The organism is Bacillus sp. SJS, from assembly GCF_000732485.2.
GTDB lineage: Bacteria > Bacillota > Bacilli > Bacillales > Bacillaceae > Metabacillus_B > Metabacillus_B sediminis.
Genome location: NZ_JAQV02000022.1, coordinates 55,182 through 170,524, shown reverse-complemented (window position 1 = coordinate 170,524; position 115,343 = coordinate 55,182). Strand labels below are relative to the sequence as shown.

The 115,343-nt window shown below is 44.8% G+C and carries 115 protein-coding genes and 2 riboswitches (1 of these 117 only partly in view); of the genes, 72 read left to right on the top strand and 43 right to left on the bottom strand.

Going from position 1 to position 115,343, the window contains the following annotated elements:
- Both AS29_RS13140 and AS29_RS13135 read left to right on the top strand, forming a co-directional pair.
- On the top strand, positions 1–99 hold the final stretch of the coding sequence (locus tag AS29_RS13140) for a hypothetical protein (protein WP_035407593.1). 126 nt of this gene lie to the left of the window's left edge; only the last 99 of its 225 coding nucleotides appear in the window; its start codon lies beyond the left edge, outside the window; it ends in the stop codon at positions 97–99.
- 572 nt (positions 100–671) lie between these two features.
- Positions 672–1,685, top strand: coding sequence for a DUF3231 family protein (locus AS29_RS13135; RefSeq protein WP_035407591.1), 1,014 nt, complete (start codon positions 672–674; stop codon positions 1,683–1,685).
- Between the two features lie 725 nt (positions 1,686–2,410).
- Here the strand turns inward: AS29_RS13135 and AS29_RS13130 are convergent.
- From AS29_RS13130 to AS29_RS13120, 3 genes are all read right to left on the bottom strand, one after another.
- On the bottom strand, positions 2,411–3,748 hold the full coding sequence (locus AS29_RS13130) for an amino acid permease (RefSeq protein WP_035407588.1): 1,338 nt from the start codon (positions 3,746–3,748) through the stop codon (positions 2,411–2,413).
- A gap of 518 nt (positions 3,749–4,266) precedes the next feature.
- Positions 4,267–4,704, bottom strand: a complete 438-nt coding sequence (locus tag AS29_RS13125) for a YfmQ family protein (protein WP_035407585.1) — start codon at positions 4,702–4,704, stop codon at positions 4,267–4,269.
- A 200-nt stretch (positions 4,705–4,904) separates the two neighbouring features.
- Positions 4,905–5,582: an SGNH/GDSL hydrolase family protein gene (locus AS29_RS13120; RefSeq protein WP_035407582.1), complete on the bottom strand. Its 678-nt coding sequence runs from the start codon at positions 5,580–5,582 to the stop codon at positions 4,905–4,907.
- 193 nt (positions 5,583–5,775) lie between these two features.
- On the opposite strand from AS29_RS13120, the gene AS29_RS13115 reads away from it, so the two are divergent.
- The 5 genes from AS29_RS13115 (at position 5,776) to AS29_RS13095 (ending at position 11,726) form a co-directional block, all read left to right on the top strand.
- On the top strand, positions 5,776–7,059 hold the full coding sequence (locus AS29_RS13115) for an esterase-like activity of phytase family protein (protein WP_051860672.1): 1,284 nt from the start codon (positions 5,776–5,778) through the stop codon (positions 7,057–7,059).
- Between the two features lie 170 nt (positions 7,060–7,229).
- A complete protein-coding gene (locus AS29_RS13110) occupies positions 7,230–8,198 on the top strand; it encodes a ketoacyl-ACP synthase III (RefSeq protein ID WP_035407580.1) in 969 nt (322 codons plus the stop codon).
- A 659-nt stretch (positions 8,199–8,857) separates the two neighbouring features.
- Positions 8,858–9,532 (top strand): response regulator transcription factor, encoded by a 675-nt coding sequence (locus AS29_RS13105; protein ID WP_035407845.1) that lies wholly within the window; start codon positions 8,858–8,860, stop codon positions 9,530–9,532.
- Positions 9,522–10,829 carry a sensor histidine kinase gene (locus tag AS29_RS13100; protein ID WP_035407577.1) on the top strand — a complete coding sequence of 436 codons (1,308 nt, stop codon included), beginning with the start codon at positions 9,522–9,524 and terminating at the stop codon, positions 10,827–10,829. The genes AS29_RS13105 and AS29_RS13100 overlap by 11 nt, the downstream gene beginning before the upstream one ends.
- A gap of 105 nt (positions 10,830–10,934) precedes the next feature.
- Complete coding sequence (locus AS29_RS13095) at positions 10,935–11,726, top strand: COG4705 family protein (protein WP_051860671.1); 792 nt, start codon at positions 10,935–10,937, stop codon at positions 11,724–11,726.
- A gap of 73 nt (positions 11,727–11,799) precedes the next feature.
- Here AS29_RS13095 and AS29_RS13090 read toward each other — a convergent pair whose 3' ends face one another.
- Positions 11,800–12,273: a helix-turn-helix domain-containing protein gene (locus AS29_RS13090; RefSeq protein ID WP_035407570.1), complete on the bottom strand. Its 474-nt coding sequence runs from the start codon at positions 12,271–12,273 to the stop codon at positions 11,800–11,802.
- A gap of 98 nt (positions 12,274–12,371) precedes the next feature.
- On the opposite strand from AS29_RS13090, the gene AS29_RS13085 reads away from it, so the two are divergent.
- The 3 genes from AS29_RS13085 to AS29_RS13075 all read left to right on the top strand — a co-directional run bounded on the left by AS29_RS13085 (position 12,372) and on the right by AS29_RS13075 (position 14,074).
- A complete protein-coding gene (locus AS29_RS13085) occupies positions 12,372–12,953 on the top strand; it encodes a vWA domain-containing protein (RefSeq protein ID WP_035407568.1) in 582 nt (193 codons plus the stop codon).
- 16 nt (positions 12,954–12,969) lie between these two features.
- Positions 12,970–13,212 (top strand): hypothetical protein, encoded by a 243-nt coding sequence (locus AS29_RS13080; RefSeq protein WP_051860670.1) that lies wholly within the window; start codon positions 12,970–12,972, stop codon positions 13,210–13,212.
- 76 nt (positions 13,213–13,288) lie between these two features.
- Positions 13,289–14,074, top strand: a complete 786-nt coding sequence (locus tag AS29_RS13075) for an SDR family oxidoreductase (protein WP_035407565.1) — start codon at positions 13,289–13,291, stop codon at positions 14,072–14,074.
- A 74-nt stretch (positions 14,075–14,148) separates the two neighbouring features.
- On the opposite strand, the gene AS29_RS13070 is transcribed toward AS29_RS13075, so the two are convergent.
- The 3 genes from AS29_RS13070 to AS29_RS13060 form a co-directional block, all read right to left on the bottom strand.
- Positions 14,149–15,057, bottom strand: coding sequence for an HD-GYP domain-containing protein (locus AS29_RS13070; protein ID WP_035407562.1), 909 nt, complete (start codon positions 15,055–15,057; stop codon positions 14,149–14,151).
- 18 nt (positions 15,058–15,075) lie between these two features.
- Positions 15,076–15,765, bottom strand: a complete 690-nt coding sequence (locus tag AS29_RS13065; RefSeq protein WP_035407559.1) for a hypothetical protein — start codon at positions 15,763–15,765, stop codon at positions 15,076–15,078.
- Between the two features lie 305 nt (positions 15,766–16,070).
- Positions 16,071–16,499 (bottom strand): Lrp/AsnC family transcriptional regulator, encoded by a 429-nt coding sequence (locus tag AS29_RS13060; RefSeq protein WP_035407556.1) that lies wholly within the window; start codon positions 16,497–16,499, stop codon positions 16,071–16,073.
- A gap of 302 nt (positions 16,500–16,801) precedes the next feature.
- On the opposite strand from AS29_RS13060, the gene AS29_RS21075 reads away from it, so the two are divergent.
- Positions 16,802–16,999 (top strand): DUF1272 domain-containing protein, encoded by a 198-nt coding sequence (locus AS29_RS21075; protein ID WP_082883849.1) that lies wholly within the window; start codon positions 16,802–16,804, stop codon positions 16,997–16,999.
- 71 nt (positions 17,000–17,070) lie between these two features.
- Here AS29_RS21075 and AS29_RS13055 read toward each other — a convergent pair whose 3' ends face one another.
- Positions 17,071–18,306, bottom strand: a complete 1,236-nt coding sequence (locus tag AS29_RS13055; RefSeq protein WP_035407553.1) for a hypothetical protein — start codon at positions 18,304–18,306, stop codon at positions 17,071–17,073.
- A gap of 223 nt (positions 18,307–18,529) precedes the next feature.
- Here AS29_RS13055 and AS29_RS13050 point away from each other — a divergent pair, with 223 nt between their 5' ends.
- The 4 genes from AS29_RS13050 to AS29_RS13035 all read left to right on the top strand — a co-directional run bounded on the left by AS29_RS13050 (position 18,530) and on the right by AS29_RS13035 (position 22,611).
- Entirely contained in the window at positions 18,530–19,144 is a 615-nt protein-coding gene (locus AS29_RS13050) for an SAM-dependent methyltransferase (protein WP_035407551.1), read from the top strand.
- 33 nt (positions 19,145–19,177) lie between these two features.
- Positions 19,178–19,729 carry a hypothetical protein gene (locus AS29_RS13045; RefSeq protein WP_035407549.1) on the top strand — a complete coding sequence of 184 codons (552 nt, stop codon included), beginning with the start codon at positions 19,178–19,180 and terminating at the stop codon, positions 19,727–19,729.
- 342 nt (positions 19,730–20,071) lie between these two features.
- Positions 20,072–21,985: a 3'-5' exonuclease gene (locus AS29_RS13040; RefSeq protein ID WP_035407546.1), complete on the top strand. Its 1,914-nt coding sequence runs from the start codon at positions 20,072–20,074 to the stop codon at positions 21,983–21,985.
- Between the two features lie 59 nt (positions 21,986–22,044).
- The gene (locus AS29_RS13035) at positions 22,045–22,611 is read left to right on the top strand and encodes a cysteine hydrolase family protein (protein ID WP_035407543.1); all 567 of its coding nucleotides are present in this window, start codon (positions 22,045–22,047) and stop codon (positions 22,609–22,611) included.
- A 43-nt stretch (positions 22,612–22,654) separates the two neighbouring features.
- Here the strand turns inward: AS29_RS13035 and AS29_RS13030 are convergent, their stop codons facing one another.
- Positions 22,655–23,344: an alpha/beta fold hydrolase gene (locus AS29_RS13030; protein WP_035407541.1), complete on the bottom strand. Its 690-nt coding sequence runs from the start codon at positions 23,342–23,344 to the stop codon at positions 22,655–22,657.
- A gap of 177 nt (positions 23,345–23,521) precedes the next feature.
- Between AS29_RS13030 and AS29_RS13025 the strand changes: the two genes are divergently transcribed.
- Positions 23,522–24,058 (top strand): GNAT family N-acetyltransferase, encoded by a 537-nt coding sequence (locus AS29_RS13025; protein ID WP_442854532.1) that lies wholly within the window; start codon positions 23,522–23,524, stop codon positions 24,056–24,058.
- A 268-nt stretch (positions 24,059–24,326) separates the two neighbouring features.
- Here AS29_RS13025 and AS29_RS13020 read toward each other — a convergent pair whose 3' ends face one another.
- The 3 genes from AS29_RS13020 to AS29_RS13010 form a co-directional block, all read right to left on the bottom strand.
- Positions 24,327–25,718 (bottom strand): HAMP domain-containing sensor histidine kinase, encoded by a 1,392-nt coding sequence (locus AS29_RS13020; protein WP_035407537.1) that lies wholly within the window; start codon positions 25,716–25,718, stop codon positions 24,327–24,329.
- Positions 25,702–26,391, bottom strand: a complete 690-nt coding sequence (locus AS29_RS13015) for a response regulator transcription factor (protein WP_035407533.1) — start codon at positions 26,389–26,391, stop codon at positions 25,702–25,704. Before AS29_RS13015 ends, AS29_RS13020 begins: the two co-directional genes overlap by 17 nt.
- A gap of 78 nt (positions 26,392–26,469) precedes the next feature.
- Positions 26,470–27,543, bottom strand: coding sequence for a hypothetical protein (locus AS29_RS13010; RefSeq protein WP_035407530.1), 1,074 nt, complete (start codon positions 27,541–27,543; stop codon positions 26,470–26,472).
- A 408-nt stretch (positions 27,544–27,951) separates the two neighbouring features.
- On the opposite strand from AS29_RS13010, the gene nagE reads away from it, so the two are divergent.
- The 10 genes from nagE to AS29_RS12960 all read left to right on the top strand — a co-directional run bounded on the left by nagE (position 27,952) and on the right by AS29_RS12960 (position 38,882).
- Positions 27,952–29,424, top strand: a complete 1,473-nt coding sequence (nagE, locus tag AS29_RS13005) for an N-acetylglucosamine-specific PTS transporter subunit IIBC (protein WP_035407526.1) — start codon at positions 27,952–27,954, stop codon at positions 29,422–29,424.
- 74 nt (positions 29,425–29,498) lie between these two features.
- On the top strand, positions 29,499–29,690 hold the full coding sequence (locus AS29_RS13000) for a DNA-binding protein (RefSeq protein WP_035407523.1): 192 nt from the start codon (positions 29,499–29,501) through the stop codon (positions 29,688–29,690).
- Between the two features lie 106 nt (positions 29,691–29,796).
- A complete protein-coding gene (locus tag AS29_RS12995; protein ID WP_035407520.1) occupies positions 29,797–30,720 on the top strand; it encodes an ABC transporter ATP-binding protein in 924 nt (307 codons plus the stop codon).
- The gene (locus AS29_RS12990) at positions 30,717–31,805 is read left to right on the top strand and encodes an ABC transporter permease (protein WP_035407517.1); all 1,089 of its coding nucleotides are present in this window, start codon (positions 30,717–30,719) and stop codon (positions 31,803–31,805) included. The genes AS29_RS12995 and AS29_RS12990 overlap by 4 nt, the downstream gene beginning before the upstream one ends.
- A gap of 32 nt (positions 31,806–31,837) precedes the next feature.
- Positions 31,838–32,080 (top strand): hypothetical protein, encoded by a 243-nt coding sequence (locus AS29_RS12985; RefSeq protein WP_035407514.1) that lies wholly within the window; start codon positions 31,838–31,840, stop codon positions 32,078–32,080.
- A 199-nt stretch (positions 32,081–32,279) separates the two neighbouring features.
- Positions 32,280–34,307: a catalase gene (locus AS29_RS12980; protein WP_035407511.1), complete on the top strand. Its 2,028-nt coding sequence runs from the start codon at positions 32,280–32,282 to the stop codon at positions 34,305–34,307.
- Positions 34,308–34,678: 371 nt separating this feature from the next.
- Positions 34,679–35,962, top strand: a complete 1,284-nt coding sequence (gene kynU, locus AS29_RS12975; protein ID WP_035407508.1) for a kynureninase — start codon at positions 34,679–34,681, stop codon at positions 35,960–35,962.
- The gene (gene kynB, locus AS29_RS12970; RefSeq protein WP_035407505.1) at positions 35,963–36,595 is read left to right on the top strand and encodes an arylformamidase; all 633 of its coding nucleotides are present in this window, start codon (positions 35,963–35,965) and stop codon (positions 36,593–36,595) included.
- Positions 36,592–37,428 carry a tryptophan 2,3-dioxygenase gene (gene kynA, locus AS29_RS12965; RefSeq protein ID WP_035407502.1) on the top strand — a complete coding sequence of 279 codons (837 nt, stop codon included), beginning with the start codon at positions 36,592–36,594 and terminating at the stop codon, positions 37,426–37,428. Before kynB ends, kynA begins: the two co-directional genes overlap by 4 nt.
- 152 nt (positions 37,429–37,580) lie before the next feature.
- Positions 37,581–38,882, top strand: coding sequence for a M48 family metallopeptidase (locus AS29_RS12960; protein ID WP_035407498.1), 1,302 nt, complete (start codon positions 37,581–37,583; stop codon positions 38,880–38,882).
- A 36-nt stretch (positions 38,883–38,918) separates the two neighbouring features.
- Here AS29_RS12960 and AS29_RS12955 read toward each other — a convergent pair whose 3' ends face one another.
- Positions 38,919–39,434, bottom strand: a complete 516-nt coding sequence (locus tag AS29_RS12955) for a DinB family protein (protein WP_066099062.1) — start codon at positions 39,432–39,434, stop codon at positions 38,919–38,921.
- A 221-nt stretch (positions 39,435–39,655) separates the two neighbouring features.
- Here AS29_RS12955 and AS29_RS12950 point away from each other — a divergent pair, with 221 nt between their 5' ends.
- Together AS29_RS12950 and AS29_RS12945 are read left to right on the top strand one after the other, a co-directional pair.
- A complete protein-coding gene (locus AS29_RS12950) occupies positions 39,656–40,285 on the top strand; it encodes a 5-bromo-4-chloroindolyl phosphate hydrolysis family protein (protein WP_035407495.1) in 630 nt (209 codons plus the stop codon).
- On the top strand, positions 40,282–41,205 hold the full coding sequence (locus AS29_RS12945) for a toxic anion resistance protein (RefSeq protein ID WP_051860668.1): 924 nt from the start codon (positions 40,282–40,284) through the stop codon (positions 41,203–41,205). The genes AS29_RS12950 and AS29_RS12945 overlap by 4 nt, the downstream gene beginning before the upstream one ends.
- 129 nt (positions 41,206–41,334) lie before the next feature.
- Here AS29_RS12945 and AS29_RS12940 read toward each other — a convergent pair whose 3' ends face one another.
- Positions 41,335–42,456 carry a histidine kinase N-terminal domain-containing protein gene (locus AS29_RS12940; RefSeq protein ID WP_082883846.1) on the bottom strand — a complete coding sequence of 374 codons (1,122 nt, stop codon included), beginning with the start codon at positions 42,454–42,456 and terminating at the stop codon, positions 41,335–41,337.
- A 178-nt stretch (positions 42,457–42,634) separates the two neighbouring features.
- Complete coding sequence (locus tag AS29_RS12935) at positions 42,635–43,912, bottom strand: trypsin-like peptidase domain-containing protein (protein ID WP_035407493.1); 1,278 nt, start codon at positions 43,910–43,912, stop codon at positions 42,635–42,637.
- Positions 43,913–44,280: 368 nt separating this feature from the next.
- On the opposite strand from AS29_RS12935, the gene recQ reads away from it, so the two are divergent.
- The 4 genes from recQ to AS29_RS12915 all read left to right on the top strand — a co-directional run bounded on the left by recQ (position 44,281) and on the right by AS29_RS12915 (position 48,546).
- A complete protein-coding gene (gene recQ / locus AS29_RS12930) occupies positions 44,281–46,416 on the top strand; it encodes a DNA helicase RecQ (protein WP_035407489.1) in 2,136 nt (711 codons plus the stop codon).
- A 13-nt stretch (positions 46,417–46,429) separates the two neighbouring features.
- A complete protein-coding gene (locus AS29_RS12925; RefSeq protein WP_035407487.1) occupies positions 46,430–46,735 on the top strand; it encodes a putative quinol monooxygenase in 306 nt (101 codons plus the stop codon).
- Positions 46,736–46,888: 153 nt separating this feature from the next.
- The gene (locus AS29_RS12920; RefSeq protein ID WP_035407483.1) at positions 46,889–47,458 is read left to right on the top strand and encodes a TetR/AcrR family transcriptional regulator; all 570 of its coding nucleotides are present in this window, start codon (positions 46,889–46,891) and stop codon (positions 47,456–47,458) included.
- A 53-nt stretch (positions 47,459–47,511) separates the two neighbouring features.
- Positions 47,512–48,546: an SDR family oxidoreductase gene (locus tag AS29_RS12915; RefSeq protein WP_035407480.1), complete on the top strand. Its 1,035-nt coding sequence runs from the start codon at positions 47,512–47,514 to the stop codon at positions 48,544–48,546.
- A gap of 69 nt (positions 48,547–48,615) precedes the next feature.
- On the opposite strand, the gene AS29_RS12910 is transcribed toward AS29_RS12915, so the two are convergent.
- Positions 48,616–49,080: an RDD family protein gene (locus AS29_RS12910; RefSeq protein ID WP_051860667.1), complete on the bottom strand. Its 465-nt coding sequence runs from the start codon at positions 49,078–49,080 to the stop codon at positions 48,616–48,618.
- Between the two features lie 255 nt (positions 49,081–49,335).
- Between AS29_RS12910 and AS29_RS12905 the strand changes: the two genes are divergently transcribed.
- On the top strand, positions 49,336–51,795 hold the full coding sequence (locus tag AS29_RS12905; protein WP_035407477.1) for a YhgE/Pip family protein: 2,460 nt from the start codon (positions 49,336–49,338) through the stop codon (positions 51,793–51,795).
- A gap of 177 nt (positions 51,796–51,972) precedes the next feature.
- On the opposite strand, the gene AS29_RS12900 is transcribed toward AS29_RS12905, so the two are convergent.
- Positions 51,973–52,410, bottom strand: coding sequence for an Lrp/AsnC family transcriptional regulator (locus AS29_RS12900; protein ID WP_035407474.1), 438 nt, complete (start codon positions 52,408–52,410; stop codon positions 51,973–51,975).
- 117 nt (positions 52,411–52,527) lie between these two features.
- Between AS29_RS12900 and AS29_RS12895 the strand changes: the two genes are divergently transcribed.
- From AS29_RS12895 to AS29_RS12855, 9 genes are all read left to right on the top strand, one after another.
- Positions 52,528–52,953, top strand: a complete 426-nt coding sequence (locus AS29_RS12895) for a carboxymuconolactone decarboxylase family protein (RefSeq protein ID WP_035407472.1) — start codon at positions 52,528–52,530, stop codon at positions 52,951–52,953.
- A gap of 261 nt (positions 52,954–53,214) precedes the next feature.
- Positions 53,215–53,379: riboswitch (SAM riboswitch) on the top strand.
- Positions 53,380–53,503: 124 nt separating this feature from the next.
- Positions 53,504–54,577, top strand: a complete 1,074-nt coding sequence (locus AS29_RS12890) for a sugar ABC transporter substrate-binding protein (RefSeq protein WP_035407469.1) — start codon at positions 53,504–53,506, stop codon at positions 54,575–54,577.
- Positions 54,578–54,596: 19 nt separating this feature from the next.
- Complete coding sequence (locus AS29_RS12885; RefSeq protein WP_035407466.1) at positions 54,597–56,129, top strand: sugar ABC transporter ATP-binding protein; 1,533 nt, start codon at positions 54,597–54,599, stop codon at positions 56,127–56,129.
- Positions 56,098–57,081 (top strand): ABC transporter permease, encoded by a 984-nt coding sequence (locus AS29_RS12880; protein ID WP_035407464.1) that lies wholly within the window; start codon positions 56,098–56,100, stop codon positions 57,079–57,081. The genes AS29_RS12885 and AS29_RS12880 overlap by 32 nt, the downstream gene beginning before the upstream one ends.
- A 114-nt stretch (positions 57,082–57,195) precedes the next feature.
- Positions 57,196–57,654 carry an Lrp/AsnC family transcriptional regulator gene (locus AS29_RS12875; RefSeq protein ID WP_197491609.1) on the top strand — a complete coding sequence of 153 codons (459 nt, stop codon included), beginning with the start codon at positions 57,196–57,198 and terminating at the stop codon, positions 57,652–57,654.
- Positions 57,655–58,281, top strand: coding sequence for a LysE family translocator (locus AS29_RS12870; RefSeq protein WP_035407461.1), 627 nt, complete (start codon positions 57,655–57,657; stop codon positions 58,279–58,281).
- Positions 58,268–58,849: a LysE family translocator gene (locus tag AS29_RS12865; RefSeq protein WP_035407456.1), complete on the top strand. Its 582-nt coding sequence runs from the start codon at positions 58,268–58,270 to the stop codon at positions 58,847–58,849. The genes AS29_RS12870 and AS29_RS12865 overlap by 14 nt, the downstream gene beginning before the upstream one ends.
- Before the next feature lie 73 nt (positions 58,850–58,922).
- A complete protein-coding gene (locus AS29_RS12860; protein ID WP_035407453.1) occupies positions 58,923–59,660 on the top strand; it encodes a polyphosphate kinase 2 family protein in 738 nt (245 codons plus the stop codon).
- A gap of 82 nt (positions 59,661–59,742) precedes the next feature.
- A complete protein-coding gene (locus AS29_RS12855; protein ID WP_051860666.1) occupies positions 59,743–61,194 on the top strand; it encodes an NAD(P)H-binding protein in 1,452 nt (483 codons plus the stop codon).
- A gap of 43 nt (positions 61,195–61,237) precedes the next feature.
- On the opposite strand, the gene AS29_RS12850 is transcribed toward AS29_RS12855, so the two are convergent.
- The gene (locus AS29_RS12850) at positions 61,238–61,723 is read right to left on the bottom strand and encodes a QueT transporter family protein (protein WP_035407450.1); all 486 of its coding nucleotides are present in this window, start codon (positions 61,721–61,723) and stop codon (positions 61,238–61,240) included.
- Positions 61,724–61,729: 6 nt separating this feature from the next.
- Positions 61,730–61,774: riboswitch (PreQ1 riboswitch) on the bottom strand.
- A gap of 299 nt (positions 61,775–62,073) precedes the next feature.
- On the opposite strand from AS29_RS12850, the gene AS29_RS12845 reads away from it, so the two are divergent.
- From AS29_RS12845 to AS29_RS12830, 3 genes are all read left to right on the top strand, one after another.
- Positions 62,074–62,304, top strand: a complete 231-nt coding sequence (locus AS29_RS12845; RefSeq protein WP_035407446.1) for an excisionase family DNA-binding protein — start codon at positions 62,074–62,076, stop codon at positions 62,302–62,304.
- Positions 62,305–62,772: 468 nt separating this feature from the next.
- Positions 62,773–65,463 (top strand): dynamin family protein, encoded by a 2,691-nt coding sequence (locus AS29_RS12840; protein WP_035407443.1) that lies wholly within the window; start codon positions 62,773–62,775, stop codon positions 65,461–65,463.
- 187 nt (positions 65,464–65,650) lie between these two features.
- Entirely contained in the window at positions 65,651–67,030 is a 1,380-nt protein-coding gene (locus AS29_RS12830; protein ID WP_035407435.1) for a tetratricopeptide repeat protein, read from the top strand.
- A gap of 5 nt (positions 67,031–67,035) precedes the next feature.
- On the opposite strand, the gene AS29_RS12825 is transcribed toward AS29_RS12830, so the two are convergent.
- Positions 67,036–67,833, bottom strand: coding sequence for an SDR family NAD(P)-dependent oxidoreductase (locus AS29_RS12825; protein WP_035407432.1), 798 nt, complete (start codon positions 67,831–67,833; stop codon positions 67,036–67,038).
- A gap of 128 nt (positions 67,834–67,961) precedes the next feature.
- Here AS29_RS12825 and AS29_RS12820 point away from each other — a divergent pair, with 128 nt between their 5' ends.
- Positions 67,962–68,588 (top strand): exonuclease domain-containing protein, encoded by a 627-nt coding sequence (locus AS29_RS12820; RefSeq protein WP_197491608.1) that lies wholly within the window; start codon positions 67,962–67,964, stop codon positions 68,586–68,588.
- A gap of 48 nt (positions 68,589–68,636) precedes the next feature.
- Here the strand turns inward: AS29_RS12820 and AS29_RS12815 are convergent, their stop codons facing one another.
- Together AS29_RS12815 and AS29_RS12810 are read right to left on the bottom strand one after the other, a co-directional pair.
- Positions 68,637–68,834 (bottom strand): YwbE family protein, encoded by a 198-nt coding sequence (locus AS29_RS12815; RefSeq protein WP_066099064.1) that lies wholly within the window; start codon positions 68,832–68,834, stop codon positions 68,637–68,639.
- 2 nt (positions 68,835–68,836) lie between these two features.
- Positions 68,837–69,043 (bottom strand): hypothetical protein, encoded by a 207-nt coding sequence (locus tag AS29_RS12810; RefSeq protein ID WP_035407425.1) that lies wholly within the window; start codon positions 69,041–69,043, stop codon positions 68,837–68,839.
- A gap of 251 nt (positions 69,044–69,294) precedes the next feature.
- On the opposite strand from AS29_RS12810, the gene AS29_RS12805 reads away from it, so the two are divergent.
- Positions 69,295–71,649 (top strand): sensor domain-containing protein, encoded by a 2,355-nt coding sequence (locus tag AS29_RS12805; protein ID WP_035407422.1) that lies wholly within the window; start codon positions 69,295–69,297, stop codon positions 71,647–71,649.
- A 28-nt stretch (positions 71,650–71,677) separates the two neighbouring features.
- Here the strand turns inward: AS29_RS12805 and AS29_RS12800 are convergent, their stop codons facing one another.
- Together AS29_RS12800 and AS29_RS12795 are read right to left on the bottom strand one after the other, a co-directional pair.
- Entirely contained in the window at positions 71,678–72,523 is an 846-nt protein-coding gene (locus tag AS29_RS12800; RefSeq protein ID WP_035407419.1) for an STAS domain-containing protein, read from the bottom strand.
- A 100-nt stretch (positions 72,524–72,623) separates the two neighbouring features.
- On the bottom strand, positions 72,624–73,187 hold the full coding sequence (locus AS29_RS12795; RefSeq protein WP_035407416.1) for a hypothetical protein: 564 nt from the start codon (positions 73,185–73,187) through the stop codon (positions 72,624–72,626).
- A gap of 191 nt (positions 73,188–73,378) precedes the next feature.
- Between AS29_RS12795 and AS29_RS12790 the strand changes: the two genes are divergently transcribed.
- The 12 genes from AS29_RS12790 to AS29_RS12740 all read left to right on the top strand — a co-directional run bounded on the left by AS29_RS12790 (position 73,379) and on the right by AS29_RS12740 (position 83,077).
- Complete coding sequence (locus tag AS29_RS12790) at positions 73,379–74,155, top strand: threonine/serine exporter family protein (protein WP_035407414.1); 777 nt, start codon at positions 73,379–73,381, stop codon at positions 74,153–74,155.
- Between the two features lie 5 nt (positions 74,156–74,160).
- The gene (locus AS29_RS12785; protein WP_035407411.1) at positions 74,161–74,613 is read left to right on the top strand and encodes a threonine/serine exporter family protein; all 453 of its coding nucleotides are present in this window, start codon (positions 74,161–74,163) and stop codon (positions 74,611–74,613) included.
- 64 nt (positions 74,614–74,677) lie between these two features.
- On the top strand, positions 74,678–75,091 hold the full coding sequence (locus AS29_RS12780; protein WP_035407408.1) for a BlaI/MecI/CopY family transcriptional regulator: 414 nt from the start codon (positions 74,678–74,680) through the stop codon (positions 75,089–75,091).
- Between the two features lie 2 nt (positions 75,092–75,093).
- Positions 75,094–75,927 (top strand): M56 family metallopeptidase, encoded by an 834-nt coding sequence (locus AS29_RS12775; protein WP_035407406.1) that lies wholly within the window; start codon positions 75,094–75,096, stop codon positions 75,925–75,927.
- Positions 75,928–75,989: 62 nt separating this feature from the next.
- Positions 75,990–76,382, top strand: a complete 393-nt coding sequence (locus tag AS29_RS12770) for a DoxX family protein (protein ID WP_035407402.1) — start codon at positions 75,990–75,992, stop codon at positions 76,380–76,382.
- A gap of 24 nt (positions 76,383–76,406) precedes the next feature.
- Positions 76,407–77,108 carry a DsbA family protein gene (locus AS29_RS12765; RefSeq protein ID WP_035407399.1) on the top strand — a complete coding sequence of 234 codons (702 nt, stop codon included), beginning with the start codon at positions 76,407–76,409 and terminating at the stop codon, positions 77,106–77,108.
- A 124-nt stretch (positions 77,109–77,232) separates the two neighbouring features.
- Positions 77,233–78,006 (top strand): YhfC family intramembrane metalloprotease, encoded by a 774-nt coding sequence (locus AS29_RS12760; RefSeq protein WP_035407396.1) that lies wholly within the window; start codon positions 77,233–77,235, stop codon positions 78,004–78,006.
- 158 nt (positions 78,007–78,164) lie between these two features.
- On the top strand, positions 78,165–79,898 hold the full coding sequence (locus AS29_RS12755; protein WP_035407394.1) for an ABC transporter ATP-binding protein: 1,734 nt from the start codon (positions 78,165–78,167) through the stop codon (positions 79,896–79,898).
- A complete protein-coding gene (locus tag AS29_RS12750) occupies positions 79,885–81,666 on the top strand; it encodes an ABC transporter ATP-binding protein (protein WP_035407391.1) in 1,782 nt (593 codons plus the stop codon). Before AS29_RS12755 ends, AS29_RS12750 begins: the two co-directional genes overlap by 14 nt.
- A gap of 73 nt (positions 81,667–81,739) precedes the next feature.
- A complete protein-coding gene (locus AS29_RS21905; RefSeq protein ID WP_269449396.1) occupies positions 81,740–81,865 on the top strand; it encodes a hypothetical protein in 126 nt (41 codons plus the stop codon).
- A 257-nt stretch (positions 81,866–82,122) separates the two neighbouring features.
- Positions 82,123–82,464 carry a helix-turn-helix transcriptional regulator gene (locus AS29_RS12745; RefSeq protein ID WP_035407819.1) on the top strand — a complete coding sequence of 114 codons (342 nt, stop codon included), beginning with the start codon at positions 82,123–82,125 and terminating at the stop codon, positions 82,462–82,464.
- Between the two features lie 88 nt (positions 82,465–82,552).
- Positions 82,553–83,077: a type 1 glutamine amidotransferase domain-containing protein gene (locus tag AS29_RS12740; protein ID WP_035407388.1), complete on the top strand. Its 525-nt coding sequence runs from the start codon at positions 82,553–82,555 to the stop codon at positions 83,075–83,077.
- Positions 83,078–83,804: 727 nt separating this feature from the next.
- Here the strand turns inward: AS29_RS12740 and AS29_RS12735 are convergent.
- From AS29_RS12735 to AS29_RS12725, 3 genes are all read right to left on the bottom strand, one after another.
- Positions 83,805–84,008, bottom strand: coding sequence for a YbdD/YjiX family protein (locus tag AS29_RS12735; protein WP_035407385.1), 204 nt, complete (start codon positions 84,006–84,008; stop codon positions 83,805–83,807).
- A complete protein-coding gene (locus tag AS29_RS12730; protein ID WP_035407381.1) occupies positions 84,001–86,076 on the bottom strand; it encodes a carbon starvation CstA family protein in 2,076 nt (691 codons plus the stop codon). The genes AS29_RS12735 and AS29_RS12730 overlap by 8 nt, the downstream gene beginning before the upstream one ends.
- A 106-nt stretch (positions 86,077–86,182) precedes the next feature.
- Positions 86,183–86,935 carry a lipase family protein gene (locus AS29_RS12725; protein WP_231889940.1) on the bottom strand — a complete coding sequence of 251 codons (753 nt, stop codon included), beginning with the start codon at positions 86,933–86,935 and terminating at the stop codon, positions 86,183–86,185.
- A 226-nt stretch (positions 86,936–87,161) separates the two neighbouring features.
- Between AS29_RS12725 and AS29_RS12720 the strand changes: the two genes are divergently transcribed.
- Together AS29_RS12720 and AS29_RS12715 are read left to right on the top strand one after the other, a co-directional pair.
- A complete protein-coding gene (locus tag AS29_RS12720) occupies positions 87,162–88,424 on the top strand; it encodes an ATP-binding protein (protein ID WP_035407378.1) in 1,263 nt (420 codons plus the stop codon).
- 32 nt (positions 88,425–88,456) lie between these two features.
- A complete protein-coding gene (locus AS29_RS12715) occupies positions 88,457–88,903 on the top strand; it encodes a GNAT family N-acetyltransferase (RefSeq protein WP_051860665.1) in 447 nt (148 codons plus the stop codon).
- A 50-nt stretch (positions 88,904–88,953) separates the two neighbouring features.
- Here AS29_RS12715 and AS29_RS12710 read toward each other — a convergent pair whose 3' ends face one another.
- The 3 genes from AS29_RS12710 to AS29_RS12700 form a co-directional block, all read right to left on the bottom strand.
- Positions 88,954–89,508: a LysM peptidoglycan-binding domain-containing protein gene (locus AS29_RS12710; protein WP_035407376.1), complete on the bottom strand. Its 555-nt coding sequence runs from the start codon at positions 89,506–89,508 to the stop codon at positions 88,954–88,956.
- Positions 89,509–90,026: 518 nt separating this feature from the next.
- Positions 90,027–90,746: a 3-ketoacyl-ACP reductase gene (locus AS29_RS12705; protein WP_035407372.1), complete on the bottom strand. Its 720-nt coding sequence runs from the start codon at positions 90,744–90,746 to the stop codon at positions 90,027–90,029.
- Between the two features lie 70 nt (positions 90,747–90,816).
- Complete coding sequence (locus tag AS29_RS12700; protein ID WP_035407370.1) at positions 90,817–91,743, bottom strand: DMT family transporter; 927 nt, start codon at positions 91,741–91,743, stop codon at positions 90,817–90,819.
- Between the two features lie 112 nt (positions 91,744–91,855).
- On the opposite strand from AS29_RS12700, the gene AS29_RS12695 reads away from it, so the two are divergent.
- A complete protein-coding gene (locus AS29_RS12695) occupies positions 91,856–92,611 on the top strand; it encodes an SDR family oxidoreductase (RefSeq protein WP_231889939.1) in 756 nt (251 codons plus the stop codon).
- An 80-nt stretch (positions 92,612–92,691) separates the two neighbouring features.
- Here AS29_RS12695 and AS29_RS12690 read toward each other — a convergent pair whose 3' ends face one another.
- Complete coding sequence (locus tag AS29_RS12690; RefSeq protein WP_051860664.1) at positions 92,692–93,342, bottom strand: nitroreductase family protein; 651 nt, start codon at positions 93,340–93,342, stop codon at positions 92,692–92,694.
- Between the two features lie 49 nt (positions 93,343–93,391).
- A complete protein-coding gene (locus tag AS29_RS12685; RefSeq protein WP_035407366.1) occupies positions 93,392–94,243 on the bottom strand; it encodes a VOC family protein in 852 nt (283 codons plus the stop codon).
- Between the two features lie 157 nt (positions 94,244–94,400).
- Between AS29_RS12685 and AS29_RS12680 the strand changes: the two genes are divergently transcribed.
- On the top strand, positions 94,401–94,736 hold the full coding sequence (locus AS29_RS12680) for a winged helix-turn-helix transcriptional regulator (protein ID WP_035407364.1): 336 nt from the start codon (positions 94,401–94,403) through the stop codon (positions 94,734–94,736).
- A 168-nt stretch (positions 94,737–94,904) separates the two neighbouring features.
- Here the strand turns inward: AS29_RS12680 and AS29_RS12675 are convergent, their stop codons facing one another.
- Positions 94,905–95,144, bottom strand: a complete 240-nt coding sequence (locus AS29_RS12675; RefSeq protein ID WP_035407361.1) for a hypothetical protein — start codon at positions 95,142–95,144, stop codon at positions 94,905–94,907.
- Positions 95,145–95,243: 99 nt separating this feature from the next.
- On the opposite strand from AS29_RS12675, the gene AS29_RS12670 reads away from it, so the two are divergent.
- Together AS29_RS12670 and AS29_RS12665 are read left to right on the top strand one after the other, a co-directional pair.
- The gene (locus AS29_RS12670; RefSeq protein WP_035407358.1) at positions 95,244–96,026 is read left to right on the top strand and encodes a MerR family transcriptional regulator; all 783 of its coding nucleotides are present in this window, start codon (positions 95,244–95,246) and stop codon (positions 96,024–96,026) included.
- Positions 96,019–97,773 carry an ABC transporter ATP-binding protein gene (locus AS29_RS12665; protein WP_051860663.1) on the top strand — a complete coding sequence of 585 codons (1,755 nt, stop codon included), beginning with the start codon at positions 96,019–96,021 and terminating at the stop codon, positions 97,771–97,773. Before AS29_RS12670 ends, AS29_RS12665 begins: the two co-directional genes overlap by 8 nt.
- A 46-nt stretch (positions 97,774–97,819) precedes the next feature.
- Here the strand turns inward: AS29_RS12665 and AS29_RS12660 are convergent, their stop codons facing one another.
- The 5 genes from AS29_RS12660 to AS29_RS12640 form a co-directional block, all read right to left on the bottom strand.
- On the bottom strand, positions 97,820–99,049 hold the full coding sequence (locus AS29_RS12660; protein ID WP_035407356.1) for a cation:proton antiporter: 1,230 nt from the start codon (positions 99,047–99,049) through the stop codon (positions 97,820–97,822).
- Positions 99,050–99,055: 6 nt separating this feature from the next.
- A complete protein-coding gene (locus AS29_RS12655) occupies positions 99,056–99,553 on the bottom strand; it encodes a cation:proton antiporter regulatory subunit (protein ID WP_035407353.1) in 498 nt (165 codons plus the stop codon).
- Positions 99,554–99,569: 16 nt separating this feature from the next.
- Positions 99,570–99,797: an AbrB/MazE/SpoVT family DNA-binding domain-containing protein gene (locus AS29_RS12650; RefSeq protein WP_035407349.1), complete on the bottom strand. Its 228-nt coding sequence runs from the start codon at positions 99,795–99,797 to the stop codon at positions 99,570–99,572.
- A gap of 142 nt (positions 99,798–99,939) precedes the next feature.
- Positions 99,940–101,130 carry an MFS transporter gene (locus AS29_RS12645; RefSeq protein WP_035407346.1) on the bottom strand — a complete coding sequence of 397 codons (1,191 nt, stop codon included), beginning with the start codon at positions 101,128–101,130 and terminating at the stop codon, positions 99,940–99,942.
- Positions 101,131–101,201: 71 nt separating this feature from the next.
- Complete coding sequence (locus tag AS29_RS12640; RefSeq protein WP_035407342.1) at positions 101,202–101,615, bottom strand: MarR family winged helix-turn-helix transcriptional regulator; 414 nt, start codon at positions 101,613–101,615, stop codon at positions 101,202–101,204.
- 226 nt (positions 101,616–101,841) lie between these two features.
- On the opposite strand from AS29_RS12640, the gene AS29_RS12635 reads away from it, so the two are divergent.
- The gene (locus AS29_RS12635; RefSeq protein ID WP_051860662.1) at positions 101,842–102,456 is read left to right on the top strand and encodes a cell wall hydrolase; all 615 of its coding nucleotides are present in this window, start codon (positions 101,842–101,844) and stop codon (positions 102,454–102,456) included.
- A gap of 56 nt (positions 102,457–102,512) precedes the next feature.
- On the opposite strand, the gene AS29_RS12630 is transcribed toward AS29_RS12635, so the two are convergent.
- On the bottom strand, positions 102,513–102,695 hold the full coding sequence (locus AS29_RS12630; RefSeq protein ID WP_035407339.1) for a hypothetical protein: 183 nt from the start codon (positions 102,693–102,695) through the stop codon (positions 102,513–102,515).
- A 220-nt stretch (positions 102,696–102,915) separates the two neighbouring features.
- On the opposite strand from AS29_RS12630, the gene AS29_RS12625 reads away from it, so the two are divergent.
- Positions 102,916–104,205: an ATP-binding protein gene (locus AS29_RS12625; protein WP_035407336.1), complete on the top strand. Its 1,290-nt coding sequence runs from the start codon at positions 102,916–102,918 to the stop codon at positions 104,203–104,205.
- A 37-nt stretch (positions 104,206–104,242) separates the two neighbouring features.
- Here AS29_RS12625 and AS29_RS12620 read toward each other — a convergent pair whose 3' ends face one another.
- From AS29_RS12620 to AS29_RS12610, 3 genes are read right to left on the bottom strand one after another with little or no spacing between them, the layout of a single operon-like run.
- Complete coding sequence (locus tag AS29_RS12620) at positions 104,243–104,557, bottom strand: DMT family transporter (RefSeq protein ID WP_035407333.1); 315 nt, start codon at positions 104,555–104,557, stop codon at positions 104,243–104,245.
- The gene (locus AS29_RS12615; RefSeq protein ID WP_035407328.1) at positions 104,557–104,892 is read right to left on the bottom strand and encodes a DMT family transporter; all 336 of its coding nucleotides are present in this window, start codon (positions 104,890–104,892) and stop codon (positions 104,557–104,559) included. Before AS29_RS12615 ends, AS29_RS12620 begins: the two co-directional genes overlap by 1 nt.
- Complete coding sequence (locus tag AS29_RS12610) at positions 104,889–105,461, bottom strand: TetR/AcrR family transcriptional regulator (protein ID WP_035407325.1); 573 nt, start codon at positions 105,459–105,461, stop codon at positions 104,889–104,891. Before AS29_RS12610 ends, AS29_RS12615 begins: the two co-directional genes overlap by 4 nt.
- Before the next feature lie 157 nt (positions 105,462–105,618).
- Here AS29_RS12610 and AS29_RS12605 point away from each other — a divergent pair, with 157 nt between their 5' ends.
- From AS29_RS12605 to AS29_RS12580, 5 genes are all read left to right on the top strand, one after another.
- The gene (locus tag AS29_RS12605) at positions 105,619–106,788 is read left to right on the top strand and encodes a DEAD/DEAH box helicase (protein WP_035407801.1); all 1,170 of its coding nucleotides are present in this window, start codon (positions 105,619–105,621) and stop codon (positions 106,786–106,788) included.
- Between the two features lie 741 nt (positions 106,789–107,529).
- Positions 107,530–109,695 carry a DNA topoisomerase III gene (locus AS29_RS12595; protein ID WP_035407321.1) on the top strand — a complete coding sequence of 722 codons (2,166 nt, stop codon included), beginning with the start codon at positions 107,530–107,532 and terminating at the stop codon, positions 109,693–109,695.
- Positions 109,696–109,715: 20 nt separating this feature from the next.
- Positions 109,716–111,611 carry an ABC-F family ATP-binding cassette domain-containing protein gene (locus AS29_RS12590; RefSeq protein ID WP_035407318.1) on the top strand — a complete coding sequence of 632 codons (1,896 nt, stop codon included), beginning with the start codon at positions 109,716–109,718 and terminating at the stop codon, positions 111,609–111,611.
- Between the two features lie 180 nt (positions 111,612–111,791).
- The gene (locus AS29_RS12585; RefSeq protein ID WP_035407315.1) at positions 111,792–112,451 is read left to right on the top strand and encodes a cobalamin B12-binding domain-containing protein; all 660 of its coding nucleotides are present in this window, start codon (positions 111,792–111,794) and stop codon (positions 112,449–112,451) included.
- Positions 112,441–113,199, top strand: a complete 759-nt coding sequence (locus AS29_RS12580) for an STAS domain-containing protein (RefSeq protein WP_035407312.1) — start codon at positions 112,441–112,443, stop codon at positions 113,197–113,199. Before AS29_RS12585 ends, AS29_RS12580 begins: the two co-directional genes overlap by 11 nt.
- 56 nt (positions 113,200–113,255) lie before the next feature.
- Here AS29_RS12580 and AS29_RS12575 read toward each other — a convergent pair whose 3' ends face one another.
- Both AS29_RS12575 and AS29_RS12570 read right to left on the bottom strand, forming a co-directional pair.
- Positions 113,256–113,492, bottom strand: coding sequence for a hypothetical protein (locus AS29_RS12575; RefSeq protein WP_156505948.1), 237 nt, complete (start codon positions 113,490–113,492; stop codon positions 113,256–113,258).
- Between the two features lie 78 nt (positions 113,493–113,570).
- Entirely contained in the window at positions 113,571–115,127 is a 1,557-nt protein-coding gene (locus tag AS29_RS12570) for an ABC-F family ATP-binding cassette domain-containing protein (RefSeq protein ID WP_035407306.1), read from the bottom strand.
- Positions 115,128–115,343 lie beyond the last annotated feature (216 nt).

Below are 115,343 nucleotides of genomic sequence, written 5' to 3'. Positions count from 1 at the left end.
TTGAGTGAGGAGGCAGAGGAAATGATTCTGAAAAAAATGGCCGGGTACCAGGAGGCTTTGAGGAAGGTGATGGCAGAGGATTTGAAAAAAGGTTTATAAAGATGAAGTAAGGAGTACAAAGATGGGACATTTTTGTTGGATCTGCATGGAAGAGAAACCAAACGAAAAATTCAGTGGGAATGGCCGCAGGCAGAGAATCTGCAAGAGCTGCCGGAAAAAGGGCCCGGAATTTATAAATAAAATAAAAAAGCACAGAGAAGCGCTCAGCATTACACGAACCACGTGAAAAGCGGAAGTGTACTTAAAATTGAAAATGAACATTTTTATCTTTTCACTTATATGGGCCCTTCATATGTAGCAGTTGGGGAACACCTTTTGTTTCCTTAATCTGAAATTGAAAATTTTGTTGACCCTCCTCTTTTGGAACTTTTGTTATTCTAAATAATTCCTTTTTCCCTCCAAAAATCCCAAGATTTAAGTTCCACTATTCAAAGGTTTCCACAAGGGAATATGCCACATTATCCATTTGGACTAAGAAAATTCTAGGTCCGGCTATTTTTTATTACAAGAAGAAAGGATTCCTTCATCACTATTCATCTTAATTCATGAATAATTTTTTATATAAAGAAAATAATATCAAAGGACTATTAATTAATGGAAGGGTGTTCTTTATGAATTCTAACAAGCAAGATGGTAGAAATATAACCTTAACGGCAACAGAATTAGGCGAGCTTTGGAAGAATTATATAGGTGAAACATTATTAGACTGTGTATACACGCATTTCCTAACAAATGTTGATGATAATCGTATCAAGGAGTTACTGGAAAAGGCTCACACCATCACAAAAAAACATATAACAAAACTAAAGGAAATATTCACGGAAGAACAATTTCCTATTCCAAGCGGGTTTGGGGAAAATGATGTGATTAAGAGTGCACCAGCTATTTTTACTGATAAATTTTATCTATTTTACATAAAGGAAACAGCAAGAATTAACTTATTTCTTTTTTCGAATGCATTAACCGTCTCTTTCCGAGAAGATATTCGAAAGTACTTCGATGAATGTATAGATGATATTAGTGAATTATATCAAGATTCCACAAATTGTATGTTAGCCAAAGGTTTAATTATTCGGGCTCCATTTATACCAATACCTAAAACAGTGAAGTTTGTAGAGTCAAATGACTTCTTACATAAGCTAGTCGGCAAACAAAGACCCATGGCTTCTACAGAAATTACAGGAATGTATGTGAATTTAAATTCAAATCAACTGGGTAAGTCTCTGATGATTGCTTTTAGTCAGGTTGTTACGTCTAAAGACATTAAAGAATTTATGTTAAAAGGAAGAGATCTTTCACAAAAAAATGTTAAGATCCTTCAAGAATTCCTCTCTAAAGATCATTTACCAGCTCCTCAACTTTGGGATCCTGAAGTACTGGAATCCAAAGTAGCACCCTTTTCAGAGAAATTGATGTTATACCATGTATCATTGGCAAATGGGGGGAGTCTCTTAAATTTCGGGGTCGGCTTAACCTCTACACTTAGATATGATATATCTTTATCGATCTCGAAGATGGTTGCTGATATTAGTAAATTTTCTAATGATGGTGTTAATCTGCTTATCGAAAAAGGTTGGCTAGAGCAACCGCCTTTGGCAGCTGATCGTGATGAATTAGCAAAGTGAGAAAAAACATAAATCACATCATTATGAATAGAGGGATCATCGCTGGCAGTGCTAAATGAACAAGAATTCCTGATCAATTTTAGGAAATCTTGATCATTCTTAATAAGACTTCTCCTTTTTCTACCACTAAACAATCTTTACCCTTACGATAATTATTTCTTGGACCTAAAAATGGCAATGAATCATACTGTCCTCACACTTTTTCTTCCTCCATCTCTTCACCTTCATATGCTTTGTATTAAAATGCTTATGGTGTTTGTATTATTAGATACAAATTAGTAATAAATGCTTGGACTTTAAAACCATGTAATAGGATCAATCTATATTTTCTTTCTCTTCAATTAATCTAATTCCAACCGTCTCAAAGTGACAAGGCACATCTTTGGCATCTTGGGAATCAACAACGGGTACTTGTATCCCATCAGGAAGAGTGGTTGTTCATCCATTCCTGCTAGGATTGGCTTACTTAGAATTAAATCATGATTATAAATTGAATAATGAACGGTCCCTTTCGTTTTTTTGAGAAAAGCAGCAAGATGAATCTGGTTTAAATACCTCGGATGCAGGTCTGTATATAAGTTGCTGAATAAAAAGAAGAACCCCCGCTGAATGAGCGAGGGGTTTTTGTGTTATCTCTGTTATTGGTCAAATGAAAACACCTCCAAAAAGCAGTTCCCCGCTTTCGAAGGTGTTTTTTTGTTTTGATTTTCTATCTTGTTCTTCAATTATTTTGCACGTTTCGGATAAAAAAACGAAACAACCACCAAAACAACCAAAATTCCAAGGCAAACCGAAGTCCCGATCACATTGTCCTTATTTAACACAAAGGATATGAAAATGACAGCTAAGGACAGGCTTGCCGCAATCGTTGTGAATGGTGCCCATTTCAGCTTGAAAAACGGCACCTTCGGATAGTGTTTGCGAAGCTTGATCTGGGCAAGGCATATTCCAAGCCAAATCAGCAATACAGTAAATCCGGGAATGGTCATTAAATAGCTGATGACTTCATCAGGTGTTTGGTAGGCCAGGAATACGCCAAAGGTAAGAGCGATGGCTGTAAGGGCAATTCCGTTAATCGGGATGTCCTGTTTAGAAAGCCTGGCAAGCCTTTTTGGTGCTTCGCCGTTTTGAGCCATGGAGTATAACGTCCTGGATGTTGCGTAGATCCCGGAATTGGCTGCGGATAACACAGCTGTCAGCAGCACAAAGTTCATGACGTGGGCTGCTCCTGGAATGCCGATTGCCGTAAACACTTGAACAAATGGGCTTTCCTTGCCTGAGACCTCATTCCACGGAATTAAGCCGCAGATGATAAGAATCGGCAATACGTAGAATAGGATGACTCGGATCACAGTGCTTTTAATGACTTTTGGGAGCACTTTTTCGGCATCCTTTGTTTCGGTAACGGCCACTCCAATCAATTCCGCTCCGCCGTAAGAAAACATGACGACGAGGAGTGCAGCGAACATACCGCTTACGCCATTAGGGAAAAACCCTCCGTGAGCTGTATAGTTGGAAATTGGATCTTCAACAGGGCTCGGAACAATGCCGAGGATCATGCTAAGCCCCAGGATAATAAACAGAGTAAGCGTAATGATTTTAATTCCTGCAAAGTAAAATTCAAATTCCCCATAAAATTTTACTTGTGTAAGGTTAATAGAAATGATGAATACCGCACAAATAAGAGCGAGCACCCATAATGGTACGGATGTGAACCAGAATTGCAGAAAACTTCCGGCAGCGAGAACTTCTACAACCGTAACAATGATCCAGTTAATCCAGTAAAGCCATCCGGCAATAAAGGATGTCCTGGCACCAAAAGCCTTTGAGAGTAAATGCTGAGTATTGTGATTTGGGTAGACAGAGGCCATCTCAGCCAGTGCTGACATCACAATAAACAGCAAAAGACCCCCAAGCAAATAAGCAAACACCACACTCGGTCCTGCCATATTCAATGTATCGGAACTGCCTTTAAAAATACCTGTTCCAATCATCCCTGCAAGAGCGATGAATTGGACATGCCTTGGCAGCAAGCCTTTTCTAAGAGTATTGTCCTGTTCCATAAAATCGTCCTGCCTTCCTGATATACGATCTATCTGTTTCACTTAAACGCTTTTATGCTTTTGTGCATTCAAGTTACTAGTATAAGTGCGCTGCTGCTCTCCGTCAATTTTCATATTTAGAGATTGTGCCTGCTATAGTATGTAAGTCCAGTTATTTCTTAAATAGAGGAAAAATATAATTCGTTTTAAGACGTATTAGGTACAAAAAGGTGAAAGCTGCAAACTTGATGGATGAAATAATGGAAGTGATTCAGATGCAGCGAAAAAAAACTGGATAAGTTGAAAAGAGCTTGGATGATTCCAGGCTTATTTTTTTCACCCTATAACGTTAGTTTCCACTCCAGAAAGAGTGTTTGTAAAAAGTATAGTAATTTAAATCACACCTCCTCTACAAAAGCAGGTATTATGGCCGCCGATAATTATAGAAAATTAGCAAGCCTTGAATAATATGACAGGATTTAAAGGTAATGAGCAAACAAATAAAGCTGCCGGACACAAAGCGCGGCAGCTTTAATTACTTATGAATAAATAAAATTTCCATTCCTTGCCAATGGCATGGATTGAAGAGTCTCAGACCGCAGACTATAGGCTGCTGCCTTCTTGTTATACTGCTTGAATACATCCACATGATTGCTGTAAATATACACAGACAGCCTGACATCCATTTTGCCCTTCTTTGTATCAATGACCAATGGGGTTCCGGTGTTCTCTGAAGGTACATCATATTCATCATATCGATCAAAAAATGTCGCTTCATTAAATTGGTGAATAAATTGAATTTTTTCTTCTCCTTCCAGACGTTTTCCTCTTAGGGTTATAGTGGTGGTCTCTTCACTGAGCCTTGCATTCAAGGCAAATTTGTTAAGGAGCCATTCCATAACGAAGGTTGGAGGACTTGCAAGTACTACTTTAAGAGTGCTGATAACTATTAGCAAAATGATAAACCAGGTAGTCATTTATCGTTCATCTCCGTAACGTTTAAAAATACAACTTCCTAATCATCGTATCACAGGAACGGTCGGTTATCTTTGTACATTGTATGAAGTTTAGATGAGGGAATACTTTTTCAATTTAACAGCCCTTCGGCTTTTACAAAATCTCGTACAGGTCCTATATAAGCAAAAATAGAGACGGCGCAATGGATAAGCGCCGTCTCTTATTTTTCCTCCCCGCCATTTAAAAAAGCAGAGATTTCCCTGCCAACTACTCTGTACCCTGCAGGAGTTAAGTGAATCCCGTCATCACTAATCAAATTCTGAAGGCTGCCAGCTTGTCTCAAAGCGGTCCGAACGTCTGCTTTCCCCACTTGCATTTCATCGGCCAGGTTCATTAAGCGGTCATTATACATCCCATGCCAATGCTCCATGCCGCCCTTCAAACTGATCCAATGACCAATGGAGCTGCCATATTGCTGGAACAAATATTGGTAGTACCGCACAGGGTCCAGCGGGGGAAGGGTCATCACAATCGGGATAATCCCGGCCTTTTTCATTTTCTCCATCATCATTTTCACATTTTCAATATAGCGATCGACAGGAACAGTGGCTTGATGCTCCGAATCAGGATGTTCCACCACTTCATTCCAGTTGAAATTGCAGTCATTCCCGCCAATTGCGATGATGACGAAATCAGGATTTTCATCCAGCACATCCTTCTGCAGTCTCCTCAGAAGAAGATCAGAACTATCGTTGAATACCCCTTTATTGAGCACGGTTATATCAGGCTTCAAAAATTCCTTCAGATAATAGGGATAATTCTTTTTGGTTATTCTTAATCTCCCTTTATCAAGCGTTACGCCCCTCGTCAAACTGTCACCAAAGCAAACGATTTTCATCTCTGTTTATCCCCGTGTTCTATAGTTTGATGTTCACATGAGCTGAAAGGTCAACACTTTACTCTATTCATAGTGATAGAAGAAGGTATAGGTAGAAGCGACAAAAATAGTTAAAATCGTGCAGTTTTATTTATAATTCGCGTTTAATTGCCAATGATAAGAAATGAAAATTATAGGAAAAAAGGGGTTCATGATGAAAAAATTTACGTTTCTTAAAGTCACGGCCATCTCAATCATTTGCATATCCACATTCGCATGCTCCAACAAGCAGCAGGAGGGGAGTAAAGAAAAGGAGAAAGCTTCCACCCCTTCCGTTAAGCTTATTGGAAAATACCAATTCGAAAATCCTCCAAAGTTAGCGAAAGATATCCATGCGGCGATGGGATCCTCGCTTCTGCATCTGCCTGGTGACCCGGATCATATTTTTTATTCTTCTTCTGACCGAGGCCCGAACGGGGAATTGACCATTAATAATGAAGAACGGAGAACCTTTCCAATCCCGACGTATACGCCTGCCGTATATAAAATCGAACTTTCCAAAGGGAAAATAAAAGTAACAGATAAAATCCAATTAAAGCTTCCAAAGGGATCCGATCCCGTAACAGGAAATGCCTTTATTACCGGGTTGCCTAATTTTAAGGAAAAAGATGAAGCTCCGTATGATGCGGCAGGGAAAAAGGTGTTGTCGTATGATCCCTACGGTCTGGATACGGAGGGGCTTGCTTACAACCCTGCTGATCAAACGTTTTGGTTAAGTGATGAATACCGTCCAAGTCTTGTTCAGATGAAAAAAGACGGTACGCTTCTGCAGCGGTTAGTGCCGGTTGGAATGGAAGGGGATTTTAAAAACGCTCCTTACCTTCCCGTAAAAGCGAATTTGCCAGGTGTTTTAACGAAGCGGGAGGAAAATAGAGGATTCGAATCCGTAACCATTACTCCAGATGGACGTTACCTTTATACAATGACGCAAAGTGCTCTGACAAACCCTGATGAAAATTCGAGAATTACACGAATTTTAAAGATTGATTTGAAAACGACAAAAGTAATCGCCGAGTATGCCTATATTTTTGAGGATGGCCGAAAGCTAGGACTGGATCAACATGATATTGTCGTATCTGATCTTTTTGCAATAGATGAACACAGTCTTCTTGTCGATGAACGGGATACAGCCTCAGGAAAAGAAGCAAAATTCAAGAAAATCTATAAAATTAATCTCCAAGAGGCAACCAATATTTTAAATAAGGATAAGGGGAAAGGAAAAACGCTCGAGCAAATGAACGCAAAGGATCAAAAAGCTGCGGGAATAAAAGCAGTGGCGAAAAAGGAAGTCGTCGATCTGCTGAAATTCGGTTATCCGTATGAAAAGGCTGAAGGAATAACGCTGGTCGGAAAAAAATTAGCGGTCATTAACGATGACGATTTTGGAGTAACCGATCCGAACAGTAAAACAGAGCTTTGGTTATTCCGGTTACCATAAGTTATTGAGAGAAAGGCTCCTGTGGCAAATCTGCAGGAGCCTTTTGCTGTCCAATAAAAAAAGAATTCCAAATAAATGCCGGCTGCATACGATAATACAAGCATATTCGTTTTACGAACAACACCAACACCGGATAGTTGGTGTTGTTATATTTGCAAAGGAGTAATCCAATGACATCCAAATCCCTTATTACAGCAATCGGCACGTATGTCCCGGCTAAGCGGCTTACAAATGATGATCTCGAAAAGATGGTGGATACGAGAGATGAATGGATTGTCCAAAGAACCGGGATGAGAGAAAGAAGAATCTCCGGTGAGGCCGAGTTCACTTCCGATTTATGCATTAAGGCCGTTGAGAACCTCATGAAAACGTATGATAAAAAAGTGGATGATGTGGACATGATTATCGTCGCCACATCCACTGCGGATTACAGTTTTCCCAGTACCGCATGCAAAGTGCAGGAAGCCTTTCAAATAAAAAGCACAGGAGCCTTTGATCTGAGTGCCGCCTGTTCAGGCTTTGTCTATGCATTAACGATGGCAAATGGATTGATCTCCTCAGGGCTGAACAAAAAAATACTGGTCATTGGGGCAGAAACCATGTCTAGAGTGATCGATTATACAGATCGCACCACCTGCATTCTGTTTGGCGATGGAGCAGGAGCTGTACTAGTCGAATACAGCAAAGAAACCCCGGGCTTTAACGCGTCTATAATGGGGACAGACGGCAGCGGGGGACAGTATCTTTACCTGCCGGGGCTCACGGGCGGCAATCGATTCCTCGTACAAAACGGCCGCGAGGTATACAAATGGGCCACCCGGACAGTATCAGAAGGAATTGAACGGCTCCTGGCACAAGCAGGGATGGGAACAGACGATATTGACTGGTTCGTTCCGCACAGTGCGAACTTAAGAATCATAGAATCCATTTGCGCAAGGTCCGGAGTCAGCATGGAAAAAACCCTGTATAGCGTAGAATACATGGGAAATACATCGTCAGCGTCTATACCTTTGGCATTGCATATAGGGATAAAGGAAAAGAAAGTAAAGCAGGGAGATACCGTTTTGCTTTATGGGTTTGGGGGTGGGCTGACTCATGCTGGGGTAATAGTGAACTGGGTGGTACCGGATCTTCAGTAATCATTTAACCAGGCATCTTCTTAGCAGGCTTAGGAAGCACTTGATCAACCCGCTATAGATTTCTTATCCGTAAACTAATCGCTGCAGTCTCCGCATTGAAAACCACTGTACTTTCAGAATTGAAGGTTTGTGGTTTTTTTATAGCTTATAAGTCAGAATGATTGAATTGACAAAGAACAAAGTGCTGCATGATAAGTTTTTTTGTTTCCCCATTTCTATCCGTCTACTAAAAAAGCGCTTCCATTTTACCGTATAAAAACAAATACACACGTTTTCTGCAAGGGATGAACTGGGATGAAAGCAATATTAATAGCGGAGTGTTTAAGAAAAATTACGTTCAAGAACAGAATCATCAATATTTTCCTATTGACCAGCTTAATCCCCTTCACATGCATCGGATTCCTTCTATACGATTGATTCAATTTTGGGGACAAAGGTGGAGTCTTCAATGCAGAGTAATTTGAAGCAGGATAATATATAAAGTTATTTATATAATAGGAAGAATGAAGTAACTGTTGTTTCAATTGAAGGTGAATCAATCACTAATGCTGTAGTGAAAATCCGTATTTAGCTCAATGCCTTGACTGAGTTTTTTTGGATGTTTCCCAACTTTGTGATAAAAATAAAGAAAGATGTATGTCAAAGACGCGAGGCAAATGATGAAAATACTGTTAGCAGAAGATGATCAGCGCTTAGGAAAGCTAGTGGAGCATATGCTGAAGCAAAAAGGCGGCCACTATGTGGAGTGGTATGAAAACGGATTAGATGCACTGGAATATGCTCAATCCTCCCATTATGACGTCTTAATTTTGGATTGGATGATGCCTGGAATGGATGGTATAAAGGTTTGTCAAAAACTAAGGGAAAGCGGCTATGAGAAAGCCATTCTTCTTTTAACGGCTAGAGACTCTGTCCATGACCGGGTAAAAGGATTGGATGCAGGAGCGGATGATTATCTTATCAAGCCGTTTGAATTTGAGGAATTGTTTGCGAGAATCCGCGTTCTTTCCAGGCGGAACTATGCACCGATCCAAGAGGATACTGCAGCTTTTGGAAACCTGACATTAAACCGCTCTAAATATACGCTTCACCGCGGAGATCATGAAATATCTCTCACCCCCCGCGAGTTTCAGCTGCTTGACCTGCTTGTCCGCAATAAGGGACAGGTGCTGACTCGGGAAATGATTCTCGACCGGATCTGGGGATACAACCATGAAGTGAATAGCAATTCGATTGAGGCGTACATTAAAATGCTCCGCAAAAAAACGGATGAACCAGGCGAGAAAACGAAAATCAGCAACATTCGAGGAGTTGGCTACTCAATTGAAGAATGAGCTGCCGCTTTTTACAAGCACCCGAAAAAATCTAGCCCTCTTCAACAGCAGCATTCTAATTATCTTTCTGCTGTTATTTATTCTCGTCATTAGTACGGTCTTATTTTTTACCGTTTACAATGAGCAGAAGCTTGAAGTAATCGATTTAGCGAAACAGGAATTAGCCGAGCTGCAAACGAAGGAAAGCCATTCAGATAACCAGGAGGGTCAACTATACAATTCAAAAGGAATCTTCCTTAATTATTATGTGAAAAATGATGGAGAAGTCCTTGTAGGGGATGAATTCAACCGCCAATTAAGAAGCACCATTCTAAAATCGGTTGTAAATTGGAAGCCTGATGAATTGTCAGTTAAATATATTAATGTTGATACGTCATCTGACAAGGATATCGATCTATTGATTGCATCACAAAATGTTTATACCAAAGGAGAGAAAACGGGAACCATTTATATCGGGAAAGATGTAACCTATTTGCGGGATATGTTCTTTCGCTTTATCCTGATTCTCCTTGGCATTTCAATTTTATTCTTCGTGATTGCGATTATTGCGGGACGTGTTATGACAGAGAAGGCAATCAAGCCGATTTCTGTTTCCTACCGTTTGCAAAAGGAATTTATTGCAGATGCATCACATGAACTGAGGACTCCATTAAGCGTACTGAAATCAGGATTAGAGGTTCTTGAATTGGAAGAAAGGGTTAAAATGTCTCCTTTTTCTCAAACAATTTTAACTGATTTGAAGGACGAAGTAAGGAGTACCACAAAGCTCATTCAGGATCTGCTGGTGCTGGTGCGCTCTGATACCGGCGAGCAGCCTTTAAATGAGGAAAGGTTCTCCTTGTCCGAGTTATCGGAGCAATCTATCCGAGCATTTAAATCCCTTGCTGATCAGAAGAGGATTCAGCTGAAGCTTCACTATACGAAGGATGTTTTTCTTTATGCAGACAAGGAAAAAGTCAAACAGGCGCTCTATATTTTAATAGACAATGCCATTAAATATACACCTGATTATGGAATGGTAAGTGTTTCCTTTTCAGATGTGCATTCCAGCGGTCATGTTACGATTGCCGTGAGTGATACCGGGATTGGGATTCCTGAAGAGCATCTGGACCGCATTTTTGACCGTTTCTACCGAATCGATAAAAGCAGAGAACGGCAGTCAGGAAGCTCGGGACTTGGTTTGGCGATTGCCAAATCCGTTGTCGAAGCACTCGGCGGATCGATTGAAGCCTTTAGCAATAAGGAACAAGGCAGTGATTTTATCATCATTCTGCCGGACATGAACTCTGAACGATAAATGGACTCCTATAGCAGGGTCCTTTTTTGTTTGTCTATTTTCATTTAATTTTCAGGATTGTCTTGTAAAGTAGCTTTGTAATACGAAATGAAGGAGGTACATTCTATGTCAGAAAAAATAGAGATTCCAACCTTATCACCCGGCAGGGGGATGCTAAATAAAGTGCCTGAGGTCACGATCTTTTTCTGGATTATTAAAATTATGGCGACGACCGTTGGCGAAACAGCCGCAGACTTTTTGTCCTTTAACCTGCACTGGGGGTTAACCAATACGACCTATTTAATGAGCGGACTGTTAGTGATGATCCTGCTGGTCCAATTTTTAAAAAGGAAATACGTCCCGAGTATTTACTGGCTGGCGGTTGTGTTAATTAGTATCGTTGGGACGCTGATTACGGATAATTTAACCGATCACTTCGGGGTTCCGCTCCTCACATCTACCATTGTCTTCTCCATTGCCCTTGCAATCACATTCGCAGCCTGGTATGGCAGCGAAAAAACGTTATCCATCCACTCCATCTATACAACAAAGAGAGAAGGTTTTTACTGGCTGGCGATCCTCTTTACCTTTGCATTAGGAACGGCGGCCGGGGATTTAATTTCTGAAGGAATGAACTTGGGGTATATGATTTCTGGACTCATTTTTGCTGGATTAATTGGATTGACGGCCCTTGCTTATTTCCGATTCAAGCTGAATCCTGTGCTCTCATTCTGGATTGCCTACATCTTAACCCGCCCATTTGGAGCTTCCTTTGGCGATTTCCTATCGCAGTCACAGAAAAATGGAGGACTCGGTCTCGGAACCGTGGGAACGAGTGCCATCTTTTTCGTCATCATTATTGGTTTGGTAACGTACCTTACGAAAACGAGGCGGGATGAAACTCGTATAGAAACATAATATAGGCTAACTCCAATTCTCAGTTTTTCAAAAAGAGACTGCTAATTGGAGTTTTTTATTTAAACAGTAAAATTTATATCGTAAAAACCTCTTCCTCGTAATGGTCCAGCATTTCATTTATCTTAAACAAATCATAAATCCCCTTCTCCACAAAATACGTAACAATCAAATCCCTGTCTTCACTATAGGATATGGAGTATCCTGCAGCAGACAGAAGGTCTTCCAATTCATCTATGTCTAACTCCATTGCCAAAGCCAGTGAGAGGGCTGTCTTCTTGCGCGGCCTGTATCCGCTTGATCTCATCTTGGAAAAGTGCCTGCGGTCGATCCCCGCTTTTTTGTATACTTCTGAATCTGTTAAGGCTTTTTTCTCTAAGAATTCAAATAATATTTGGTTAAAACCCGGTTTCCTGTTTTTGTCTAGAAATTGTGCAATTTCCGCTTGTATTGGCTGATGGGTAGTGTAATTCTCATAAAGATTAAAGCTTGTTTCCCTGTGAGTTCGAAGGTATTCCTCTATTTCATGCAGCAATTTTTCATCCATCATCTGATCTATGCTTCCCCCTAAAATGTCGCTTTGCAGGCGACCACTTCCGGTCTGTTTTTCATTATGATTATACATGATAAACCGAGAGGAGAATTACAATGAAAGCTGGCTTAAAGGAGATTGTGTTCCTGCTTGACCGCAGCGGGTCAATGGCAGGACTTGAACAGGAAACAATCGAAGGCTTTAATTCACTTATAAAAAAGCAAACGGAACGGGAAGGCGAAACGAATGTTACAGCCGTTCTATTTGATGATCAATATGAGGTTCTCTGGAATGGAGAAGACGCAAAGGAGGTATCACTGTCAAAAGAAAATTACGATGTACGGGGATGTACCGCATTGCTGGATGCGATTGGCAAGGCGATTTTGGAAGTGGGAAGCAGGCTTCAGCATACTGAGGAAAATCAGAGACCGGATAAGGTCATGTTCGTCATCACTACGGATGGCATGGAGAATGCCAGCAGAGAATTTACTCATGACAAGGTCAAAGATCTGATTACCCATCAGCGTGAAAAATACAATTGGGAGTTTCTATTTTTAGGAGCGAATATCGATGCGTTTCATGAAGCAAATCTTCTTGGAGTCCAGCAAGATATGGTTCATGAGTTTACAGCATCAGCGGCTGGAATAGAAGCGATGTATTCCAGCGTGCAAGAATCGATCAACAAAATCGTGGAATAGAACAAGGGGGATTAAGATGAATTTTTTGGATTATAAACTTGAGATGGGTGAAACGTTGAACCCCATAACAGATGGAGATAATAAGAAAATGGTCATTTTGGACAGAGATGAAGATACTATTCATGCTGTCCTGGAATTAGGCGAGGAAAATAATTTAATCATTCATCCTCAATGGAGAATTACAATTGAAGTAGCAGGGGATAAACATTTGCGCTTCTCTACACAACTTGCGCAATTTAAAAGGTATAAAGAAAGATAGGGAGCATCCATATGGTTTACTCCCCCTCCAAATGGGAACTAGAGAGATAGAGCAATTACACAAGGAGGAACCTGAAATGAGCAAAACCATCTTCATCACAGGCGCAGGAACCGGACTGGGCAGAGGCGCAGCACTCGGTCTCGCAAAAAAAGGCCATCGCGTCATCGCAGCAACGGAAATCACCGCCCAGAAAACAGATTTGATGCAGGAAGCACAGAGACAGGGTCTCGATATGGAAGTTTTTAAACTGGATATCACCAATGAACGGGACCGGACTCAGATCGAGAAATACGATATTGATGTATTTGTCGCGAATGCGGCAATCAACGAAGGCGGTCCGCTAGCGGAGGTTCCGATGGACCGGTTCCGCGCCCTTTTTGAGGTGAACGTGTTCGCAACGCTTGAAACGGTGCAGCTTGCTGCCCGGAAGATGGTTCAAAAAGGCAGCGGTAAAATCGTGTTTATGAGTTCAATGGCTGGTATTTCCGCAACTCCGTATGTCGGACCTTATACCGCCACAAAACACGCAATTGAAGGAATCGCCCAGACAATGCAGGCTGAGCTGAAAGAATTCGGCGTGCAAGTAGCAACCATTAATCCGGGAGCCTATGGTACAGGCTTTAACGACCGGAGTGCAGAAGAAAAATGGAAATGGTTCGATGAAGAAAAGCATTTTACAAAGAAGGCAGACATGATCAAGCAGGCAGAAGGATTAAAAGACCAGTTTGATCCGCAGGACATGATTGAAAAAATGATCGAAATCATCCCAGCAGACCACCACAAATTCCGTACCGTTCACCCGGAAGAAACAGAGAAACAGCTGAAGGAAACGGAGCAGGAACGGTGGAAAATGGAGATATGATACAGCTTTGTGTCATGAAAAAGACGGACCCTCGAAAATAGAGGTCCGTCTTTTTTCAGCAGTCCGTAATGATTCTAATCTTTCGGAAGAATCCCTTCAGAAATGAGCACTTGCTCAAGGGCATCCACAATCGGCTCCCTGTAATGGCGGTTCGTTAAGCTCTTTATTTCTTTCATTGCATCAACGGGATTCAAGCCTTTTCTGTATACCCGGTCAGAGGTCATGGCATCGTATGTGTCTGCAATGGCAATGATTTGGGCTTCGGTTGAGATTTGGTCTCCTTTTAGCCCGTATGGATATCCAGATCCATCGAGCCTTTCGTGATGGTGAAGGATAATGTTGCTAATATGATCATAGTATGTGGATTTTACCATTTGGGCTCCATCATAAGAGTGCTTTTTTAAAATTTCAAATTCTTTCGGAGTGAGTTTATCGGGCTTGTTCAGTATTTCTTCGGGAACATGTATTTTTCCAACGTCATGGAAAAGCGAGGCATAATATAAGTTTTCAAGCTGATCCTTCGTAAGCTGAAGGTGCTTGGCAATTTGGACAGAGCACGTTTGAACGCGGGCACTGTGCTGATAAGTATATGAGTCCTTTTCTTCTACCTGTTTAACAATTTTCGTAAGCTCTTCAATATTTTTGCTCATGTAATGAAAAACAGGCTGAGTAATAAACCAAAGCATTCTCATTTCGGTTTCCGCTTTAAAATAGGTGGCTTCTTTTAATTGATGCAGATAAAAGTAGTCACCGGACTTCAAATTTTCTCCCGAATCTTTACATACACAATGACCGGATAGGATATAAAAGAACTCCATCAATTCCGGTGTGTCACCAGGATGCACATAAAAGGTCTTCCCCTCAAGGATGGTTTGCAAAATGACCTCAGCACCGTCTCCCTTAGCAAGCAAACTGTACTCAGAGCTGATATCTGTTACTTTTTCTAAAAAATCACCTTGAAAACCGAGATGAAGACCCTTCATGTACATTTGCCTCCGTTCTTAGTGGCAGACCTTAATCGGATCAATCCAGACTAAACGGCCTCCCAATTCAACCAAAGTCCACGAAGCTTCAGCTTGAATGCCTTTTTCTGCTGCTTTTTGAATCATGTCGTTCGACATTTTAAGAGTCGTATCATATAAGTCTGTTATTAATTTATCAAGATCGCGTGTGAATTTTTCAGTGCGGTCGTTGTATTTTTCTGCTTTTTTGTCCAGTCTTTCTTTCAGCTTGGCCATTTTTTCGTCCAGTTTCTTTTTCTCTTTTCCTTCTTCAGGAGCTAAAAGAGAAAGAGCGTCTAATTCTTCTTTAAGAGAAGCCATTTTGGCGCTGATTTTAGCTGTTTCTGCTTCCAGTTTACCATTAAGTGCAGCTAATTCCTTCTGAATTTTTTCGATTTTAACAGAATCGTTTGTTTTGGATAAATCGCTTTCAAGCTTGCCCGCTTGTTCTTTCAGCTTTACCACCGTGTCGCCTTCTTCTAATTTCTGAATATCGGCTAAATAAGCTGCTTCAAGTGCGTCCGCTTCGATGACCGCTTTCGCAATTTTCGCTTCAATGTCTGTGTTCGTTTTCTCGATAGAGGCCATTACTTTATCAACATCGGCAGAGCTGGTGGCTGCAAGTGCGCTTGTTCCAAAAGACGCTGACAGCATTACAGAAATTGAGATGACTAGAGCTTTTTTTAACATGTTTTTTCCCTCCGTTTTTTGATCCCTTAAGGCCTTTCAAGAGGTATTTAAGAGGCAGTGACAGATGGAGACTCATGCAGCATGCTCAAATGGTGTAAAGGGAATTTGCTCCGAATGCTTTGCATCCTAATTCTTTCATTGAATGAGCCCAGCAGGAAATATGATTCAAAAACTAGTATAAACTATCTAGTAGTATTTGACTATCAATAATTGCTTTATAAAGAACGATAATCTAAGAAAATTCAATATATTGAAAATATGTGTTTCTTTATGTCGAATATAGGGTATATATATCATTTCTTTTTTCAGACCTTGAAAAACGGCTTGTATTCTAGTGAAGAGGACAAATTAATCAAAGTGGAGGGCTGGCCATATTCCATAGCGGCATCAATGAAATCCTCCAATGTATGAACAGATTCAGTGACGACTTTTACTAGATAGCTGAACTGTCCGGCAAGCCTGTGGCATTCCATCACCTCAGGATGACCGCTGCAGAATTCGCGGAAGGCTTTGCATCTTTTTGAATCAAATAAAATAAAAGCCGTGACGTATTTATTGATTTTTTCGGGGTTAATCACAGCTCTGTAGGCGGTAATGACGCCTTTATCTTCAAGCTTTTTAACCCTTTCCTTCACAGCCGGTACGGACAAATTGATCCGATTGCCGAGCTCCGTCATGGAAATGCGGGCATCCTCCTGAAGATGAAAAATAATTTTCTGATCCAATGCATCCATTCAAAGAGACCCTCCTTAAAATATAAATCTGTGAATGATAAAGAACGTAAAAAATGAAGTTTTTTTCTATCAATACCTCATAAACTGTATGTTAAATGATTCCAATTCGAAATACAATAAAAGGGCAAACAGATAGGAGGGGATGAGCTGTTGGATAGACATACTCCGCTGCTGATCATAGATGTTCAGAAAGCCTTCGATGACCCAAGCTGGGGACCAAATGACCCTAGTTAATCTGCACGAAGAATTTGCGGAAATCCGGACGACGGAAAAAGTATTGAGAAGAGAGAGGAGCTTGAAAGATGGCGCTTGAAATGAGAACGAATTGTGAGAGATGCGAACATACACTTGATGCGCATTCCACCGCTTATATATGTACCCATGAATGTACGTTTTGCGAAGATTGTACCGAAGAAATGCACGGGGTTTGCCAGAACTGCGGGGGAGAACTGGTGAAGCGCCCAAGAGCGGGCGGAGCTTGCCCGATTAGCCGGTCTTAATATTAGCAACTTCCTGATCCATCCCTTTTCTAATTGAATTGGGATGGATCTTTCGGTTAACTGGTCCGTCATTATATACAAATATGGCTGTTTTTCTTTAGCCAAACGCGCTCATAGGCATCAGTGTAGCGTTCTTTCCAGTGCTGTTTGTACCACTTTATGTGTTCAGGAGGGACTTGTTCACCAATGATTGGCCGGTTAAAACCGTTGCCCATTTGGATATTTTGATAGGAGGTTTTTTCCAGCCATGCTCTTAACAGCTCCATTATATCCCCGGCAGACCGGTTATCTGCAAACTCCATACTGTCCAATACGAGCAAGTCTCTATCTTCGCTTAGCCAAATCCATGATTGAGCCAGTAATTTTGATTTTTTTTCGAAGAGTAAAAAGCCGCTTTCCGGGTTCAATAGCCCTTCCATCATGGATGCTTCCCCGCTTCCATTTAATCGCTGGCAGCAAATGGTCAAATGGCCCAAAATAACCTGTTTCTGATCATTAGGGTCCAAAACATACGCACTTCCATGGATGGAATCTACTCTTTCTTGCTTTAAACTGCACGTAAACGGTGTCACGAAAGAAGCTGGGTATTTTTCTTTACAACGCTCCCATTCTCTCTCTTTTCGGTTGAAAGCGAGGTATTCTTTCTGTTTAGATAAACTGCCTTCCCGCGGAAAATCCGGTTCCTCCCAATAGGCGATTCCATCATGAACGGTTTCATTCTTTGTTTTCCCTGTCTTCGATAGTACCCACTGCTCCAATTCAGGATTCTCAAAAGGGTATTTGCAGGCAATGCCAGCGGCAAAGCTGTGTAAATTTCGTTTTTTCTGCTTCATATGCAGGATTACAGATGGCAAGCGGTCTCTGAAAATAAGGCCGTATGTGATCCGATCATAAATAGAAGGGATGTCATTTTTGAGGGATAAGGCGAAGCGCATACTGCGGACATGAAAGGTCCGAATAAGCATAGGGACATTCAGTTCATCAATCATCTCAACTAAATAGATCAATATTTTCGGGACTTGATTGAACTTACATTGAAAGCCCGTATACATTTTCCAGATGGCCAAAGCGGTGTGAAAGTCATTAAATTGCTTCTTGTATTCATCATCATCCCGGCTTAATTTCTCCAGAACATTCACTAAATCTTTTGGGATGTTAAATTGAAACAACAGTTGAAAAAGTGGGTATTTTTTTTCGTATGCTTTCTCTATTTCATCGCGGCTGAAAGCCCTGAAATGATCGGTGATTTCCTCATCAGTCTCTCTGCTGTCAAAAAAATAAGAGGGTTCGGATTCTTGAGAGGACACGTTAAATAACCCCTTTCTTATTTCTAACATTTTATTGATCAAAGGGTTATGACGTGTCACTCAATTCACAAACTAGACTGATGAACACAAAAAGAAGGAAATAGACAGACAATCCGGTAGAATTCTTGTTTGAATAATGAGCTGTATAGAACCTGCCTGTAAAATTGATATAGAAAGTACGTGAGTCTATAATAATCATTAGACATTATCTAGGAGTGACCCCATGAAGGAAGCCTATTACGACCACATCATGAATGTGAAAACGGAAAGATACCAAAAAGAAATCCTGCAAGCGGTGCATTATCATTATCACCGCTATGAGCCGACTCCCTATCGCGCGCTCGACGCCTTATTTGAATATTATAAGCTTGAGAGCGGCGATCACGTGGTCGATTTCGGCTGCGGAATGGGACGGTTGATTTTCTATATCCATTATCATTTCAATGCCTCGGTTACCGGAATTGAAATGAACGAAGGGTTGTATGAATCCGCTCTGGAAAACCTGGATCGCTACGGAAAAAAAACCAAAAAGAACAAAGATAAAATACAATTCCAATGCTGCCTGGCAGAGGAATATTCCATTACAGATCAAGATAACCGGTTTTACTTCTTCAATCCGTTTTCCATCCAAGTGTTCATCAAAATCGTTAACAACATTCTGCTTTCAGTAGAAAAAGAACCTCGGGAAACGGAACTGGTTTTGTATTATCCATCCGAAGAATACATCCTTTTTTTAGAAAACCAGACAGCCTTTGAGCTGAAAGAAGAAGTCTATGTACCGGAGCTTTATGACATTAACCCCGCAGAGAAGTTTATGATTTATCGGCTTTCTTATTAAGGGAAATTGAATTTCTTATCTGGAGTTGATGAAATGGAAGCGCAAGTTCAAAGGGATTTTGACAATCTGGAATCGGCAGACAAAGAAATTCAATATGCAGCTTTTAAAAATATATTAGCTGTAACAGAAAAAGAAGTGAACTGGGCATATGAAGTGTGGGATCAGTTTCTACAGGACCTAAACGATCGAGATCATCACAAAAGATCACGTGCAGCACAATTTCTTTCTCATCTGGCAATCAGTGATCCGGACAAAAGAATGCTTAATGATTTTCCCCGTTTATGGGAAGTAACGAGAGACCCCAAGTTTGTCACGGCTAGACATTGCTTGCAATTCATCTGGAGAGTAGGTTTGGCTGGAGATGAGCAGCAAGAAATGCTGATTCATCATCTCGCTAATCGTTTTACGCACTGCTCAGATGAAAAAAATCATACGTTAATTCGATTTGATCTGATTCAAGGCCTCAGAAACTTATATGATCAGGTTAAGAATGAAGAAATAAAACAAATAGCGCTTGGTTTAATAGAGGTAGAAGAAGACAGCAAATATCGCAAGAAATATGCAGCTGTATGGCGGAATACATAATAGCAAATAGAAATTCGTCTCTATTTCCTAAGAAGCTGACCGATGAAAGAAGAGTATTATAAGAAGATAGGAATTGATTTTAAATTATCCATCTGAAGAGTCATTTTTCATAAAAAACTTACCATCCTATTTGCTGTAGGAAGAAGTCTATATACCGTAGCTTGTGATAGTAATCCAGCAGAGAAGTTTATAACATACCGTCTGTCATAATAAAGAGAACCAGGCTATGGAAGTGAAGAATCATTCCATAACCTGGTTTTTATTTTTACAATAAACGACAATTGGTAGTCGAAATGATATATGATAAAAGTAACTAAACTTAGAATGCTGGAGTGAAATACATTGGCTTATACGGTCCCTGAAACGATCCGTTCTTCTGCCACAGCTGGTGAAAGACTATTGTTTACGACATTAAAAAATTTTCTTCCGGATGATTATATTGTCTACTATGAGCCTGAGATTCATGGAAGGCATCCTGATTTTGTGATTATCGGGCCTGATCTTGGATTAGTGGTTCTTGAGGTGAAGGATTATACGCAAAATACAATTTTTCAGGTAAATACAGATACATGGACCATTGTGAACGGCAAAGGCCAGCAGGCAGCCGTTAAAAGTCCGATTAAGCAGGCAAGAGATTACATGTTTCATATTACGAATGCCCTTCAAAAGGATAAGAATTTAATTCAAACGGAGGGGCCCTATCGATTTAAATTAAAATTCCCTTCTGGATATGGTGCCGTTTTTACAAGGCTGAAGCAGGATTTTTTCGTGAGGGAAGGGCTTTATTCCGTTTGCGATCCAAATCTGGTGTTAACAAGAGACGAAATCGATCCGGATAAAGAGGAATTCTCAGAAGAAAATCTGATTGAAAAAATCATGGGGATGTTTGTCGTTCCATTCCGCTTAAAGGAACCTCTTACAAAAGAAGAGATTGATGCAATTCGGTATCATTTGTTTCCGGAAGTGCGAATCAGTGCCGAGTTCAAGCCTCCTGTTCCTTATCAGGATCAGCTTCTGCTGTCCCTGCATGAAATCAAAACGATGGATTTGCATCAGGAAAATCTGGCGAGGCAGATCGGAGACAAAAATCGCCTGATACGCGGAGTTGCGGGGAGCGGTAAAACGTTAATTTTATCTGCCAGAGCGAAATATCTATCGAAACAGCACCCGGAGTGGAAAATTCTAGTGTTATGCTACAACATCTCGCTGGCTCAGGAAATCCGGCATATGATTCGGATGAAAATGAATGAACCGGATAGTTTGTTTGATTTTGACCCGATCAATGCGGCAAATGACGGTGATTTGAAGAATATCCAGGTCTATAATTTTCACGCATGGCTGAAGCAGGAAATGAAAATCAGTGAAAAGCAGATTCCTATATTTGTTCAGAAGCTCGCTTCAGGAGAAGCCATTCTTCCAAAATATGATGCCATTCTCATCGATGAAGGACAGGATTTTGAACCGGAATGGCTCTCGCTTGCTAGCTCCGTTTTAAATCCTGATACACAAATGCTCCTGCTCGTGGAAGACCGCGTCCAAAACATTTATTCACGTAAACGTTCCTATGTACAAGATACAGGACTAAGCTTTCAAGGCCGGTCGAAAATCCTTTCTATAAACTATCGGAATACAGCGCAAATCGTAAAATTTGCCTGGGACTTTTACAGAAATCACTCTGCTATGAAGAATAAAGTGGTTAAAGGCTCCATCGAAGGAGAAGAAATTATTTCACCTCAAAGTACGAGAAGAAGAGGGCCGGAGCCAGCAATCTTGAAAGGCAAAAACCTGAAAGAGGAAATGGGTTTCGCCATAAAGCTAATGAAGAGGCTTCATGCTGAAAAGGGCGTTCCGTACTCTGAAATGCTGATCCTTTATAGAGTAAAACGAACGTATAATCAAAACATCATTGAAACCATCCAAAAGGAATTAAAGGCTGCCGGTATCCCGAATTTCTGGCTGACGGAAAACGCAGACAGCAAACGGGGCTATGAGAAAAATCAGGAAAAGGTTGTCATCAGCACAATTGACAGCAGCAAAGGGCTGGATTTTCAGGCTGTCTTCATCGTGAATGCCGAAAACATGCCTTTTGCATTGGAGGCGAATAAGGAAAGAGAGGTATCTCTTCTTTATATCGGAATGACGAGATCAAAGGACTATTTATTTATCTCTTATTCTGGAGAGTCGGAATTCACAAATTACTTCGATAAAATAAAGGATAATCGGTTGAAGCTGAAAGAGAAGTTGGGTTCGGTTTAAGCAGAAGGATATTTCTTTTCGAATGGAGAAGTTAAACCTATTAAAGGGGGTTTTGTCCATTGAAACAGGCACTGCTAGTCATCGACACTCAAGCTGAACTGGTTGAAGGAAATGAAAATGAACAACCTGTTTACAACAAAGAGAGGCTGTTAAGCACTATTAATACCCTCATCGAAAAAGCACAGCAGTCAGACATCGAGGTTATTTTCATCCGTGATTTGGATGTGGCAGGAGGGAAAAGTCCTGGGTTTGATATTCACCCGGCCATTCATGTTCCGGAAAATTCCGTTATTTTTGACAAGCGGGCGACCAATTCTTTTTACGGTACACCTTTACTAGGGTATTTGAGAGAAAAAGAGATTCAGCATCTTGTCATCATGGGATGCCAAACGGAGTATTGCATTGATACCGCGGTCCGGACGGCAACGGTATCGGGGTTTGATGTGACGCTTGTTAAGGACGGGCACTCCACAACGGATTCACCTGTTTTACCTGCTGAACAGATCATCCAGCATCATAATAAAACGCTGCACGGGCATTACAATGTGGACAATTTTTCGATTGTCCGGGAAGCAAGTGAAGAGGTTTTTAGTCCGATGCATGATGGGTATCGAGCCGAGGCATGATGGAGGAGGCCAGGAGAGACGATCCGTTTCTCCTGGCTTTTTTTTACTTGGAGAGGAAGTTTTGAACAGCCGCTAAAAATTCTGGCAGGTTATCATCATGGACAAAGTGCCCGGCAGCTTCAATTGTTACTAGTTCGCAATTCTGAATAAGCCCGGATACTTCCTTCAATTTGTCTTGAGGAATGTGACTGGCTCCGCCGCCGATGATCAGAGCAGGAGCAGAAATATCAGGAAGGCGAGCCCACCATTTCGGATCAGGCTCGTTCAGCTGCTGCATAATAGAAGGCACCACAGGCCAATCGAATGGAAGCGGATCTGAAGGTTCTGAGGGAATATCCAATGGTTTATCCGGAAATGGAGGCGGTGTGTCTTCAACGATTAACCGTTCTACTCTCGAAGGAAAGGTTTCCGAAAAAAGATAGGATACTGTCCCGCCCATGGAATGCCCCAATAATGTAAAGGTCTCTAAATTCATCGCATCTGCAAAATGAAGCAGGTCCTCGCACATCTTTTCAAACGTGTATTGACCAGGTCTTGCGCTCCCGCCGTGCCCCCTTTGATCAAGGGCTAAAACGCGGTATTTTTCCCCCAGCACCGCCGCCGCATGATCCCAAGATTCCCCACTCATCCCAAGTGCATGAAGCGCAACAATCGGCGGGGCAGAAGCTTCCCCTGTTTCCCGATATTGAAAGGGGAGTCCGTTCAATTCGAGCTGGTTTACGCGTGTTTTCATCTTCAGTCATCTCCTTGGCAGGTTCCTGATTAGGAAGATAATTTGCTCTGAAAAACAACATCTATAAAATGGAACAGCATGTTATATTCATAATAAAAAGAATTTACAGAAAAATAAAGGGGTTAATTTAATGAACAAGGAGAAAAGCTCTATTAGCAGAAAAGTGGAGGTTTGATGATGAACATTTATCTACAGCCTTTAAGTGCAGAAGATGCAGAACCTATTTTGAGAATGGAACAAAGAAACAGAGAGTTTTTCAGCCAGTTTGCACCTGACAGAGACGATCAATATTATACGCTGGAAGGGCAAATAAGCAGAATGAAGAAATTCGAGGAAAACCGGGAAAAGGATTCAGGATATTCTTTTGGGATCTACCTGGACCAATCAAAAAAATTAATTCGACAAATTGGCTTTTTTAAAGTAGAAAGAGGCCCAGCCCAAAAGGCAATGATCGGTTATTCCTTAGATCAGGACCATAACGGAAAAGGGTACATGACAGAGGCCGTTCAGTTAATCGTCGACTTTGGCTTCAATGAATTGAATCTGCATCGAATAGAGGCGGAAGTCATGCCACACAACAAAGGCTCAATCCGCATTTTGGAGAAATCAGGCTTTCACAAAGAGGGAATTTCAAAGAAAAACGTCATGATCAACGGTAATTGGGAGGATCATCAGGTTTTGGCCATCATTAATGAGAGTTATAGAGCTAAATAGTGTTTAGAAACGTCTCGACAAGCCAATATAGAGCTCCAATCAGAAAGAAAACGGTCAGATGAGAATGGTTATCGGCTATTTTTCGGAGATATCGACTATTTTTCAAAGATATCGACTATTTTTTAGATATATCGTCTATTTTTCGAATATATCGACCATTATTTTTATATATCGACTTTTCGGGGGGATTCGACACGGACTCCAGCCTTCTAACCAGATTATGGAGAAGAAGGTAGAACTGGAGGCTGTGCTCTGAAGCATAGCCTCCTTACCTCAATACAACCGAAAACACACACCCGCCTGAATCGCTCTCCTTCAGCACCAAATCCCCGCCCAAAGCCTTCGCAAGCATTTTGCTGAACGGCAATCCAAGTCCGAGCCCGCGTACCTTCAGTTTTTTCTTTTCACCCCGGAAAAAGCGTTCGAAGATATACGGCTGCTCACTTTCGGGTATACCTGGTCCGTTGTCAGCAACTTCAATCCGGTCTTCAAATAAAGACACCGTAATTAGTCCTTTTCCGTCCATTGCCTGGCTGGAATTGTTCAATAGGTTGATGAGAATCTGCTGAAGTCTTAGTGGGTCGGTCTCGAGTGTAATGATTTTTTCTGGTGTATACACTACATACTTAACCTCGTTTTGCTGGGTAACGCTCCATTGCCTGACAATATTATGAATAAGTTCGTTCATATTGCATGTCTCCGGATGAAGGGTAAAGGCGCCGGCGGATAGGGAGTTAAAGTCCAGCAGGTCCGCGATCATCGTTTGGAGCCGATGGATTTCTTTTAGCGAAATGTCCAGAAATTCCTGGCGTTCTTCGCCGGTGACGATTCCGTCTCTCACAGCCTGGACGAGTCCGCTGATGGAGGTGACGGGTGTTTTTAAATCATGGGTAACGCCTGCGAGCAGCTCGGCTCTCAGTTTTTCAAGCTGAGTCAGCCTCTGCGTCATCTCTTCAAAAGAGGTTACGAGGTCGTAGATTTCCTGTTCCCTCACGTCAGAGTTCAGCTTGATATCGTATTGCCCTTCTTTGATTTCAGCCGCAGCGAGGGCTACCTCCTGGATCGGCTTCAGGATCCGTTTGGAGAGAATATAGATGACGAGCCAGCCTAGGAGTCCAAGGCCAATAAGTAAAATGGCGATTAGGCGGTATTCCTGATTGACGTCTGCCAGCTGGTCTTCTGTCTGCATGACGACAACCCAGCCTTTTTGCACCGAATCAATGACAATAGGCTCTTTAATGGTGTAAACGGACGTTCCGTTAATCTTTAATTTTTGAACGGTTTCATTATTGGAAAAAATGTTTGCAGAAAGCTTCAGCTTTTCAGGTCCCATCTCGGGTCCCGGACCCCTATGCGGTCCTCTTACCAGCACGCCTTTCTTATTCGTAATGAAAATTTGCGGGGGACGGCCCATATCCAACACCCGGGACCGCTGATCTATCCGCCGGTCAAAGTCTTCAAAAGTATTTTGGCCGCCAGCTGTCTCGGCCGATTCAGCTGCTAAATATTCAAGCAAATTCAGCCGGTTATCAATGGTCGTCTGGCGGATCCACCAGAAGGAGCCGATACCTAAAATGAGAAGACCGATACAAAGGGAGAAGAGGTACCGGGTCGTCCAATATATTAATAATGTTGTCCGTTTTTTATTTTTCGTAAACACTGAACTGATACCCCAATCCTCTGAGCGTTCTGATCTCACCGTAGGCGGATGACCAATTAATGAGCGCCTGGCGGATCCGCTTCACCGCAAGGTCCACGGCCCGGTCGCTTCCTTCATAGTCCATGCCCCATACATGTTCAATTAATTCTTCTCTAGTAAAGGTCCGGTTCGGCCGCTCTGCAAGGAAGATGAGCAGCGAGAGATCCTTCGGAGTCAGGATCACGGATTCGCCATCAATGGTCACAAGATGGGAATCAAAGTGAATGCTTAAATTCCCGATTTGCTTCCGATTATCGGATTCCAGGATTTTTGAAGAACGGCGCAGTACAGCGTTCACCCTGGCAATGACTTCTTCACCGATAAACGGCTTTGAAATGTAATCATCCGCGCCTTGATTGAGTCCTTTTAATTTATAATCAATGTCTCCGAGCGCCGTCAGCATAATGACTGGACAGGCACTTACTTTTCTGATTTCCTGTAAAACCTCCCAGCCCTCCATACCCGGAAGCATCACATCCAGCAGGACAAGGTCAGGGGATTTTTCTTGGAAAACAGCTACCGCATCATTCCCGTCAAAGGCTTGGAGCACTTCATATCCTTCGTGTTTTAAATAAACACTCAACACTCTTGAAATAGTTTCCTCATCTTCTGCTACTAAAATGGTTTTATTCATGACCGCTCCTCCTGTTACCTTCACTATACAAGAAAACTCCCTGGCTATAAATACCAAGGAGTTTCGCTTGTATCTTTTTTAGATGCCCATTCCTTGAGGAGCAGCGTCCGGTCCGTCTTGATCGGGTGTGCCTACAGGACCGCCTTCTCCTGGTCCGCCATGTCCGCGGCCGCCGCCATTATGACCGCCGTGCCCTTTGCCATGATCCGGTCCGAATCCGCCTAAACCTAAACCGAATCCGTCTTTATCCAGCAATTCGTTCAGCTTGTCTGGATTTTTCGTTTTGATTTCTTCTAATAAATCACGAGTCGTTTTATCCGCAGTCGAAATGTTCAGCTCTTTTGCAAGCTTCGCAATTTTTTTATCCATCACTTCGGAAGCGATTTGTTGAACGGTTTTGCCATCCACTGTGATTCCGTATTGTTTCGCATCCGCTTTTACTTTTGCTATGCGGACTTCCTGAGCAAGGTCGCGGATGTCTTTACCGCTCGTTGATATGCCCAGTTCTTTTGCTTCTTTGTTAACGGCTGCCGTGAAAACTTCCTGCTGGATGGTTTGCTGATCCTTGCCGCTTATTGAAACGCCAAGCTCTTTTGCTTTTTTGTTCAGAGCTGCTGTCATTACATCCTGTCTAAGTGTTTGCTCATCTTTATTGTCAGCAGATACGCCGAGTTCTTTTGCTTTTTTCTTCAGCTGGGCAAGCTCGATCTCATTATGAAGGGTTTGCTCATCCTTGTTCGCTGTAGAAAGACCAAGCGCTTTTGCCTGTTTTTGAAGCTTCGCCAAGTGAACTTCCTGCGCCAGTGTTTCAAGATCTTTGCCGGCTGTTTTTATACCAAGCTCCTTCGCTTCTTTATTTACAGCTGCGGTCCTGATTTCCTTCATGATTTCCGGAGCTGTTTTACCCGTTGTACTGATGCCGAGTGACTTCGCTTGAGCCAGCAGCTCGTCTGTATTTCCGCCGAAGAATCCTTTAGGACCATGTCCTTTATGTCCGAATCCCTTTCCGCCGAAATCCTGCTTAGCCGTGCTTGCATCGGCCGCCGCTGTAGTTTTTGTATTTGCATCACTTGCTGCGAAAGCTGAAGATGCTGCATAGCCTCCAAGTAAAACCGTTCCTGCAACCGCAAAGCTTATAGCTGATTTTTTCATTTGTATTTCCTCCTAAGTATGGGCGTTTTAAGGTTGTTTGCCTTGCTGAACCTTATACTCATACTTTACTGGGCGAATGTGTCAGGTAAATGTCAGGGGTAAGGCTTATTAAAGTTTTTCTAGGAATTTCAGTCAGTGTTTGGAAGGATTTGAAGTCAGGAAGATGTCAGAGCTTAAGTTGCGGGTGGAGAAATGCAAAGAATCCATATAAAAGACGAACGAACTTTGTTATGATTATTAATGTATACGCTTACATAAACCTTCATAAAAATTTTAACAAAGGAGGATACAAGCAGATTTAATGATATTATTATATCTTTCGTAGAAAATGTCCCAACGCAAAGGGGCAAAGGCAAGAAAATATGGTACAACAGACAAAAAAGATTGTTTATAGGGGGAGTTTTCAGCATGATGAACTATTTGCAAAGAATTGGCCGTTCCTTAATGCTTCCGGTTGCGGTATTGCCGGCAGCGGCTATATTAATGGGGATTGGCTATTGGATGGATCCAACGGGATGGGGGGCGTCGATTCCGGCTGCCGCTTTTCTGATAAAAGCGGGTTCTTCCATTATTGATAATATGGGAATTTTGTTCGCGGTGGGAGTAGCCTTAGGGATGGCGAAGGAACGGGATGGTTCCGCTGCATTAAGCGGACTCGTTGCCTTTCTCGTCATCACCACTTTGCTGTCATCGGACACAGTCGCCATGCTTCAGGGAATAGATGCGGCGAAAGTGAATCCGGCCTTTGGAAAAATAGAGAACCAGTTTATCGGAATTCTATCAGGTATTATCGCTTCCATTATGTATAACCGCTTCAGCCATGTGAAGCTTGTGGATGCGCTGGCCTTCTTTAGCGGAAAACGTCTTGTGCCGATTATGTCGGCAGTCGCTATGCTTATCGTTTCAGGCATCCTGCTATTTGTTTGGCCGGTTGTATTCTCAGGACTTGTTTCCTTCGGGGAAGGAATCAGTAAGCTAGGATTCGTGGGTGCAGGTCTTTATGGATTTTTCAATCGGTTATTAATTCCTACTGGTCTTCACCACGCACTTAATTCAGTTTTCTGGTTTGACGTGGCGGGAATCAACGATATCGGTAATTTCTGGTCCGGCAAGGGAACTAAAGGTGTAACGGGAATGTATCAAGCGGGCTTCTTCCCGGTTATGATGTTCGGTCTTCCTGCAGCAGCGCTTGCCATGTACCACACAGCAAAAACAAAGAATAAAAAGCAAGTCGCTTCCCTGATGCTTGCTGCAGGTGTGGCATCCTTCTTTACGGGAGTAACCGAGCCATTGGAATTCGCCTTCATGTTTGTGGCGCCGCTATTGTTTGTTGCCCATGCAGTTTTAACGGGATTATCACTTGCAGTTGCGGCTTTCTTCCACTGGACGGCAGGCTTCGGTTTCAGTGCCGGATTCATAGACTTTTTCTTAAGCTCAAGACTTCCTTTAGCAAACAGTCCATACATGCTCATTGTTCAAGGACTGGTCTTCGCCGTACTTTACTACTTCTTGTTCCGTTTTCTGATTGTGAAATTCAACTTGATGACACCTGGAAGAGAAGAAGATGATGCAGCAAAATTAGATGAAGGACTCGTAGTAAACGAAGCAGCACCTGCAGCAGACGCGGATACAGAAAACAAATTCACCCTTATGGCTGCCAGAATCTACGAAGGCCTTGGCGGAGACAACAACGTCACATCCATCGACAACTGCGTCACCCGTCTCCGGATTGAAGTAAAAGACATGAACGCCGTCGATCAGCAAAAAATCAAAGCAACCGGTGTACCGGGAATCAACATCGTCGGCGCCAACAGCATTCAGGTTATTGTAGGAACGAATGTACAGTTTGTGGCAGATGAGATGGTGAAGATACGGAAATGATGTTTTAGGAAAGGGGTGTATGCTCCTTTCTTTTTTTATTTATAATGGAAGATCTAACAGGAAGGAGCATTCACATGTTAAACGATTTTCCTCCAAAATTAGGAAAGCCCGCACAGCGCGCACTGGCAGGTGCAGGGTACGTTCGTCTTGAACAGCTGACAGAGGTTAGCGAGAAAGAACTTTTAAAGCTGCATGGAATGGGACCGAAAGCGATTGGGCAGCTTCGGGAAGCTCTGCAGGAAAAAGGGTTGTCGTTCCGTAAGTAAATCGCCCTCTCTAAAATAGAGGGATAAACACCAAGAAGAAAGAATACATACCTATGTAAAAGATATTTGGGGCAGCGGCAATCTGTCCCATTTTGGAGTGTGAAAAATGAGCGAATCGATTATCAGCGTAAATAGCCTCGTCAAGAAATACGGGGACTTCACGGCTGTGAATGGAATCAAGTTTGAAGTGAAAAAGGGTGAAGTATTTGGTGTGCTCGGCCCGAATGGAGCAGGGAAGACGACGACACTTGAGATGCTTGTCGGACTCCGTAAGCCGGACGGTGGATCAGCGGATATCGGCGGATTTGATGTAGTACGGGATTTAAATAAAGTGAAGGAAGTCATTGGTGTTCAGCTTCAGTCGACGACCTTGTTTGAGCTGTTAACGATTGAGGAGATTTTGGTATTGTATGCAAGTTTTTATAAAAAGCACATTCCCATCCATCCGCTCATTGAGGATATGCTGCTGACGGACAAAACGAAAAGCAGGATTAAAAGCTTATCCGGCGGACAGAAGCAGAGGCTTGCCATTGCGCTTGCTCTTGTCCATGATCCGTGGATTATTTTTCTCGACGAGCCGACAACGGGTCTTGATCCGCAGGCAAGAAGAACACTGTGGGACATCATCTTTAAGCTGAAGGAAAAAGGGAAAACGGTGGTTTTGACGACGCATTATATGGATGAAGCCCATGTACTTTGCGACCGGATTGCGATTATGGATCAGGGGAATCTGATTGCGCTGGATACACCGGCTGAGCTTGTAAGGAGCCTTCATTCGGAAAATGCTGTTGAATTCCGTTTTGAAGAGGAAGGGGCCGAACTGGACCTTACTCAAATAGAAGGAGTGAAGCAGGTTGGCAGTCAAAAGGACGCAACCATTTTGTATACGGATAATCTGCAGGCAACCTTAACGAGTCTCATCCAGACAGCCGCCGATCAAGGCTTGAAGCTCGCAGATTTGCAGATCCGGACGGCAACGCTCGAGGACGTCTTTATCCATATGACCGGAAGGAGTTTGAGGGAAGCATGAAGGCATATTGGCAATTGACGTTAACCCAGCTGCGGATTTTTATCCGGAACCGCCAGGTCTTATTTTGGACGCTTGCGTTTCCGATTTTTCTTATGGTCATGCTCGGATCCTTTCTTGGCGGCGGCAGCAGCATGTCCGTCACGGTTGGCGTTGTAGATGAGGATCAATCCGCGGAGTCTAAGGCGTTTGTAGAGGCACTAAAGAAAAATCAGGCCATGGAGCTGGAAAAGGAATCGAATGAAGACAAGGCATTCAGCGCCGTGAAAAAAGGAGACCTGCAAATCGCAATTGTGATTCCAAAGGATTATGCAGAAAAGCTCGGCAAGGGTGCTCCATTTAAGATGCCGGTATACTATGATGAAACAAATGCGGCCGCATCCCAAATCGGGCTTCAGCTCGTTAACGGAGCGGTTGATCAAATCAGCAAGGAGCAGGTCAATTACAAGCCGGTCGTTGTGACAGAAGCAAAAGGAATCGAAACGCTCAACCTGAAATACATCGACTTCCTCGTACCTGGAATTGTTGCGATGATGATCATGAGCAACAATATGAACGGGGTCGCCGGTCAGATTGCGGCGTGGAGAGAACGCGGTATTTTGAGAAGGATGCAGGGGACGACGCTTAAGGCATCAACCTTTATTGCCGCTCAAATTACTGCCCGCCTCATGCTGAACGGCTTGCAGGCACTGCTTGTCCTCATCATCGCCCAGCTGATTTTCGGAGTGGACGTGCGAGGCTCATGGCTGACGCTTGTTGGCTTTGTTATTTTAGGAACACTTGCCTTTATGGCAATCGGATTTATTATCGCAGGAATTGCGAAAACACCGGAAAGCGCCGCGCCAATCGCAGGCTTCCTTTCCTTCCCGATGCTTTTCCTGGGCGGCGTCTTTTTCCCCATCAAAGACATGCCCGATTTCCTGCAGCCGATCGTGTACGTTCTCCCGATTTCCCATTTAAGCCATGCACTGAGGGAAGTCATGAACGTCGGAACATCACTAATGACGCTTGGTACGGAAGCTCTGATTCTTGCATGCTGGGTAGCAGGGGCTTTTATCATCGCGAGCTTTACGTTTAAATGGGAGTAAGGAAAAGGAATAGATAGGTAGAGGTGATTTCTATGGGAATCTGCAATCTCGATCATTCAAGTGAAGACGTCCTGAAGAAGCTTATGCAGCAGCAGGAACACCTGCCGCAGAAAACGGCGATGGACACCGAGAGTTTTTTGCAGAACGAGCAGCCGCAGGAAACATTGAATGAAGTCTTTCATTTATTGAAAAAATACGATCTTGCTTCTGTGGAAGAGCGGGAGGAACGAAATGACCGGCTGAACGCGCTGGTTGCTGCCAGAACAGAATCCTGAGGGGTTCTGTTTTTTTCTATTGAAAAATCAAAACTTGCTGAATACGCTGCTTTGGTCGGCACAGAAGGTCTGCAACATTGCTCGAGGAACATAGCCTGAAAGATAACTAGCTATGAATTTCCCGTTTCCCCGCCAACTTTCAAGGGTAGAGTACAAGACACGATATTTACATACTTATCCAAAGGGGTGGCAAAACAAGGTGAGCAATCGCAAGGATGAACAGCTGGAACAGTACCGGGTCGACGATGAGGGAAAAAAACTGACGACGAATCAGGGGTTAAAGGTTTCTGAGGATGAGTTTTCGCTTAAGGCAGGAGAACGGGGACCAACGCTGCTGGAGGATTTTCATTTTCGTGAAAAAATGACCCACTTTGACCATGAGCGGATTCCGGAGCGGATTGTGCATGCGCGCGGCTTTGCAGCGCATGGGGAGTTTGAAGTTTACGAGTCTATGAAGGAGTATACGAGAGCTGGATTTTTACAGGATCCTTCTGTGAAAACCCCTGTTTTTGTCCGCTTTTCAACGGTTGCCGGGTCACGCGGTTCTGCTGAAACGGTTCGTGATGCCCGCGGCTTTGCGACGAAGTTTTACACGGAGGAAGGAAACTACGACTTAGTTGGAAACAACATCCCGGTGTTTTTTATTCAGGATGCAATCAAGTTTCCGGATTTAGTTCATGCGGTAAAACCGGAGCCTCATAACGAAATTCCTCAGGCTGCATCGGCTCACGATACATTCTGGGATTTCGTTGCGAACAATCAGGAAGCGGCGCATATGGTGATGTGGACGATGTCCGATCGGGCGATCCCGAGAAGTCTGCGCATGATGGAGGGGTTCGGTGTCCATACATTCCGCTTTGTGAATGAAGAAGGAAAAGCGAGGTTTGTGAAATTTCACTGGAAACCGGTTCTCGGCACGCATTCCCTCGTCTGGGATGAAGCGCAGAAGATCAACGGGAATGATCCGGATTTCCACCGCCGGGATTTATATGACTCGATTGAAAACGGAGACTTTCCGGAGTATGAGCTTGGGGTTCAAATGATTGAAGAAGAGGACGAGTTCAAATTTGACTTTGATCTGCTGGATCCAACGAAGCTTTGGCCTGAAGAGGATATTCCTGTGAAACTGATTGGGAAAATGACGTTGAACCGCAATGTGGACAATGTGTTCGCGGAAACAGAGCAGGTTGCCTTCCATCCGGGATCGGTTGTACCGGGGATCGATTTTTCCAATGATCCGCTTCTGCAGGGACGCCTGTTTTCCTATACAGATACACAGCTGATCCGCCTTGGCGGTCCGAACTTCCATGAGCTGCCGATCAACCGTCCTGTATGCCCGTTCTTTAACAATCAGCGTGACGGCTACGGAAGACATACGATCAACCGCGGCCAGGTCGCGTACCATAAAAACTCGCTTGCTGCGAATACACCGTCTCCGGCCAGTGCCGAAGAGGGCGGATACGTTCATTACCAGGAAAGAGTGGAAGGATATAAGATTCGCGCGCGCAGTGACAGCTTTAAGGATCATTTTTCCCAGGCAACGCTATTCTGGAACAGCATGAGCCAGCCTGAAAAAGAGCATATTATTGACGCATTCAGCTTCGAGCTTGGAAAGGTGAAGAGCGAATCCGTACAGCAGCAGGTTGTCGATATGTTCGCCAATGTCAGCCTGGAGCTCGCCCAAGGGTTTGCTGAAGCAATAGGCGTAACGTCGCCGCAGCAGGGCGGTTCGAACGTAACGAAATCTTCTCCTGCACTAAGCCAGGAAAAAACGAAAAAAAGTCCGGAAACCCGGAAAGTCGGTGTGATTTTGGACGATGGCTTTAACGGACCGGAAGTCAGCTCAGTTCTTGATAGCCTGAAAGCAAAAGGCATCCAGCCGGAAATCATCAGCAGCAAGCTTGGCAAGCTGAAGGGCACAGATGGAAGCGAGCAAAAAGTGGACCACACCTTCCTTACTTGCGATTCTGTACTGTTCGATGCGATTTACGCTGTTGGCGGCAAGGAAGCGAGCAAACGATTCCACCGCGATGCATCGGCATTCCTGCAGGAAGCCTTTATGCACTATAAACCGATTGGGGCGACCCATGAGGGCGAGAAGTGGCTTGAGGCGAATGAGATGAAGAACAGTCCAGGCGTAGTGAGCGGGAATAGCAGTGAAAAGTTTGCTTCGGCGTTTATCGATGCGATTACTGAACACCGTCATTGGGATCGGGAAATAATTTAAGAAAGATCGGTAGCGGCGGCCTTCCAATGGGAGGCCGCTGTTTTTGTGGGTACCTTCGTCGTGGGTGGTAGTCGAACTATGTCGAAAAATCGATATATCGAAATAATCGTCGATATAATCCCAAAATCGTCGATATACTTTTATTTTAGTCGATATATCAAAAAAATCGCCGATATATCGCCAGAATAGCCGATAAATGCTTCAGCCGGTCTGCCAAACTCCCGCTGCGTACCTCTTTTCGATAAAAAAATCGCCGATTTCAATAATATATCAAGATTTTCGATAATATACTTCCCTCCAACCTATTTTGACAGCGCTATCATTCGTAAAATATAATTCTATTAAACCCGAAACCGAAAGGACTGACTGAAATGTCCGCACAAACCGGTCAAAACACCTTAGAATTCGCCAAGCACCTTGATGAACAAGATCCGCTGGCTCATTTTCGCCAGGAATTTTACATATCCCCAGATACAATCTATCTCGATGGCAACTCACTTGGACTGCTCTCTAAACGGTCCGAGCAGGCGGTCCACGATCTCCTGAATTCGTGGAAAACGCTCGGTATTGATGGCTGGACTGAGGGGGAGCATCCATGGTTTTACCTTCCGGAAAAGCTGGGCGAACAGATGGCTCCGCTCCTCGGTGCAGAAGCGGAGGAAGTCATCGTTACAGGCTCCACTACAGCGAACCTCCACCAGCTGATCGCAACGTTTTACAAGCCAAAAGGCACAAGAACGAAGATTGTGACCGATGAGATCACCTTCCCGACTGACATCTACGCTCTGCAAAGCCAGCTCCATCTAAAAGGATACGAGCCAAACGAGCACCTCATCAAGGTGAAAAGCCGCGATGGCCACACCTTGAATGAAGAGGATATCATCGCCGCGATGACGGAGGAGGTTGTCATAGTTATCCTGTCTGGTGTACAGTACCGGAGCGGACAGGTGCTGGATATGGAAAAACTGACAAAAGAAGCGCACAAACGCGGAATCCTTATCGGCTTCGATCTGTGCCATTCAGTCGGTTCCATCCCGCATCATCTTTCACAATGGAACGTCGATTTCGCATTTTGGTGCACCTATAAACACTTAAACGGCGGTCCCGGTGCAGTCGGCGCTCTTTATGTAAACAAGCGTCACTTCGGCACATTGCCAGGACTTGCCGGCTGGTTCAGTTCGGATAAATCGAAGCAGTTCGATATGGAGCATGAGCTGACTGCAGCACCGCATGCTGGAGCTTTTCAAATGGGGACTCCGCATATCCTGAGTATAGCGCCGCTGCTCGGTTCACTCTCCATTTTCAATGAAGCCGGCATGGAAAAAATCCGCGGGAAATCTTTAAAACTGACTCAATACATGATGGACCTGATGAGTCAGGAACTATCGGAGTATGGTTTTACGATTCGCAATCCAATCGATGATACGAGAGGCGGGCATCTTTTCATTGAGCACCCTGAAGCGGCAAGAATCTGCCGGGCGTTAAAAGAAGAGAAGATCATTCCCGATTTCCGCTCGCCAAATGGAATCCGCCTTGCACCCGTCGCTCTTTACAACTCTTTCGGGGATGTATGGCGGACCATTCAAAAGCTGAAGATCATCATGAAGGAAGAAACGTATAAAAAATTCGAAAACAAGCGCGGAGTGGTGGCCTAGATGACATGGATTGATATTTCACAGCCGCTGAACTCCAAAATCGGCCATTGGCCCGGTGATACTCCATTTTCCTATGAAACGGTTTATACAAAGGAACAGACCGGCTCTGTAAACATCGGGAAAATAACGACCAGCCTGCATAGTGGTACTCACGTGGACGCACCGTTTCACTTCGATGACCGCGGGCCGAAAATAAACGAGCTCGATATCAATCTGTTCATCGGCCCAGCGAGAGTCATCGATATGACGGATCAGCTCCAAATCAGCAGGGAAACACTATGCCGATATAACCTAGACGGAGTTACCCGCCTGCTAATCAAAACAGCCGTCCCGAACAAGCCGGAAATCTTTCCGGAAAAAATTGTGCCAATTGATCCCGACTGTGGCGACTATCTTAAAGAAAAGGAAATCTCACTGATCGGGGTAGACGTTCCATCCGTCGACCAGCTGGACAGCAAGGATATGGCGGCTCATCACGCTCTATATAAAAACGGTGTACATATTCTTGAAAACATCATGCTCGACGAGATCGAACCGGGTGATTATGACCTGATTGCGCTCCCCCTTCCAATTGAAGGAGCGGACGGGAGTCCAGTAAGGGCGGTCATTAAAAAAAGGGGGAGTGGCGAATGACGCAGCAGCCGGCCGATTCTGAAAAATCCATACATACCGATTTCAAAAACAGTATGACCTACGGGGAATATCTCCAGCTGGATAAAATTTTAGCCGGTCAGGCAAGGCTCTCTGATCATCATGATGAAATGCTGTTTATCATTATCCACCAGGTGAGTGAGCTTTGGATGAAGCTGATTCTCCATGAACTGGAATCTTCTATTGCCGCCATCGTTAAAGGAGATTTGCAGACGGCATTCAAACAACTGGCCAGGGTTTCAAAAACACAATCTCAAATCATTCAGGCATGGGACGTTCTATCCACACTGACGCCTTCCGAATACATGGAATTCAGGGATACGCTCGGTCAGGCTTCCGGATTTCAGTCCTATCAATACAGAATGATTGAGTTTGCGCTTGGATACAAAACGCCGCATGTCTTGAAAATTTATGAAAAGGACCAGGAGCTTCATGCACGTCTGGAAAAAGCATATAAAGAACCCGGTCTATATGACGTTTCCATCCAGGCACTTGCGAAAGCAGGCCTCCCTATCAGTCCGGATATTTTAAACAGAGACTGCACGAAGCCTTATAGGAAAGATGACTCCGTCCAGGCTGCATGGCTGACGGTTTATCGCAACACGGATCAATACTGGGATTTGTATCAGCTGGCGGAAAAGCTCGTTGATATTGAGGACTGGCTGCAGCAATGGAGGTTCCGTCACATGAAAACGGTGGAGCGGATTATCGGTTTTAAGCAGGGGACGGGCGGTTCTTCCGGAGTTAACTATCTGAAAAAAGTACTAGATCAGCAGTTCTTTCCCGAGCTATGGGATTTGAGGACGGAGATTTGAATAGAGGCACTCCTGATCATCGGGAGTGTCTCTTTTGGTAAGAAAATAGTCTTGTAGATTTTCCAAAAAACCCTACTTCAGGAACAGAAAGGGTGATAGAATAATTCTTTGTGAGGTCCAAAATGAAACTCAAGAGGAGAACTGTCCGAAAGATGAATACCGACCAGATGAAGCTTGTTCACAAGCGTGAGGAATTATTATTTGTTTTCTGTTTAATTGCGAGTCTTGCTATTATTGTATCGCTTCTTATATCCGTTGTAGGTGCTGTCATTTTGGCTGCGCTGGGCCTGATTACATGGTTCAGCCATGCGATTTCCATGGCGCATATTCAAGTAAACGGGGTGAGATTAAGAGAAACCCAGTTTCCGTCTTTATATGAGAGAACGAAACAGATCAGCGAAGCAATGGGCTTGAAAAAAATGCCCGAGGTTTACATTGTTGAATCCGGCGGAGTGCTGAATGCTTTTGCAACCAGGATATTCAGTCAGTTTGGAAAAGATTTTGTGATTTTGTATTCAGATTTTGTGGAGCTTGCAGAGGACGGCCGCGAAGATGAGGTTGAATACGTAATTGCACATGAACTTGCCCACATTAAAAGAAACCATATCGGGAAAAACTTTTATGTGTTTCCTGCCATGTGGGTACCATTTCTTGGAGAAGCTTATTCCAGAGCTTGTGAGTATACGTGCGACCGGATGGCGGTTCATTATACGCAGAAACCGGATCGTGCCATTCAGGCTTTATTGGTGTTTGCGGCAGGAAAACGGTTGTTTAAAAATATTCAGCTGCCGGAATTCCTTGAGCAGTATAACGAAAAAAAGGGGTTCTTAGTCACCTTAATGGAGCTCGTTTCCACCCATCCTCCGCTTCCAAAGAGAATTGCTGCAATCGAAGACTTTGCAGGGCTGCCTGAATCAGCAAAGCTTAAGAGAAGTACGAAGTATGTGATTATTATGGCGCTTGGTGCGGGGATTCTTATTCCGGCTGCATTCACCGCGCTTGGTATATATGCGTTCACAAGCTTTGAAGCTGCTGTGAAAGATAGTGGGATTCTGGAAGATGACAGCGAAGATGAGAACTTAGAGAATCCTCCATTATTTAAAGCTGCTGAAGAGGGAAATGCGGAGGAAGCAATGAAGCTGATTGAAGAAGGCGCTGATCCGAATGAACAAAATAAAATTGGAGAAACCACGTTAATAGGAGCGGTGTACGGCGGAGATCCTGAAATGGTCACTCTATTGCTTGAGAATGGTGCAGATCCTAAAATTGAAGATGAGTACGGATACATTCCATTAACGACCGCTGCTGAACTTGAAAACGTTGAAATAGCAAAACTTCTGCTTGAAGCAGGATCAGATCCAAACCATGAAAACGGCGATGGGGAGACTATTTTCGACATCGCTCAAAAAACGGGCAATGAAGAATTTTTAGAGCTGTTAAATCAATATAAGTAAAACGAAAGGCACTCCCAGAGAACGGGGAGTGCCTCTTTATTTCAAATACCGTTCCTCCAAAATCCTCACATGATGCCGCTCATGGCCGGCAATAATGGCCGCCAGCGCAAGAACAGTAACAGGTCCCCCATTCGCTCTCCCGCGATGCGCCCACGCATCCTGATGCAGCCCTCTAAGCAAAGTAATCGTCGCCAGGCGGACAGCCTTCAAATTTTCCAACAGCTCAGTTAAAGAAACCTCGTTAAACCGTGCGTTTTGAACGTAGCTCTCATCATCATATCCGGGAAATTCCTGTTGTTGACCGCGGGAAATACCGAGCAGACGGTAAGCCATGATTCGTTCAGTATCAGCAATGTGGCCGATGACTTCCTTGATGGTCCATTTTTCGGGTGCATACTGATAAAGTGCCTTCTCATCAGACAAATTCTCAAGCAAGCTGCTTGTGTTTTTGTGCTGCTCGGCGAGAAGGACGATCAGGTCCCCTTCCGGAATTTGTTCAATATAGGATTGATAGTATGTGTGATAGTCATTTTTCTCCGGCCGCATTAGCAAACAGATCACTCCTTTTCCATCTATTATACTCGAACGGGCATGATTGAAGGTTCGCGTGTCTATAATGGTTGTATATACGCCTCTGGTCTTACCTGGCGATACCTTTCCAGGTCTATGGAAGAAACGGGGCAATTCGTGTACGATAAGAATAAGAAAGATGAAACCGGAAACTGTACCCATTCGTATAAAGAGTAAGATTTTATGTCAGGAGTCGATTGAATATGAATCGGTTGATCCCGCATGTTGCAGGGGTGTTTACGGCCATGCCGGTTATGATGACCGTCTGGCTGATCAGCTTTTTTCCTTTGTCCCAGCCTTATTTGGCTGCTTCCGGAATTTCCTTGCTGGGCGGCGCGCTCACTTACGGAACGGCTGCCGCAATCGTCCATGCCCGCTATTTGAAGAAACACGAGCTCACGAGAAGTGAATACCGTTATATACAGAAAAATTTAAAAGAAGCAAAACGAAAAATCAATCGTCTCAGCCGGGCGCTCTTTTCCATCCGCAGTATTTCACTTTTAAAGCAGAGGGTGGATTTGCTCCGGGTGGTACGAAAAATTTACCGCCTTGCCGAAAAGGATCCGCAGCGTTTTTACCGGGCAGAGCCGTTTTTTTACAAACATTTGGACTCTGCAGTCGAGCTTACAGAACGGTATGCGTTTCTATCCGCTCAGCCGAAGAAAAGTGATGAAATTCATTCGTCGCTCAAGGAATCAAACCGGACGCTGAAGGAGCTGCTTTATACGATTGAGCAGGATTTGTACCACGTTCTATCCGATGATATCAGTCAGCTGCATTTTGAATTGGATGTGGCAAAGCAATCCATTAATCAGGCGAAGGATTTAAAATGAATCTGCAGGAACGTACCTTTTCAGAAGGGGAGCGGAGGAGGATTCAGGAAACGGCAGCGCAAATTAATCCAGATATCGGGGAAGAAATTGCATCCTACGGCGTGCCTGCCCAGTCCGGTCTTCTTTCGCTTTCCAATAAAATGATGCACTATGTCAAGGAGAAGGACCGCGGGAATGCTGGTCTGTTTATCCGTGATTTAATGAGAAAGCTGGATGAAGCCGATCCGGACCGGGGAAGAGGATTCAATTTCATGACGAGACTATTTAAAAAATCCCCTTCCTCCCAGGAGCTTATTTCGAGGTACCATAAAATGAGCGCCCAGCTGGACCGTGTCACACTGCAGCTTGAAAACAGCAAAAACGTACTGGGTGCTGACGTTGCGATGCTGGATGAATTGTTTGCTCAAAATCAGTCTTACTTTAAGGAATTGAACGTGTATATAGAAGCAGCTGAGTTAAAGCTGCGGGAGCTTCGGCAGGAAGAGATTCCGGCTTTGGAGAAGTCAGAGGATCCGGTGCATAAGCAAAAGGCAGAAGACACTGCCCGCTTTGCGGAGCGGCTGGAACGCCGGCTGTATGATCTGAAGGTAAGCAGGGAAATTACACGGCAAAGCGCTCCTCAAATCCGGCTTATCCAGCAAACCAATCAGCTGCTTATTGATAAAATCCAATCATCAATCCTGACCGCCATCCCGCTTTGGAAAAATCAGATCACAATGGAATCGGCTATGCTGAGACAAAATAAAGCCAGAGAAACTCATGCAGAGATGAACCGGATGGCAGAGGGTGCAGACACAAGAGAGCATGTGAATGAAACAAAGGAAGAGCTGCGCAGAAATCTGGAGGAATCGCTGAAAATACAAGAGACAGCACAAATGCAGAAGCAGGCTGCAGAGAAAGAATTTGCTGACAGAACATAAAGAAGTGCTAATCGAGTGTGAACCGAATGGTTTTCCACTCGATTTTTTGTGTAAACGCCAGTGCTTTATATGGATATTTAAGGAGTATATTTGGTATAATAACCCAATAGTCATAGGCTTTCCCATGCTTTAAGTGGCAGGCAAAGTAATGGTAAACACAGTTAGATCCTCGTCCGACTCACACGTTATAGAGCCGCCGTGCTTTTCTACGATTTTTTTGCATACAAACAGTCCTATCCCGGTACCGAGTTCTTTTGTCGTGAAGAAGGGTTCAAAGATGGTTTTAATGTTTTCGGCTGGAATGGCAGGGCCGTTGTTAGAGATGGAAAGAATCGCCTGTCCATTCTCCCTGCAGCCATTGATGAGGAGGTTTCGAGGCTTCTCTTTGTGCTTTAATGCATCAATTGAATTAATAAAAAGATTAAGCAATACCTGTTTAAGCTCATCCCTATAAGTGGAAATGACCAAGTCACTTTCCATCCGGCTGATCACATTTACATCCGTATCCACAATGCTTGGATAGGTCAGCTCGCGGATATCCTCAAACAGTTTGGATATAGATGTGTTTTCCTTTTCAGTTCCGTTAAAATCTGCCTTTGAGGTATGAAGAAATTGTGTAATACGGAAATTCAGCTGATTGAGCTCGTGATTGATGATATCAAGATATTGAAAATTAGGATAGTCATTCCTTAATAGCTTAATAAACCCCATAACGGATGTGAGCGGATTCCGGAATTCGTGGACAAAGCTTGAGGACATTTGTCCGAGCAGTGCGAGCTTATCCTTATGATTTTCATGGATATACGTGTTTTTTTCACTTAATTCCTGGTTTTTCAGATTCGTATATTTTGACACCGCATGGTAACAAAACAAGTCGAACTGATGGTTAATGTGGTCAATAAAGAATTGCAGATCCTGAACGGGAATCTGTGAATCGAAGATGTTCCGGATAATAATGCTTCTCCCGGCATTGACATTGAAGACAAAATCGCCAATATTCACATTAGCTTCCAGCCGTTCCTTTGCCACCTTAAAGGCCAGCTCCTTGATGCCTTCTTCAGATATATTCCCTACAATCGCATGTCTAATTAAAGAGAACATAGTCGATCCATTCTCCTTAATTTTTTCCTTATGAGGATCCACTTGCCCGATGAATATCGTTTCATGCCATTCATTCAAAAAGACAGACTGCTGCTCATCCAGAAAACGAACCAAAAGTTTTTTGTGAGATTCGAGTAATGACCGTTTCATAGTTCTCCTCATTTCGCAGGATAATCCTCTATTACTTTCGGAATGATTAATTTATAGAGCTATTCGACAAAAATAGCAAAACTCCTTCTTTATAAGCAGATATGCAAAAGTTTGAAAAATAGAAAAAAGCAGAACCGGTTCAAGTACATGAACGTTTCTGCTTTTTTTTTGGTGAAAATTAAGGTGTCTCAACCGATGATTCATCTTCTTCAATTGTTTCTTCTTGAAGATCTTCATCCTGAGTAAGTGGATCCGTGTAAATGTCCTCATCCTCTTCTAAATCTTCTTCAGGAATTTCAGTATAAACATCTTCTGGAACCTCTTCCGTGTATGGATCTTCATCCTCTCCTGAGGCCGGCGGTTCTTCTGCATTTTCTTCGTAAAATGTCTCGTTCTCATCATAGGGTTCTGCATCCTCGTAATAAGAATCTTCATAGCTGTCTTCTTCTTCCGCAGTGTTTTCATCATATTCCTTGGTATAATCGCCGCCGTCGAAGTAGTATTCGCTATCATCGTAAAGATCCTGGTAAAAGTAAGTTCCTTCGTCCGTATAAAATAGACTGGTTATTTCCTCTGCTGACATTGGATGGCTGACCCAATCATGGATAATAGACATCACTTTAAACAATGGAATGCTGAAGCCGATAGTAGCTTCTTCACCATGGCGGGCTGAATTAATTGCAACCACTTTTTCTGTTTTTCCATCCAGGAGCGGACCGCCGCTGCTGCCGGGAGCAATTGGCGCCGAAATTTGATAGATTCCCTCATACGTATGAGGTTCTATGTAGAACGTTCGGTTTACACCGCTGATGGTACCGGTAGTAGCAGTATTTTCGAAGCCTTGCGGACTGCCAAGAGCAATTACCTCATCCCCAAGTTTCGACTCATTCGTCTCCTCAAGCGCAAGTGGAGTCTGGCCGGCTAAACTGTCTACCCTTATGATGGCAATATCGATTTCATTGCTATAGCCAATCACAGTTCCATTATGGTCGTTTCCTTTATTATCGCGGATCGTCAAGTACAAACTTCCTTCGGCCACGTGGGCATTCGTTAAGACGTCTCCTTTATTATTAATTAGAAATCCTGAGCCCTGTGAATAATCACTTAAAATGGTAAACACTTTTGGCTGTGCGCCGTCAATTATCTGTGACAATTCTTTTGCGGGCTCTGGTGCTGCTTTTTGTACAGGAGGAGTTTCGATATTTTTCGTACTTGTCTGTTTTACATCATTATTTTTCACATTTACTGCAGGAGCCTTACTAGCCTTAAGTTCCTTTGCGGATGAATCAGCATTTGTCATTTCCATATATAGAGCAGTGAAAACACCGGCGCAAATGCATATAGATAACATTAGCAGGGTCAGAAGTTTATAAGGTTTGCCTTTCAGGGAACGTCCGCAATGAGGGCAATATTTTGAGCGTTCCGTGATGGCTGTTCCACAATGTTTACAATACATAAATACTCTCCTTTTTAGGACTATTAGACTATTAGTAGTTTAGTGCTTTATGGGATATTTTTCAATATGATTCTTTTAATTGTTTCTCATTTTTAAAATTTGGCTGTTGATTTCCGTTGCAGGCGATCGCTTTCCGCGGGGCGGGCGGTGAGCCTCCTCGCCGCTTTGCGCCTGCGGGGTCTCACCTTTCCCGCTGCTCTCAGCTCGGAGTCTCACGCCTTCCACTCCAATCAACCGGTGTTAAAAATCAACACCTGGCTTTAAAAGAGCCTAAAATTTAGTAATCCAAAAATAAATTTCCGCATTTTGCACCATCATGCAGCTGCTCTTATAATAGAGGAAGAAGATTTGAGAGAGGATGAAGGCAGATGCTTCAACAGGCACGGTCACTGCTCGAAAAGCACTACGGATATTCATCGTTCCGGAACGGGCAGGAGCAGGCGATTGAATCGGTTCTCGGAGGAAACGATACACTATGCGTCATGCCGACGGGAGGCGGGAAGTCCATTTGCTACCAGGTTCCCGCCCTTATGTTTTCAGGAACGTCAATTGTTATTTCTCCGCTCATTTCCCTGATGAAGGATCAGGTGGATGCGCTTTTGCAAGCAGGCATTCCGGCGGCTTATATAAACAGCTCGCTTTCGGCAGCGGATGTTCATGAACGCATGATGAAAGCGAAGCAGGGGGAATACCGGATGCTTTATATCGCTCCCGAGCGTCTTGAATCATATGAGTTTATGAATCAGCTGATGGAGCTTTCCATTCCGCTTGTCGCTGTGGATGAAGCACACTGTATTTCGCAGTGGGGCCACGATTTCCGTCCAAGCTATCAGCGGATTCAGAGAATGATCACCCAGCTTCCGGTGAAACCAGTGGTGATGGCTCTGACGGCAACGGCAACCCCGAAGGTTCGCGAGGATATTTGCCAGTCACTAAATATCGATGAAGATCACTCCATCCTGACCGGTTTCGCACGGGAGAATCTATCTTTTTCCGTCGTAAAAGGCCAGGACCGGCTTCCCTATTTAAAGGATTTTTTGAAAAAAAATGAAACTGAATCAGGCATCATCTATGCGGCAACAAGAAAAAATGTGGACCAGCTCCATGATCTATTAAACAAGAGCGGAATTCGTGTTTCAAAATATCATGCAGGGATGAGCGATGAGGACAGAATCAGCGGCCAGGAGGATTTTCTTCTCGACCGGACGTCCGTTATGGTGGCAACCTCGGCGTTTGGAATGGGAATCGATAAATCCAACATCCGGTATGTCGTCCATTATCAGCTTCCTAAAAACATGGAAAGCTATTATCAGGAGGCGGGCCGTGCCGGACGGGACGGACTTGATAGTGAATGCATTCTTCTCTACTCCCCGCAGGACGTTCAGGTTCAGCGGTTTCTCATTGATCAGTCAAGCGACCGGACCCGCATGCCGCAGGAGCTCGAGAAGCTGCAGCTTATGGTGGATTATTGCCATACGGAAAACTGTCTGCAGAGGAAAATTGTTCAGTATTTCAGTGAGATGGACATGCCCCCATGCGGCCGCTGCGGCAACTGTACGGATTCAAGGGAGAGCCGGGATGTGACGAAAGAGGCGCAGATGGTGCTGTCCTGCGTAATCCGTATGGGGCAGAAGCGTTTTGGAAAAGCACTTGTTGCCCAGGTGCTAACCGGTTCTCAAAATAGAAAGGTAATCGACCTTGGTCTTAACCGGCTTCCGACGTACGGAATCATGAAGGATAAGAGTGCAAAGGAAGTGACCTCATTTATTGAGTTCCTTATCTCGCAGGATCTAATCGGGGTGGAGCATGGCACGTATCCGCTGATTTATGTGAATCCGGGGGGCAAGGACGTACTAATGGGGAACGTGCCTGTTCAGCGGAAAGAGGCTGTACAGACGAAGACGCTTGCTGCAGGAGATCCGCTGTTCGAGGAGCTTCGTTCAGTCAGGAAATCGCTGGCGGAACAGGAAAAAGTGCCGCCGTTCGTTATTTTTTCAGATACAGCTCTAAAGGATATGTGTGTGAAGCAGCCAGAAACCGAGGAGGCATTCCTGCAGGTTTCTGGAGTTGGACAGCATAAAGCAGACAAGTATGGGAAAGCTTTTATTCAAGCAATCTTCCAGTTTAAAGAACAGAATCCGGAGTACAAAAGCGAGCTGGCAGAGGAGGCCCCGCCTAAAAAACCGATACGCAAACTTACCGGGAACTCTCACTTGGAAACCCTCCAGATGTACAGGGATGGGAAGGGATTCAAAGAAATTGCTGAAGAGAGAGAAATCTCCATCCAAACGGTCGAGAATCATTTGCTTAAATGCTTAGAAGCAGGAGAAATCGTTCAGCATGAAGAATTTGTTCCAATGAAATACAGGGAGCAGATTGAACAAGCCATCTTGGAAGCGGGCGCGGATCGCCTTAAACCAATTAAAGAGCTTCTCCCGGAAGAGATCAGCTATTTTATGATTAAAGCCTTTCTTGTTTTGAAAAAAGCGGAGCCTGCACAATAACGGAGGGATGGAGATGGACAGATTCGGTTTGTTCGGAAAATTGACGGCAAAAGATGGGTACGGTGAGCAGCTCGCCTCCATTCTTTTAGAAGCCTCACATGCAATGAAAGAAGTATCAGGCTGCGAACTGTATGTTGTCAGTGCAGCTGAAAACGAACCCGATGCTGTCATGGTGTATGAAGTCTGGATCAATGAAGAAGCGCACAAGGCATCTCTGGCAATGGAGGCAACGCAAAATCTTATTATGCAGGCGAAGCCAATCATTGCAGGGATGGAAAGAATCAGTACTTTTAAGCCGGTGGGCGGAAAAGGGCTCTAAAACGGAGCCTTTAAACAGAATGAGCATCCCCTTAAAAGGGGATGCTCATTTTAATAGACAAATTGTGACAAGATTCTCTTATAGTAGACATTCTGAAACGAAATGGGTATGATATTGAATGAACATTCAATCAAGAAAGAGGGGATTCACTGCTTGGGCCAAACAGAAGGAAAACATGGCTCTATCCTGAGAGCTACATTGGAGCTGATCTCTGAACATGGGTTTCATGGGACCTCCATGTCAAAGGTGGCAAAGAAGGCCGGGGTAAGCGCAGGGATTATCTATCATTATTTCAGCAATAAAGATGAGCTGATCAATGAATTATATATTGGAGTAAAACGGGATTTTTCGGAGATGATTATTAAGAGGCTGGATGAAAGCCAGTCACTGAGAAAACAGATCCGGGAGCTTGTGAAAAGCACGATTGAAGTGTCTGTCCGCCGTCCGGAAGAGATGCTGTTTATGGAGCAGTTTTTGCAATCGCCATACAATAGCCCCCAAATTCAGGAGACCGTTAATACATACTACGAGCCCATTATGAGGGTCTTTAATAGAGCAAAACAGGAACAAATTATCAAGCCCCTTCCTGATCCGGTAATTTTCGCCCTTACGCTGGATGTCGCAATTTCTCTCGCAAAGCAGCATGATGCAGGGACCATTCACATGGATGAAAAGCTGATTGAAAAAGTGACGGAGGCTTGCTGGGAATCAATAAGACAATAACATAAAGCATTAATTGAATGAACGTTCAATGTATGAATGAAATGAGGAAATAAATGATGAAAAAAACAGTACTGGTTACAGGAGGAACAGGCTATGTTGCGTCATGGCTTGTAAAAGAACTGCTGGAGGACGGACATAACGTCAGAATTACGGTTCGCGATCAATCAAAAACGGCGAATTACAGCCATCTGCTTGAAGTGGAGAAAAATTCGACAGGGAGTCTTCAGGTTTATCAAGCGAATCTGCTCAGAGAAGGAAGCTTTGATGAAGCCGTTGACGGCTGCGAATATGTCTTCCACACGGCTTCTCCATTTTTCATCAGCGGGTTCCGTGATGCCAGAGTAGACTTGATTAAGCCTGCTCAAGAAGGTACTCGCAACGTTCTTGGTTCTGTAAATAAGTTTGATTCAGTTAGAAGAGTGATCCTGACAAGCAGTGCTGTAGCCATTTTCGGCGATAACGCCGATATGGACGGGAAGCCGGCTTTTACGGAAAGAGACTGGAACACAACGAGCTCAGTCACCCACCAGCCATACAGCTATTCAAAGACGATTGCGGAAAAAGAGGCTTGGGAGCTGGCCGAAAAACAAGACAGATGGGACTTGATTACGATTAATCCTACCTTCGTTCTTGGACCGTCACTCGCAAAACGAACCGATTCCACAAGCATTGCGACCATTCTTGATTTGCTGAAAGGGAAATACAAAACCGGTGTGCCGCGCCTTGTAAATGGGGTTGTCGATGTCAGGGATGTCGCCAAAGCACATAAGCTTGCCGCGTTTATGAACACAGCCTCCGGGCGTTTTCTGCTTTCCAATGAAGAAGCGACCCTGCTTGATATGGCGAAGGTGCTGGAAAAGAACTTTCCTAAGCAATATCCTCTTCCAAAATGGGAAGTCCCGAAGCCGCTCATATGGCTGCTGGCACCAAAAATCGGACTGACTCGCCCCTATGTCTCCAAAAACGTTGGAATCCCGGCAAAGTTTGACCACAGTAAAAGCGTGCGTGAGCTAGGCATGACTTACCGCAGCCTTGAAACCACGCTCATTGATCAGAAAGAGCAAATGGATGAAGATGGATTAATATGAAAAAGGATGGGATTCAAACAGTTCAAGCTGTGCTGAATTCCATCCTTTTTGCTAATTGAATGGTAAAGCTTATTTAAACGCTGCTTGTCCTGAAATCGGCTCCGCAACAGAGGAAGTGCGGCTTTTCACCACATACGTTTTTACCATCATGTCGTGCAGTGCTTGTTTCCGGCTGGTGAATCCATCCATTATGAAACCTATATATAGTATGAGCGCGCTTACTGTAAAGGAAAGATATCTGAGGATTGACTTCCCAATCGTTAATCTTCCACCATGTTCATTCACAATCTTCAATCCAAGCAGTTTTTTCCCTATGGTGCCCTGCCAGGAAGTTACCGGCATTATGATAAAGTAGGCAAGACCTGCAATGTATTCTGCTGCGTAAATCAAGATCACAGGAGTTATACTCTCCGGTGGTTCTCCAAAGATAATGGGCAAAAATGGAATATAAAAACAGGTAAATAAAATGACAAAATCAATTAGACTTGCCGCGAACCGAATCCAAAATCCTCCATACTTAACTGAGTTATCCATGTCTTAACACTCTCATCCTTTCCTTTTTAGGTAATTATTTGAAATTACCGGGTTCATTTACTCTCACTATTTAAGGTATAAACTACTATAATTGTTATATTTATACTAAACTATTACATAACAGAAAATAATTTTGTCCTCTATCATAAAACAGGCAGGAAAAACATTAAATATTCAGTATATTAAAGAGTAGCAGTGAATGAGTCCTTATTCACTTTTGCATATAGATATTTAGATGGATAACGGGGGATGTGCATGGGAAGATTTGAGGGGATGAAAGAAAGGCTTCAAAACGGAAACAGGAAAGGGATGCTGGTTGCCCTGATTGCTGTTCTGCTCGTACCGCTTGTGTATGCAGCGGTCCTGCTTTCTTCAAGGTCAGGTCCATATGATCACTTGGATAACCTGCCAGTAGCTGTTGTGAACAAGGATAAAGGAGCGGCTTCCGGGGAGCAGCAGATTCATGCAGGAGATGACTTAGTGGCGGAACTGAAGAAAAGCAGCAGTCTTGGCTGGGATTTTGTCAGCTCTGATGAGGCGGCTAAGGGACTGCAAGATCAATCCTACTACATGGTCATCGAAATTCCGGAAAATTTTTCGGAAAAAGTGACGACTGTATTGGGGGACAATCCGGAGGTGCCTGAGCTGCGCTACATTCAAAATGAAGGGCTCAGCTTTACAGCTGCTCAAATTACTAAGGGCGCTGCCGAAAAAATTAGAGAACAGCTGGGCGATACCATTACTAAAAACTATACGTCAAAGCTATTCGCACAGCTTGGGGAGGTTTCAGAGGGCTTCACAGCTGGCTCAGATGGTTCCAATCAAATTCTTACAGGATCTGAAGAGCTTAAAAAAGGGACAGGCCAGATTCTGGATTCTCTAACAGTCAAGTCTGCGGATATAGCAGCACTGGCTGATGGATCGAAAAAGCTGGAAGCGGGCTCGAAGGAGATGCTCGACTCCCTCAGTGTAAAACAGGGGAGCATATCTGAGCTTGCAGCGGGTACGAAACAGGTAAACGACGGAACAGGAACGCTGCTCCAATCCTTAACAGGGAAGTCCGGAGACATTGAAAAGCTCGCGGACGGCTCCAGGCAGGTGAAAGATGGAACAGGGCTGCTGTATCAATCATTAAAGCAGGGCTCAGGGAAAATCGATCAGCTCGCAGCCGGAGCAGGTGAGGCGGCTAAAGGTGCTGGAAGCTTGAATGCTGGTGCAGCTCAAGTGCTTGAAGGGTTGAAGCAAACGGAAGCAGGAAGCGGTCAGCTGAAGGATGGACTCGCACTCCTTGCGCCGGGAAGCAGCGCAGCAGCGAAGGGCATGAGTGATTTGGACGCCGGAGCAGCCCAGGTATCTGCCGGTGCAAAGGGTCTTGCACAAGGATTGGAAGCGTACCTGGCTAAAAATCCTCAGCTGAAAACAGACCGTGAATTTCTTACACTTCTTGAAACGAGTAAAATTGTAGCAGGCGGTACAGACAGCATCTCGAAAAATACGAAACTCCTGAAAGATGGCACCGCACAAGTAGCAGGCGGCGTCAAACAAGCGTCAGACGGAGCAAATGCTCTGGCAGCAGGCGTGACAAAACTGAAAGATGGACAAGCCCAGGTGAGCGGAGGGGCAGCAAAGCTTGCCGCCGGATCAAAAGCCATTGCAGATGGAAACCAGGCACTTTCTTCTTCCTGGAAAGAGCTTACCTCATCTGTTGCAAAATTGAATGCCGGGGCTTCACAAGTAAGCGACGGAAACCAATCGGTTAACTCAGGCTGGAAAGAGATGAAGTCTGGAGTCTCAAAGCTGTATGGCGGTACACAAAAAATATACAGTGGAAACACGGCAGTTGATGCTGGATGGAAGACCCTTACCGCAGGAGCGGGAGATCTTCATACGGGACTGGTTAAAGTCAGCGGCGGAAATGAAACGGTCAAGAATGGCTGGAGCCAGCTGACAGACGGAGTCACAAAAGTTGACGCCGGCGTTCTGAAGCTGAAGGAAGGAAGCGGCCAGCTTGCAGACGGCCTCGCTAGCGGAGCCGAAAAAACTGGAAGCATTCAGGCAGGGGACGACAATATTTCCATGTTCGCCTCACCTGTAAAACTCGCATCAGAAAAGGTAAACGGATATGAATTTTACCGTGATTCAACTGCACCTTATATATTGTCATTGGCCTTATTCGCGGGTATCTTGCTTCTTACTTTTGTAACCGATTTCAAAAAGCCTGCAGAAGCTTCAGGTATTGGCTGGTATGCAAGCAAGCTTGGCCAAATGGCGATTTTTGCCGTCATTCAGGCACTTGTCCTTTCAATTTTTACACTTGTCATTCTGCAGCTTCAAGTTGAAAACGCTTTCTTGTTTATTTTGTTCACGATTTTCGTCAGTCTTGTTTTCATGATCATCATCTTTGCCCTGACAGCTGTTGCAGGAAACATCGGCCGATTCCTTGCTTTTGTTCTGGTTGTTGCACAGATGACCACAACTGGAGCAAGCCTGCCGGTTATCCTGCTTCCTGAAGGAGTTCAGGCAATCAGCGGCTGGCTTCCATTCACTTATACGATTGCCGGTTTTAAAGCGGTTATCTCACTGGGTGATACAAATGTCCTTTGGGGAAATACAGGGGTATTGATTGGTTTTGCACTTGTATTTGGAATTCTTTCTGCCGTTTCAATTTTCCTTCCTGGACGTGCAGCGGATCAAAGTTCGGAGCTGCAGGCATAAGATAAAGAGAGAACCAGTTTTCGGACTGGTTCTTTTATTATTTAGATCTGTTAAACTTGGCTGTTCCGCTGCAAGCATCCGCTTATCCTTGGGCGGATGGTGAGCCGGAGTCTCATGTGTCCCGCTGCCCTCGCAGAAAGTCTCACACTAACAGGTGTTTAAAAACATAATGCCAGCCTATTCTTTAAACCGGAATGCCGTCTCCACTTCGGAGAAAACGATGTGTGTGACGGTTTGAGCGAGGCTGGAAATACCGTCTATAAACTCCTCCGTTTTTTGGAGAGTTTCAAAATGCACTTTTAGCATAAAGCAGGCGTTACCTGCAATCCGGTGGCAAAACTCTACATTCGTAAGGCTTTCAATATGACGTCTGAAACGACTGTATTCCCCGTTTTTGATAACTGCTTCTATGATGCAGCTGATCGGATATCCTGCTTTGCCATAATCAATATCCAATGTATAGCCCCTGATCATGCCGTATGATTCCATTTGCTTAATGCGTTCAGAAACAGCGGGAGAGGACATCCCGATGTTTCTGCCGAGTTCTCTCATGGAAATCCGGCTGTTCTTGTTTAATTCATTTAATAGTTTTCGGTCTATGTCATCAATTTTCATACGTAAAGTATTTGCTCCTTTTTTGTATCTTTTAATCTGTTAATTATTCTTTTTACTTACAAACAGCATGTAATTCATCTTTAAGCTTCTCTATCATTATGGAGAGGAGGAATGATGATGACAACCATTAATTTTGCCCCAATTGGAGATACGCCCTTTCAAAAACTGCTTGGCCACAATCCAGAGATTATGAGACAGTGGACGAGTCTTGGCGAAACACTTGAGGCGGACGGCGCCTTATCAGCCGAGTTAAAAGAACAAATTAGAAGAACGCTCGCACAGGAAAACGGCTGTGAATACTGCAAGGCAAAGGGTAAGCCCGATCCGGCTGAATTTGATGAGAAAATCTCTTTAGCAGCAGGATTTGCAGAAGTATTTCTAAAGCATAAAGGATCCATTCCGGAAGCCGTTTTTGATGTAGTAAAAAAGGGTTACACCGAGAAGGAGATAAGCGAGCTTTGTGCTTTTATCTGTTTTAGCACGGCTTCCCAATTTTTTGGAGCCATGATGGCGCTGAAGCCTTCGGAAGAGAAAGGACTTTGAACTATTTTAAAATCAAGTATGGGGGCATCGTTAAGCAGCTTTGATGCAGAAATATTGGAGGCTTGAGAGCATGGAACACGCCTCTGCCATATGGCTATTTAGCACAAAATATACGCTCTGTCTGATCCACTAAAATGTGTATCATTAAGGGGCGTTAACTCTCGGTTGAATGGAAAGTTTTTTCAAAAAAATGTTGCAGGCTTCAAAAAATGGTGATAATATTCAGCTCAGGAAATAAAATTTCATACTATTCAGATTGCACTCTTATCCAGAGCAGGCGGAGGGATTTGGCCCTATGATGCCCAGCAACCGACCGTAATTCCGTCGCGAGACGGGGCGCGAAAGCAAGACGCGCCAGGGTTTTGACCCTGAAGGCACGGTGCTAATTCCAACAGAAAGGTTTTTTACCTTTCTGAGAGATAAGAGGCTTTAGAAGACGACTTTAATTCTTCAAGCCTCTTTCTTTATGAGAAAGGGGCTTTTCCTATTTTTCCGGTAAGAAAAGCCCTCGAAAAACGTCCGGAATATTTGAATTAGGGGGAGTAAGATCATGACAAAAAAATATGCAAAGACCATTCTGGCTGCGCTTCTCATTCTTGCCATGCTTGCAGGCTGCCAGCCGAAAGTTGGGGAACAGGCAGGAACAAAAGCAAAAGCAAGTAAAGACAATGCGCTCGCAGGAAAGAAAATCGCCCTTATTATGCAGCAGAACCTTGGAACATTCTCTGCTCAATACATAGAAGGGGTTAAAGAGCAGACGAGCAAGTTTGGCGGGCAAACAGTCGTGTTTACCTCTGACGGCGATTTGGCAAAAATGGCATCCAACGTGGATGCAGCAATTAATCAGGGATTTGACGCGATTCTAATTGACCACGGAACGAAGGAAGCACTGACTGCCGGAGTGGAAAAGGCGATCAGCAAAAAGATTCCGGTTGTCGCCTTTGATGCAGGTGTAGAAGCAAAAGGAGTAACCTCAATCGAACAGGGCGATCAGGATATGGCGCAAATGACCCTTGAACAGCTGGCTAAAGATTCGGGCGGAAAAGCAAATATCGTGAAAATTTGGGTGGCAGGCTTTGCCCCGATGGAACGCCGCCAAGTTGCGTATCAGCAATTTTTGAAAGAAAACACAGGCATTAAGGAAGTGGCCGCATTTGGTGCCGCCACCCAAAATACGGCTCTTGATACACAGGCTCAGATGGAAGCGATCCTTAAGCAGTATCCAAACAAAGGCGAGATTACAGCCGTTTGGGCTGCCTGGGATGAATTTGCTAAAGGTGCCGTCCGAGCTCTTGAACAGGCGGGAAGAACCGATATCAAGGTTTATGGGATTGATATGAGTGATGAGGATCTTCAGATGATTCAAAAGGAAAACAGCCCATGGGTCGCTTCTGCAGCAGTAGATCCGAAAGACATCGGCCGCATCCAGGTACGCTATGCTTATCAGAAAATCAATGGGGACAGCGTGGAGGAAAAAGTGAAATTGAAGCCGGTATTTGTGACGAAGGAAGCCCTCCCGAAGGAGCAGGTGACAACGAATGACCTGGATCAGCACGTAAAAGGCTGGGGGAAAAGCGAACAGGGCTATACGGATGAGCTGAAAAAGCTTGAAGAAGGAAAATAAGAGAGAAGGAGGGAGGAAGATGAGCCTTCTGCGAATGGAGAACATCTCCAAAACATTCGGAAGTGTGGAAGCACTGAAGAATGCCCATATAGAGGTGAAAAGCGGGGAAGTTCATGCGCTGCTTGGAGCGAATGGAGCGGGGAAAAGCACGCTGATGAAAATCCTGTCCGGGGCATATAAGCAGGATGGCGGCAAAATATTTTTGAACGGGCAGCCCGTTCAAATTCGCTCGCCAAAAGAAGCGAAAGAACTCGGAATCGATTGTGTGTATCAGGAAGTGGATACAGCGCTCGTTTCTCAGCTTTCGGTTGCCGACAACATCATGCTCGACTCCTTCTCCTCCTCCAAAAAATGGACGGTTTCGGGAAAAAAATTGAATCAGCAGGCGAAGGAAGCGCTCAAGCTGCTCCAGGAGGACCGCATTCCGGTTGCCAAAAAGGCTTCTGAATTAACGCTTGCCCAAAAGCAAATGGTGCTCATTGCAAGGGCTCTTGTCCGCAAGGCGAAAATCATTATTTTTGATGAACCGACGGCGCCTCTGTCAATCGAGGAAACGAAGCATTTTTTCTCCATTGTTCAAAGGCTTGTAAAGCAGGGAGTCGGCTGTATCTTTATCTCCCACCGTCTTCCGGAAGTATTTGAGCTTTGCAATCGGATTACGGTAATGAGAGACGGAAGCACCATTCAAACATTTGAAACAGCAGAGGTCACGCAGGAGCAGATTGTCGAGACCATGCTGGGCCGGGCCCTCACCCAGGAAATGCAGGAGGAGGGAACGGAGATTGGCCGAACCCTTCTTCAAGTAGATGGACTGGAGGATGAGGAGCGCCTGAAGGGCATTTCGTTCTCTGTTGCAGAAGGGGAAGTCGTAGCATTTGCCGGATTAGTCGGAGCGGGAAAGACAGAGCTTGCGAAAACGCTTTTCGGGCTGAACGACTGGAAGAAAGGCAAGGTTCTCTTAGACGGAAAGCTTTATCGGTTTAAGGAGCCTTCTGAAGCCATTAAAGCTGGATTCGCGCTAATCCCGGAGGAGCGGAGAAAGGAAGGGCTCTTCATTCATGAGTCCATCCTGGAAAACATGTCGTTTCCTCATTTGAAATCCTTCTCTTCGTTTTTGAAAATGAACCGGAAAAAAGAGAAACTGCATGCTGAACAGATGATCACGGAGCTTGGTATCAAAACGGATTCGCCTTTGACGCCTGCTGAAAACTTAAGCGGAGGCAATCAGCAGAAGGTTGCAATCGGCAAATGGATGTATGGAGACGCAAAGGTTTACCTGTTTGACGAACCGGCCAAGGGGGTCGATGTCGGAGCGAAAAAAGATTTATTCCAGCTCATCCGCCGATTGACTGAAGCACGAAAAGCGGTTCTCTATTTTTCATGCGAAATGAACGAAATTCTGGGCATCGCTGACCGAATTCTCATTATGTATGACGGCAGGATCGTCAAAGAGCTGACAAAAGAAGAAGCCACACAGGACAAGATTCTGCTTTACGCAAGCGGCGGAAAGGAAGACATCCATGAAGGAAAAGCTCATCGGGTTTTTGTATAAATACGGCGCCGTCGTATTGATGGCGGTTATCTTAGTTTATTTTAGCTTTGTCAATCACGCATTTTTTTCATATAGCAATCTATCGGATATTCTTCGTTCAATCTCCATCGTTACGCTGCTCGCCCTTGGCGTAACGTTCACGCTGATTGTAGACGGGTTCGATTTGTCGGTGGGAGCAACGATGTCGCTTGCAACCGTCATTTCCTCCTCTCTCATGGTCTGGTATGAGCTGCCGCTATGGCTCGTTTTGCTGCTGCCAATCGGAGTCGGAATACTGGTCGGAATCTTTAATTCTATTTTAATCGTGAAAATCGGCATACCGGATCTGCTGGCGACACTTGGTGCCATGTACATCATTACCGGAATTCACCGGACATACACGGAAGGATACTCGATTTACAGCCATATGCCGCTGACAGCAGGAGGCACTGCACCCGGAGAGTTTTACAAATCGTTCCTGTGGATTGGACAGGGACAGATTGCCGGCGTACCGGTCCCTGTTGTCATCATGCTTCTCTTTACTGCTATCGTCTATTGGATATTAAACCACTCCCGCTGGGGACGGATCCTGTACATGACCGGAGGAAACGCAGAAGCAGCAAGGCTCTCGGGGATTAGCGTGAATAAAGTGAAGTTCGCTGCCTATACGGTATCAGGCGTATTCGCTTCGTTGGCGGGTATTTTATTTGCTGCCCGCGTCGGATCAGGCCAAATCGACGCCGGTGCCTCCATGCTCATGGAAGCGGTCGCCGCTGTATTCGTAGGGTTCTCCGTCCTCGGAGCCGGAAAGCCCAATGCTCTCGGGACGTTCTTTGGGGCAGCGCTGATCGGAGTGCTGCTCAACGGTCTCACGATGATGAATCTTCCCTATTATGCGTTTGAAATCGTAAAAGGGACGGTTTTGGTATTGGCATTGGCGGTAACGTATTTTCATGTGAAAAAAAGAATATAATAGAAGAAAAACGGCTGGCCTTGCGCTGGCTGTTTTTTTATTGTTGAAAATGTTGAATAACCTTAGTAAAATAAGTATAATTTATAAATACTTATTAAAAGAAGGTAAAGTGAGTTGGATTCTTTCGATATGAAAATAATAGAGATTCTTATGGACAATTCCAGAATAAAATGGGCGGATCTTGCTGCCCAAATCGGATTGTCTGCTCCAGCTGCAGCAGAGAGAGTGAGCCGTCTGCAGGAACAGGGGATAATCAAGAAATTTGGGGCCTTAATTGATGCCGATTTAGCAGGCTGCGAGCTGACAGCATTTGTTGCCGTTTCTTTAGCCCGTCCGGAACATAGAGGTCCCTTCCTCCAATTAATGAACAGCTTGGCAGAGATTCAGGAATGCCATCATATTGCAGGTGAAGATGACTACCTGCTGAAAATCCGCTGCCGGAATACGAAGGATCTGGACAGGGTGATCAGCCATGAAATCAAGGGACTGGAAGGAATCATTCGAACAAAAACAACGATTGTCATGGATACGGCAAAAGAAACAACCCGGCTGCCCATCCATAAAGGAAGATAAATGGATATTCTGCTAACGATTAAAGGAATGCTGATGGGTCTTTCGATTGCAGCACCAGTGGGGCCAATTGGAGTTTTGTGTATTCAGAGGACACTGTCCCAAGGTAAAGCCTCCGGTTTTGCAACAGGATTAGGTGCCGCATCAGCTGATGCCGTGTACGGTTTAATCGCAGGCTTCGGTCTGACGGCCATTTCTGATGTGCTCATTGGAAACAAGCTGTGGATTCAATTATCTGGTGTTATTTTTCTGCTTTACCTGGGGGTGAAAACCGTCCTTTCCAAGCCTTCTCAAAAGGCTGCACATGCTTCAGGCCAAACGATTGCGGGGAGCTATTTTTCAAGCTTCCTTCTCACATTGGCTAATCCAATGACGATTTTATCCTTTGCCGCAATCTTAGGGGCGTCCGGTATGATCGTCTCGGACGGCGCGGCTGCATCAGCACTCACTCTTGTATTTGGTATTTTTTCTGGATCTGCTTTGTGGTGGGGGATCTTATCGTTTAGCGCCGGATGGTTTAAGAAGCGGATGGGGGAAAACTCGTTAACGGCTATTAACCGGGTATCAGGCGGAGTGATGATTTTGTTTGGAATCTTCTTTTTGGCAGGTGTATTTTATGCTCTTTCTTAAAGCGTTTATTCTTGGTTTTTCCGTTTCGGCACCCGTTGGGCCAATCGGAATCTTGTGCATTCAGCGAACACTGTCAAAGGGAAAAAGCGCGGGCTTTTTAACGGGATTTGGGGCCGTTACAGCGAATATCATCTACGCAGCAATCGCGGCGTTTGGGTTTTCAATGGTTTCTTCCTTTCTTATGAAATATGAATTTTATCTAAAGGTATTCGGTTCTGTATTTTTAATCTATCTGGGGATCAAAACGTTCTTAAAAAAACCTGCCAGCAATGCAGCGCAATTAGAGGGAGAGACGCTGTTCAGGATGTACGCTTCTACGTTTTTGCTGATGATCACCAATCCTGCTGCAATCTTGAACTTTGCAGCCATGTTTACAGGTCTCGGATTTGATAAGGGGCTTGATTCCAGTTTTGCTTTAATAGGAGGGGTGTTTCTCGGAGCGTCCTTCTGGTGGCTGATTCTGTCCATCGGAGTGAGTGCATTCAAGAAAAGAATTGTACCGCACCTTTCATTCATCAATAAGGCTGCAGGAGCATTGATTGTTCTGCTCGGAATCCTGGCATTTTAACCGCCGGCTGCGTTTTTTTCATCAGTGGAGGGAAAAGGATGGTAACGATGAACTTATTATGGAGGGTTGAGAGATGCTGGATACAATTGATTTGTCTCAAACGATTAGTGATAAGGAGTATAAAAGCGAGCTTAAGTCGCTGCAGCTGAAACTGCTTGGATTGCAGCGGGCACTCGTTGAACATAAAATCGGATGCATTCTTGTGTTTGAGGGCTGGGATGCTGCAGGCAAGGGAGGCTCCATTAAACGGATCGCGGAGGGACTTGATCCAAGGGGCTATAACGTTCACCCGGTGTCAGCCCCGACGGCGGAGGAAAAGGACCGGCATTATCTCCAGCGTTTCTGGACGCATATGCCGAAAAAAGGCGGTATTACGATTTTTGACCGCTCATGGTATGGAAGAGTGCTGGTGGAAAGGGTGGAAAGTTTCGCTTCCCGGGAAGAATGGACACGAGCGTTTGAGCAAATTAATCAGTTTGAAAAATTAATGACAGAAGAAGACTTTATCGTGCAAAAATTTTGGTTCCATATTTCCAAGGCCGAACAGCTGAAGCGCTTTAAAGAGCGGGAGAAGAATCCTTTGAAGAAATGGAAAATCACAGATGAAGACTGGCGCAACCGTGAAAAATGGGAGGAGTATGTCCCGGCGGTTGAAGAAATGCTAAAGCGGACGAATACAGATGAAGCTCCATGGCATGTGATTGAAGGGGAGGATAAGAAATTTGCCCGGGTTAAAACCCTTCAGCTTGTTACACAGGCAATGGAAATGAAAGCGGCGGAAAAAGGGATTTCTCTCAAGGATTACCTTTGAATGCGCTCTGTCCCGTTTAATGCTTTCTTATTAAAGGAAAGACAATAGAAGAACGATTTTACGCGGAGCGGAGTGAGTGATCATGGAACAGCGCGAAAAAATTGCCCTGACCGGCGCAAGCGGATATATCGGAAACAATTTGCTGCAAAAATTAACGGGATATTCGGATGTCATTGCCCTATCTAGAAACGGGGATGACCGTGAGAACAGTGAGCATGTGGAATGGCGTTCGTGTGATTTATATTCACTCGATTCGGCAGAAAAAGGGCTGCAAGGAGCAGATTATGCTGTATACCTTGTCCATTCAATGATGCCGTCTGCGAAACTGACGCAGGCGAAGTTCGAGGACATGGATCTGATTTTGGCGGATAATTTTGCAAGAGCAGCGAAAAAGAACGGCGTAAAGCAGATCATCTATATGAGCGGAATTATTCCGCAGGATACAGAGGAGCTGTCGCGCCATTTGAAAAGCAGACTCGAGGTAGAAAAGGTACTGGGTGCGTACGGCACACCGGTTACAACGATCCGCGCAGGTCTCATAGTCGGTCCGAAAGGTTCTTCATTCCCGATTTTGACGAAGCTTGTTAAACGGCTTCCGATGATGCTGCTGCCGAAGTGGACAAGAACGAAAACCCATCCGATTGCATTGAAAGATGTCCTGACTGCCCTGAAAAAAAGCATCGGAAACAAAAAGCTTTCCGGTAAGTCCATTGATGTCGGCGGTCCTGAAGTGATGACGTACGAGGAAATGATGATTCAGACAGCCGAGGTAATGGGCAGAAAGCCAAAGGTTTTTGAAATTCCTCTTATGACCGTCACTTTATCAAGGCTGTGGGTCAGTTTGATTACTCAATCCCCTAGATCGACCGTCTATCCTTTAATCGAGAGCTTGAAGCATCCGATGGTCGCTCAAAAGGAAAACATGGACGATGAAATTAGCTACGGACAGACTCCTTTTAAAGAAGCAGCTAAAGAAGCCTTAGAGGAAGAGAAAAAGGAACAGAAGAAAAAGAAGACTGCATCCTCTTCTTCTAAAATTTCAGGCGTATCGGACGTCCGTTCCGTTCAGCGCATCCTGCTACCGGAGGGGAAAGATGCCGATTGGACAGGGGATCATTACATGAACTGGCTTTCAAAGCTTGCCCGTCCTCTATTGGAGGTTGAGACGAATCAGCAGAGGGTAAGCCGGTTCCGTTTAATCGGCTTTAAAAAGCCGATTATGGAGCTAAGCTATGCCCCTGAACGGAGCTCCTCGAACCGGGCTCTTTATTATATAACCGGCGGTTCCTTTGCAAAAATAATGGATGGCAGCAGGGGGAGAATAGAGTTCAGACAAATACCGGGTACACAGGAATGCATCATTGCCATTCATGAATACAGACCGTCTCTCCCATGGATTCTCTACCGGATATCTCAGGCCAAGGTGCATATCATTGTGATGTACCTTTATAAACGGCATTTGCAGCACTTGATTGAAAAATCAGAGGAACATAAACAAGAAGGTCCAGTCAAAAAGGTCGTTCATATGAATTAAAAAAACTGCTTCCCGGTTCAATCTGGGGAGCAGTTTTTTTGTATTAGACGAAATTTTTGAATTTCAGGCGTTTGTTCAAAGCGTAAACAATTGGCATCCCGGCGGCCATAACGACAAACTCGCCAACCGCAGTGGTTGCCCAAGTGATCCAAAACGGAAGATCGAAGGCTAAGTGCAGTTCCCAGGCAATGATGAACATCGTGAAGGTAAAAACAAGCGTATTCACAATCATCAAGGCCCATGTGTTTTTAATGAATTTTGCTGCCAGAATCGTAATCAGCAGCGCGATAATCGATTGGCCTGTCCCGAAGATGAGATCATAGGCTTTCATTGGAGAGAAAAGCAGATTGGATATAAACACTCCAAGCACAATCCCGAAAAAATATTTCTTATTAAATACGATGAGATGATTCAGCATTTCCGGCACCCGGAACTGAAACGCCGCAAATGCGATCGGCTGTATAATGAATGAAACCGCAATATAAATCGCAGCTAAAATTCCATTGGCTACTACTGTTCTAGTATTCATTTTTCCTGCTCCTTAGTTTTTTTTCGTGGGAGGATTTCGAACCACGACCGAAAGTAGATATTATAGTACGCCTGAGAGTTTTTGTAAATAGAAAGGTGTTGATTTAACAGTGCGGAGCGTAAAACCCATTTTCAGCAGCACAATGTTGCTATTCAACAAAACGGAATCGCATTTTCACATCATTATAGGGTGCTGAAGAAGGTTTGCCCGTAATCGATACTAAGTTTTCCGCTGTCATAAAGAATCCGCCTACAATCGGCAACCCCACCGTTAAAACCAGTCTCAGCGGCTCCTATTTACCCATCCTCCCCCAATTCGTTATAATAAACCCCATAGAGGAGGAATTCCGTTTGTATTTAACCATTAAAGAAACAGCCGAATATCTTTCCCTGCCAGAGACGTATATTGAGGCACTTGTTCATCAGAACAAAATCCGCTATGTATTTGACGGACAGGTTTATATGATTAATAAAGAGCAATTTAACGGACACTTAGACCAGCTTGAGAAGGCGAAGAAGCAGTTGGAGGAGTGGAGAAACGAGCCAATTCCAGAAGATCCAGATGTGAAGGATGAGGATTGATTTAATATAAAAATGCCGGGAGATCCTCATCTCCCGGCATTTTTATTTTGTTTCTCATTTGATGCTTTGGAAGGTTTTTCTTTTGGCTTTGTTAATGCATACAATTGATATATTAACACCTGTTGATTGGAGTGGAAGGCGTGAGACTCCAGCGGGAGCAGCGGGACAGGTGAGACCCCGCATGCGCACAGCGCATAGGAGGCTCACCGCCCGCCCCGCGGAAAGCGAACGCCTGCAGCGGAAATCAACAGCCAAGTTTAGAAGGGATTTTTATAAATAACCCATTTTAGTTGGAAAATCAAACCGTAAATTTTACACCGGTGTTTTATCTGTATTGAAAATGAAATCCTTTTGCAATGTCATGAAAAAAATCAGTGATAGAATATGAGAATAGATACCTATGAGGTGTAAATGAATCATAGACAGGGAAATTAAAACCTACATACTCTATTTTTTTGGAGGAAAATCATGATTGCAGAAACGCGTTTAAGCAAGAAAACATATTTTGAAGAACTGGCACCGGATACCGGAGTGCACCCGGTCCAGGTATTAGGGACGATGCTGCTTGATGAGCATGTAAAAGAGGATGGGGATGCGTCGGAAATACGCTTTGCCCAGGGTGAGGTGTACTTTCACAACAAGGATTATGAAGCAGCGATTTTTAAATGGGAGCATATCACGAGCGGGCTCGCTCAGTGGGCAAGAAAAAACATGGCCGATGCTTATATGGAGCTTGGTATGGATGCTTCTGCTTTGGATTTATATAAAAGCATCGAGACGGATAGCCTCGTATTAAAGGTTGAGGTAGCCTTGCAGCTGTTCTCTTTGTACCTGCAGCAGGAAAAGCAGGATGCAGCGGTTCATTCCATCAAAAAAGCGGTGGCGCTCGATCCGGATTATCAGAATATCTCATTAATTGCCCGTGCTTTTTTTGAAGAGCATAAGGATTGGGAAAATGCTGTGGAGCTTGCTTCAAATGAAACGATTCGCACTCAGTCCCTCGAATGGGCAGATGTTCTTAAGTCATACATAGACCGCGGACTGACAGAGCGGTTCGAGCCTTCCTATTTTAATGATGTTCTTGTCAGCCTGTATCAGGTCAGCCCGGGGCATTTTGAGGAGCTCGTTCTCTCTTTATGGAATTCGTACACAGGACAGCCTGCTTATTTGCCATGGCTGATTCATTTTAATCAAGTCTTTCAAACGCTTGAAGGTGAGCAGACGCATTCCTGGAGAAAGCTGTCGAAGCAACATGAGGAAACGTATCTTCATTTGATCAGCGGCCATTACACGACGAAGGAGCTTTCAAGCGTACTGCCCGGCTTCCTCGTTAACTGGCTGATAATGTCAGAATCCAATCATGCCATTCTGTCATCAGCGGCAGTTCTCGCCTGGAATGATCTTTTTCCGGACAGCATCTCCGGCAATCAAGTTTATCAGGCTGAAAACCTTGTAAGCTGGAAAACGAATCATATTTCCGGCTTGGAAGAAACCGTGGAACTGTTTGACGCAGTCAAGAAATGGAGTCTTGAAAATGAAGTGGAGATCGGCCAGCAGGCAAACTGGATGGTCGAGGAGCTGCTCGATTTGAACACACGCCAGCTGTTAGTCGCCGGTTCAGCAAGCTCGGGGAAATCCTCCTTTATCAATTCAGTTCTTGATGAGCCGGTGCTTGGTGAGGAAAGCTCAACCGTTGTGATTGTGAGAGACCATCATGAGACGGAAATCAGAGAAGTGACGTCAGGCCTTAAGGCAGACGGTACACAGGGAAGCGAACGCTTTATTGAGTATAGCCTTCCTTCTGCGTTTTTAAGAAAGCATGGCTTGGCGATGATTGATTCCCCTGGATTCAACAGCCGGATGGGCGGAAGAAATGAAGTGCATCATTATGTGAATCTTGCGGACAGCCTGCTGTTCATTCTCTCTGCCAATGCTCCGTTCACTCAACAGGAGGCTGAGTTCCTCTTGAGGATCCGTGATCTTGCTCCTTCCATGCCGATCCATTTCCTTTTGAATAAAATGGACACCATTTATGGGGAGGAAGAAGCGCTGAGGGTATTGGAAGATACAGAGGAAAGAATTGCAGCGGTCTTCCCGGATTCAAAAGTGTTTGCCTATTCTTCGCACTATAAGAGCAGTCAGCAGCTTGCCAGGTTCAACGAATTCCTGAATGTGAATTTCGAGCAGGCAAGATTGGAAAACCGCGTGGCTAAGCTGCTTTATATCATCCGGACGACGATTACGGATCTTTTCGATAAGCGTCTCGATCATGAGCGTGCTCTTGAGAAATCCATTGCCTGGAATGAGGATATGGTCTCTAAGCTGAATGGAGCCATTCATCAGCTCGAAGATTTAGAAAAAGAAAAAACGGCAGAAATACGCCGCTATTTCCATACAGTAAAGACTGAAATCAGGCAGGACATGACGGTGAAAATCCCGGAAATGATCCGCGGCTGTTCGAAGCTTGTGCGTGAGGACAGTGATTTCGGAAAAATTCATTTGCAGCTGAACGAAGAGATGAATCAGCGCATCCAGCTTTACATGGAGGATACGGTCCTGCCGATGTACCGTGATTCCCTGCATGAATGGATTGCATCTTCCCATGAAGAACTGATGCACAGCCAAGCCTTCCTTGATGAAATGAGCTCCGGCTTCAACAAGCTGTTTGAAACAGACCGGATGGAGCTTGCCTGCGATTTCAGAGTCGTAGATGACTGGCGTCGCGACGTGCAGCGGATGACAAGCGGGGTTCAGCTCGAAAAAGTAAATATTCTTCTGCGTCATACGCCTTCCCAGTTTATTTTGAAAAGTGCAGGGAAGCTGATCAATGCCATTGCCCAAAATAAAACCGTGATGGTCAACCGCTATACGCAATACATTGAGAATGAGGATTACACGGAGCTGACAGAATCCATCATTACTAAATTCCTGCTTCCGTTTGACGTATTTGAAAATGGGATTGACCGCGACTTGTCGCTGTTCTTCCATAACCCGGACGATGTCCTGAAACAGACGGTTATTGAAACACACGCGGAGATCTCAGCAAAACAAAGCAAATTGCTGGATATGAAAAATAATCAGGGGACATTCAAGGAGTCTCTCACTCTCTTCGAATTGCGGCTTCGCCAATACGAATGGATGCTTCTTGGCAGCCGCTAAGATGATCATTGGCAAAAAGAAACCGGGCAGCGGCGGTCTGCCCGGTTTTTTCCCCGTTATCCGTGACATCCTGGAGCCTTAAAACGATCAGCGCGAATAGGAAAAACCCGCCTGATGAAATTTCACTTTATGCGATTTCTCTTTTAAGTGGTAAACTAATAGAAAAGAACATATTGGAGGGATTCAATTGACCGGACACATTGAATACGTAACGGTTGCTCAAAGCGGAGAAAAGCCTTTGCAGCTTCAAGTGAAAAGACTGGCTTTTTATAACCGGATGAGAATTGCTGAAACAGTCCACCCGGAAAAAGGCACCTGCTATTTGTTCTTCTATCAAAATCAATTTTTGACCGGCAAGCATACCACTCCCAAAAAAGGCTCTATGCTGAGCAGGGCGTTCCGCAACGGAATCGTTCTTGATGCTCCCCATCCCCTCATTGATGCACTGTTTACCCCCCCGCAGGTTTTCCAGTTAAGGACGGTAACCCAGCTGTTCAAGTCCCTTTCCAAACAGCTCACTCCCCAGGAAACCGTCTATATTCTTTCCCATTTCGATTCGTTTGTTTCAAAAGATAAAATTACCGAGGCCTGCAAGTCGTTTTTCTTCCAGTATAGGAGAAGCGGCCAGTTCAGGATGGCCCACCAAGTTCTTATGACACTTCTGGATGCAGATTCAAAAAACCAGTGGGCTAGTGAATTGTCCCAGCATATGGATTACTTGAAATACCGGCTGCTGTACGAAGGCGGGTATACAGAGATGAAGGCAATCGATCCGCTGCATGCTGAAGTGCTTTGCCGGAAGAAGAAAAAAACAGAACCTTCCTTTACAAGACTGCAGAAGCTCCTTTCCGAGCAGAACAGATGGATGGATCAAGCAGCTCTTTATATCAAGTATTTTAAAAATGAAGAGGAACCTTCACCTGAATACTATGAGCAGTTTACGAAGCTGCTTGCCGCTCATTTTTCAAACAGGGAGCGCGCCATTATTTTATGGGATACATGCAAAGATCAGGTAAAGGATGGGAAGGCGCAGCAGGATTTAGTGGATGCCCTGTTAAGCGATAACCGGCTTGAGGATGCAGTTTCCGTCCTTATCGGCTCTCAGGATTGCAATTCGGAACAGCTGATGGCGCTGTTATCAAATCCTGATCTGGACTATAAGAGACTTGACGAAGAAAAGTTCCAGACCTTCTTTATCAGCCTGGAGGACCAAAAGGCTTGCGGGCAGCTGCTTCGGATTATGGTGCCGAATATGCTGAAGCATCGGGAATTTTCAGCGGTATTAAGCTGGCTTCTTCCCATTCCTTCTCTCCTTACGGAAAACTTTAAAAAAATGGCTGCCTACCAGGATGACCCGGAACAGCAGCTTGAGCTGGGAAGACTTTATGTGGAGCTGAAGCAATATCAGAAAGCAATTGATTGCTTCAGCTGGGAGATGGAATTGAATCCGTCCAACCCTGAACCGGTGCAGTGGCTTTCGAAAACCTATAAAGAGATGGGTATGTCCCAGGAAGCAAAGGCCTACATGTCCGTTTTACATACGATGCAGAAGGCCTCCAACAGCTAATAGGCCTACATCACGCTGCCGCCTGATATTTTTATCGATTCACCGACGATATTGCCGGCAGCATTGATGAGCAGAAACAAAATAGTTTGTGCCACTTCCTCAGGAGTGCTGATTCGACCGGAAGGGATACCGGCTTTCGCTGCTTTCAGCTGTTCTTCATAGCTGCGTCCCGATATTTCACCTTTCCGTTCAATGCTGTCCCGTCCCATTTTCGTATCCACATAGCCAGGGCATACAGCATTGACGCGGATACCATGTTCAATTGCTTCTACAGCAAAGGACTGAGTAAATCCAATCAGCGCAAATTTAGAACCGGCGTAAGCACTGTTTCGAGCTGTTCCGCGCAGCCCTGATAAGGAAGAGACATTCACTACAGCTCCACCATTCGTTTTCCGCATCTCTCTGTATACTGCCTGAGTAATAAGAACAGTAGAGGTAAAGTTTAATTCCATAATTCTTCTCAAATCCTGTTCATCCAGCTCATCAAGGGAAGCACCGCCGGCAATACCGGCTCCGTTGACAAGACCTGTGATCGGACCGTTCTCTGAAATGGCTGCATCAATGAGGCTCTGCCGGTCATCGGCATCATCCAGATCGGCACTGAACAGGAAAACGTTTGACAGAGGACTCAGCTCCTCGCATTCTCCTTTTAAGAGAGAGAGTTTATCTTCATTCCTTCCGGTAATCGTCAGGTGAGCACCGGCTGCAGCACATGCCTTTGCTGTTTCATAGCCGATCCCGCCGGTTGCACCGGTAATGAGGATATGCTGCTCTTTTAATGCATCCTTTGAAAAAATGGTCATCATTGGGCCTCCTTGTTATCGATAATACCCACATTCCCTTTCCAAATGAGGGGGAAACACACAAGTGCTAGAGTGTTTTAATCCAAGCGTTTAAGGTAAATAGAAACGAAAAAGAAGAGAGAGGGATCATGTTGATAGGAAATAAAGACATCGTGACAGGAATGCTTGTGGATGTTGAAACCACAGGATTGTCACCTAAACAGGATGAAATGATCGAGATTGGAATTTTGCTGTTCCGATATAATCAGGCAGCGGATGAATTTTTAGAAATTGAAGAGAAGCACTCTTATTTGAGAGAGCCGCAGTCTTCGGGTGCTCTCGCCAACTATCCTTTTGCACAGCGCGTTCACGGCATTCCGTTTGAGGCTGTGCAGGGGCAGGCTTTCGAGGATGAACGGGTACAGGAGGCTTTTGCAAAAGCGGATTTCGCCATGGCACATAATGCCTCCTTCGATCGCAGCTTCATTTGCACGATGTATCCGGAAGCTGCCGAGCTGAGGTGGCATTGCACGGTCCGGCATATTCCATGGAAGGAATACGGTTTTTTGAATTCCAAGCTTCTTTACCTTGTACGGCAGCATGGTCTCGGTACGTCCCAAACCCACCGTGCCCTCGATGATGTCATGCAGCTGCACGCGCTTCTTCAATGCAAAAACGAAGATCAGGAAACCTACCTCAAAGCTGCGCTGTCACGCAGGCCAATGGGGAAATACGGGGAGAAGAAAACCGGATACAGACGGTTTGGAACAAGATAAGAATAGGAAAGGGCCGGCTGGTTATACCAGCCGGCCCTTTCCTATTGGCTATTCTCCTAAAATCTCCTGTACACGCCCTACTTGTCCATCCTGAAGCCGGACTTTGATGCCGTGCGGATGATTCGGGGAGTTGGTCAGGATATCCTTCACCGTTCCCTCTGTCAGCTTCCCGGTACGCTGGTCGGCTTTCAGAACGATGTTCACCCGGATTCCGGGCTTGATGCTGTTTCTCTGGCGGCCGTCCATCATTAGACGCCCGTCCGACGGCGCTGATTGTTTGGTTTTTTCGTCAGCTGATTCGTCATTTTCTTTGTGGATTTAACAAGTCCATTATCTGCTTGTCCTCCAGCCTGTTCTTGCTTCTTGGCAGCGAGCTTGTTTTTCATTGCTTCCTGCAGGCTCATCTTCGCTTTCGGCTGTTCTTCCGTTTGCTTGCTGTTCTCATTCTGGCTCATATAATGGCCCTCCTTAAAATATTCTTGTAACAATTTTCTTTGAAAACTAAAAAAGTACTGATTCTACCCGATAATACTAATATCCCGTCTATACAGGCCATAACCTCTGGTGCCAGATATATTGCCCATATTCGCCTGATATACCTGTAAACGATAGGCATCTTAACTATTCTTGATGCTTGAAGTATAACGTAATAAAACGAATTGCAGTGCGCACTTCGCATGAAAAAGAAAGTAAAGGAAGATGAATAGTGGATCCAAATGGGGTAGATCATCTAGAAAACTTTGTAGATCCCTTCATCTACGGAGTATGTGCAATTCTTAGCATGCTAAGCGTACTTGGAATTTTGGCTTATTCCATCAAACTGAAAAATCATCCAAAAGCCTCTATTCTGGAAAAAATCAGCGTATCATCAGGAATCGGATGTTTATTTTGGATAACTCAGATTCTATTTTACACCTCTTTGCACTTTTCGGTTAGTCCCGATGTGACGAACTTGTTGTATTTGCCTGCTTTTATACTCGTGATTTTCTTTTTATTTCAATTTATCGGCAGCAGAAAGGCTGGGCAAACAGGGCACAGCCATTACGCCAAGTTTTGTATTTATTTGACTTGCGCTCTTTTGGCAGCTGATTATGCCGGCTTCTATCCTATCTATAAAGGCCAGATGGATATGAACTTTCTGTTAATCATCATTTGCGCAACGATTATGGTGGGAATCGTATTTTCAGGGGCCCAGCTTTTATTTATTGTCCTGGATGAGGAATCAACCCGGTCAGCCATGTATTGGGGACTGGTAGGAAGTATCCTCATCGGCAGTGCGCTTTCCGTTTTTCCTTACATGGTGATTCTATCCGTTCTTTCAGTCAGTGATCAGCATCATCCATTTGTTCTGCTGCCCTATACAATCGGGTTAATTTCAATGGCAGCACTTGAATTTATTCCATCTTATTATTCCTACCGCAAGCTCAATGTAAAAAAGGAGGAGTATGCTTCCCTTTATCAAAATAACCTGGATGCAGTATTTACCCTCAATACCAAGGGGATCATAACCGGATGCAACCGGGCAGCGGAAATACTGACTGGTTATATAGAAAAAGAGCTGCAGGGCGAGAGTTATTTGCTGCTTGGATACAGTGAACAAATTAACAGTTTGTATGTGACTAAAGCGGTGGCTGGCGAGGCGTTTTCCGTAGACGTTGAAATTAAAATGAAGAACGGGAATCCGCTCACCGTCATTGCCTCTATCATATCGATCACAGCCCATGGGAGGGCGACAGGGATTTATGTCATCCTAAAAGACATAACGAAAATTAAACAGGCGGAAGAAACCATTCAGCAGCTCGCTTTTTATGATGATCTTACAGGGCTTCCTAACCAAAAGCGCTTCAAATATTTGGTCAGTCAAACCAAGATTCCGTATACACTCGTTTCCATTTCTATTGTGAATCTGCAGAGCATCGAGGAGCTTTATGGCGAGAGAGCTGCAGCGGAAGTGATTAAGGCAGCGGCGGAGAAATTGAAATACAGTATGCCGGAGGGTTCGATTCTTGGCAGTACAGATCCGGGCATTTTCTCGCTCGCTCTCTTTGGCAAAAAACCGGGGGAATTAAACAGTTCCTATTTTTACGCGCTGGAAAAGCCGGTCTGCTATAAAGAGACCTTTGTGAATATCACAGCTGCCGCAGGAGCTGCTGTCTACCCTGAGCACAGTGCCAGCCATGAGGAAGTATTTAAATATGCGAGCATGGCCCTGAATGTGGCTAAAAACAGGAGTAACAGCAAGCATCTCACGTTCTCGAATGAACTCAATGAACATTACCATCGGGAGCTCTACACGGAGAATGAGCTAAGAAAAGCCATCCTGAATGAAGAATTGACTGTTCACTATCAGCCGAAATTCAGCCTTGAAACCGGTCAGTATAATAGTGCGGAAGCGCTTGTCAGATGGATTCACCCTGAATTGGGACCCGTATCGCCTGCTGTCTTCATCCCAATAGCAGAAAAAACGGGGCTAATCCGCGGCCTGGAAAAATTCGTCCTGAGAACGGCTTTTCTGCAAATGAAGCAATGGAAACAAATCGGTTATCCGTTTCAGCGTGTAGCCGTGAATTTTTCCCATTATCATTTTTACGATGACGGAATTGTAGACACTGTAAAAGAAATACTGGAATTGACAGGTCTTGATCCTGAATGTGCCGAGATTGAAATCACGGAGAGTGCCATGATTGAAAATAAGGAAGAAACAATCAGCAAGCTGAATGAGCTGAAAAAACTCGGCATCAAAATCAGCCTGGACGATTTCGGAACGGGGTACAGCTCCTTAAGTTATCTGCAGGAGCTTCCAATCGATGTGCTGAAGATCGACCGGTCCTTTATTAACAAAATCAACACGAGCAAGCAAAGCAATGCGATTCTTTCGAGCATCATTGCAATCGCGAAAGACCTAAATCTTGAAATCGTCGCAGAAGGGGTCGAGACAAAAGAGCAGCTGGAATTCCTTGAAGCGCTTCACTGTCCATCTATACAAGGCTTTTATTTCAGCCCGCCGCTTCCGCCGTCTGATATGGCTGCATTATTAACCAATCCAATTGGACATAAATAAAACCTTTCCGCTCGGGAAAGGTTTTATTTTATATGTTTTTTGCCATTTTCCTGACAGCTTTTTGAAGAGAGCTTTCCATTTTCATTCCTGAGAAATCAATGCCAAGCTGGATAGCCGTCTGAGCAACCTCCGGCCTGATGCCGCATATGACCGTTTCTACTCCAATGAGTCTGAGAGCTTCAGCCAGCTGGAAAATTTCCTTTGCTACCATCGTGTCGACGGTTACAACTCCTGATAAGTCCAGAATCAGGATAGAAATCCCCGAATCGATGCTTTGCTGAAGCGACGATTCCATAATATTCTTTGCCCTGGCCGTGTCAATGTCACCGATAATCGGGAGAAGCCCAATATCGTCAGTCAGTTCAATGACAGGTGCGCTAAGTTCCTTAATAAGGGATGACTGTGCTTCAAGGCGCATTATCATAATTTTCATGAATTCTTTCGTAAAAGATTCAATCACATAATCCAAGGCTGTATTCAATTTCTTCTCCCAGTAGAACAGGTCCTGGATTGTAATAGGAAGGTTCGTTTCTGAAGTGAATCGCTCAATAAACTGCCAGAAAATCCGGCGGAATATGCCGAAATTACGGGTAACCTCTGCAATCGATGTCCGTGACTGGGCCCTGTCGGCAGCTGTCTTTTTAGTCCAGGCTCCAATGGTTTCTTTCATCTCTTCATTGCTCTGATCAAGAGATTTGGCGACAAGTCTCACATAGTTGGAGATATGTTCTTTGATTTTCTCCGTGATTTGCGGAGGAGCATCAAGAGAATAATCGGATCCGGTTTTAACCGACTGGTGTGTGAACCATTCTTCCGTAAATTGTGGAGCCTTTTCAACGATGAACTGATAGAGTGCTTTTGCTTTTGTTTCCATAATATCTCCTTGGAAGGTAAGTCATGCTTTACTTGATCGGCGCCTGCGAATTTAAGCAAAGAATCATAATACTAAAAGTATAACAGATTTAAAGGTGTGTTTACCTTTTTAATAGGATTGGGAGACCAATGGCGGCAGATGCTTTCCAGCCGTCAGGATCCTTTTTAAAAACAATAACCGTTTCAAAAGTCCATGTCTCATTGGATTCAGCACGGGAAGCTCCAATCAGCGCATATACAGCGGCTTTTCGCAAATCTTGCCCGGTCTTATACACCCTCGCTTCTTTTAATGTTAGAGTATATGGGAATTGTTCAAATACTGCGATCGTGTTTAGTCTCTCAGCCTCGTAATCAAACCCTTGTGCTGTTTTTGACAGAGTGGCCATATACCGGTCCAAATCCTTCATTTTCAACGCATAAAAGTGGTCGTTGAGAACAGTGAAGATTTCTTTCTCATCTTCTTTAGGAAGCCTTTGGTTAATCGATCGCGCCTTTTTAATTGAATGCCCGCTCGTTTTTTTCAAAGAATCCTCCTGAATCAGGACAGGTTCTTTCGGTTTTAGAGAAATAGTGGGATTTACTGGCTTAACAGCTTCCTGATCTGTCATTCCGCAGCCGCCGAGATTGAATAAAAAGAGTATAAGTACGGATAAAATTCGTTTCATGATGCGTCCTTTCAAGCTATATATAGTGAGTCTTTTGGCACAATCTTATCGTTTCTCTATCATGAGTCTAAAATCCTGCTTAAAAAGGAAAAAATAGTATAAAAGGCAGGGCGCTTTCAAAAAATTGTCCCTGCAGGCTTTTTCGGATACACTATAGGTGCTTCATCAATGTAAAAGCAGGGAGATTAATAATGGATAAACAACTAACCTTTACATATGAAATTATGGATGTTTGCCTGCTGGCTGGAAAAATCATGCTTCAAAGCGGGGCGGAAACATACCGGGTTGAGGATACGATGACAAGGATGGCAGCGGCTTTCGGCTTTAGCCACTCCCATAGCTATGTAACGCCGACCGGGATTATTTTTTCAGTAGAGGGCAAGGAACCAACGAAAACGAAGCTCATCCGGATTGCAGAACGTACGACTGACCTTGAAAAGGTAGCACTTGTCAATGGAATCTCACGGAAGATCAGCAGCGGTGAGTTTACTGCAGATGAGGCCTATCAGGAATTAAAGATTGTAGAGAGGGCAAGCCATACTTACCCCCTATGGGTACAGAGTGTGGCCGCTGCTGTCTCTAGCGGCTGCTTCCTCATCATGTTTATGGGGAAATGGCCGGACTTTTTGCCTGCTGTCATTGCCGGGGGAGCGGGATTCATCAGTTTGATTTATTTCCACAGGCTTGTACCGATTAAATTTTTCTCGGAATTTCTTGCTTCGTTCATCATCGGGCTGCTCGCCTTTTTATTTGTCAAAACGGGGGCTGGAATGGAAGTCGATAAAATCATTATTGGTTCCGTAATGCCGCTCGTTCCCGGGCTTTTAATTACAAACGCCGTAAGGGATTTGATGGCCGGCCATCTCGTTTCGGGGCTTTCAAAAGGGGCAGAGGCCTTCTTAACCGCATTTGCAATCGGTTCGGGAATCGCCCTCGTATTTTCTATTTTTGCAGGGATAGGAGGATGACCGGTATGATTGAACAACTCATTACAAGCTTTATTGCCTCGGCTGCGTTTGGGATGATATTTAATGCTCCGCGTAAATCACTGATGAAGTGCGGTTTCGTTGGCATGCTTGGCTGGATCATTTATTACATGATGGTTGAAAATCAATTGGATACGATTTTTTCAACTGTGGTCGCATCATTTGTCATTGCGGTAACCGGCCAGATTTTTTCAAAAATTTATAAAACACCTGTCATTATATTCAGTGTTGCCGGAGTGATACCGCTTGTCCCTGGCGGCATGGCTTATGATGCAATGCGCAACTTTGTGCAGAACGACTATAACATCGCAATCAGCTTAGCGGCAAAAGCCTTTATGGTATCCGGATCGATCGCCATCGGACTTGTATTTTCCGAGGTCATCAATCAGGCAATTAGACAGACTCAGCTGAACAGGCTGAATAAAGGACAGGGCAGGTAAGTATAAAAGAGGATTGACTTCCTCTACCCAGTTGCACTACAATCTGTAGTGTGAGGTGGATCGTATGAAAATTAATCGCTTCAAATCGAATGAGACGGGATTAAACCGCTTTTTCGGTCCGCTCGAGGCAAAAATCATGGATATTCTCTGGTGCCGCGAGGAAATGTCCATTAAAGATGTGCAGGAGCAGCTTGAAAAAGAAAAGCCCATTAGCTTCAACACCGTCATGACTGTCATGAAAAGACTTCAGGAAAAAGAAGTACTGATCAAAAGAACGGAAAAAAGAACATCCTTTTACAAACCGGCCATGACGAGGGAGCACTTTCTTCAAACGCAGTCGAGAGAACTTACCCATGACCTGCTGGATGAATTCGGCCCTCTTGCTGTCAGCCATATGCTTGACGCCCTAGATGAAGCCGATCAGGAGCTTATCAGCAGACTCGAAGATAAGCTGAAACAGTTGAAAAAGGACGTGTAATCATGTGGGAGAGACGTTCAAAACGAATATTTGGATTCGCTGTCGTGCTTTCAGGACTACTGATTCTACAGATGGCCGTTTACGCTTACCAGCTGCTGTGCCAGGGTACATTCGGGGTCAATATGTATAGGGCGTGCCACAGCCTGTTTAAACAGATCGGGCTGTCATCGGTTGCGGTTACGCTTGATGTGCTGATTGTATGTACCTTGATCAGTCTTGGGTATCATTTGTCAAAGCAGTACCTTTTATATAAAAGGTTTTGCCGGAAGCTTGCGATGAGCAGGAATGAGATGGAAAGCAAACAATTAGAAAAACGCTTCGGACACAAGATTTCAGTAATCGATCAAACGGAACCTGCAGCCTTCACGGCAGGTTACTTCAGACCCGTCATTATTGTATCTTCCGGTCTGCTTGAACTGCTGAACGATCAGGAGCTGCAAGCAGTCATCTATCACGAACAGTTTCATCAGAGTCAAAGAGATCCATTGAAGAAATGGATTCTTCAGTTCATTGCACGAACACTTTGGTATATTCCAATTTTTAAATGGTGGCAAAAGCACTACGAGCTGACAAAAGAGGTGCTTGCAGACCGCTTTGCCATCCGGGAATCCGGCAGCATAGCCGGCTTAAGCCACGCTTTGCTGAAAATGATGAAGTGGGGGAAAACAAACAATAGCCCGCATACGGTTTCCATCAGCGAGACCGCGATTAACTACCGGATTATGCATTTGCTTAATCCGGAAACAAGCGAACCGGTGAAAACACCGCGCTCAGCCGTTATTGCATCCGTCCAGGTTGTTATGGTTTTGGCGGGAATGTTCATCATCTCGCCATAACTTTTTTTATAAACAACTACACTACGCAATGTAGTGTGTTGTAAAATAAGGAGGAATGTATCATGCTAAACCATATTGGAACACTCATCATCCGCTTTGTCCTGGGAATCATATTTATCCTTCACGGGTACATGAAGTTTGCTGGAGGCATCGAGCAGACAGCTGAATTCTTCGCAAGTCTCGGTCTCCCTGGGTTTATGGCATACGCCGTGGCTGTAATCGAACTGGCAGGAGGAATTCTGATCCTGATTGGACTCGGAACAAGGATTGTGTCCGTTCTAATTGCAATTATTATGCTCGGAGCCATATTTACGGTAGGATTGAAAAAGGGATTTATCGGGGGCTACGAATTGGACGCGGCTCTTCTTGCTATGGCGCTTAGCCTCGCCTTTACAGGAAGCGGGGCATACTCCGCAGAAGGTCTGTTGAAAAAACGCAGCCGCTCCGCATCATGAAAAGTACAAATAGGAAGTGAGCAAATGGAAGAGAAACAACAAGACAAAAATACATTTTCACAAAAGCCTTTCGTATTCGGGCTCCTTTTCGCGATTCTTTTAGCCATCCTGATCGGCGGACTTTTCGTCGGCTATAACAAGTCATCCATGAGCAATCCGGGCATCATTTCATACAAAAATGAGCCCTACTTAGGAGATAAAGATGCTCCGGTGAAAATTATTGAATTCGGGGATTACAAATGCCCAGCCTGCAAAGGATTCAATGATACGTTCTTCAAGCAGATTGATAAGGAACTGATTCAAACCGGAAAGGTGCAGTTTTTCTTCTTCCACCATCCGTTTATAAACGTAGATTCCTACCGTTCAGCTGAATTCTCGGAGAGCGTCTACAAGGTACTGGGAAACGATAAGTTCTGGGAATTCCATAAAAAGCTTTATGATGCTCAGCCAAGTGATCCTGAAGCCGAAAACAAAGATATTTATAAAAAGGATTACCTGATGAATCTTCTTAGTACAATGGCAAGCAAAGAAGAAGTGGACAAGGTCGTACAATCCTATGATAAAAAAGAAGGCAAGCTCGCCTCCAACGAAGATGATGCCCTCGCTACACAGCTTGGCGTTACCTCTACACCATCGCTTTTCGTGAACGGGAAAATGTTCCTCGGACGCGACATGAAGGATTTAAGGACGCGGGTAGATGCGGCAGCGAAAGAAGAAGGGAAATAAAAAAAGACAGGCACCGTGCCTGTCTTTTTTTATGTGATAATATACTAAAATCTGGATCTCAATGCTAAAAATAACCCATAGAAAAATTAAAAGAAGTCTGTCTTACCTAAAAGGGGGAGTCGAAATGGTGCCGCAATCCGCTATACTGGGGCTTGTTTTTCAGCTGGCCGTGTCCGTCATCCTGCCGGTGGCCGGGTACATATTATTAAAAAAGAAATACAAGATTTCGTTTCGTCCTGTTTTAATAGGGATTCTTATTTTCTTCGTTTTTGCTAATGTGCTGGGAGGTTCGTTTAACCAATTCATTTTGGTCACGAATAAAACAACCTCTCAAATCGCTGATCAGCCTGTACTCTTCGCGATATACGGAGGCCTTTCTGCGGGCTTTTTTGAAGAAATGGGAAGGTTTATCGCGTTCACCTGGCTCCTGAAATTGTATCGGGAGCGAAAGGACGGCCTGGCTTACGGGCTTGGTCACGGAGGAATTGAAGCACTTCTGATTGGCGCGCTTGGAAGCATTCAGATGATTTCCCTGGCGATTCTGCAGAACTCCGGTAAACTTGAGGAAACAATTGCTGCTCAGAACCTCCCTCCTAAAGTCCTGAACCAGCTGACGTCAGCGCTGACGGAGCTAACCTTTCCGCTGGCATTCATGGGCGGACTGGAGCGTGCGGCTGCATTTTTCATTCAAATCGCCTTATCATTGATTGTGCTTTACGCAGTCAAAAACAAAAAATACATCTATGTACTTGCAGCCATTCTTCTGCATGCCCTCATCGACTTTTTCCCTGCCCTGTATCAGGCTGGAGCGATGAATTTGTATGCAGTGGAAATTATTATATATGTGATTGGGATTGGCGCTTTTCTCATTATAAGGAGTTCTTTTTTACGAGATTGATACATCAATGGAGCGAAAAGGACCATAATAACAGAGGAGCTTTGCACAGGTGCAGAGCTTTTTTCAATTTCCAGCACATATCGGAATCAAAATATTTAAATAATTTCCTTCATAAGGATATGATAGGAGTAACAATCCATACATAGAGAAGGGATAACATGAACAGGGTGTTTTCATTTTTAAAACCGTACAGGCTGCCGGCAGGACTTGCTTTAACGCTCATGCTGGTGGAATTGGCCGTTGAATTGGCCCAGCCGCTCATTATCGCACGAATGATTGATCAGGGGATTTTGCAGAAGGATATGGGGGTCATCTGGCTGTGGGGAGGCGTGCTGCTAGCGATGTCCATTTTCGCCTTTGCAGCCGGTGTAACGAACTCTTTTTTGGCGAGCAAGGTGAGTCAGGGCTTTGCTTATGACCTTCGCAGCAGCTTATTTAAAAAGGTGCAGTCCTTTTCTTTCTCCAACCTGGATGATTTTCAGACATCCTCTTTAATTACAAGGGTAACCAATGATGTGAATACGATCCAGATGACCGTGTTTATGAGCCTCCGGATTATGCTGCGCGCACCATTGCTGGTAATCGGCGGAACCGTTATGGCGCTTTTTGTGAATGCGAAGCTTGCCCTCATCCTTGTCATTGCAATCCCCGTCCTTATTTTTTTCCTCCTATGGGTGCTGAAGACGGGAGGCGTGATGTTCCGCGCTGTACAGGAACGGCTCGATAAAGTGAATGGCGTGATGAAAGAGAATCTGGCAGGCATGCGTATCATTAAAGCCTTCTTAAACTCTCGCTACGAAATTCAAAGGTTCACAAGTGCAACGGAGGATTTAAGGAAAAGAACGACGACCGTTTTACGCCTGATTGAAATGACCATGCCAATTCTTTATTTTGTCATGAATGCGGGAATCATTGCGATTCTCTGGTTCGGCGCAGGGGAGGTAAGCAGCGGGGGAGCGAAAGTCGGGGAAGTCGTAGCGATTGTGAACTACTCTTTAAGGATTACAGCGGCGATTTCGATGTTCTCATTTATCATCATGGCCTTCTCCAGAACGAGGGCATCGTCACAGCGTGTTTCGGAGGTGCTGGAAACAGAGCCTCATCTGCATGATCTTCCCTCCTCCAGCCGCTCTCCCGAAGTGACGGATGGAAGTGTGGAGTTTCAAAATGTAACGTTTTTTTACCCAGGAAGCGAAACCCCAGTTTTGAAAAAAGTGAGTTTTACAGCCGAAAAGGGGTCGACTACCGCCATAATGGGGGCAACAGGCTCAGGAAAATCAACCCTTTTTCAGTTGATTCCAAGACTGTATGACGCGACGGAAGGCGAGGTTTTCCTTGATGGAGAAGAAGCGGGGCAATACCGGCTTCAAAATTTAAGGGAGCAAATCGGCTACGTCCCGCAGGAATCCATTCTTTTCACGGGAACCGTTAAAGATAACATTGCTTGGGGAAAGCCTGCTGCCTCAATGGAAGAGATCATTCAGGCAGCAAAGGACGCCCAGATTCATGAAACAATCGAGAGCCTTCCGAAAGGCTATGACACAGTTGTCGGGCAAAAGGGTGTCAATCTGTCTGGCGGGCAGAAACAAAGGCTCTCCATAGCCCGGGCGCTCATTCGCAAACCGGCCATCCTGCTCCTCGATGACAGCACGAGCGCCCTGGATTTGAAAACAGAAGGCAGACTTCTCAAAGCGCTCGGTACTTATTCATGCACGACCTTTCTTATAACCCAAAAAATCAGTACAGCTGCAGCCTCGGATCAAATTCTCATTCTAGATGACGGAGAGCTGCTGGAGTATGGTCCACATGAAGAACTGCTCCGAACATCGGATATTTACCGCCGGATTTGGCAATCTCAAATGAAGGGGGAACGAATTCATGAGACCCTCTAATCATCAGCTAAAAGGAACGAAGCCGCCGCGGCCAAATAACTGGCCGGCGGTCGTAAGGCGAATTTGGAATTACATGGACGGCAATAAAGGCCTGCTTGTTATGGTCGTTTTGATGGTAATTGGAAGCTCCGCACTGGGCCTGTTAGGTCCATATCTGATCGGCCAAACGATTGATATGTATATTGTCCCGCTAAAAACAGACGGGCTGGCAGTCCAGCTGCTGCTTTTGATTATCGTATATGCAGGCTATTCGCTCGCCACTTGGCTGCAGAACTTTTGGATGGCAGGCATCGCCCAGCAGGCCGTCTACCGAATGAGAGTCCAGCTTTTCGAGCATTTTCAAAAGCTGCCGATCTCATTTTTTGATAAGCGGCAGCATGGGGAGCTGATGAGCAGGGTCACAAATGATATGGATAATGTCAGCCAAACGCTGAACAGCTCAGTTATCCAAATTCTCTCAAGTTTGCTTACTTTAGCCGGAACCGTCATCCTCATGCTGATTTTAAGTCCGGTCCTGACCGCACTTTCCATGGTCATCATTCCCCTCATGGTGTTCGGAATGAAGTGGATTACAAGCAGGACAGGGAAAAAATTCAAGGAGCAGCAAAAGCACCTCGGTTCATTGAACGGATACATCGAAGAAACGTTCTCAGGCCAAAAAATCGTCAAAGCTTTTTCCCAGGAAGAGCGGGTAACGGAAGAATTCCTCGATCGCAGCGCCAAGCTCCGTGAAGCAGGTTTTTGGGCACAAACGTACTCAGGCTTTATTCCAAAATTGATGAACGTACTGAATAACCTCAGCTTTGCCATTATCGCAGCAGCCGGCGGCTATATGGCGATTAAAGGCTACATTACGATCGGCACAATTGTTATATTCATAGAATATTCAAGACAGTTCACCCGTCCGCTGAATGATCTGGCCAATCAATTTAATACCATTCTCTCAGCCGTTGCCGGGGCAGAAAGGGTATTTGAAATATTGGATGAAAAAGAAGAAGAACAGAAAGAACAAATTCCTCTGTCTTCAGGGATTACAGAAGGCGACGTTGCATTCCGGGATGTTTCATTCGGCTATGATGACGACCATCTGATTTTGAAGGACATCAGTTTTCATGCATCAAAAGGGGACATGGTCGCGTTTGTAGGCGCTACCGGAGCAGGCAAAACGACCATCATCAACCTGCTGTCGCGCTTTTACGATCCGAGTGCCGGAACGATTCAGATCGATGGACAGGAAATCACCAAAATCAGCCGCCCCGACCTGAGAAAAAACATGGGCTTCGTTCTGCAGGATCCCTTTCTTTTCGAAGGGACCATCAGAGAAAACATCCGCTATGGCCGCCTTCACGCCTCAGACCAGGAAGTAGAAGAAGCAGCCAAGCAAGCCAATGCCCACTCCTTCATTATGAGGCTGCCGAAAAAGTACGAGACGGTTCTAAAACAGGATGGAAGCGGAATCAGCCAGGGGCAAAAACAGCTCCTATCCATTGCAAGAGCCATACTTGCAGATCCCGTGCTGCTCATTCTTGACGAAGCAACGAGCAGCATCGATACAATCACCGAGCTGAAAATACAAGATGCCCTTAAGCACTTAATGAAGGGCAGAACAAGCTTCGTCATCGCCCACCGACTGAACACCATTCAGCAGGCTGACCAAATCATCGTCCTTGACCGGGGAAGGATTGTTGAAAAAGGTACACATGAACAGCTTCTTTCCAATGAAGGAGCCTATTACAGTCTGTACCAATCGCTTGAGGATATTAGTTAATGTTCCATCATATGCTTAGAATGTAGAGATGGAGGGAATAAAGTAACAAATATCCATTAGCGGGGGCGTTAAAATGAAAAAAATGACAGAATGGCTCGAGCATACAGCAAATTGGTTCGGCCGTAAAACAATATCAGGCATCTTTCATACGAGTCTTTTAGAGCACAACCTAAAAGAACAGGAAACTGTACGCAAATGATGAATTTGCCGCGTACATTCCTGTTCTTTTTTCTTTTTAAATAAAGGAAGGCACTGCCCCTTATAAGCAGTGCGAAAAAGAGTGAGAATAGGTTTTCCTTTAAAAAAGGTATCCTCGTCAATATCCTATGCGAATTATTGGTTTGTGCGACCAAAACAAAAAAATAATTTTTCTATAATACCCAAATAAACATTGCAATATTCACTATAACGTGTTTTATGATTTACAATAGGATTTGAAGTGAGGTCATGCCTGTCATGGAAAACCGAATTAAAGAAGTCAGGAAGTGCAATGGCGATACTCTTCAAAGCCTTGCAAAAAAAGTGAATTATGATTATAGCAATCTTTCTAAAATTGAACGCGGTCTTTATGTACCCACTATTTCTCTTCTGAAAAAAATAGCGGAAGTATACGAGGTCGATATAAGTGATTTGCTTGTAACGGAGAAGCGCAGCAAAGAAGTCATAGATCTTCAGTCCAAGAACCTTTTAGTCAAGTATGACCTTGAGCTTGACGGCCGGAAGGTATCTCCAGATGAGATCAGCGTCATCACGTCCATCATTCGCAAATTAAGAAACGCTGCTGCCCAAAACAGCTAAGGGGGTTGGGGGAAGTGATTTTGTGACGAACCCCAATAGTTTTAGCCCATGACGCCCCCGTGATATACTGAATGCGGAGGTGTTTTGCATGCGTTTAGAAAATAAAAAAATTATTCAGCTGGTCAGCAGTGAATTTGAAGATCTTGAGCTATGGTATCCGGTACTCCGCTTACAGGAAGAGGGCGCCACTGTTCACATTGCTGGAGAAAAAGCCAATGAAACCTATATAGGGAAATACGGTGTCCCTGTGACATCGGACATTTCCTTCACCGACGTAAAACCCGAAGAATACGATGCAATCCTTGTACCTGGCGGCTGGTCACCGGACAAGCTGCGACGCTATCCCGAAGTACTCGAAATGGTGCGCTACATGGATCAGCACGAAAAACCGATCGGTCAAATCTGCCACGCCGGCTGGGTCCTGATATCCGCCGGAATCCTAAAAGGCCGGAACGTTACAAGCACACCTGGGATCAAAGATGATATGACCAACGCCGGCGCCATCTGGCACGACGTCGCCGTCATCACCGACGGCCATATTGTCTCCAGCCGCAGACCTCCAGACCTTCCGCAATACGCCAAGGAATTTGCCGATTTGCTGGCAGGGGAATAGATGTGGGAAGCTTCCTTTAATTAGGGGGCTTTTTTTGCTTGTGAGGCTGGATTGTGGATACGGCGATGACTGTGCGAGACTGTGCACTGACCCCCGTTTCGCTAAAGGGTTAAACCTCCGTCCCCGTATGGAGGGAGGCTGGTTGGCTGAAGGGCGGAGGAGACATGTGCTCTGTCCCCTGGTGCGGTGATGGATTGGGGGTCAGTGCATTGCACTGACCCTCAATTCGCTAAAGCAATAAACCTCCGTCCCCAAAAGAAGGCGGACTAGGGCGGATACGGGATAGCCGGATTGCAGCTCTGTCCCCCGCTGCAGTGATTGGCTGGGGGTCAGTGCAACAGCGGAAACGAAGCGCCTGACCCGCACTCTGCTAAAGGATAAAAGCTCCGGCACCGCTTCTCCAAACCGTTGGGGTGCAACGGTTCATCTGCTGTCGTCTTTGTCCCCGTTTGCGGTGAAGCAATAGGGGACTGGCACGGTGCCAGTCCCGCTGTTCTCTATCAAGCTAAAGCTCCGGCACCTGCTCCCCAATCCCTTGCGCCTCAAAAGGCCACAAGCGGCTTCCTTTGTCCCCACATGCGTTAAAGCAGCGCGGGTCAGGCGCCGCCGTTCACCTCCCATCCGTTCCACCAGCTTCCATCGGTAACTTCGTCCACCCGTCCACAACCACCCTTCCCCAACAAAAAAAGAACCGCCAACTAAGCGGTTCCAAACATTTAGCCTTTATTCAGCAGCAGCGGGAGACCTTTCCGCCTTTCGCATTGTAGCGTTCCTCCTGGGCTTCGCAGAAAAATTCTTTTCGGGTTTTCACGGGTTCGCCTGGATGCTTGGATGACATGTGCGCAACGTATGTTTCATAGCAGGGAACGCCGACGAGCAGGTTTAGGAATTGTTTGCGGTGGCTGAATATACCGGCCATCTTTTTAAGCATAGTGTTTGAATTCTCCTTCCTCGCGCGGAATGTACGGCGCTTCGTGAAGGGTGACGTCCTGTTTTTTGAATACACGGATCCACATTCTCACAGATGAGATGAGAACAGCGATAACGACGAGCATGAAGATGGCGCATAGGGCGGCATCAACGTAGTCATTTACGATGATTTGGTTCATTTGAGCCTGGTTGGCGGCAGGAGCCAGAACTTCTCCTTTGCTTCTTGCATCACTGAATACTTTAGCGTGCGACAGGAAGCCGATTTTAGGATTTTCGTGGAAGAGCTTTTGCCAGCCAGCCGTCATGGTAACGATCAGGATCCAGGTGGTTGGAAGGAGCGTTACCCATACGTAAGCTTTTTTCCCCATTTTAAAGAGCATGGTGGTACCTAGGAGCAGGGCAATTCCGGCAAGCATCTGGTTTGCGATTCCGAAAAGCGGCCATAGGGTGTTGATTCCTCCGAGCGGATCAATGACGCCCTGATATAGGAAGTAGCCCCAGCCAAGGACGCATATTGCAGTAGCGATGATGTTGGCAGGCAGATAGTCAGTTTTGGCAAGCGGCTTATACACTTGTCCCAAAAGATCCTGGATCATGAAGCGGCCGACGCGGGTACCGGCATCAATGGTTGTTAGTATAAACAGCGCCTCAAAGAGTATGGCGAAATGGTACCAGAAGGCCATTAGTGCTTTTCCGCCAAGGAAGCTTGAGAAGATGACGGACATTCCAATCGCGAGAGTCGGTGCCCCGCCTGTTCTTGATTGAATGGTCTCTTCCCCCACGTCTTTGGCAAGCGTGGTTAAATCATCCGGTGTAATGGTAAAGCCCCAGCCGGATACAGTCGCAGCGGCTGAAACGGCGTCCGTTCCGATCACGGCAGGAGGGCTATTGATAGCAAAATAGATCCCGGGAGTCAGTACGCACGCAGCAATGAGGGCCATCATGGCAACAAAAGATTCCGTCAGCATTGCCCCGTACCCAATTGGTCTTGCATGGCTTTCTCTTTCAATCATTTTAGGAGTCGTACCGGATGAAACGAGAGCATGGAAGCCTGAAACGGCACCGCAGGCGATTGTAATGAATAAGAACGGGAAGAGGTTGCCGGCGAAAACCGGGCCTGTCCCATCGATGAATTGAGTAGTAGACGGCATCTGAAGATCAGGTGCCACAACTAAAATTCCAATTGCCAACCCAGCGATGGTACCTACTTTTAAAAAGGTGCTTAAATAATCCCTTGGAGCAAGAAGCAGCCAAACAGGGATAACGGATGCGATAAAACCGTAGGCAATCATCATGATTGCAATTGTTTCTCCGTTAAAGGTAAACATTTTGGCAAGAGCAGGATTAAGAGATACATATTGTCCGAGCATAATAGAACCAATTAGCAGAACGCCGCCGATCACTGAGCCTTCCCCAACCCGGCCCGGCCGGATGTACCGCATGTAAATTCCCATGAAAACAGCGATAGGAATTGTGGCGGCAATGGTAAACATTCCCCACGGACTTCCAATAAGCGCTTTTACTACGACAAGAGCAAGAACAGCGAGAAGAATAATCATGATTCCCAGGATTCCGACCATGGCAATAACGCCTGTAACGGGTCCAATCTCTTCCTTGATCATTTCTCCAAGAGACTTTCCTTTCCGTCTCATTGAACCGAATAGAATGATAAAATCCTGTACTGCTCCGGCAAGCACGACCCCAGCCACGATCCAGATGGTCCCGGGAAGGTAGCCCATTTGAGCGGCAAGGATTGGACCGACAAGCGGCCCTGCACCTGCAATCGCAGCAAAATGGTGGCCGAACAGCACCCATTTGTTTGTGGGAACGTAATCCTTCCCGTCATTTTGCGTTTCTGCAGGTGTCTTGCGGTTGTCATCAAGCTCGAACACCTTTCTTGCTATAAAACGGCTGTAAAAGCGATATGCAACTGCGTATACACTGAGCGCAGCAACAAGAAGCCAGATGGCATTAATGGATTCTCCCCGGTTAAGAGCCAGAACGCCAAAGCCTGCTGCCCCCGCTGCTGAAATGATGCCCCAAATCAGAATGGACTTTATGGCTTTCATATGTACATTCCCCCCCTTTGTCATCTCTACAGAGTAATTGTATTATACTATTCTGAAAATTTAAATAAATATTTAGCTTTTGGGGAATAAAATCTTCCAGACTGCTTTACAAGTGAATCAGTCTGGATAACCCTTCAATCCCGAGAAAATAAGTATCCGGCATATGATTGCCCGCAATAGATCCAGTATCAATCGTAAAAGTGAAGGGAGTTTGCACATGCTGATAAAAGTATTTCAATTTAGTAATAGGGTTGTAGACAAAAATGGGAGGGAGCTTCGGCACGAGGTCCGCTGTATTTACAAAGCGAATGCTGTTTGGAACAAGCTTGTCATATAAAGAGGCAAACTGCCCGTCCCCGACTCTTGGTGCTCCATAGTTGTACATTACAATGGACCTGAAACCTGAATTAGCCGCTGCATCTGCCGCGTGAAGCACTGCGAGTGCCCCCCCAAGACTGTGTCCGGTGATAAAAAGGTTTTTTTCCTTAGCAAGGCTATGATAGGCCTGGAAAATTTCGTCACGGCAAGTGGAATAAATGGACTGAAACCCTTGATGAACAAGACCCGCGTTCTGAATATATAAATAGGGAGCCTGCCTTATGGTCGCGTCTGCAATCCAATCTGCATCAGACTGGGTACCCCTGAAGGCAATAACCACTGCATCCTCTGACTCCAGGATAAATCCGAACCACTCCGGAATGCTGTTTGCACTGGCTTTAAAGGCTTTAACGAGTGTAAAACCCGGTACCACTTCCACAGGTCCGTTATTAAGGAATTGCCGGTATGAATAAACACACATATGAAGCAAAAATTCAGCGAGATCCTTATTATAAAAAGGTTTTTTTCTCCACATAGTCATGTTGTTAATACCCCGCTTCAATAGGCTTATGCATTACCATACGCTGCTGAACGTAAGAAGTGCCTGTATGAAGCTGTACATAAAAATACCTATTGAAAAAAGGGAAATTCGTATCAGCTGTCGTATTTAATCGGTTAAGTGAGAGCTTCACCGTATTCCTTCTCTTCGATTAAGAAAGTGTTTACTGCCCGTTAACAGGGGAAAATATAGCTGCGGGGTAGAAATGATGATCATAGAAAAATTACTGCTGCATGTTCTAATTGTGCTGGCTCCAATTCTGATCCACAGTTTGTTTTTCTCTGACCGCCAGATTGGACGGCCGTCTTATTTTATTGGGATGCTGCATGGTCTTACCGGATCATTATGCATGCTGTTTGCTTACGAAAGTTTCGGTCTTTATTGGGATCTGAGGTATGTACCGCTTGTTCTAGCCACACTTTACGGGGGGATGCGCGGCGGTCTGGTCGTTTTGGCTGCTCTTCTTCTCACAAGAACGTATCTTGGCGGAGATGCTCTTGTTTTTGGCTACTTGTCCTCCTTCCTGGCAGCTGCAGGTCCTATGCTAATCGTGTTCAGATTTAATAAAGCAGAGACAAAATGGAAAAGGGTCAGATGGGCGATACTGGCGGGGCTCTGGCCTGCATTTGTTCAGCTATGTATTCTTTTCACCTATATTGGTGTTTCTGACAAATACGAATTTCTTCCATCGAAACTGATCTACTTTATCGTCATTTTTGGCATTATCCAAGTGATCGGTTCAGGTTTTGCCGCCCTTCTCCATGAAGCGAGTATTGAGAAATACCGCCTTCAGGAAGAAATTTTCAGATCGGAAAAACTGAACACACTTGGTGAGATGGCCGCTTCCATTGCTCATGAAGTAAGAAACCCGCTTACAGTTGTTAAGGGGTTTTTGCAGCTCATGCAGGCTGATGATAAGAAGGGGCAGCATACGTATCTGCCTCTCGTTCTGAGTGAATTGGACAGGGCCGAGTCCATCATCAGCGACTATCTGAACTTTGCCAAGCCTCAGATCGAGAAACTGGAAACGTTTGAACTGGGCGGTTTCTTAAAGGATGCTGTACAGCTGTTAAACCCCCTGGCTTTGAAAAAAGGGATCGTATTAAGCTGTCAGACCGATGCTCCCATCACTCTGGAAACAGATCGTAATCAGCTTCGCCAGGCTATAGTGAATCTTATTAAAAATGCCATTGAAGCAACACCGGAGGAAGGCAGTGTCATGGTTTCCATGACATCCTATGGATCGGAAGCAGAGATAAAGATTGCGGATACAGGGATAGGCATGACAAAGGAGCAGCTAGCCAAGCTCGGAAGCCTTTACTATACAACGAAGGAAACAGGGACAGGACTCGGAACGATGGTTTCTCTCGGCATCATTGATGCAATGGGAGGGAAAACGGTATACTCAAGCCAGCCTGGCAAGGGAACGGTCGTAAAAATCTGTCTGCAGGCAAAAGCATACAGTTCGTAACACGCATTTTTTTGCAGGAGAGGAAAACGGAAATGGGACTAACTTTCAAGATTGCCTCTGAAAAAGAACGATCGGAAATATATGAACTGGCAGGCGAAAACAGGCGAGAAGCAACGAACTCCGTTTCAGATGACAACCAGCAAAAAATGATTGAAGCATACGAGCATTCAGCGGGCTATGATGCTTATTTTGTCTGCTTAATGAACGGGGAAACACTGCTGGGGTGGATCATGATTGATCGGGCATATGACTTGCTGACGGGGGACGAAGTTGGCTGGATCAATGATTTATATGTGAAAGCCGCATACAGGAAAAAGGGATATTCTAAATTATTAATGAAAGAGGCATTTGAGGAATTTAGAAAAAACGGATACCGTGACGTAAGACTGAACGTTTACACCCATAATACAAAAGCGATGAACTTATATGAACAAATGGGATTCCAAGACATTAACAAGTTTATGAAAATATCATTATAGAAAACAAAAAGACCATAATCGGAATTATGGTCTTTTTGTTTGGCTGAAACTTATTTTTTATAAACTTTAATGGTTACCTTTTTTACTCCCCATTTAAGAGCGGTGCTCTTGGATGAGAAGAAAACATCGATTTTTCCTCTTTTAATGGCGCTTCCTTTATCGGCTGCAATCGCTGTACCGTAGCCTGGTACGTATACTTTGGAACCGAGCGGAATGACTCTCGGGTCAACGGAAATTACTTTTGCGCCAGGATTTTTCTTTAAGTTGATGCCGGTTGAAGTGATTCCGCTGCAGCCTTTGCAGCTTGCTGTATAGGCTGTTGCTGTAACGGTATATGTTTTATAGGCCCCTTGTGGAGCAGCTGATTTCGCAGGTGCTGATTTCTTGGAGGTAGACGGTGAAATGGTCAACTTTTGATTTGCTTTAATAACGTCTGTTTTCAATTTGTTCCAAGATTTGATTTGATTCACAGTAACTTTATGCTTCTGAGCAATCTTCCATAGAGTATCCCCGGATTTAACTGTGTAGGTGGCTGCGAAGGCATTGGCTGAGAATCCAAACGACAAGAACAAAACTGCACTGACTGTCAAAATAAACTTCTTCAAAAGTCCTAGTCCCCTTTATGTATATGATGGCTAATATTACTAGATTAATATGACAGGTTTGTTTCAAACAGTTTCTATTTATGTTACAAAAATATTTCATTTAGTAATATTAGGTTTGAAATTCGTAAAAATGAATCCTTTTTGAGGGCTGGTATGAAAGATTTGTAAGAGGATTCAGAATAAAGACTATATTGTAAAAGGAAAAAGCTAACATAGAATAATAATCGTGAAATGTGACTATAGTAGGGGTTTATCGTATGGAAATTAGAGGGGTGAGAATAAGACTAGGGGATGGAGAAACCAAAAATTGAGAAATATCAAGATGTTGTTCCAATGTGGAGATTTCAAAAGAAGTTTGTCAAAATCCTTTAAATAAACTGCTGAAAAAAGTAAACAGCCTTTTTAAAATGACCGACTCACCATTTCACCTTTGGTATTGAAAATTTCGCGTTCCATTTACTTGAGTTGCCCCAACTAAAAAAGCAGCTCCCATTCAAAGGGAACTGCTTCCAAGATATTTAAGGATTCGTCGACCAAAGTCCAGCTGATTTAATAAACGTACGTTTGTTTAATTTAAGCTGGGCTACCATAAACTCTGCGATGTCTTCCGCCTGCATGACAGATTCAGGGTTTCCGTCCGTCAGCTTGTTTTCAATGGCTAGATCCGTTGCAACGGTGCTAGGGGTAAGGGCCGAGACACGAATGTTATGCTTGCGCACTTCCATAGCCAGTGATTCGGTAAGACCGAGCAGACCAAATTTTGAAGCGCTGTAGGCACTGGTGACAGGAGCTCCTTTTTGGCCGGCCGTGGAAGAAACATTAATGATATCGCCTGCTTTTCTTTCCACCATGCCTGGAAGGACAGCGTGTGTTACATAATAAGCACCCAATAGGTTCACTTGAATAATTTTTTCCCAATCCTCAGGGTCAAGCTCCAGAAACCCTCCGAATTTGGCAATTCCGGCATTGTTGATCAAAATATCAATGTGGCCGAGACTTGATTCCAGCTGAGCAACAGCCTTTTTTACTTCTTCATGTGATGATACATCAGCCGCTGCGTAATACGCTTTTACACCTAATGCTTCTGCTTCTTCCGCGGTGCTTTTTACGTGCTCCTCCGTTCGGGCGAGCAGTCCTACATTTACGCCCTCTCTTGCAAGATGCAGGGCTGCGGCACGTCCAATTCCGCGGCCGGCGCCGGTAATGAGTGCGGTTTTGCCTTGTAATGATTCGCTCATGAATGGACCTCCTTAAGTTTTCATTGTGTTAATCATAATTTTTCTCATGGTTTATTTCAAAATATCTGCTTTAACGTGCTGAATCATATCCATGCTTTCTGCGGTATTTCATTCTCATATCCTCATACGCTCCCGAACCAAGAATAACGCCTGAGACAATGAGGATCAGACCGATAAGATGCGAGGCATGTACGGTTTCGTTTAAAATGAGAACGGATCCGGCAAGGGCAAACAGCGTATTCAGGTTCATGAAAATGGCCGATTCAGCCGCACCAACCTGGCTGATCGCAAAGTTATATGTCATATGGCCGATTGCTGTCGCGAAAACTGCGGATAATACAAACGCTGTCCACACTTCCGGGCTTCCGTTCGTAAGCGATGAAAGGCCATCCTTTTCAGTAAGTAAGCCAATTCCAAATAACACAAGCGATCCGAAAAGGAGCATATATCCTGTAAGAAGCCTTGGATCAATCGTTTTGCACATTTTGTTAATGATCACAAAGCTGAATGCCTGTGTGAGGATGGAAAAGAAAATGGATACATCCCCTGCATTAACGGCACTCAGTCCGCCGCCGCCGGCAACCACCGTAAATGAAACACCGGCGAGTCCCAATATAAACCCGCTCAGCCGGATAACGGTCAATCTTTTATTAAGAAAAATGATGGATAAAACGGCAACCAATATCGGTCCCAGACCTAAAATGAGGCCTCCATTCGTCGAACTGGTAAGGGAGAGACCGACTGATAAAAAATAATGATGGGCGACCACATTCAGTAATCCGCAGCCGATAATCAAAGCTGCTTCCCTAAGTGTCGGCAGGCGGAGCAATTTTAAATAGGATAGAATAATGAAAACGCAAATACTGGCTGTGAAAATTCTAAGTGCTGTAATAGTTACTGGGGAGAATGTGCCGACGATAATTTTGAGCAGCGGGACGTTAAAGCCCCAAAGCATCATAATGCCGACAAGGATAAAATAAATGCGTGTGTGTTTCACCGGGTTCCCTTCTTTCAGAAGACTTCAATTATCAGGTTATCACACTGTTTTTTCCATCACAAAGAAGATGTTTTCCAGAAGGGTGATATAATCCAAAAAGGAGGGGATCATTTTGAGACTGAATCATCAACTAGCCCTTATAACAGGGGGATCAAGGGGATTGGGTGCGGCCATCAGTAAAAAGCTTGGCAGGGAAGGCGCTTTTGCAGCCGTCAATTATTTGAACAGTGCAGATGAAGCGGAAGAGGTCGTTCGTGAAATTAAGGCAAATGGAGGCAATGCTGCTGCCATTCAGGCGAATGTCACAAATGAAGAAGACGTTTTCCGTTTTGTACAGGAAGCGGAGAGAGTTTCCGGACTAAGGGTGAGCATTCTCGTCAATAATGCAACGGGTCCGCAGCCGGAGCTTTCGATGGAAGATTTGAATTGGGAGGATTATGAGGATCAGCTGAACTTCTTCGTAAAGGCCCCGTTTTTCCTGATGAAAGCATGTCTTTCTTCTATGAAAGAACAAAAGAAAGGCTCCGTCATTAACATTGGGAGCGAGGTCGTACAGCTGGGAAACGGAAACTTCTCAAGCTATGTAACGGCAAAATCGGCTATGCTCGGAATGACGCGTTCATGGGCAAGCGAATTTGGCGAGTATGGAATTCGGGTAAATCTCCTGAATCCAGGATTTATCCCGGTTGAACGCCATGCTGGGGTATCGGGTGAGGCAATCGATCAATATCGGATGAGCATACCACTGAAACGGATGGGTTTGCCTGAAGATGCAGCCAATACGGTAGCATACCTTGCTTCAGAGGAGTCTTCTTTTATCACTGGCCAGAGCATATCGGTGAACGGCGGGCATACATACGGGATTTGAATCAAGCCAATGTTTCGTAGGGTTAAAAAATATTTCTGTAATTTGATCATGAAAAGGCGGCCGGCAAAGGCCGCCTTCGCTTATTTATGAAATTTCACACGTTCATCAACCGGTTTGAATTCTTTTGGTCCCGGTGCAGAAACAGGCTTTCCAAAAGGCATTTGCGCGATGAGCTTCCAACCGGCAGGAATATGCCATTCCTTTTTCACATCTTCATCAATCAGTGGATTGTAATGCTGAAGGGAAGCTCCGAAGCCCTCCAGTTCAAGTGCTGTCCATACCACAAACTGAAGCATGCCGGATGAATGGTGAGACCAGATTGGGAAATTTTCGCGGTAAAGAGTAAATTGCTGCTGCAGGGATTCAATCACCGCCTCATCTTCAAAGAACAAAACCGTTCCATATCCGCTGCTGAAGCCTTTCATTTTTTCTTCAGTCGGACCGAATGAATCTGCAGGTACAACTTTCCGGAGGGATTCGGATGTAATATTCCACAATTTATCATGCTGTTCCCCTACCAGGACTACCACTCTTGCGCTTTGAGAGTTAAAGGCGGATGGAGTATGTTTAACAGCATGCTCGATTACCTCTCTAATGCGTTCATCCGATACAACCTCCTCCTTGCTGATCGTGTAAAATGAACGTCTTTCTTCAATTGCAGTTGGAAAGTCTTTTTTTACCGAACTGCCTGCATTTTCTTTGCTTCCAAATACACTATCAAAAAATCCCATTGTCGTTTCCTCTTCTCTCAGTAAGTTTTATATAAATAGCCTGCCCTTTTTAAACAGCCAGATGAATCCAATTTCCGGAAGGATCAGCTGCGAGGATCACATCATCCTTAGTGACGGTCTCTGCTCCAAGCTTTTCAAGCCGGCTGGCTGCGTTTTGTCTTTCTTCGGCACTTGGGTAAACGATGGTGAAGGAGCCCATCCTTACGCTGTTTTCAGAAGGCTTGGCGGCACCTGCTCCGTTCCATGTATTCAGTCCAAGATGGTGATGATAGCCGCCAGTTGAGATAAAGAGTGCCTGATTTCCGTATTTCGAGACCACTTCAAACCCAAGGCCTTCCGTGTAAAAGCGTTTTGCATCGTCAAGATTTGAAACATGGAGATGAATGTGGCCCATTACGGTGTCAGCAGGCATGCCGCGCCAATCAGCCAGAGTACTCTCAGACAGGAGATTTTCCGCTTGGAGCGCATGGGTGGCCATTTCAATCTGCCCATCGGTCCAGCGCCAATGATCAGAAGGACGGTCCGCGTAGATTTCGATTCCATTGCCATCCGGATCTGCGAAATAGATGGCTTCACTCACAAGATGATCGGAGGCGCCTTGGATCGGATATTGGGTATGAATCAAATGGTGAAGAAACGATGATAAGTCCTTTCTTGAAGGAAGCAAAATAGCAAAGTGATACAGTCCGGTCCGGCGCGGCTCCTTCTGCATCATATCATTCTGCTGTTGGAGCGTAAGAATCGGATGGACACCATCTGCCGTCAAAGACACCTCTTCCTGTGATTTTTCCAGAACGTTTAAACCGATGATGGATGTATAAAATTCCTCTGCCCTCTTCAAATCGCCAGTCAGAAGAGTTACTGTGCTTACATATGTGTATGGATGCTGCTGAAATTTCATCATGAAACCCTCCTATTAATTACTTAGAGTAAATAAGTTACTTTATGTAAGTAACTATATGATGTCTGTGAATATATGTCAAGTAACTTAGTTGTAAATTGTAACTTTTTTATTTTTTGTAATCATGATATATAATAAAACAACAGGAGTGAGAAAAATGGAGCCATTAAACATTTGCCCAAGGTTCGAACAAGCCATTAACATGCTAGGCAAACGGTGGACAGGCCTAATCATCCATCAGCTTCTCGATGGACCAAAACGATTCAGTGTACTTGAAGCATCGACATCCATCAGCGGAAGAGTCCTATCAGACAGGCTGAAGGATCTTGAACAGAACGGTGTTGTAAAACGCAACATCATCCCTGAATCTCCCGTCCGCATCGAATATTCGCTTACAGATAAAGGCTTAGCACTTGAACCTATATTGAGAGAAATTGAAAACTGGTCGCAAAACTGGATTGAACAGGATTGTGGAGAACAGATTGGCCAATGACCCGATGGGGTGGTTGGCTATTTTTATGGGACGGTATAAACAGGCAAAGCTGGTAGTAGGGGCAACGGGGTTAACTGGAGACGAATGCGGGCCAACTTGAGGCAAATACGGGCCTACTCGGAGCAGATGCGGGCCAACTCGAGCCAAATACGGGCCAAACGACGAATTTCAACAAAATCTGCGCGCTCTCCCAACTCCCCCATACAAAAAAGCGATTCCTTCATCACCGTTACCGGGAAGGGATCGCTTTTTGTGTTTGGATAGTTGTTTTTTCCACTTTTCCTGTTTGGTCATCGTTTTGCGTTCGTGCATGCTGTAGTCGGGAGCAGATCCTCTCAATGCGCTTGGGTCGAACCCGCCGCTGCGAATTTTATGCTCTCTTCGTTTACTGGCTTTGCTTTTCGCCATGTTTTATCACCTCAGAAATAGTATACCATTTTTATCCTGATTGGACTTGATTCTGACGTAACGTCAGGATATATAATGAAGGCATGGGAGGTCATGCCAGTGAATGAAGCCTTATATACGATCGGACAATTTGCAAAAAAGACCGGCGTAACAGTCCGGACACTCCGCTATTATGATCAGCAGGAAATGCTCAAGCCAAGCTTCGTCAGCGAGTCTGGACGGAGGTATTACAAGGATGATGATTTAGTCGTTCTTCAGCAAATTCTTTCGCTTAAGTTCCTGGATTTCAGTCTCCAGCAGATCCGGGAACTGCTTGCTGCAGCTGATGGAGATTTAACATCCTCGCTTAGGATGCAAAAGGAGCTAATGACACAAAAGCAGAATCATTTAAACCGGGTTATTCTCTCTCTGGACCATGCAATAGGAATTCTCGAAACAGAGAAGCGTCCGAACCTGCAGATTCTCTCGTTTGTAATCGACAGCATCCAAAATGAAGAGGAACATATGGATTGGGTAAAAAAGCATTTTCCTGAAAAGTATACAAAACGGGTCGAGAGCATTACAGAGGATGAATGGCTGGATCTGCATAAAAAGACGGCTTTGCTTTTCCAGGAGATGAAGGAAGCGCTGAGGACCCGGAAACCTGAATCTCCGGAGGTTCAGAGTCTTGTCGGTGAATGCCTGGACATGCTTGCTGGAATACTGGGAGAACAGGACATTTTGACGGACATGATTTCTATGGACCTTGATTGGGAGCGGATAGGAGAGAGGGCAGAACAAGACATTTTCTCTGTTTCTCCGTTTACAAGGCAGGAGGAGAAATTAATAGAAAAAGCTTTTGAACATTACTACACTGGGAGGGGAATTCACAGTCATGGCTGAACAAGCAAAAAAAGCAGATAAACAGCAGCTGGATGCCTTTATAAACCTGCTGAAAAAACATAAACCCGCCACCTGGATGATTGTTTCCGTTTTGTTTTTAAGCCTGCTTGAAACAGGAGCCGGTTTGATTGTGCCAATCTTTACAAAGCAACTGGTGGATCAGGCAGGAGCTGCAGCTTTAAGTACAGGGATGATTTTCCTTCTGATTGGTGCATTCGTGCTGCAATCCATTGGAGCGGGGTTTTCCTATTATATGCTGATGTATATTGGGGAAGTTATCGTAAAAGGAATCCGCGAACAGCTGTGGGGACACATTTTAAAGCTCCCTGTTTCTTATTTTGATCAGCATCAGTCCGGGGAAACGATGAGCCGGATTACGCAGGATACGAATACGATCAAAACATTGATTACCAATCATCTTGTTACATTCATATCCGGAATCATTGCCATTGCAGGTTCTGTCATTATCCTCTTTATGCTTGACTGGAAAATGACAGCGATTATGCTTGCCGTCATTCCTCTATCCATGCTTTTGCTATGGCCGATGGGAAGGAAAATGTATAAAATCTCGAAAGCGACACAGGATGGAATGGCTTCTTTCAGCGGTGATCTTGGACGGGTCCTTGGTGAGGTCAGACTCGTGAAGGCCTACAGCGGCGAAAAGATTGAAGAAGAAAAGGGCAGAAGCGGTATTGGCCATTTGTTCAGACTGGGCCTTCGGGAAGCGAAGATTCAGGCGGTGGTTAGTCCGTTCATGACAACGATTATGATGGTCGTTCTTGTCATCCTGATTGGCTATGGAGGGGTGAGGGTAGCGACCGGAAGCTTAACGGCAGGGACATTGGTCGCCATCATTATCTACGTCTTTCAAATTATCGTTCCATTCACCCAGCTTGCTTCGTTTTTTACTGCCTTTCAAAAAGCGATGGGAGCGACAGACCGTATTCATGACTTGCTCAGTCTGAAAACGGAGCAGAATGGACATTCAGAAGCGGACGTGCTGAAAAAAGAGGTGCGCTTTGAGAACATTCATTTCAGCTATTCAGAGGATAAACCAATTTTAACTGATCTTTCGTTTACCATTGCCCCCAGCAAAACGGTGGCCCTCGTCGGACCGAGCGGCGGCGGGAAGACGACCATTTTTTCTCTAATCGAACGCTTTTACAAACCTGTGTCAGGTGCCGTGAAAATCGACGGGCAGGATATCAGCACCCTTGACCTGCGCAGCTGGAGAAAGCAGATTGGCTACGTATCTCAGGACAGTCCGATTATGTCCGGTTCGATCCGGGATAATATTTGCTATGGTCTTGAGCGGGAAATTGCGGATTCAGAAGTGGAGAACGCGGCCCGGCTTGCCAATGCAGCGGAGTTTATCGAAAAAATGCCGGACCGCTATGAAACGGAGGTTGGGGAGCGGGGAGTCAAGCTTTCGGGAGGGCAAAGGCAGCGTATTGCCATCGCAAGAGCCATTTTAAAAAATCCGTCCCTGCTGCTGCTTGATGAAGCAACCTCTAATCTCGACAGCGAATCAGAGGTTCTTGTTCAGCATGCACTGAAAAACCTGATGAAGGGAAGGACGACTTTTGTCATTGCCCACAGATTATCCACAGTTGTTGATGCAGACCAGATTCTTGTATTGGAAAACGGAAGACTGACCGGACAGGGAACACATGAAGAATTATTGAACGCTCACACACTATACAGGAAGCTAGCCGAAAAACAGCTTCAGCTGGAAGCGGCGAATTGATTGAACCAAAAAAGCCCAAGAGAATATTCTTAGGCTTTCCCATTTCTTATGGAAGGACGTTTTCTTTCACTTTCACTTTTTCCTTCGGCTGTTTCCACTTGAAGACCTTGTTAAGCGCGTTGTAAATATGCTTGGATTCCTTCGTGAGCAATGGTCCAAGGATGGCGAGAATGAGCACATAGAGTGCCGAAAATGGCTGCAGTACGGTCATCAGACCGCCTGATAACCCCAGATTGGCCATGATGATGGAGAATTCCCCGCGGGATACAATAGTCAGTCCGATGTTGGCTGAGGCTTTATGGGATAAGCCTGCTCTTCTTCCAGCAATCATGCCTGCAACGAAGTTCCCGATGATTGTAATAGCTACAGCACCGAGTGCAAGCCATACCGCCCCTCCGAGTGTGAATGGATCAATGCTTAATCCAAAGCTGAAAAAGAAGATAGCGCCGAAAAAGTCGCGGAATGGGACGACGAGATGTTCGATTCGTTCACCCTGATTGGTTTCAGAGAAGACCAGACCAAGCAGCAAGGCACCGATTGCTTCGGCAACATGGATCGTTTCTGAAAATCCGGCAATGAAGAACAAAGCCGCAAACACGACGATGATAAAAATTTCATCAGACGAGATGTTGAGTAATTTGTTTAAAAGAGGTGTGGCTTTTCTTGCAATAATAAAGAAAGCCAGCATATAGCCAAGGGCAATCAGAACGGACATGATGGTTCCGCCGATTGACGTGGAGTCTCCCAAAATCAAACCGGAGACAACGGAGAGGTAGACCGCTAAAAAGATGTCCTCGAACATGATGATGCCCAGTATCAGTTCCGTTTCCTTATTCCCGGTACGGCGCAGATCCACGAGCACTTTTGCAACGATGGCACTTGATGAGATGGTGATGATTCCTGCAATAATCAAGACTTCTAATATCGGAAAGCCCATAATCAGCGCGTAGAGGAATCCGAGAGCGAAGTTGATGGAAATATAGATGCTTCCGCCAACTACAATCGATTTACCAGACTTTATGAGTTTTCCGACAGAGAATTCCAGACCGAGGTAGAAGAGAAGGAAAAGAATCCCGATGCGCCCCAGAAAATCAATGAATTCTGCGCTTTCAATGAACCTGAGGTTAATAATGCCAATGACAGGGGCATGAGGACCGACTAGCATTCCAATCACAATCAAAAACGGGATGATGGAGAAATTAAGTTTTCCTGCCAGTATGGCAGCAAATGCTACTAATAACAGTGCAGTTCCTACTTCAAAAATCAAATGATCCATCTATACTTATCCCCCCTTATTTGATAGTAAATCCTTAATAATATTACGCAAATCTTTTCTTTCACCGGAAATCACCAATGTATCCCCAGCTTCAATGATGGCCTCTGGTCCCGGAGTGAGCTGCTTCGATTGGTTCTTTTTGATAATGGCAATAATGGTGATCCCGTAATTGCTGCGGACATCGATATCCCCGATGGACTGGTTGACTGCAGGTGCGCCCGGTTCTACTTTAAACCATTCGATAATGAGATCATTGAACGCCAGCTCAATGTTTTCCATTGCTTTTGGCTTATAGGTCATGCCGCCGAGAATCGCGGCAAGCTGCCTTGCTTCTGCATCATTCATGGTAATGTTGGAGATGCTCTCTTCATGGTCATCATCATCGTAATGGTACATTTCTCTTCTGCCGTCGTCATGGATGATAACCGTGATTTTGTCATTGTTGCGGGTAACCGCCTCGAATTTTCTTCCGATTCCGGGTAAATCGCATTCTCGAATGTTCATAGTATGAACCCCTTCCTTATTCTTCGTTAAGATGGTTTTTGGCCTTGCGCATCAGCTGTTTGAATTTCTCGTCACTTACAATGTCCTGAATATTATGAAGAGATTCAAGATCTGCCTTCGTCATAATCACGAGCCCGTCCTTTTCAATAAATGCAATCCGTTCTCCTTCATGAAGATTCAGCGTTTCACGGATGTGCTTAGGGATGGTAATCTGTCCCTTTGAGCTCAGCTTGGAAAATTCCATGTTCATTCTCCTTGTTTCTTTGTTTTCTAGGAATTGCTTACTTTCCTTACATTCCTTACTTTAATTCTAACAGAAATTTGGAAAAGTATCTAATGATAAACATGAAAAAGACCAAATCACCGGGATTTGGTCTGCATCACTTTTATGATACATGCTCTTTCGGCACATAATTCAATTGTTTTTTCCGAGTAACGGCAGTGAAAATCAAAAGCGTGACGATAATCAGTCCGGACGCATACAAGTAGAGGCTTGATAGCCCAAGATTCGCTGCAAGCATGCCAAGAATGTAAGAGCCAAATGCGATGCCAATATCAAAAAACGTAAAGAAGGTAGATGTCGCATGTCCGCTTCGTGCAGGATGTGCTTTTTGAATGGCCAGCGTCTGGAAGCATGGAACGAGTGAACCGTAGCCGAGTCCGATCAGGGCTCCTGACACAAGCAGCATCCATGATGCGTCCGTAAAGCTAAGCATCAGCATACCTGCGGCAAAGACGATGAAGGACGGAATCATGACAACGGCAGCACCTCTCCGGTCAAAAAGCCGGCCGACGAAAGGTCTCGATAAAAGCATGACAACAGCAAATACGACGAAAAAGTAGCTTGCTGTTCCGGAGAGTCCAATGCTCTTCGCATAAATCGAAATAAAGGAAATGATACCGGAGTAGGAGAAGGCAACTAATCCGCCAATCAAAGCAATCGGTATGACGGATTTTTCAAATAAATCAGAAGCTGTGAATTTTCTAGCCGGAACTTTGATGTGTTCAATTTTTATAAGAAAACTGAAAATCACCCCTGCAGCGGCGATGACAGAAAAAATCATGAACAGAACAGTAAATGTGGTGAACTGAAGCAGGGTCAGAGAAAGAAACGGACCGAAAACGACAGCTAGATTCATGGACATCGCGTGGTAGCCGAGTCCCTCGCCGCGGCGCTCTTTCGGAATAATGTCGGCCGCGATTGCGCCTGTTGCTGTTGTAATCAGGCTGAACGAAATCCCGTGAATGAACCTCAGGATAAGCAGACCTGTAAATTGATCCACCCAAATGTAAACCACTGTCGTAAGCATGAATAAAATCATGCCAATGACGAGACACAGTTTTTTTCCAAACCTTTCAAGCACCTTTCCCCAAACCGGACGGACAAGAATGGCGGAAAGCATGAAAACCGTAATGACTAGACCGGCTTCCGCATTTGTTTTATTTAAATCTTCAAGTACATAAATAGGAAGGGCGGTAAGCAAGGCATAGAAAGTTAAGAAGATGAAGAAGTTGATCAGGAAGTTGCTGATGAAACTCTTCGTCCAGATCGGAGCCTTTGGTGCAGTTGATGACATGTTGAACCTCCTTTGATGATTCTATTCTATAGAAGAAACTGGCGTTTTCCTAATAGAGAGACTTGCAGACTTTAGTTCCAGCCGCCGATTTTTTGAAGCAAAGCAGTAAGGGTGCGGCGCTCATTCTCATTTAACTCTTTGAGCATCTCCTCTTCAAAGGCAGCAATCGATTGTTTGATGTCTTCAAGCTTTTCAATAGCGAAAGGAGTTAAACTGACGATTTTCTCCCGTTTGTCTGAACCGGGTTCCCGTACAATCCATCCGCTTTCTTCTAATCTTGCAATCGTCCTGGTAACCGTAGGGGCTTCAACATTCAAATAACGCCAGATTTCGGTCTGTGACATCGGACCAAACCGGACTAAACAATATAAAATAGACCATTGAGAACTGAATATTCCATGGTCCTGAAGCCGGGCATTCGATTCCTTCGTTAAGTAACGGACGATTTGATGCAGATTATGGATAATGTTACTAGAATCCTCCATTTTTTCACCTCTATTATTTACCTAAGTAAACATTTTATCTTGAAATTGGACGGAAATCAACCAAATTAGACGAATAAGTGTGTAATTGTGAAGAATGTTGCCCCTCTATTGGCGAGAAGTGGATAGATTGCCTATGAAACTCTTAACGGGGAAGTTTTATCCTTTGAATCCATATTTTATTTCTGTTAGGGTTGTTTAAGAGCAAACATAAAGGGAGGAAACATATATGAAAGCCAAAGGTCTAGTATTATCCTCAAGCATTGTAATCGGAGCTCTATCATTTGCTGGGCAGGCGAGCGCAGCAAGTGCTGAAAGCTATAAGGTCCAACAAGGTGATTCTTTTTATAAAATTGGACAGGAGTACGGTGTCTCCATCGATGCATTGAAGGAAGCAAACAGCCGTACCGATAATATGATTTTCACAGGTGAAACCCTTCAAGTTCCTGTAGCCGGCGCAGAAGATGTGAAAGGCGCTGAGCAAGCAGTTTCTGATGAAGATAAAGAATTACTTGCCCGCCTCGTAGAAGCAGAGGCAAAGGGTGAGTCCTACGAAGGAAAAGTTGCGGTTGCGACGGTCATCATGAACCGTGTCGCAAGCGATGAATTCCCTGATACAGTTAAAGATGTTATTTATGAAGAAGGCCAATTCTCACCAGTCGATAACGGAACGATTAATAATCCTGCAAGCCAGGAATCCAAAGATGCAGTAAACGAAGCCATTTCATACTCAAGCATCAGCAAAGGTGCGCTGTATTTCTATAATCCGGACAAAGCAAGCTCAAGCTTCCTTGACGGAAAAGATGTAACAACGGAAATCGGCAACCATGTATTTGCGAAATAATGTGGCTTAACCAAAAAGGAGCGGATCCTCGGGGATCCGCTCCTTTTTTCTCTGCATTAAACCGGAACTGAATTGATCAGAACAAGCACTGCTCCGGCTAATGCCCCAATTCCAATGCCATAAAGCAGCCAGGCCATTCGCTTATTGCCTCTTGGTGCATTTTTCATTCGAACAACGGTCACGAGCCGAAAGGTCATCAATAGAAATGCTGCAACAGCAAATAAAATAATTCCGTTCACCTTCTATGTCCTCCCCGCTGACATTCTGCATGTAAACTATGTACCCGTATTATAAGCTTTTCAAAAACAATTTTTATTTGAAAATTTATCCATAACCCGCAGAATCTGAATCAGGTAAGATAAGAAACCGGAAAACTATGATTTACCAGAAGATTTTTCACATATGCGGTTTTGTTTTCGTTACAATAGTAGAAGAATAAAGATTGTTAGGTGGACGACTATGGAACCATCCAGGAAAATTGCATTTAGAATTGCCATCATCTATTTAATTATAGGCGTTTTGTGGATCTTTGCAACGGACTATGCATCACTGCTGATCGCAAAGCAGGATTTGAAATTATATAATTTTTTTCAGCATTATAAAGGCTGGATTTTCATTTTGGCGACTAGCGCAGGCCTGTATCTTCTTGTTTACAGCCGGACAAAGCGCATCCTGCATTCGAAGGAAAAACTAGAGCAAAAAGAAAAAGAGCTTGAAAGAAGCAACGAACACTATCGCTCTCTTTTTCATCATAATCCGGACGGAGTTTTTGAAGCGGATAGTCAGGGGAAACTTATGGCTCTTAATCCGGAAGGCGAATTGATTATCGGATATAAAGAATCTTATATTAAAGGCAGAGACGCACTTGAATTTGTCATTCCTTCTGAATGGGAGATGGCAACCGCCCTGTTTAGAAAAGTGATAGCCGGGCACCCGCAAAAATTTGAGCTCACCGTCCGCAACCGCCTGAAGCAGAAACGGATTTTGCGCTGTTCCCTACTGCCGATCGTAGTAGACGGAGAAATCCAAGGCGTATTCGGAATTGGCCGTGATATTACGGAATTTAAGGCGAATGAAGAGCTGATGATTACAACGGAAAAGATGTCCATCATCGGCGAGCTTGCAGCTTCCGTCGCCCATGAAATCCGCAACCCGCTCACTTCACTAAAAGGATTTGTCCAGCTTATGTCGTCTACAAGAAAGTTGGACGATCAGCATCTGGACATCATGATGTCGGAAATCGACCGGATCAATTTGATTTCCGGAGAAATGCTTGCTCTCGGGAAAAGGCAGGATGTGGTTTTCCGAAAAGAAAATCTCCTTTCCATCATGAGCCACGTCATGGTGCTTATTGAAGGTGAGGCGAATATGAAGAATGTGATGATCCAGCTTGAGGATGAGAGCATGGATATGATGCACATCTATTGTGATCAAAATCAGCTCAAGCAGGTTTTCCTGAATTTGCTTAAAAATGCAATTGAAGCGATTGATGATAGCGGTTTGATTAAAATAAAGCTGTCTTCAAACGGGGCAGCAGCGATGGTCCGCATTGAAGATGACGGAGCAGGAATGGAGGAAGAACGGCTCGCCAAATTAGGAGAACCTTTTTACTCTACCAAAGAAAAAGGAACCGGTCTTGGTCTTGCTGTCTGCTTCAGCATTGTTAAACGTCATAAGGGCTCCATCCGTTTTGCCAGTACGGTAGGCAAAGGAACAACTGTTGAGGTTGAAGTGCCGCTTGCAAAATAAAAAGAGCTGTCTCCATAGGGAGCAGCCCTTTTTAAGTTTAAGCAATTACCTTTAAACCAATGGTAGATCCTAATATTAATGCAATGAATAAAATCCTTTTCCATTCCTTTGATTCTCCATACAGAATCATGCCCAGCAGCGCACCGCCTGCTGCGCCAATTCCTGTCCAGATGGCATAAGCCGTCCCCATCGGCAGGGACTGCATGGCAATGGAAAGCAGGCTGAAGCTTGCTGTGAAGGAGGCAGCGAGCAAGAGAATATTCCGGAAACTCCTGTTCCTTGCAACCCTGTTCAGCAGGACAACGCCAAGCATTTCAAATAAGCCGGCAGCAACAATTACAATCCATGCCATTACCCTGTCTCTCCTTCCGGATCTTCGGTGACCATTTTAAGGCCGATCACACCTGCAAGCAGTATACCAATCAGAAGAAGCTTAACCGGATCAACCGGCTGTGCGAAGAAGAGGATATCCGCTAAAATCGTCCCGGCTGAACCGAGACCGACAAATACCGCATACACCGTTCCGACGGGAAGCTTCGAGCTTGCAACAATCATAACAGTAAAACTGACTGTGATCGCGATGATGGTAGCAATCCACGTGAGCAAATCGTATGCATGCTTTAATCCAATAACCCAGCCTACTTCAAAAACAGAGGCGAGTATCACATAAATCCAATACCGGTTCATTTTAATCCCTCCAATGCAATCCCATTCCAGAAGATGTTCCAGGCGGCGTCCAGTCTTTTAATCTGTCTTTCTTTTCCTCCATATAGCATTTCAACAAACACGCTGTCCAGTACACCTAAAAAAGCAATAGCAGCCTGCTCCGGGTTTGCACGGATTTCTGCCTGTGCAAAGAGTGCAGTCAGCGCCTCCTCCAATGTATCGAGATGCCGGTATACCTGTACCATTACAGAATCATATAGATGGCCCGGCGGGAAAAAGGAGATCCGCAGCCAAAAACGGGTTTCTGGATTCTGCTCGTATTTTTCCATATAATCAGCCAGAAATTGATAAAGTGTTTCTTTCAGATTCGATTCACTGCCATGTTTTATATTAGACAGTGCCCGATTCAGTTCATTTTGAAAAACCTCTTCAGCAGCTTTAAGGAAAAGCTCATCCTTGCTTTTAAAATGCGAATAGATGGATTGCTTCTTTATACCGGCTTCATCCGCTATAAGCGATAGGGAAGCCCCTTCGTAGCCATGCCGAGAAAAAATCATCAGGGCTTTTTGCTTTAATTCGTCCGCTGTCATATTATCCACTCCCTTACGACCGTTCGTAAGCCATCGTAGCACAGGCAGTATTTCCAGTCAAATCTAAAAGGAGAGACATGGCTTTTCCACCTGAATAATGCTATTATTTACAATGTTCGTTCTCAAAAAAATAACGATTAGAAAAGGTGTTGAAGGAATGTCACAGGAAACTTCATTTATACAAGCATTCCAGCCGTTTATCCAGGAGGCATGGAAGCAGTCCGAATTTCCAGCTCCCACATCCGTACAAGCCCAATCGGTTCAGCCGATTATGGAAAATAAAGATGTTTTAGCAAAATCACCGACAGGAAGCGGAAAAACGCTTGCTTACCTGCTCCCGGTTCTCGAAAAATTGAATGCAGAGGGCAAGCAGCCCCAAGCGATTATTCTAGCCTCATCCCATGAGCTTGTTATGCAAATTCATTCCGTTATTCAGGAATGGATCAAAGGAAGCGAGCTAAGAACCGCATCCTTTATCGGAGGAGCCAATCCGAAGCGCCAGCTCGAAAAGCTAAAAAAGAACCCTCACATTATCAGCGGAACGCCAGGAAAGGTTCTTGAGCTGATTAAAATGAAAAAGCTTAAGATGCATGAAGTCAAAACGGTCGTTCTTGATGAAGGGGATCAGCTTCTTGTACCTGAGCACATGAAAACGATCGGCGAAGTCATCAAAAGCACCCAGCGCGACCGACAGCTGCTTCTATACTCTGCGACCCTGTCTCCAAAAACAGAAGAAATGGCCGCCGAGATGATGAATGAGCCGGTCAAAATCAGTGTAGACCGCGAGCAGGCAATCAAATCCGAAGTACGCCATCTCTACATTGTCAGCGAACAGCGCGACAAGCTGAAGGCATTGGAAAAAATCATGAGAGCCGCGCCTGTCAAAACGCTCGCATTCATGAAAGACATCGGAAGTGTCAACGTAGCTGCCGAAAAGCTCGCATATGACCGGATGCCCGTCAGCATCCTCCACAGCGAAAGCGGCAAAACCGACCGGGAAGCAGCACTGAGGAAATTCCGCAAAGGCGACACGCCTTTGCTTATCGCAACAGATGTGGCAGCAAGAGGCCTGGACATCCAAGACCTTGAGCAGGTTGTCCACCTGGACTTCCCGGAAGACATCGACCAATTCGTTCACCGTTCCGGCCGAACAGGCAGACTTGGTTCCAAGACAAACGGAAACGTCATCTCACTCGTAACCGAACGCGAAGAACGCGAATTGAAGCAATATGCTAAAAAGCTCGGCATCGAACTTGAACGCAACGTATTGTTTGGCGGGAATATTTTAACGGAAGAAGAACGGCTGCGGAATGGAAGAAAGAGATAATCATGGAGGACCCTCGCTTTGGCGGGGTTCTTTTTTGTTTTGGTGGGGGGGGGGCGGTGGCGTGCGGGTGTCTGACCCGCACTCTGATAAAGGATTAAAGCTCCGGTACCTGGTCCGATGAACGGTTGGGGCGCAAGGAATTGAGGAGAGCTGCCTCTGTCCCCCGCTGCGGTGAAGAATAAGGGGACTGGCACGGTGCCAGTCCCGCGGTTCTGCATCAGACGAAAGCTCCGGCACCGCCTCTGCAAACGGCTGGGGCGCAAAGGATCGAGGACCGCAGCCTGCGTCCCCTGCTGCTTTAAAGCAGAGCGGGTCAGGCGCGGATAAGCTATCTATTTATGCTCGCTATATTTGCCTTGCACTGACCCCCGTTCTGCTAAAGTATTAAACCTCCGTCCCCGTTGCTTTTCAAGTCAACTGGGATAAGGGGGGGCGTGCTCTTTGCTTGTTCCCCCATTGCGTTACTATATGGAGGGTCAGTGCAATGCACTGACCCCCGTTCCACTATAGCACTAAACCTCCGTCCCCCCTTATCAAGGGCATTGCCAGGCAAGGGTTTGTCCGCTCTTTGCTCATTCCCCCATCGCGGTGCAGTACTGGGGGTCAGTGCAAAGACATGCCATCCCCCGATTCCTTGCACCCGCCCTAATTTCTGATAAACTGTAAGAAGGCTATTTTCGCACGGATTTCTGCGATTTATATAAAGCAGGCAGGTTTTCCCTGCCTTGAAAGGATGTTGACATGAGTAAGACGGTTGTTTTGGCTGAGAAGCCATCAGTAGCAAGGGATATTGCACGCGTTCTGAAGGCGGAACGGAAGGGAAATGGTTTTTTGGAGGGCGGCCAGTATATTGTGACGTGGGCGCTCGGACATTTAGTGACGCTTGCCGATCCGGAGGCGTATGACCAGAAGTATAAGTCTTGGGATTTGAATGAGCTTCCGATTATGCCGGATCATTTAAAGCTGACGGTTATTAAACAGAGCAGCAAGCAGTTTCATGCGGTGAAGGCTCTTTTGACACGCGGAGATGTGAAGGAAATTGTGATTGCAACGGATGCCGGGCGCGAAGGCGAGCTTGTTGCGCGCTGGATACTTGAGAAGGCGAAGGTCAATAAGCCGTTGAAGCGTTTGTGGATTTCATCCGTTACTGATCAGGCGATTCGCCAGGGATTTAAGAATCTGAAGGATGGCAAGGAGTATGAGTTCCTTTACCATTCAGCTGTTGCCCGTTCGGAGGCCGATTGGTATGTCGGTATTAATGCTACGCGTGCGCTGACGACGAAATTCAATGCACAGCTTTCCTGCGGCCGGGTTCAGACACCGACACTTGCGATGATTGCAAAGCGGGAAGAGGAAATCAGCCAATTTAAGCCGAAACCATTTTATGGCCTTTCCGCTTCGACAAAGGATGGTCTTAAGCTGACTTGGAGAAACGGAAAAACTAATGAAACAAGAATGTTCGATTCAGAGCAGGCCGGCAATCTTCTGAAAAAGCTTCAAAATGAAGACGGTGTAATCAAGGAAGTTAAAAGAACGAAAAAGAAGAGCTTTGCACCGGCATTGTATGATTTAACCGAACTGCAGCGGGAGGCTTATAAACGTTTTGAGTACTCAGCAAAGCAGACGCTATCGATTATGCAAAAGCTTTATGAACAGCATAAGGCGGTCACATACCCCCGTACGGATTCCAGGTATTTGACCTCGGATATGGCAAGCACGCTGAAGGAACGCGTGAAAGCTGTTGAGGTTAAACCCTATGCTCCTTATGCGGCGGCTATATTGAGAAAAGGGATTAAGGTGAGTAAAGCGTTTGTTGATGATACGAAGGTATCCGATCACCATGCGATTATTCCAACCGAGGAAACACCGCTTCAATCCTCGCTGACGAGCCAGGAACGAAACATTTATGATTTGATTGTCAGACGGTTTTTAGCAGTTTTATCAGATCCTTACGAATACGAACAAACGTCCATTACCGCTGTTATTGGCGGTGAGGAATTTACGGCGAGGGGCAACCGTGTTCTATCCTTGGGATGGAAGGAAGCAGCCGGAAAAGACCCGGATGAAGAGTCTGCTTCAGATGTGCCGCTTGTCAAAGAGGGAGACCGGATTGACCCGGTCATTTCTCAAACTTCAGGAGAAACGAAGCCTCCGGAACGGTTCAATGAAGGTACACTTCTGTCGGCCATGGAAAACCCGGCGAAATTTATGGCTGGTGAAGACAAAGACCTGATTAAAACGATTGGTGAGACAGGCGGGCTGGGTACGGTGGCGACCCGTGCTGATATTATCGAAAAGCTGTTCAGTTCTTTCGTCATTGAAAAGCGCGGCAAGGATCTGGCGGTTACATCGAAGGGCAAGCAGCTTCTCGGACTCGTTCCGGAAGAATTGAAGTCTCCGGTTCTGACGGCTGAGTGGGAACAGAAGCTCGCAGCCATCGCCAAGGGCAAGCTTCCTAAGGATACATTCATTTTAGAAATGAAAACATACGCAGGCCAGGTTGTTTCGGATATAAAAAACAGCGAGCAAAAGTTTAAGCATGATAACGTAACGGGAACTAAATGCCCGGATTGCGGCAAGCTGATGCTTGAAGTGAAGGGCAAAAAAGGCAAAATGCTTGTATGTCAGGACCGTGAGTGCGGAAACAGGAAAAACATTTCCAAGACGACAAATGCCCGCTGCCCGAAATGCCACAAACGCCTTGAACTCCGCGGTGAAGGGGAAGGACAGATGTTTACGTGTTCATGCGGACACCGTGAAAAACTCTCTGCCTTCAATGAGCGCAAAGGCAAAGAGAAGAATCAGAAGGTATCCAAAAAAGAAGTGGCGAATTATATGAAAAAGCAGGATGATGATTTTTCCAACAATGCTTTAGCGGATGCACTGGCAAAGCTGAAGCTCAAATAAAATCCAAAGGTTGATCATGTATGAGTATGTTATCGGTTGAAAATTTATATAAAACATATGGGGAAAAGGTGCTCTTTGATCACCTTTCTTTCTCTATATCTGAAAAGCACCGCATCGGTCTGATTGGTGTAAATGGAACAGGTAAATCAACACTGCTTAAATATTTGGCAGGTTTAGAGACGGCTGAGTCCGGTACCATGACGCACGCGAATCAATTTCATATAGAATATTTGCCGCAGCAATCGGATTTGAACGAGGAATTAACTGTTCTCGACCAGATTTATTACGGAGAGGCAGCGATCATGAAGGGGATGAGGGACTACGAAAAAGCCCTCGCTTCTCTTGAAGAGAATCCGGCAGATGAAAAGAAGCAGGCAGCTCTCATGGCTATGCAGCAAAAGGTGGATGAACTGAATGCCTGGGATGCGATTACAACGGCCAAAACGGTTCTGACCCGTCTTGGCGTTACAAGCTTTACGAAAAAAATCAGCGAGCTTTCCGGCGGCCAGAAAAAACGGGTAGCCATTGCAAAGGCACTCATTCAGCCTGCAAATCTTCTTATTTTGGATGAACCGACGAACCATCTTGATCAGGATACGATTGAATGGCTGGAGGCTTTTCTTGCGCAGTATAAAGGAGCGTTTATTGTCGTAACCCATGACCGGTACTTCCTTAACCGGGTCACGAATCAAATTTTCGAGCTTGATAAAGGTCAGCTTTATACGTATGAAGGGAACTATGAAATGTTCCTTGAGAAAAAGGCGGAGCGTGAAGAGCTTGCTGTCCAGAGCGAGGCAAAGCATCACAATACATTAAGACGCGAGCTTGCCTGGCTGCGCCGCGGTGCAAAGGCGAGAACGACGAAGCAAAAAGCGCGCATTCAGCGTGTCGAAGATATGAAAGAGCAGAAATTCGACAACACGAAGCATGATCTGCAATTTGCTTTAGGCAGCGTAAGGCTCGGCAAAAAGGTGATGGAACTGACCGATGTCAGCAAAAGGTTTGCCGATCTGCAGCTTGTTCAGGATTTCAGTTATCTTGTTGTACCGGGAGACCGGCTTGGCCTGATTGGACCGAATGGAAGCGGGAAAACAACCCTGCTGAATATGCTTGCAGGCAGAATCGAGCCAGATAGCGGAATGATAGAGGTTGGGGAAACCGTCAAAATTGGGTACTACACACAGGATCATTCCGATATGGACGAGAACTTGAGGATGATTGATTATATCAAGGAAACAGCTGAAATTGTTCATACGATAGACGGAACATCCATTACAGCGGAACAGATGCTTGAACGCTTTTTATTTCCGCGATCGATGCAGTTTACCTACATCCGCAAGCTCTCAGGAGGAGAACGCCGGCGTCTTTACCTATTGAATGTACTGATGCAGGAACCGAATGTTTTATTCCTGGATGAACCGACGAATGATCTGGATACACAGACACTCAGGGTCCTGGAGGAGTATCTTGATCATTTCCCTGGAGTTGTCATCACCGTATCCCATGACCGGTACTTCCTGGATCGTGTCATCGATCAGCTGTTTGTCTTTAAAGGTCAGGGTAATATTGAGCGTTTCTATGGAAATTACACTGAATATATGGAGGAGCGTAAAAAGCAGACGGCCGCAAAAAAAGAGTTAAAAGCCGCTGAACTTCCTCAGGCTGTGAAAGAAACAAGAAAAAAACTTTCCTATAAAGAGCAGCAGGAATGGAATGGGCTTGAAGATCAAATCGCAGCTCTTGAAGAAAAGCTTTCAGAACTTCAGGCAAACATTGATGGAGCCGGAAGTGATTTTGGCAAAATTCAAAAGCTTATGGAGGAGCAGAAGGCAGCAGAAGAGAGGCTCGAATACTCTATGCAGCGCTGGGAAGAGCTCTCCCTCATTCTTGAAGAAATTGAACAGGCTAAATCATAGGAAAAGATAGGCCGCCGTTCCCATTACGGCGGTTTTTTCATCGTTTTAATTCAGTTTCTCGCTAAAAAATGGTATCATTTTAAAACGTCAAAGATAAATTTACCAGCCCCTTTCGTTCGTTATTTCTTGGGAAAGGTGGTAGGGTAGTATTCAGAGAATCTACCAGTTAGGGGTGAAACGATGAATCCTCCTGAAAAATTGGCACGGTTTCTTCTTGAAGGAGACCATGAAGCCTCATGGGAAACGGTGCAGATTCACATTCGTGAAGGAGCGACTACACTGGCTCTGTTTGAGGACGTTCTAACCAAAGCGATGCAGCATGTAGGAGTACTTTGGGAGAATAATGAGATTACCGTAGCAGATGAGCATCTCGCTACTTCAACCTGTGATTATATCCTTTCAAAATATCAGCATTATATGAGAGAAAACAAGCCGGTTATGGAAACCGGTAAGAAAGCCATGTTTTTATGCGTACAGGATGAAGACCATTATATTGGCTTGAAAATGGTTCATATTCTCTTTGAGGAAAATGGCTGGCAGACGAAATTCATGGGTCCGAATCTTCCTCTTGAATTTGCGTTATCTGCCGCGGAAAAATGGAAGCCGGAAGTCATTGGGCTATCTTTCAGCTTAAATTACCGAGCCGGTCAGCTGAAGGAGTATATCAGCAGGCTGGAGTCTATTGAAACCAATCCGATTGTCCTTCTTGGGGGCAGGCTTCTCCTTACCCATGACTTTACCAAATTTGGCTCTGAGAAAACGAGGTTTATTCCTACCTTGACCCAGCTTGCTGAATGGTTCGATTTAGAGCGCTCCGGAGGAACCCGATTTGTCAAATAGCCGACACATGCCCATACCTTATTTCAAAATAAATCGGCAGTTTGAGATCCTTGAATTTTCTGAGGAAGCAAGGGATCTTTTTTCATTCCGGGAAGGCTCATCGTTTCTGGAACTTACCGATAGCGGGAGCCGGACAAAGGCTGAAAAATTCCTTTCGGGGGAAGGGAAGATGGAGACAGAGCTTGCGTTGATGACGAAGCGGGAGTCTGCAGCAACCTTTAAGATTTCCGTAAAGTGGGCTGGCGAGGCGGGACATCTCATCTGTACAGGCCAGGACCGTCATATGGAAGAGCTTCTTTCAAAAATCAGCCACCAGCAAAGGCGTTTGGCGGAAACCGATTTGGAACTGCTTTTTCAAAAAGAAGCACTCGAACAATTATTGGATAAAATTACTGAGTTATCAGGCCCGGCTATCACTCTTACGTCTAAGCTTGTGCTCGTGCCGCTCTTTGGTAACCTGGACGAAAATCTCATAAACAGGAATCGGACAAGGCTATTGAACAGCATGCATGAACAAGACTATGAGCATGCGATTTTCGATTTCCACGGAATTGGAGTATTAAATGGAGATGGATTGATGGAGCTTGGAAAACTTATAGCCGAATTCAGACTTATGGGCGTGGAGGCTGTATTTACAGGACTCACCCCCGCCCATGTAAAGGCGATGAACCAATCAGGAGCAGCTCTGGATGTTCAATCTGTCAGTACCTTGCCAAGAGCCATTCAGTCATACTTTTCTGTAAAGTAGAAACCCCATGGGCTTTATGCCAATGGGGTTTGCTTGTATGGAGGAGCGGTTTCACCCTAGGAACAGCTTGCAACCGCTTGTTTCATATCCTTCTCTCTTATTAATACATTTTTATTATTGTCGACCTTATAGTCGATTTTTTCGCTATTTAAACATTCCAAAAGAGATTTCCTCAATTCATCGCTGTTGTTTTCGTGGTTTGCAAAAACAGAGTAATCATTGTCCGTTTGACTGCAGCCTGCCATTAATGTGAATAAAATAATGGTGCAAATTGTTTTTCTGACGCTTCTCATCCAGTTGTCTTCCTCCTTTAGTAAATATTTATTAAGCAAAAAACCGGGAAACATTTCGCCTCCCGGTTCTTTTCACGTTTAAAATACCTTCGTTGTCCAGCTCTCACAATTCCATACTTCGGTAGCAAGGCCCTGATAGAATTCAGGTTCATGGGAAATCATGAGGATGCTGCCTTTATAAGCATTCAATGCACGTTTTAATTCTTCTTTAGCATCGACGTCCAGGTGGTTTGTCGGCTCATCGAGAACGAGCAGATTGCTTTCATTGTTCATTAATTTGCAGAAGCGCACCTTTGCTTTCTCGCCTCCGCTAAGCACTTCAATTTTGCTTTCGATGTGCTTCGTTGTCAGGCCGCATTTGGCGAGGGCCGCGCGAACCTCGGCTTGAGTAAGGGAAGGGAATTCGTTCCAGACTTCCTCGATACAAGTATTGTAGTTGCTTGTTTTTACTTCTTGCTCAAAATAGCCGATGTTCAGGTAATCGCCTCGCTCCACTTCTCCTGAGATCGGTTTGATTTCTCCGAGGATACTGCGCAGAAGCGTTGTTTTCCCGATGCCGTTTGCTCCGACAAGCGCAATTTTCTGACCGCGTTCCATACGGAGGTCAAGCGGTCTCGACAGCGGTTCATTATAGCCAATTACAAGGTTTTTCGTTTCGAAAATCACTCTGCCTGCTGCACGTGATTCTTTAAAGTTAAATTGCGGCTTAGGCTTTTCTGCGGCAAGCTCAATAACGTCCATCTTATCCAGCTTTTTCTGGCGGGACATCGCCATGTTGCGGGTCGAGACGCGTGCTTTATTACGGGCGACAAAGTCTTTCAGATCCGCAATCTCAGCCTGCTGCTTTTTGAAGGCAGATTCCAGCTGCTGTTTTTTAACTTCATGAATTTTCATGAAGTTATCATAATCGCCTACATAGCGGTTTAATTGCTGATTTTCCATATGATAGATCAGGTTGATGACGCTATTTAAGAAAGGAATATCATGCGAAATTAAAATAAACGCATTTTCATATTCCTGTAAATATCGCTTCAGCCACTCAATGTGCTGCTCATCCAAATAGTTCGTAGGCTCGTCCAGTAAGAGGATGTCAGGCTTTTCTAATAGAAGCTTGGCCAGAAGGACCTTAGTCCGCTGTCCGCCGCTCAAATCCTGAACCTCGCGCTCAAGACCGATATCTGTCAGTCCAAGACCGCGGGCGACTTCTTCTACCTTTGAATCAATGACATAAAAGTCGTTGTTTGTCAGAGTATCCTGAAGAACGCCGACTTCTTCAAGAAGCTTTTCCAGTTCCTCAGGAGAGGCGCTTCCCATTTTGTCATAAATACCGTTCATTTCTGCTTCAACATCAAATAGATACTGAAATGCCCCTTGGAGTACCTGGCGCATCGTCTGGCCCTGTGCCAAATTCGTATGCTGGTCCAAATAGCCAACGCGGACTTTTTTAGACCATTCCACTTTTCCTTCATCCGGTTCAAGCTTGCCGGTAATGATGTTCATGAATGTTGATTTTCCTTCACCGTTCGCACCAATCAGACCGATATGCTCGCCTTTTAAAAGACGGAAGGATACGTCATTGAATATGGCCCGGTCACCAAAACCGTGGCTGAGATCTTTTACTGATAATACGCTCATCGTATACACCTTTTCCTTTTATATATAAATGGTTTTTCATTTAAGCTCACCCCCCGATTATATCGAACAAGCCCGGTTAGGGAAAGGGAGAGGAGGAAGAAAAGCATGAGAATTTCCGGAAAGAATAAAAGGGAATACTGGGTTATTTTGATTATTTCCCGGGAAAAACTGTGTCAAAAACCCAGATCTGAACGCATAATTAGGGGATTCAAGAAG

Bases quoted from the DNA above. Each gene is read 5' to 3' on its own strand.
- AS29_RS13135 (WP_035407591.1), top strand. From the start codon at position 672: ATGAATTCTAACAAGCAAGATGGTAGAAATATAACCTTAACGGCAACA.
- AS29_RS13130 (WP_035407588.1), bottom strand. From the start codon at position 3,748: ATGGAACAGGACAATACTCTTAGAAAAGGCTTGCTGCCAAGGCATGTC.
- AS29_RS13125 (WP_035407585.1), bottom strand. From the start codon at position 4,704: ATGACTACCTGGTTTATCATTTTGCTAATAGTTATCAGCACTCTTAAA.
- AS29_RS13120 (WP_035407582.1), bottom strand. From the start codon at position 5,582: ATGAAAATCGTTTGCTTTGGTGACAGTTTGACGAGGGGCGTAACGCTT.
- AS29_RS13115 (WP_051860672.1), top strand. From the start codon at position 5,776: ATGAAAAAATTTACGTTTCTTAAAGTCACGGCCATCTCAATCATTTGC.
- AS29_RS13110 (WP_035407580.1), top strand. From the start codon at position 7,230: ATGACATCCAAATCCCTTATTACAGCAATCGGCACGTATGTCCCGGCT.
- AS29_RS13105 (WP_035407845.1), top strand. From the start codon at position 8,858: ATGAAAATACTGTTAGCAGAAGATGATCAGCGCTTAGGAAAGCTAGTG.
- AS29_RS13095 (WP_051860671.1), top strand. From the start codon at position 10,935: ATGTCAGAAAAAATAGAGATTCCAACCTTATCACCCGGCAGGGGGATG.
- AS29_RS13090 (WP_035407570.1), bottom strand. From the start codon at position 12,273: ATGATGGATGAAAAATTGCTGCATGAAATAGAGGAATACCTTCGAACT.
- AS29_RS13085 (WP_035407568.1), top strand. From the start codon at position 12,372: ATGAAAGCTGGCTTAAAGGAGATTGTGTTCCTGCTTGACCGCAGCGGG.
- AS29_RS13080 (WP_051860670.1), top strand. From the start codon at position 12,970: ATGAATTTTTTGGATTATAAACTTGAGATGGGTGAAACGTTGAACCCC.
- AS29_RS13075 (WP_035407565.1), top strand. From the start codon at position 13,289: ATGAGCAAAACCATCTTCATCACAGGCGCAGGAACCGGACTGGGCAGA.
- AS29_RS13070 (WP_035407562.1), bottom strand. From the start codon at position 15,057: ATGAAGGGTCTTCATCTCGGTTTTCAAGGTGATTTTTTAGAAAAAGTA.
- AS29_RS13065 (WP_035407559.1), bottom strand. From the start codon at position 15,765: ATGTTAAAAAAAGCTCTAGTCATCTCAATTTCTGTAATGCTGTCAGCG.
- AS29_RS13060 (WP_035407556.1), bottom strand. From the start codon at position 16,499: ATGGATGCATTGGATCAGAAAATTATTTTTCATCTTCAGGAGGATGCC.
- AS29_RS21075 (WP_082883849.1), top strand. From the start codon at position 16,802: ATGGCGCTTGAAATGAGAACGAATTGTGAGAGATGCGAACATACACTT.
- AS29_RS13050 (WP_035407551.1), top strand. From the start codon at position 18,530: ATGAAGGAAGCCTATTACGACCACATCATGAATGTGAAAACGGAAAGA.
- AS29_RS13045 (WP_035407549.1), top strand. From the start codon at position 19,178: ATGGAAGCGCAAGTTCAAAGGGATTTTGACAATCTGGAATCGGCAGAC.
- AS29_RS13030 (WP_035407541.1), bottom strand. From the start codon at position 23,344: ATGAAAACACGCGTAAACCAGCTCGAATTGAACGGACTCCCCTTTCAA.
- AS29_RS13025 (WP_442854532.1), top strand. From the start codon at position 23,522: ATGAACATTTATCTACAGCCTTTAAGTGCAGAAGATGCAGAACCTATT.
- AS29_RS13015 (WP_035407533.1), bottom strand. From the start codon at position 26,391: ATGAATAAAACCATTTTAGTAGCAGAAGATGAGGAAACTATTTCAAGA.
- AS29_RS13010 (WP_035407530.1), bottom strand. From the start codon at position 27,543: ATGAAAAAATCAGCTATAAGCTTTGCGGTTGCAGGAACGGTTTTACTT.
- nagE (WP_035407526.1), top strand. From the start codon at position 27,952: ATGATGAACTATTTGCAAAGAATTGGCCGTTCCTTAATGCTTCCGGTT.
- AS29_RS13000 (WP_035407523.1), top strand. From the start codon at position 29,499: ATGTTAAACGATTTTCCTCCAAAATTAGGAAAGCCCGCACAGCGCGCA.
- AS29_RS12995 (WP_035407520.1), top strand. From the start codon at position 29,797: ATGAGCGAATCGATTATCAGCGTAAATAGCCTCGTCAAGAAATACGGG.
- AS29_RS12990 (WP_035407517.1), top strand. From the start codon at position 30,717: ATGAAGGCATATTGGCAATTGACGTTAACCCAGCTGCGGATTTTTATC.
- AS29_RS12985 (WP_035407514.1), top strand. From the start codon at position 31,838: ATGGGAATCTGCAATCTCGATCATTCAAGTGAAGACGTCCTGAAGAAG.
- kynU (WP_035407508.1), top strand. From the start codon at position 34,679: ATGTCCGCACAAACCGGTCAAAACACCTTAGAATTCGCCAAGCACCTT.
- kynB (WP_035407505.1), top strand. From the start codon at position 35,963: ATGACATGGATTGATATTTCACAGCCGCTGAACTCCAAAATCGGCCAT.
- kynA (WP_035407502.1), top strand. From the start codon at position 36,592: ATGACGCAGCAGCCGGCCGATTCTGAAAAATCCATACATACCGATTTC.
- AS29_RS12960 (WP_035407498.1), top strand. From the start codon at position 37,581: ATGAATACCGACCAGATGAAGCTTGTTCACAAGCGTGAGGAATTATTA.
- AS29_RS12950 (WP_035407495.1), top strand. From the start codon at position 39,656: ATGAATCGGTTGATCCCGCATGTTGCAGGGGTGTTTACGGCCATGCCG.
- AS29_RS12945 (WP_051860668.1), top strand. From the start codon at position 40,282: ATGAATCTGCAGGAACGTACCTTTTCAGAAGGGGAGCGGAGGAGGATT.
- AS29_RS12940 (WP_082883846.1), bottom strand. From the start codon at position 42,456: ATGAAACGGTCATTACTCGAATCTCACAAAAAACTTTTGGTTCGTTTT.
- AS29_RS12935 (WP_035407493.1), bottom strand. From the start codon at position 43,912: ATGTATTGTAAACATTGTGGAACAGCCATCACGGAACGCTCAAAATAT.
- recQ (WP_035407489.1), top strand. From the start codon at position 44,281: ATGCTTCAACAGGCACGGTCACTGCTCGAAAAGCACTACGGATATTCA.
- AS29_RS12925 (WP_035407487.1), top strand. From the start codon at position 46,430: ATGGACAGATTCGGTTTGTTCGGAAAATTGACGGCAAAAGATGGGTAC.
- AS29_RS12915 (WP_035407480.1), top strand. From the start codon at position 47,512: ATGATGAAAAAAACAGTACTGGTTACAGGAGGAACAGGCTATGTTGCG.
- AS29_RS12910 (WP_051860667.1), bottom strand. From the start codon at position 49,080: ATGGATAACTCAGTTAAGTATGGAGGATTTTGGATTCGGTTCGCGGCA.
- AS29_RS12905 (WP_035407477.1), top strand. From the start codon at position 49,336: ATGGGAAGATTTGAGGGGATGAAAGAAAGGCTTCAAAACGGAAACAGG.
- AS29_RS12900 (WP_035407474.1), bottom strand. From the start codon at position 52,410: ATGAAAATTGATGACATAGACCGAAAACTATTAAATGAATTAAACAAG.
- AS29_RS12895 (WP_035407472.1), top strand. From the start codon at position 52,528: ATGACAACCATTAATTTTGCCCCAATTGGAGATACGCCCTTTCAAAAA.
- AS29_RS12890 (WP_035407469.1), top strand. From the start codon at position 53,504: ATGACAAAAAAATATGCAAAGACCATTCTGGCTGCGCTTCTCATTCTT.
- AS29_RS12885 (WP_035407466.1), top strand. From the start codon at position 54,597: ATGAGCCTTCTGCGAATGGAGAACATCTCCAAAACATTCGGAAGTGTG.
- AS29_RS12880 (WP_035407464.1), top strand. From the start codon at position 56,098: ATGAAGGAAAAGCTCATCGGGTTTTTGTATAAATACGGCGCCGTCGTA.
- AS29_RS12870 (WP_035407461.1), top strand. From the start codon at position 57,655: ATGGATATTCTGCTAACGATTAAAGGAATGCTGATGGGTCTTTCGATT.
- AS29_RS12865 (WP_035407456.1), top strand. From the start codon at position 58,268: ATGCTCTTTCTTAAAGCGTTTATTCTTGGTTTTTCCGTTTCGGCACCC.
- AS29_RS12860 (WP_035407453.1), top strand. From the start codon at position 58,923: ATGCTGGATACAATTGATTTGTCTCAAACGATTAGTGATAAGGAGTAT.
- AS29_RS12855 (WP_051860666.1), top strand. From the start codon at position 59,743: ATGGAACAGCGCGAAAAAATTGCCCTGACCGGCGCAAGCGGATATATC.
- AS29_RS12850 (WP_035407450.1), bottom strand. From the start codon at position 61,723: ATGAATACTAGAACAGTAGTAGCCAATGGAATTTTAGCTGCGATTTAT.
- AS29_RS12840 (WP_035407443.1), top strand. From the start codon at position 62,773: ATGATTGCAGAAACGCGTTTAAGCAAGAAAACATATTTTGAAGAACTG.
- AS29_RS12825 (WP_035407432.1), bottom strand. From the start codon at position 67,833: ATGACCATTTTTTCAAAGGATGCATTAAAAGAGCAGCATATCCTCATT.
- AS29_RS12820 (WP_197491608.1), top strand. From the start codon at position 67,962: ATGTTGATAGGAAATAAAGACATCGTGACAGGAATGCTTGTGGATGTT.
- AS29_RS12815 (WP_066099064.1), bottom strand. From the start codon at position 68,834: ATGGACGGCCGCCAGAGAAACAGCATCAAGCCCGGAATCCGGGTGAAC.
- AS29_RS12810 (WP_035407425.1), bottom strand. From the start codon at position 69,043: ATGAGCCAGAATGAGAACAGCAAGCAAACGGAAGAACAGCCGAAAGCG.
- AS29_RS12800 (WP_035407419.1), bottom strand. From the start codon at position 72,523: ATGGAAACAAAAGCAAAAGCACTCTATCAGTTCATCGTTGAAAAGGCT.
- AS29_RS12795 (WP_035407416.1), bottom strand. From the start codon at position 73,187: ATGAAACGAATTTTATCCGTACTTATACTCTTTTTATTCAATCTCGGC.
- AS29_RS12790 (WP_035407414.1), top strand. From the start codon at position 73,379: ATGGATAAACAACTAACCTTTACATATGAAATTATGGATGTTTGCCTG.
- AS29_RS12785 (WP_035407411.1), top strand. From the start codon at position 74,161: ATGATTGAACAACTCATTACAAGCTTTATTGCCTCGGCTGCGTTTGGG.
- AS29_RS12780 (WP_035407408.1), top strand. From the start codon at position 74,678: ATGAAAATTAATCGCTTCAAATCGAATGAGACGGGATTAAACCGCTTT.
- AS29_RS12775 (WP_035407406.1), top strand. From the start codon at position 75,094: ATGTGGGAGAGACGTTCAAAACGAATATTTGGATTCGCTGTCGTGCTT.
- AS29_RS12770 (WP_035407402.1), top strand. From the start codon at position 75,990: ATGCTAAACCATATTGGAACACTCATCATCCGCTTTGTCCTGGGAATC.
- AS29_RS12765 (WP_035407399.1), top strand. From the start codon at position 76,407: ATGGAAGAGAAACAACAAGACAAAAATACATTTTCACAAAAGCCTTTC.
- AS29_RS12760 (WP_035407396.1), top strand. From the start codon at position 77,233: ATGGTGCCGCAATCCGCTATACTGGGGCTTGTTTTTCAGCTGGCCGTG.
- AS29_RS12755 (WP_035407394.1), top strand. From the start codon at position 78,165: ATGAACAGGGTGTTTTCATTTTTAAAACCGTACAGGCTGCCGGCAGGA.
- AS29_RS12750 (WP_035407391.1), top strand. From the start codon at position 79,885: ATGAGACCCTCTAATCATCAGCTAAAAGGAACGAAGCCGCCGCGGCCA.
- AS29_RS21905 (WP_269449396.1), top strand. From the start codon at position 81,740: ATGAAAAAAATGACAGAATGGCTCGAGCATACAGCAAATTGGTTCGGC.
- AS29_RS12745 (WP_035407819.1), top strand. From the start codon at position 82,123: ATGGAAAACCGAATTAAAGAAGTCAGGAAGTGCAATGGCGATACTCTT.
- AS29_RS12740 (WP_035407388.1), top strand. From the start codon at position 82,553: ATGCGTTTAGAAAATAAAAAAATTATTCAGCTGGTCAGCAGTGAATTT.
- AS29_RS12735 (WP_035407385.1), bottom strand. From the start codon at position 84,008: ATGCTTAAAAAGATGGCCGGTATATTCAGCCACCGCAAACAATTCCTA.
- AS29_RS12730 (WP_035407381.1), bottom strand. From the start codon at position 86,076: ATGAAAGCCATAAAGTCCATTCTGATTTGGGGCATCATTTCAGCAGCG.
- AS29_RS12725 (WP_231889940.1), bottom strand. From the start codon at position 86,935: ATGACTATGTGGAGAAAAAAACCTTTTTATAATAAGGATCTCGCTGAA.
- AS29_RS12720 (WP_035407378.1), top strand. From the start codon at position 87,162: ATGATCATAGAAAAATTACTGCTGCATGTTCTAATTGTGCTGGCTCCA.
- AS29_RS12715 (WP_051860665.1), top strand. From the start codon at position 88,457: ATGGGACTAACTTTCAAGATTGCCTCTGAAAAAGAACGATCGGAAATA.
- AS29_RS12705 (WP_035407372.1), bottom strand. From the start codon at position 90,746: ATGAGCGAATCATTACAAGGCAAAACCGCACTCATTACCGGCGCCGGC.
- AS29_RS12690 (WP_051860664.1), bottom strand. From the start codon at position 93,342: ATGGGATTTTTTGATAGTGTATTTGGAAGCAAAGAAAATGCAGGCAGT.
- AS29_RS12685 (WP_035407366.1), bottom strand. From the start codon at position 94,243: ATGAAATTTCAGCAGCATCCATACACATATGTAAGCACAGTAACTCTT.
- AS29_RS12680 (WP_035407364.1), top strand. From the start codon at position 94,401: ATGGAGCCATTAAACATTTGCCCAAGGTTCGAACAAGCCATTAACATG.
- AS29_RS12675 (WP_035407361.1), bottom strand. From the start codon at position 95,144: ATGGCGAAAAGCAAAGCCAGTAAACGAAGAGAGCATAAAATTCGCAGC.
- AS29_RS12665 (WP_051860663.1), top strand. From the start codon at position 96,019: ATGGCTGAACAAGCAAAAAAAGCAGATAAACAGCAGCTGGATGCCTTT.
- AS29_RS12660 (WP_035407356.1), bottom strand. From the start codon at position 99,049: ATGGATCATTTGATTTTTGAAGTAGGAACTGCACTGTTATTAGTAGCA.
- AS29_RS12655 (WP_035407353.1), bottom strand. From the start codon at position 99,553: ATGAACATTCGAGAATGCGATTTACCCGGAATCGGAAGAAAATTCGAG.
- AS29_RS12650 (WP_035407349.1), bottom strand. From the start codon at position 99,797: ATGGAATTTTCCAAGCTGAGCTCAAAGGGACAGATTACCATCCCTAAG.
- AS29_RS12645 (WP_035407346.1), bottom strand. From the start codon at position 101,130: ATGTCATCAACTGCACCAAAGGCTCCGATCTGGACGAAGAGTTTCATC.
- AS29_RS12640 (WP_035407342.1), bottom strand. From the start codon at position 101,615: ATGGAGGATTCTAGTAACATTATCCATAATCTGCATCAAATCGTCCGT.
- AS29_RS12635 (WP_051860662.1), top strand. From the start codon at position 101,842: ATGAAAGCCAAAGGTCTAGTATTATCCTCAAGCATTGTAATCGGAGCT.
- AS29_RS12625 (WP_035407336.1), top strand. From the start codon at position 102,916: ATGGAACCATCCAGGAAAATTGCATTTAGAATTGCCATCATCTATTTA.
- AS29_RS12620 (WP_035407333.1), bottom strand. From the start codon at position 104,557: ATGGCATGGATTGTAATTGTTGCTGCCGGCTTATTTGAAATGCTTGGC.
- AS29_RS12615 (WP_035407328.1), bottom strand. From the start codon at position 104,892: ATGAACCGGTATTGGATTTATGTGATACTCGCCTCTGTTTTTGAAGTA.
- AS29_RS12610 (WP_035407325.1), bottom strand. From the start codon at position 105,461: ATGACAGCGGACGAATTAAAGCAAAAAGCCCTGATGATTTTTTCTCGG.
- AS29_RS12605 (WP_035407801.1), top strand. From the start codon at position 105,619: ATGTCACAGGAAACTTCATTTATACAAGCATTCCAGCCGTTTATCCAG.
- AS29_RS12595 (WP_035407321.1), top strand. From the start codon at position 107,530: ATGAGTAAGACGGTTGTTTTGGCTGAGAAGCCATCAGTAGCAAGGGAT.
- AS29_RS12590 (WP_035407318.1), top strand. From the start codon at position 109,716: ATGAGTATGTTATCGGTTGAAAATTTATATAAAACATATGGGGAAAAG.
- AS29_RS12585 (WP_035407315.1), top strand. From the start codon at position 111,792: ATGAATCCTCCTGAAAAATTGGCACGGTTTCTTCTTGAAGGAGACCAT.
- AS29_RS12575 (WP_156505948.1), bottom strand. From the start codon at position 113,492: ATGAGAAGCGTCAGAAAAACAATTTGCACCATTATTTTATTCACATTA.
- AS29_RS12570 (WP_035407306.1), bottom strand. From the start codon at position 115,127: ATGAGCGTATTATCAGTAAAAGATCTCAGCCACGGTTTTGGTGACCGG.